The following is a 110,908-nucleotide window of genomic DNA, read 5'->3' on the forward strand; positions in this document are numbered from 1 at the left end:
GCCGCCTGGGCTTTCTGCGCTACAGCCGGTTTCGCTGCGGCTTTGTGGTGCTTCTTCGCCGCCTGGGCTTTCTGCGCTACAGCCGGTTTCGCTGCGGCTTTGTGGTGCTTCTTCGCCGCCTGGGCTTTCTGCGCGGCCGCCGGTTTCGCCGCGGCTTTGTGGTGTTTCTTCGCCGCCTGGGCTTTCTGTTCGGCTGCCGGTTTCGCCGCCGCTTTATGATGTTTCTTGTGATGAACGGTGGTGTGGTTGGCTGCGGCAGCCGGGGTGGTGGTCGCGGCATCGGCGGCGAAAGCAACAGATGACAGACCCATAGCAGCGGCAACAACCAGAGCTAATACTTTTTTCATGCTGAAATCCTCGAATTGGTTTCCTGAGTAACCCCACTGCGGGGCTGTTGGCCACACTATATGCATCTCCGGGGCGCTCATCAGTGAGTCTTTGGTGTCGGGGAGTAACGGAATGTACAACGCCGGAACAAAACTGAAGAAAGAAAAAGCCCGCCGGGGTGGCGGGCTTTGGCAGGGTTAGCGCGCGGCGCGCTGTAAGATAGTGCTGGAGGGCTGGCGCTGCAGAAAACGCATCCGCAGCATCATCATAATGGCGGCGGAGGTCAGGCCGATGATAAATCCGCACCAGAAGCCGGCGGGCCCCATGCGGGGGACAATCACGTCGGTCAGCGCCAGCAGGTAGCCGCTGGGCAAACCCAGCACCCAGTACGCGGTAAAGGTGATAAAAAAGATAGACCGCGTATCTTTATAGCCACGCAGGATACCGCTGCCGATCACCTGAATGGAGTCGGAGATCTGGTAGACCGCCGCCAGCAGCATCAGATGCGAGGCCAGCATCACCACCTCAGGGTTATCGTTATACAGCAGGGCAATCTGCTTACGCATCAGCACGGTAAAGATAGCGGTAAACACCGCCAGACAGACGCCCACGCCCACGCCCGTGCGGGCGGAAACCTGGGCATCGATCGTTGAGCCCTGGCCGAGGCGGAAGCCGACGCGAATGGTGACCGCGGCCGCCAGCGACAGCGGCAGAACGAACATCAGCGAGCTGAAGTTCAGCGCAATCTGGTGGCCGGCGACGTCAATGATCCCGAGCGGAGAGACCAGCAGCGCGACGACGGCAAACAGGGTCACTTCGAAGAACAGCGCCAGGGCGATGGGCAGCCCCAGCTGCACCAACCGCAGCAGAACGGCGAAATCGGGGCCGCTGAAGCCCTCGGCGCAGCGGATATCGCGCATCGAACGCGCCCGGCGCACCCACCACAGCATGCTGGCGAACATCACCCAATAAACGGAGGCCGTCGCCACGCCGCAGCCGACGCCGCCCAGCTCCGGCATGCCAAAATGGCCATAGATAAAGATGTAGTTCACCGGAATGTTGACCAGTAAACCGATAAAGCCCATGACCATCCCGGGCTTGGTTTTCGCCAGCCCTTCACACTGGTTACGGGCGACCTGGAAGAACAGGTAGCCCGGCGCTCCCCACAGCAGCGCGCGAAGATAGCCAACCGCTTTCTCCGCCAGCAGCGGATCGATGTTGTGCATGGAGCTGATGATATACCCGGCATTCCACAGCACGATCATGATCAGCACCGAGACCAGCCCCGCCAGCCAGAAGCCCTGACGCACCTGCGGCGCGATACGCTCCCGCCGCCCGGAGCCATTGAGCTGCGCCACTACCGGGGTCAGCGCCAGCAGCAGCCCGTGGCCGAAGAGAATGGCCGGTAGCCAGATGGAGGTCCCGATGGCCACCGCGGCCATATCGGTGGCGCTGTAGCCGCCCGCCATCACGGTATCGACAAAACCCATCGCCGTCTGCGCCACTTGCGCAAGAATGACGGGTATAGCCAGAGCTAATAACTGACGCGCTTCAATGAAATACTTCTGCACGTGAACACCTTTGTATTGTTGTTTTTTTGAGACTAAAAAAGCCGCCGTAACTGGCAGCAAGGGGATAAAAATGAGGAAATTCCAGTCTATTGTAGCGAGGATTAGCCATTAAGCCAGTGAAAAAAGAGTCGAGGCACGAAGCGCGCTGGCAACCGCTCAGCCCTCCTGTTATTGTTCCCGATAGCGAAAACGGTAATGATACCGTCATGATTTTCAACAGGAGCCAAACATGTTTACTGGTATTGTTCAGGGAACCGCGAAAGTGGTCTCCATTGATGATAAACCCAATTTTCGCACCCACGTGGTGGAGCTGCCGGCGCATATGCTGGAGGGGCTCGAAACCGGGGCATCGGTAGCCAACAACGGCTGCTGCCTGACGGTGACCGACATCAACGGCGCGCGCATCAGCTTCGATCTGATGAAAGAGACGCTGCGGATTACCAACCTCGGCGATATTCAGGTCGGGGATGAAGTCAATGTCGAGCGGGCGGCGAAATTCAGTGATGAAATCGGCGGGCATTTGATGTCCGGCCATATTATGACCACGGCTGAAATCGTGAAGATCCTCACTTCCGAAAATAACCGTCAGATCTGGTTTAAAGTACAGGATCCGACGCTGATGAAATATATCCTTTATAAAGGATTCATCGGTATCGATGGCATCAGCCTGACGGTAGGCGAGGTGACGGCAACCCGATTCTGCGTGCATCTTATTCCGGAGACGCTGCAGCGGACCACACTGGGGGCGAAGAAGCTGGGCGACCGCGTCAATATCGAGATCGACCCGCAAACCCAGGCGGTTGTCGATACGGTTGAACGCGTGCTGGCGGCGAAAGAGGTCGCGGCTAAGGTCAGTGAAGCCTGACAAAAAATCCCCCGCCGGTGAGCGGGGGAGTGTTTTTTAACGGGCGACGCGCAGTCCGTGTTCAATCCCGCGCGAGAACACCACCTGCCAGAGCTGAATGTCGCGGGCGCGGAAGGCGCCGGCGCAGGCGTTCAGGTAATAACTGAACATGCGTTTGAAACGCTCAGAATAGTTATCGGCAATTTCCGGCCAGCTGGCGAGGAAACGCTCATACCAGGCCATCAGGGTGGTGTCATAATCGGCGCCGAAGTTGTGCCAGTCTTCCATCACAAAGTGCTTCTCGCTGGCATCGGCGATCTGCCGTACCGACGGCAGGCAGCCGTTAGGGAAGATATATTTATTGATCCACGGGTCAACGTTATGGTCGGTGACTTTGGAACCGATGGTGTGCAGTAAGAAGCGGCCGTTGGGTTTCAAATTACGATCGGCGACCTCAAAGTAGGTGGCGTAATTTTTGGGACCCACGTGTTCGAACATGCCGACGGAGACGATGCGGTCGAAGCTGTCGTGCAGATCGCGATAATCCTGAAGACGAATATCCACGTCAAGGCCATCGCAGCGCGCCTGGGCCATCTTTTGCTGTTCGGCGGAGATGGTCACGCCGACAACGCTCACCTGGTAATTCCGCGCCATATATTCGGCAAGACCGCCCCAGCCGCAGCCGATATCCAGCACTCGCATGCCTGGCTCGAGCTCCAGCTTACGGCAGATGAGATCCAGCTTATCCTGCTGCGCGGCTTCGAGGGTCTGCGCCTCTTTCCAGTACCCGCAGGAATATTGCATGTAGGGATCAAGCATCCGGCTGAAAAGATCGTTGCCGAGGTCATAGTGCTCTTTGCCGACGATCCAGGCGCGTTTTTTACTTTGCAGGTTAAACAGGCGAGCGCCTGCGATGCGGAGTGTGTCTTTGAAATGGTGAGGGAGTTGTTTTTCCAGCCCGGCGCGGAGCACTTTATGGAAGAATATATCCAGACGCTCGCAGTCCCACCAGCCGTCCATATAGCTTTCGCCTAAACCCAGCGACCCCTCCTGCAATACGCGTTTAAAAAAAAGAGGGTTTTTAATCCGCAGGTCTGACGGCGCGGAGCCATTGATTTCAATTCCCGCACGGCCCAACAATTCAGCTGCAATCCGGTACCAGTCATCATTTGGTACACTTACTTCTTCTATACACGATGAACTCATAGCTTCTCCATCACGCCCAAGTGATCAGAACCTTAAAACAGCGTAGACGCTTTTTTGGCTTTGTGAGAAATCTCACGGATAATCCGTGAAGTCGCTATCCGACGTAGAACAGAGGAAGGGAGATAACCCTTGCCGAAAGGCCTTCCATGGTGAAACGGAGGCATCCTGCATCCGTTAATCTGTTAAATATTTTTTATTTATGTGAACCCGGATCCAGTATAGGACGCTAAGTACTGGCTTTCAATAAAAATATCTTAGCGTGCTAACCACTGGTCCGGGCTCTGGCGACGGGCGTCAGGCGTGGGAAGAGTGGGCCGCCAGCGCTGGCGTCTGCTGCAGGCGATAACCCACTCCGGCTAACAAAATAGAGACCAGCATCACGCTGGTGGTGGTCAGCAGCGGCGTGGCGATCAGCGCGGAGACTAGCAGGCTGGTCAGGAAGCACAGGCCAAGCTGGAGGGTGTTCTGCAGCGCCGCCGCGCGGCCGGTTGCCTGCGGGAAAGGCTTCAGCGCCTGAGCGACCACGATGGGGTAGATCCCGCCGTTGACCACCGCCATCAGGCAGAACGGGATCATCAACGCCACCAGCGAGGCATGCGTTTGCAGACCCACCAGCCAGGTGGCGGCGACGCTGACGGCGAAGACCACCAGCAGCCACGGGAGCATCTGTTGCCCGGACCATTTTTGCAGCAGCGCGCGACAGCCATAGCCGCCCACCAGAAAAGCGATGGTCTGCGGGATATAGCTCAGGCCGATGGCGGTCGGGCCGTAGCCCATCTCATGAAGGATAAACGGCGAACCGGTAAGCCAGGCGAAGAAGCTGGCGGAGCAGGCGGCGTAGATCAGGACGTTGCCGCTGTATTCCCGGGAGCGCAGCAGCGCCAGAAAAGTGATTTTCTTTTCAGCCACTGTGGCCGACTTAGCGGCGGCCTTCAGGCGCAGGGCAGGCAGCATCAGCAGCAGAGTGATGGCAAACAAGGTGGCGAAGATGGCTTGCCACTCGAAGTGCACCAGCAGCCAGCTGCCCAGCAGCGGGGCCAGCGCAGGGGACAGTCCTACCAGCGGCATAATAGTGGCGAAGATGCGGTTGGTGCGCTGGGCGGGATAGTAATCGGTCACCATCGCCTGCCAGGTGACCGCCGCGGCGCAGACGCCAATCGCCTGCAGAAAACGCAGCGCCAGCATCAGCGTGGCGTTCTGCACCCACAGCATTCCCAGGCAGCCGACCGCGAAAATCGCCAGGCCGCTCAGCAGCACCGGTTTACGCCCGTAGCGGTCTGACAGCGGCCCCCAGAAGAGCTGGCCCAGCGCGAAGCCGGCGAGGAACAGGCTCAGGCTGGCGCTAATGGATGCGGCGGAGGTGTCGAGATCCTGCTGCATGGCGGCAAATGCCGGCAGGTACATATCGGTGGCCAGAAAGCCCAGCACGCTCAGGCCGGCCAGCCAGACTAAAAATCCTTTCCCAGGTTGTGACATAACGTTCTCATTTTTGGAGTACAGGTACGATGCCGCAGAGTGTAGGGAGTGCATTGTGGCTTGTGAAACGCTAATATTTGTCACATGCATTCAAAAATTTTGCAGGCAGAAAATGTGGTCTGAATACTCTCTGGAAGTGGTTGATGCCGTCGCCCGTAACGGCAGCTTTAGCGCGGCGGCGCAGGAGCTCCATCGGGTGCCTTCCGCCGTCAGCTATACCGTGCGTCAGCTCGAAGAGTGGCTGGCCGTCCCGTTGTTTGAGCGCCGTCATCGTGATGTGGAGCTGACCCCCGCCGGGGTCTGGTTTTTACAGGAAGGGCGCTCTGTTATCAAAAAAATGCAGATCACCCGCCAGCAGTGCCAGCAAATTGCCAACGGCTGGCGCGGGCAGTTGTCGATCGCGGTGGACGATATCGTGAAACCCGCGCGGATGCGCCAGATGATCGTGGATTTCTATCGCCATTTTCCCGACGTCGAGCTGATCGTTTTTCAGGAAGTGTTCAATGGGGTATGGGATGCGCTGGCCGACGGCCGCGTGGAGCTGGCGATTGGCGCAACGCGCTCTATTCCGGTCGGGGGCCGCTATGCGTTCCGCGATATGGGGATGCTGAGCTGGGACTGCGTGGTGGCGAGCGATCACCCGCTGGCGAAGATGTCGGGTCCGCTGAGCGACGATGTCCTGCGCAACTGGCCGTCGCTGGTGCGGGAGGATACCTCGCGTTCGTTGCCCAAACGGACAACGTGGCTGCTGGATAACCAGAAGAGGGTGGTGGTCCCCGACTGGGAATCGTCGGCAACCTGTCTGTCGGCAGGGCTCTGCGTCGGCATGGTGCCAAGCCATTTCGCCCGGCCATGGGTGGATCGCGGCGAGTGGACCGCGCTGGCGCTGGAAAATCCGTTTCCGGATGCGGCCTGCTGTCTGACCTGGCAGCAGAATGATGCTTCGCCGGCGTTAAACTGGATGCTGGACTACCTGGGGGACAGCGACACGCTGAATCGGGAGTGGCTGCGGGCGCCGGAGTGATCCGCGCCCGCCAGTGCTTTAGCGACGATAGTCGACAAACGGGCCATCCGCCACCGAGCGGCGTTCGACCAGCCGAGGGTGCACTTCAATAGACTGCGACTCTTCGCGCTTGTTGACGATACGATCCAACAGCATATTGAACGCGGCTTCACCCAGCGAATCTTTCGGCTGATGAATGGTGGTTAACGCCGGGCTGAAATAGCGGGCGTTGCGCACATTATCATAACCGATCAGCGAAATGTCCTGCGGCACGCGCAGCCCCATTTCATCCGCGGCGCAGATAGCGCCCATCGCCATAATGTCGCCGCCGCAGAAGACCGCCGTTGGACGGTGTTGTTGGCTCAGGATCTGCTGCATGGCGCGGTAGCCGGACTCCGGCTCGAAGTCGCCCTGTACAATCCAGTTTTCCGGCACGCTGATATGCGCCTCTTTCATCGCCTGCATGAAGCCGGCCAGTCGCCCCGCGCCGGTGTTGCGCTCCAGCGGGCCCGGGATCACGCCGATTTCGCGGTGACCGCGTTCAATCAGGTAACGTCCGGCGATATACCCGCCCTGGAAGGCGTTATCGATTACCGCATCGGTAAAGTCGGCTTTTGCTTCGCCCCAGTCCATCACCACCATCGGAATATGGCGATACTCTTCCAGCATGCTCAGGACGGAATCAGGGTATTCGGAACACATCACCAGCAGACCGTCGACGCGTTTTTGCGCCATCATCGACAGATAGGCCCGCTGTTTTTCCGGGTCGTTCCAGGCGTTGCCGAGAATCAGGGTATAGCCCTTCTGGAAGCAGCTCTTTTCAACGGACTCAATGATTTCAGCGAAATAGGCGGCTTCGCTACTGGTCGCCAGCAGGCCAATCGATTTTGTATGATTGACTTTCAGGCTGCGGGCCACGGCGCTCGGCGAGTAGTGCAGCTCTTTGATCGCCGCCCATACCGCATTGCGCGTCTCTTCGGCAACGAAACGGGTTTTGTTAATTACATGTGATACAGTTGTAGTGGAAACGTTTGCGCGCTTCGCTACATCTTTAATAGTTGCCATTACATCTCACTCCATGCCTTGACCTGATCGCCTGATCATCGATACGTAAACGTTTGCCTACACACACGCTGAATACAATTTTCAACATTGCATCACGTCGGGAAAACGACACAGAACGACAGGAAGGGGTCAATGGCCGATACGCTTTTAAATTAGCGTGGGATTTTGTCCGATCTTGGGGCAAAGTGGAAGAGCAAAAATGTGCATCGCCCTAAATCCCGGAAGATTTTTGCGATTTTTTGTGCAAAAATGAGCAAGCTCACTTTTGGTGTGGGGATAACAAGAGGGAAAAATGATGGATACCAATTTAAAGTTTTCGCTGATCACCACGATTATTGCCCTCGGCGTGATCGTCGCATTCAGCCTGACCGCCATACTGCACTAATGTTCCGATGAGGGAGGAGCGCGGCCTCCTCCCCGTATCCCGCCATTATTATCAATTCTGCAAAAATCTTTTGTCATTTCGTTCACTTTTGTTTTTTTGTGATTGATGTCATGCTTTTGGCTTCTGATGTTACGCCGTCCTCCCTGACGGTCTGATGGAGTCATTGAATGAAAATCAACTTTCCTTTACTCGCGCTGGCGATCGGCGCCTTTGGCATCGGGACCACCGAGTTCTCCCCGATGGGATTGCTGCCGGTGATTGCCAAGGGCGTGGACGTCTCGATACCGGTAGCGGGAATGCTGATCAGTGCGTATGCCATCGGCGTCATGGTCGGCGCGCCGCTGATGACCCTGCTGCTGTCCCATCGCGCCCGACGCAATGCGCTGATTTTTCTGATGGGGATCTTCACCGTCGGCAACCTGCTGTCATCCATTGCGCCGGATTACACCACGCTGCTGCTGTCGCGCATTATTACCAGCCTCAACCACGGCGCCTTTTTTGGCCTGGGGTCGGTGGTGGCGGCCAGCGTGGTACCCAAGCACAAGCAGGCCAGCGCGGTGGCCACCATGTTTATGGGCCTCACCATCGCTAATATCGGCGGCGTGCCTGCCGCGACCTGGCTTGGAGAAACCATCGGCTGGCGGATGTCCTTCCTCGCCACCGCGGGGTTAGGCCTGCTGGCGATGGTGAGCCTGTGGTTCTCCCTGCCGAAGGGCAGCGCGGGCGAACGGCCGGATGTCAAACAAGAGCTTTCGGTCCTGTTACGGCCGCAGGTGCTTTCTGCCTTACTGACCACCGTGCTGGGCGCCGGGGCGATGTTTACGCTGTATACCTACATTTCGCCGGTACTGAATTCGCTGACCCATGCTTCATCGCTGTTTATCACCGCGATGCTGGTGCTGATTGGAGTTGGTTTTTCGCTGGGCAACTATCTGGGCGGCAAATTCGCCGACCGGTCGGTCTCCCGCACGCTGAAAGGCTTTCTGCTGCTGCTGATGGCGATCATGCTGGCGATACCGCTGCTGGCGCAATCCCAGGCGGGTGCGGCCATCAGTATGATCGTCTGGGGCGCAGCCACCTTTGCGGTAGTGCCGCCGCTGCAGATGCGAGTGATGCGCGTGGCGCATGAGGCGCCGGGTCTCTCTTCTTCGGTGAATATCGGGGCGTTCAACCTGGGCAACGCGCTGGGCGCCGCCGCCGGCGGAGCGGTGATCTCCGGCGGACTGGGATATGCGTTTGTGCCGGTGATGGGCGCGATTATTGCCGGTCTGGCGCTGCTGCTGGTCTGGTTTAGCGGACGAGCGCAGCCGGAGGAGGCCTTTGCCAGCCAGTCATAAACGGTGGGGAAGGGTGTAAAAAAAAACCGCAGCAGGGGTCACTCTGCTGCGGTTTGTCGTTTATGCGGCCAGGTTAGCGGCAACAAACTTCCAGTTAACCAGCGCCCAGAAGTGGTCCAGATAGCTTGGACGGGCGTTGCGGTAGTCGATGTAGTAAGCATGTTCCCAGACGTCAACGGTCAGCAGCGGCTTCGCGTCGGTGGTCAACGGGGTACCCGCGTTGCTGGTGGAGACGATAGCCAGGCTGCCGTCGGCATTTTTAACCAGCCAGGTCCAGCCAGCGCCAAAGTTTTTCGCCGCGGCGTCGGTAAATTTGGCCTTAAACTCTGCGAAGCTGCCGAAGGATTTGGCAATCGCGGCCGCCAGCTCGCCTTCCGGTTCGCCGCCGGCGTTCGGCGCCAGGCAGTTCCAGTAGAAGGTGTGGTTCCAGACCTGCGCCGCGTTGTTGAAAACGCCGCCTTCAGAGGTGCGCACGATCTCTTCGAGCGATTGACCTTCGAACGCGGTGCCTTTGATCAGGTTGTTGAGGTTAGTGACATACGCCTGGTGGTGTTTACCGTAGTGGTATTCCAGGGTTTCTGCGGAAATGTGCGGCGCCAGGGCGTCTTTTGCATATGGTAATGCAGGTAATTCAAACGACATTGCTACTCTCCTTATAACTTTTTTGTTTTATCTCACATTGACAAGATGAGGTTTTCACCTGAATCGCGTTCTGACCGCCCGACGCTGTCGCGTCCCGGGCCTGTTATTGTATTGAGAATGTTAACATTTGCCGCAGGCAGTGAAAAGCCTTACAACGATAAAGGCTATTATCGCCGGCGCAACTGCCGAAGGCTTAACCGTTTTCTGCGGAGCGGCGCGTTAAGACGCCCGCAGATGTTGCAAAAATGTATAAGTAAAAGGAGGCTGGGTCTCCAGCCTCTCGCCGCGATGGTTAATTTCTCAGCAGGCCATCTGAAGACCCCCGCAGCGCAAACGACTGAGTGAAAATAATCATTTTAAATCAAATGATTAATGACGATATGCTTTCAGGTAATCGCCGCTATGCCAATAATTCATTGTCTATTTTGATATTTGTATGACAAATATAGCCGCCGGCAGCAATTTCCACAGGATGGCTACGATGGCAAAAACAGATGAAGTGGTAAGCCCGAAAATGATCCCGGTCGTGCAGGGGATCGTTGACTGGATCGAAGCACATATTTTTGACACCCTGCCGGTGAGCGCGATAGCGCAAAAGTCCGGCTACTCGCACTGGTATTTCCAGCGGCAATTCGCCATGGTGACCGGCTGCACGCTGGCGAGCTACGTCAGCCGCCGGAAGATGACCATCGCGACAATCTACTTAACGCAGACCGAGGCCTCCATGCAGAGTATTTCCCAACGTCTGGGGTACGACGGGCAGGCGGCGTTCTGCCGCACCTTTCACCGTCACTTTGGCATGTCGCCCACCCGCTATCGTCGGGAAGCGCCGGTCACAGAGGCGAATATGCAGTTTCCCCTGACGGTGGGGGCGGAGAACGCGCAGGTGAAGAGGGCTGCCGCCGTAGCGGCAGACCGGGATCAGCGAATGGTTTTCGGGGTCATGACGCGACGGGCGCCGACGTAATGACGTACCCAGTAATCTTCGCTCAGGGAGGTGATTTGAATATCGCGCCCCGTGCGCGGGGACTGAATGAATTTCCCGTTGCCTACGTAAACGCCAACGTGGTCGGCAGTGCCGCGTCCGCGGGTGCGGAAGAAGACCAGGTCGCCGCTCTGCAGTTCGTCACGATCGACCGGACGCGCATCGCGCAGGTGGTACATTTCATTGGCGGTACGCGGGATATGAATCTTGACCAGGTCTTTGTAGGCGTAATAGACCAGCCCGCTGCAGTCGAACCCGGTGCGCGGCGAGGTGCCGCCCCAGCGATACGGTTTACCCAGCTGGCCCATCAGTTTGTTCATGGCGGTACTCTGCGCTTTTTGCACCCGGACTTTATGCGCGTCGGCGATCGTCAGATTCGCTTCGCTGGCCTCGGGTTTACAGCGTTTTTTATAGCCCTTACGCACCACGCATTTGCTTTTGACGCTGTTCAGCGCCAGGGTCGGCTCGGCGCTGGCGGCCACCGTTTTTGCGCACTGCTTTTTATACCCTTTACGCAGCACGCATTTTTTCGTGGCGCCGGCGGCCTGACGATGAAGCGCGGTTTGGCTTGCTGTGGTAGAGCGGGTAGGGAGCCGGGTGCTCGAGGATTTTTTACTGGTGGTTTTAGCGGTGGTTTTACTTTTTTGACTGGTTGCTTTTTTCTTGCGCTCTGAGCCGCTTTTCGCGGGCAACGCCTTTGGCGAGGCGGAGGCGTGCGTATGCCCTGAAGCCTGAGCCAGTGGCGTGAATGAGATAGATGTGAACAGTAATGCACAGAGCGATATCGCGATTTTGTTTAGCCGCGCCACTGAGCAATCCCCTGATTAATTACAGACATGTACAAATGCCTGACGATGAATGACAAACCGGAACGATTCTAAAGCATAAAAACCCGGAAAGTTAATATTCTTTTGTATCAAAAATGTCGATTGGTTAACGATTGCAAGAAAACGCGTCAGACATTGACCGCCTCGCACAGAAAATGCGCAACGCGCGCCTGCCCGTGACGGCAAAATGATATTTTTAAGGCAACTTCGCGCAACAGAAGATAAAATATGAATAGTGAAAAAAATGTTATTATCGGTCCTGCCCTCGGGACGCTACAATGACAAGTTACTGCCGTAGAAAGAAGTTTAAGGAAGCACGACAATGAGCTCGACTTTAGAAAAGATCCAACGCCAAATCGCTGAAAACCCGATCCTGCTGTACATGAAAGGTTCGCCGAAGCTGCCAAGCTGCGGTTTCTCCGCTCAGGCCGTTCAGGCGCTGTCCGCCTGTGGCGAACGTTTTGCTTACGTTGATATCCTGCAGAACCCGGATATCCGCGCCGAGCTGCCAAAATATGCCAACTGGCCGACCTTCCCGCAGCTGTGGGTGGACGGTGAACTGGTGGGCGGCTGCGATATCGTCATCGAGATGTACCAGCGCGGTGAACTGCAGCAGCTGATCAAAGAGACAGCGGCGAAATACCACACTGACGAGCCGAAAGCGGAATAATTACCGCGGTCAGTAAAAAAGCGACTTCCTGGAAGTCGCTTTTTTTATCACTCCGGCGTCGCCACCGGCAGCGGCCAGCCGCCCAGACGCTTCCAGCGGTTCACTATCTCGCAAAACAGCTGTGCCGTCTGCTCGGTATCGTAGAGGGCGGAGTGGGCTTGCGCGCCGTCGAACGGCATACCCGCGGCAATACAAGCTTTCGACAATACCGTCTGGCCCAGCGCCAGCCCGCTCAGCGCGGCGGTGTCGAAGGTGACAAACGGATGGAACGGGTTGCGTTTTAGCCCCGCCCGTTCGGCGGCGGTCATGGTGAAGCTGTGGTCAAATGTGGCGTTGTGCGCCACCATGATAGCCCGACTGCAGTCGCTCTCTTTCATCCCTTTGCGTACCATTTTGAAGATGGCATGCAGAGCGTCGTATTCGCTAACGGCGCCGCGCTCAGGATCGTGCGGGTTAATCCCGTTAAAGGCCAGCGCTTCGGGCTGAAGATTGGCGCCCTCGAAAGGTTCAACATGGAAATGCAGCGTTTCATCGGGCATCAGCCAGCCTTGCTCATCCATCTTCAACGTAATGGCGGCGATCTCCAGCAGGGCGTCGGTTTTGGCATTAAATCCTGCGGTTTCAACATCAATCACCACTGGATAAAAACCGCGGAAACGGTCGCACAGACCATTCAGTTGAGCGTTCTCGGACATCAGATTCTCTTAGCTGGAAAAAAGTAGCGCGCATTATGGCAAATTTTGCCACGGCTTGCAGCAGGCAGGGGTGAAAACAACGGGCGCCGCAGCGCCCGGGCGAACGAGGATAATGAAGTCGCTATGGTCGGGGGGTTAGTTGCCCAGCCCTTTGCCGGCGTCTTTCTCTTCAATCAGCTCGATTTTGTAACCGTCAGGATCTTCCACGAAGGCGATAACGGTGCTGCCGCCTTTTACCGGCCCGGCTTCGCGGGTAACGTTGCCCCCGTTCTGGCGGATCCGCTCGCAGGCTTCGGCGGCGTTGTCGACGCTCAGCGCGATGTGACCGTAGGCGGTGCCCAGCTCATAGCTGTCCACGCCCCAGTTGTAGGTCAGTTCGATCACCGCGGTATCGCTCTCTTCGCCGTAGCCGACGAAGGCGAGGGAGTATTTGTACTCCGGGTTTTCGCTGGTGCGCAGCAGCTTCATGCCCAAAACATTGGTATAGAAGTCGATAGAACGTTGCAGGTCGCCAACGCGCAGCATGGTGTGGAGTAAGCGCATAATGTCCCCTATGCAGTTTATTTGATAGATCAGAGCCTTGAGTATAGCGGCGATACGTCGCCGCTATCAATGGAGGGATTACAGCGTAGGATAATCGGTGTAGCCTTCCGCGCCGCCGCCGTAGAAGGACTCCGGGCGCTGCGGGTTGAGCGCCGCTTTTTTCTGCAGGCGGGCCACCAGATCCGGGTTGGCGATGTAATCGCGGCCAAAGGCCACGGCATCAATCAGCCCTTTGCTGATCAGGTCGTTGGCTTTTTCAACGGTGTAGGCGCCAGCGCCAATGATCACGCCCGGGAAGCGGTCGCGAACTTTCTGACGGAAGGCTTCGCTGTACGGCTTGCCGCCCGCCCAGTCCGGCTCGGACATGTGCAGATAGGCGATACCGCGTTTCGCCAGCTCGCTAATCAGATACAGCGCGTCTTCTTCTTCGTTCGGGCCATTATCCACATTCTGGAAGCTGCCAATCGGCGACACGCGGATCCCAATCCGGTCGGCGCTCCACTCTTTGCTCACGGCGTCAACCACCTCCAGCACCAGACGGGCGCGGTTTTCCACGCTGCCGCCATACTGGTCGGTACGCTGGTTTGCCGACGGCGAGAGGAACTGGTGCAGCAGATAGCCGTGAGCCGAGTGCAGTTCAACCAGATCGAAACCGGCGTCACGGGCATTGCCCACCGCCTGACGGAAATCATCGATGATCCCCGGGATCTCTTCGGTTTCCAGAGCGCGAGGCATCGAGGTGTCGGCGCGGATGGCGTGGCCGTTTTCGTCGCGCAGCGAGGTGCGGGTGCCGGCGCTCAGCGCAGACGGCGCTACCGGAGCGGCGCCGCCGGGCTGCAGGCTGCTATGGGAAATTCGCCCGGTATGCCACAGCTGCACGGCGATATGGCCGTTTTCCGCGTGAACGCCGGCGGTGATTTTCTGCCAGGCGGCGATCTGCTCCGGGCTGTGCAGCCCTGGCGCGCCGGCATAGCCTTTGGCCTGGGCGGAAATCTGCGTCGCTTCGCTGATGATCAGCCCGGAGCTGGCGCGCTGACGGTAATATTCGCCCATCAGCGGGGTAGGGATATCGCCCGGCTCGATGCTGCGCAGACGCGTCAATGGAGCCATAAATACGCGATTAGGGACGGTGACGGCACCGACTTTCAACGGGGTGAATAATTTTGATTCCGACATAATGACTCCTGAGTAGACCGGTCGTCTAGGAACTGATGAAATAAAAACGCCTGTTAAACAGCAGGCGCCGCAATAATCTGTTTCGCGTGGGCAAGGGCGCTCTCCAGCGGCGTTGCGCTACGCGTTATTTTGGCCTGCAGGTTGGCGCCGAGCCACAGGGAATAGAGCACCTGCGACAGGGTCATGGCCTCGCCGTCAAATGTCAGACTGCCTTCCTGGCGTCCTTTCTCCAGCGCGTCGCCCAGCAGGGCGATGATCTGGCTGGCGCCGTGGTTCATGGCGGTGCGCATGTCTTCCGACAGATCGCAGACCTCTGCCGACAGCTTGACGGTAAGACACCCGCTAATAATTCCCTGCTGGTAAAACTGATTCAGCGTGTGCTGATAGTAGGCCAGCAGCCGATCGCGATAGTTGCCGTCGCCATGGGCGAAGTGCTCGACCAGGCGCTGCAGATATCCGGCGAAATGGTTTTCCAGCAAGGCGACGCCGAAGGCTTCTTTAGAGCGAAAGTAATGATAGAAAGAGCCCTTGGGCACTTCCGCCGTCTTCAGGAGTTCGCTCAAGCCCATGCCGGTAAAGCCGCGATGCATGCAAAGCCGCTCGCCGGTGGCCAGAATATGTTCTCGGGTATCGCAATCGCTGTGTCTGTTCATGGGGCACACTGTAGTAGACCGATTGGTCTAATGCAAGACCCGGCGCAAAAATGTTAGCTGGCGCAGCACGTAGTGAACAAAATTTGCGTCAGCGCGGGGAAACGTCTTCAATGAAAGGAGATGAGGGGACAGGAGGCGTGTGGTGGCAGAGCAGTTAGAATTCTTCCCGGTGCAGAGCCCGTGCCGGGGAATTTGTCAGACCGATGAGCGCGGCTACTGTCGCGGCTGTTTCCGTAGCCGTGAGGAACGTTTTAACTGGCAAACGATGAGCGATGCGCAGAAACAGGAGGTATTGCGTCTGTGCCGTCAACGCCTGCTGCGCAAAATCCGCGCAAACAGGCCAGAGGCGGCGGAAGAACCGCAGCAACCCTCACTGTTTTAAGCCAAAAATTACGTATACTCAGAGCACTTTTTTATTGAGGAAGCGGTTATGGTTCAGCGTATTGCTATGGCTCCCCAGGGGCCGGAATTTTCGCGTTTTGTGATGGGCTACTGGCGTCTGATGGACTGGAAAATGTCGCCAGGCGAGCTGGTCGGCTTTATCGAACAGCATCTCGATTTAGGCATTACCACCGTCGATCACGCCGATATCTATGGTGATTACCAGTGCGAGTCCGCTTTTGGTGAAGCCCTGAAGCTGGCGCCGCATCTGCGTAGCCGAATGGAAATTGTCAGCAAATGCGGCATTGCCACCCGGGCGCGCGCTGAAAACACCATCGGTCACTACATTACCGACCGGGACCACATCGTGCTCAGCGCTGAGCAATCGCTGCGTAATCTGGCGACGGACCATCTCGATCTGCTGCTGATCCACCGGCCGGATCCGCTGATGGACGCGGACGAGGTGGCTGAAGCCTTCCTCGCGCTGCATCACAGCGGCAAAGTACGTCATTTCGGCGTCTCGAACTTTACCCCTGCCCAGTTCACCCTCCTGCAGTCGCGCCTGCCGTTTACGCTTGCTACCAACCAGGTGGAGATCTCGCCGGTTCATCAGCCGTTGCTGCTCGACGGCACCCTCGATCAGCTGCAGCAGCTGCGTATTCGCCCGATGGCCTGGTCCTGCCTCGGCGGCGGCCGCCTGTTTAATGAAGAGGGCTTTCAGCCGCTGCGCGACGAGCTGGCCCAGGTGGCCCACGAGCTTAACGCCGACAGCATCGAGCAGGTAGTTTATGCCTGGGTGCTGCGCCTGCCATCGCAACCGCTGCCGATTATCGGCTCGGGCAAAATTGAGCGCGTGCGCTCGGCGATTGTGGCTGAAAAGCTGAGTATGACCCGCCAGCAGTGGTTCCGTATCCGCAAAGCCGCGCTCGGTTACGACGTGCCATAACCGGCATTTCGCCTCCGGAAACCTGTTCCTGGTTTACACTTAACAGGGAGACAGCCATCCGGAGGTGTTATGCAACGATGTATTCTCGCTATCCTTTCCCTCGCATTTTGCGCTGGCGCGCAGGCCGTCAGTGAAGATGTGCAACTTAATCTCGTGACCAGCCAGGGCGTTGGTCAATCCATCGGCAGTGTAAAAATCACCGAAACCGACCGCGGACTCGAATTTGCTCCCGATCTGCGAGCGTTACCGCCGGGCAAGCACGGCTTTCATATCCATGCTGAAGGCAGCTGCCAGCCGGCGATGAAAGAGGGCAAAGCCGTGGCCGCCGGAGCGGCGGGCGGACATTACGATCCGCAACATACCGGTAAACATGAAGGGCCGCTGGGCACCGGACATCTTGGCGATTTGCCCCTGCTGGTGGTCAACGACGCGGGCGTGGCTGACCAGCCGATTATCGCTCCGCGTCTGAAAACGCTGGCGGAAGTGAAAGGCAAAGCGCTGATGGTTCATGTCGGCGGCGATAATATGGCCGACAGTCCGCAGCCGCTGGGCGGCGGCGGCGAACGGTTTGCCTGCGGGGTGATTAAGTAAGCTTTTCGCCAATCGTTCCGGCGACCGGAGCCTGTTCCAGCTGCGATAGCGCGCAATACAATCGCCAGATCGCGGCGGCCAGCTCCCGGGCCGCCGGCTGATGATGGTGGTTCAGAACCTCGCAGATCCGCAGCAGCTCCTGCAGCGTGGTGGCCAGCGGCCGCTGCTGCACGCCGCGCTCGCTCATGACATCGCGCAGCAGGTTGATACACAGATCGCGCACCTGGGCGAGCGGATCGGAGCGGGTTTCCCACTCACGAAGCTGCCAGACCACGTGGGAGCAGTTCAGCAAGACCACCCCCCAGCGCAGTAGCCAGCGGCGGGCCAGCGCATCCTGGCTCTGACTGAGCTGGCTGACGTGGTGATATACCAGCGATTCAAATTCGTGCTCGCTGTGCTGGGGGCGGCGGCTGAGCTGATCGACAAAGTGACGCCGTAACGCTCTGATGTGCCGTCGCCCTTTGCGGGCGTCCGAGCCGGGACTGAGCACCGCAAAAGCCAGCCACGCAAAGCCCACGCCGACAATCTTGCTTAAATTGTCATTGAAAAAGGCCGCATAGTCGTACACCGGTGGGTTGGTGACGGAGATAAACGAGCCCATAAAGACGATAAGCTGCCCCCACAGGCCGGCAAATTTTGGCCACTGCAGCTTGAGTAACTGCATAGTGGTCAGCAACGGGAACAGAAACAGCAGGAACTGCCACAGGTCGGTGATCTGCACCATCAGGCCAAATTTCACCACAAAACTGAACACCGACAGCAGGACCAGGGTCTGCATCAGCAGGGTTAGCGAGCGAAACGGCGAGGCCGACACCGAGTAGAGTACGCAGCAGATGGAGGCCAGGGTCAGGGCCGCCGCGCAGCTGGTCCACTGGGTACTGATCCCCCACGCGCCTATCGCCACCAGGGCGCAAAAGGTACGAATGCCGTTGAGCAGGGCTTCCGCCTGGTCCGTGTGGCGGGTCAGCGCGGGTGCGGAAGGAACATTGAACTCGGCGATCGCTGAGGCATTTTCAACCCGGCGGATCCAGCGGCTGCTTTCCAGATAAATGCGACAGAAATAGCGTAACCGCGCCCAGAAGGCGAGGTGGCGGTAATCCGCGCCCGGCGGCGGCGCCAGCGGCGCCAGAATGCGGGCGACGTGATAGCTGTCAGCATGGGCGGTGGCGAGCTCCGCAAGCAACGACTCCAGCACCTGGCGGGTATTGGCCGGGGCGTCAGGCCAGTTCAGCAGCATACGCCGCAGGCTGGAAATGACGCTGGTCATTCGGAGCTGTTGGTGCAGCAGGTAGTTCAGCAGGGGATTCTGCCGACGGAAGCGGTAGTGGCTCCAGAAGGCCTGGATGCGCAGCAGGTTCATGGTCAGGATCTGGCCAATTACGCTTTCATGGGCGGTGCGGATAGCATCCGTCGTTTCCGGTACCCACAGCAGACTGGCGTGCTCCAGCAGGCGGGCGTGCATGGTTTTCAGAGCCGTCAGCAGGTTGCTGCCATCGGAGGTGCTGGGCAGGATCATCATCATCAACCCGCCGCACAGGATCCCGACGATGACTTCGCAGACGCGCGACTGGGCAATCACCCATAGCTCGTAGCTGTCGCTGATATTAATCACCGGGAAGGCGATGATGGCGCAGGTATAGCCCGCCAGCTGAAAGGCGTAGGCCACGTTGTTGGTGAACAGGGCGCAGGCCCAGGTGCAGAGCGCCAGCCAGCCGGAGATACTGAACAGGAACAGCCAGGGATCGTTGAGCGTATGGCCCGCCAGCAGCAGGGCGGCGCAGGCGCCGAGCAGGCTGCCGGCAATGCGGCCGAAACTTTTACTGATCACCCCGCCGACGGTGGGAAAGCTGACCACCGCCGCGGAGGTCATCGCCCAGTAGGGCTCATCCAGATCCAGCGCGTAGGCGATGCTCAGCGCAAGACACATGGCGATGCCGTTACGCAGCGCGTATCGCCACTGCGGTCGGGTGGCTTTAACCCAGGGCAGCGTGCGCCATGACAGGGTCTGCAGATTCATCACTGTCCGCCGATCGAGACGGTGCAGGTGGTGCCGGAGACCAGAGTGACATCGGCCGGCAAGCTATCAAAGGCAATCCGCACCGGGACGCGCTGGGCGAGGCGGACCCAGGGGATATTCGGTTTGATATTGGCCACCAGCCCGGTTCCCTGTTCCACGCTCTGGTCAACAATCGCGCGACCGATGCTGGCGACATGCCCCTGCAGCGTCTGCTGATTGCTGTAGAGAATGATTTGCGCCGGATCGCCGATGCGAATATGGCGCAGTTTGGTCTCTTCAAAGTAGCCCAGCACATAGAACGAATGGCTGTCCACCAGGGCAAAGACCGGATGGCCGGTGGTGGCGTAATCGCCGACCCGGGTGGAGAGGTTAGTCACCCAGCCGTCCACCGGCGCTTTGACTACCGTCTGGCTGAGCTGCCACTGCGCATGCTTTAGCGCCGCCTCGGTGACACCGACTCCCGCTCTGGCGGCCGCCAGGGTGGTGGTGGCGGTATTCAGGGCGGTATTGGCGTTTTCAAGGTCTTCAGCCGAGATGGCATTCTGCGACAGGTTTCTGCGACGGCGGGCCTCGCTGGCGGCTTTGCTTTGCTCCGCCTGCGCTTTCGCCACCTCAGCTTGCGCTTTCGCCAGCTGCGCCTGTGCGTTCAGCACCGCAATGCGGTAGGGGGTGTCGTCGATGGTAAACAAGACTTCACCGGCCTTGACTCGCTGGTTATCGGCCACGTTAAGCTGCAGAATACTGCCGGAGACCTGAGGGGTGATCCCGACCTGCTCGGCGCGCACTTTCCCGTCGCGGGTCCAGGGGGACTGAGTGTAGAAATTCCATAACAACCACGCGGCAACTAGTGCGATGGCCGCCACCAACAGCGTTGACAAATATTTTAATTTTTTCATAGCAGGTAGATCACCAGGCAATCAATAACAGCAGGGCCAGACAGACCGCGAGCGCGAACAGGGAGAGATCCATCAGCAGGGGATGCCAGATGTCGCCCGCATACATCCAGTCACGCAGCTGGCGATGTAAAAACAGCCAGATAAAGAAGCCCAGCAAGACGGCTTTGAACAACGGAGGGAAATAGACGGATGCGCCGAACATCAGGTCCTGCAGCGGCAATCCGGATGAATTAAGACTCAGTTTCACAAGCAAAAATCCTTTGCCATAACAGGGATAACCTCAGGACGTGCTACTCTTTAACAGTGTAAATCATTGTTTTGGTTTTTGTTGAATCAAGTAATTCATTTGTTTTGATTATTCAAATGCTGCACACTATTCTAAAATCAGTATAATAACTTAGCAAGCTAATTATAAGGAGATGAAATTGGAATCGCCACTTGGTTCTGATCTGGCACGTTTAGTTCGCGTCTGGCGCGCGCTAATCGACCATCGCCTGAAACCTCTGGAGTTAACGCAGACCCACTGGGTCACGCTGCATAACATCCACCAGCTGCCGCCTGAGCAGTCGCAGATCCAGCTGGCGAAAGCCATCGGTATTGAACAACCGTCGCTGGTGCGTACGCTCGATCAGCTGGAGGAGAAAGGGCTTATTTCTCGCCAGACCTGCGCAAGCGATCGGCGGGCCAAACGCATCAAGTTGACTGAAAAAGCCGAACCGCTGATCAATGAGATGGAAGAGGTGATAGGCAAGACCCGCGATGAAATCCTCTCGGGGGTCTCGAAGCAGGAAGTGGAGACGTTGCTCCACTTAATTCGTAAACTTGAACAAAATATCCTCGATCTCCAGGCAAAAGATTAATCCTTTTGCGGCCCGGGCTATCCCGGGCCTTTTTTTACCCGCCCTGGCGTCGCCAGATCACCACCCGGTTACGTCCGCTGTTTTTTGCTTCATACATGGCTTCGTCCGCACGCTGGACGCACTCCTCCGCCGTCACACTTCTGTCATGGGTGGTATACACCCCCATGCTGATGGTCATCCGCTCTGGCAGAGCGGTCTGCTCGGCGCTGACCGCCAGACGGATGCGCTCGGCGATCGCCTGCGCCTCGTTCTCTGAGGTGTTGACCAGCAGCAGGGCAAACTCCTCACCGCCGATGCGGGCGGCGACATCATCCTTGCGCGAATGGCTGTCCAGCACCGAGGCGGCAAATTGGATCACCTTGTCGCCGGCGATGTGGCCGTAGTTATCGTTGATGCGTTTGAAATGGTCGAGGTCGCTGATAATCACCGACAGCGGATGCTGGGCCTTCACCTTCGCCAGCTGCTGGTTTAGGGTGTCATAGAAGAAGCTGCGGTTATAGAGGCGGGTCAGCGGGTCGCGGATCGAATTCTGGTAGGAGTTGACATACTTGTGGTTAGACTCCCGATAGAGGATAAAGACGTCGACCAGCAGCACCAGGATCAGGAACAGGGTGCACAGCGTTTCAAAAAAACGCGCCTGATACCAGGCCTGATCGAGTTCCCCAACGGTAGAGAGTAGCCGGAAGAGGGTGAACAAATATGCGCTGCAAAAAAAAGCGCCGCTATACCAGAAAATATTGCGCAGTTTGCTCAAGCAAATTATTAATATTAGCGTGATAAACCAGACTGCTATCAGCAGCCAGCTGATAATACTTTGCCACAGTGGGGTGAAAGTATGATTCAGGTCGTCGATAAAATTGATGCTCAGCTTCGGCGAGTGGCTGGAGTACAGCCATGATAAAAAAATAATGGTTAATGTAAGAACAATGCATGCCGCGAAAGTCATTACATGAGCTTTCCAGGAATGCATGATGCGCCGGCGGAAGTAATACAAAATAATTGATGACATGAATAAGACGGCCATCATTATATTGCGAAAGAAATAATATATGACGGCGTCGTTTTGTTTCACCACCGGAGAGGGATTGCAGCTGAGCCAGTCCGGATAGCTGCTGAGCGTGCCCAGCATCAGCAACGCCGAACAGGCAAAGGCGAAAGCGACAGGGGTCAGATACAAGCGACGCTTGCTGCTCCAGTATTTCATGCCCATAAAACAGGCAATAGTGATATGAAACACCATCAGAAAACTGGTCAGCAGAGGAAATAGTGTAGATGAAGTGCTGTTGAATCTGGTGTGAAAAAAGTCCATCAACCCGGTCATGCCGACCCCGGCCAGTAAACAAATACAAATATAAACGATAAGACGTTTAACGACATGATTCATGTGTTTGGGCATAGACAATATTCCACAGGGAAAAGCAAGGGCAACGATATTGCGTCGACATAAAAAGAGTAATGTGCAGAAGAGTAGTCGGGGATGACTGATAAAATATTGCGCAGGCGCAATGATTAATGCAATTCAAAAATTAAGATGTCTGAATGCTAATGCGAAGCTATTAGGGTGTAATAAATTCAGAGGAAAAATACGATGCGGCATAACTGGCCGCATCGTCAGAGGGATTATCGAGGAGAGACGGTGACCTGGCTGCCGCTGCCGGCAATCGCCACGCGCTGACCCACGGAGAACGGGGTGCTGCCCTGTTTCTGCACCACCATAATGGTATTGCCGTCATCCTTACGGATTTCCAGTTCCACGCCCTGGGTTTTATTCATCGCACCCTGCACGCCCTGACCGGCTACGCCGCCCGCGACCGCACCTGCCGCTGTGGCCAGAGAGCGTCCGGTACCGCCGCCGATGGTGTTCCCGAGGAACCCACCCAGCACCGCACCGCCAATCGCCCCGATAGCATTGCTGTCGTCGCCGCTCTGGATCTGTACGGCGCGGGTATGCACGATGGTACCGTATGTCACGCTCTGCACCTGTTTGGCTTCAGATGCGGAATAAACATCGCCGGACAGGCCGCTGCTGCTCACGCAGCCTGCGAGCGTGAAACCAATCATCGATACAGCCAAAACACGTAAAATCATTTATGAATCTCCTGTTCACCGAAGGTGTTCAATTGAACGTCCATGCGGTTAATTATATGGCATTTAGTCGTCGGCGGGCATAGCTTCTCTCCGGACTATACAAAAAATAATAATTAATGGTGCTTCAACCTTAACTAAACGCCGGTTCTTTACGATGTTCTCTGAATTGTCGCTCTATTGTTAAAAAGTATTATTACAACATAGCATTAGCGGACACTTTATGGTGGAGTGAAGGATATACAAGGGTCATGGAATGAAGGAACAACGTATGAGATCGGGTCGCTTTATTGGCGTTATGTCTGGTACCAGCCTTGATGGTATCGATGTCGTTTTGGCTGCCATCAATGAAAACATGGTGGCGCAGCAGGCCAGTCTCACCTGGCCCATCCCACACGCGATAAAAGAAGAGATTCTGGCGATTTGCCAGGGCCAGTCATTGACCCTTTCACAGCTAGGTCGTCTGGACACCCGACTGGGGCGGCTGTTTGCCGATGCCGTGCTGGTGCTGATGCGTCAGGAAAAGCTCAAACCCACCGACGTTATTGCCATCGGCTGCCATGGACAGACCGTATGGCATGAACCCCAGGGCGACGCGCCGCATACGATGCAAATTGGCGATAACAACCAGATCGCCGCCCATACCGGCGTCACCGTGGTGGGGGATTTTCGTCGCCGGGATATGGCGCTTGGCGGGCAGGGGGCGCCGCTGGTGCCGGCATTCCATCATGCGCTGCTGGCGCACCCCGTTGAGCGGCGGATGGTGCTCAATATCGGCGGGATCGCTAATGTATCGCTGCTGGTGCCGGGCCAGCCGGTGCGGGGCTATGATACCGGACCGGGAAATATGTTGCTGGACGCCTGGATCTGGCGCCAGCAGGGCAAACCGTACGATAAGGACGCCCAATGGGCCAGCGAAGGTAAAGTGCTCCTGCCGCTGCTGCAGGATATGCTGAGCGATCCATGGTTTGCCCTGCCGGCGCCGAAAAGCACCGGTCGGGAATATTTCAATTACGGCTGGCTGGAGCAGCATCTGGCTCGTTATCCGGGGCTGCGCGGGCAGGATGTGCAGGCAACGCTCGCGGAATTAACCGCCGTGACCATCAGTGAGCAGGTATTGTTAAGCGGCGGCTGCGAGCGTTTGTTAGTGTGCGGCGGCGGCGCGCGTAACCCATTGTTAATGGCGCGCCTGGCGGCCCTGCTGCCGGGAACCGAAGTCTCCACCACCGATGAGGCGGGGATCAGCGGCGATGATATGGAAGCGCTGGCCTTTGCCTGGCTGGCCTGGCGCACGATCGCCGGCCTGCCGGGTAATCTGCCCTCCGTGACCGGCGCCAGCGAAGCCACGGTGCTGGGCGCCATTTTCCCTGCTAACCCGCCGCAGAATCGGAGTTAACTGAAATCTTAAAGACGACGCGACCGGTAAACTGGACAAGTTAAGCGGAGGGCGGAGTGCCCTCCGTGACCGGGAAAGTCGAAGGCAAACGAATGAAAAAAATTCTTATCGCAGTTGTACCTTTTATGCTGGCGGGCTGTAGCTACTACAACCAGTTTGTCGAGCGGATGCAGACGGACACGCTGGAGTATCAATGCGACCAGAAACCGTTGACGGTCCATCGCAATAACCAACGCCAGCAGGTTAGTTTTATCTATGACAATCAGCAGCTGAATCTGTCAGAGGGGCTGTCGGCTTCCGGCGCGCGCTACACCGACGGCGTCTATGTCTTCTGGTCGAAAGGCGATACCGCCACCGTCTATAAGCGCGACCGCATCGTCCTCGATAACTGCCAGCTGCAGACCGCCAAACGTTGAGATTTCTGTCCGGGGGGCGCACAATAACGCCACCTTTTGACTATATCCTCAATGGCCATGTCTGATAACGACGAACTCCAGCAAATCGCGCACTTGCGCCGTGAATACACCCGTGGCGGTTTGCGTCGCCACGATCTTCCTGCTGAACCTCTGCCGCTGTTTGAGCGCTGGCTGCGTCAGGCCTGCGACGCGAAACTCGCCGACCCAACGGCCATGGTGGTTGCCACCGTCGATGAGCGCGGCCAACCCTATCAGCGCATTGTGCTGCTTAAGCATTACGACGAAAAAGGGCTGGTGTTTTATACCAACCTCGGCAGCCGCAAAGCCCATCAGATTGAAAATAACCCGCAGGTCAGCCTGCTGTTTCCGTGGCATATGCTGGAGCGCCAGGTGATGGTGATCGGCAAAGCGGAGCGCCTGTCGACGCTGGAGGTGGTCAAATATTTCCACAGCCGCCCGCGTGACAGCCAGATCGGCGCCTGGGTCTCGCAACAGTCGAGCCGGATCTCTGCCCGCGGTATCCTGGAGAGCAAATTCCTCGAGCTGAAGCAGAAATTCCAGCAGGGTGAAGTGCCGCTGCCGAGTTTCTGGGGCGGATTCCGCGTCAGCATCGAGCAGATGGAGTTCTGGCAGGGGGGCGAACATCGCCTGCACGATCGCTTTTTATACCAGCGCGATAACGGCGCCTGGAAAATCGACCGCCTGGCACCGTAATTGCCGAAATTAGTTATCGAAGCGCTGGCGCTGAAAGGGCCGGCGCTTTATTCTATGTACTTTTCGCATCTGGCGAAAAGTCGTGTACCGGCAGAGGTGCAGTCGTTTATACATGGAGAATTTGATGGCAAGCAGTAACTTGATTAAACAATTGCAAGAGCGGGGGCTGGTAGCCCAGGTGACGGACGAGGAAGCGTTAGCAGAGCGACTGGCGCAAGGCCCGATCGCGCTCTATTGCGGCTTCGATCCTACCGCTGACAGCTTGCATTTGGGGCATCTTGTTCCATTGTTATGCCTGAAACGCTTCCAGCAGGCAGGTCATAAACCTGTGGCGCTGGTGGGCGGCGCTACCGGTCTGATTGGCGACCCAAGCTTTAAAGCCGCTGAGCGTAAGCTTAATACCGAGGATACCGTGCAGGAGTGGGTGGATAAAATCCGCAAACAGGTAGCCCCGTTCCTTGATTTTGACTGCGGCGACAACTCGGCGATCGCGGCGAACAACTATGACTGGTTTGGCAGCATGAACGTGCTGACCTTCCTGCGCGATATTGGTAAACACTTCTCTGTTAACCAGATGATCAACAAAGAAGCGGTGAAGCAGCGCCTGAATCGTGACGATCAGGGCATCTCCTTTACCGAGTTTTCTTACAATCTGCTGCAGGGTTACGACTTCGCCTGCCTGAACAAGCTGCACGGCGTGGCGCTGCAGATTGGCGGCTCCGACCAGTGGGGCAACATTACCTCCGGTATCGATCTGACGCGTCGTCTGCACCAGAACCAGGTGTTTGGCCTCACCGTGCCGCTGATTACCAAAGCGGACGGCACCAAGTTCGGCAAAACCGAGGGCGGCGCCGTGTGGCTGGATCCGAAAAAGACCAGTCCGTATAAATTCTACCAGTTCTGGATCAACACCGCGGATGCTGACGTCTATCGCTTCCTCAAGTTCTTCACCTTTATGGACATCGCAGAGATCAATGCCCTGGAAGAAGAAGATAAAAACAGCGGTAAAGCGCCGCGCGCCCAGTACGTGCTGGCAGAGCAGGTGACGCGTCTGGTGCACGGCGAAGAGGGCCTGGAAGCGGCGAAACGCATTACCGAGAGCCTGTTCAACGGCAACCTGAGCGACCTGAGCGAAGCTGACTTCGAACAGCTGGCTCAGGACGGCGTGCCGATGATTGAGATGGAAAAGGGCGCCGATCTGCTGCAGGCGCTGGTGGATTCCGAGCTGCAGCCGTCCCGCGGCCAGGCGCGTAAAACCGTCGCCTCTAACGCAGTGACCATCAACGGTGAAAAACAGGCCGATCCGGAATATGTTTTTGCCGACAGCGATCGCCTGTTCGGCCGCTACACCTTGCTGCGCCGCGGTAAGAAGAATTACTGCCTGGTCTGCTGGAAATAAAAAAATACTACCAGGGCGTGGGAAACCACGCCCTTTTTCTTTTTAGGGTTGTGGTAAGAAAATGAAGAACATCCTCGCCATTCAGTCTCACGTTGTGTTTGGCCACGCCGGCAACAGTGCCGCCGAGTTCCCGATGCGCCGCCTGTGCGCCAATGTCTGGCCCCTCAATACCGTACAGTTCTCTAACCACACGCAGTACGGCAAATGGACCGGCTGTGTGATGCCGCCTTCGCACCTGACGGAGATCGTCCAGGGCATCGCCGCTATCGATAAGCTGCAGACCTGTGATGCGGTACTGAGCGGCTATCTCGGCTCTGCTGAACAGGGCGAGCATATCCTGGGCATCGTGCGTCAGGTAAAAGCGGCCAATCCGGCGGCGAAGTATTTTTGTGACCCGGTGATGGGCCATCCGGAGAAGGGCTGCATCGTCGCCCCGGGCGTGGCGGAGTTCCACGTGCGCTATGCGCTGCCGGCCAGCGATATCATTGCGCCTAATCTGGTGGAGCTAGAGATCCTCTGCGGTCATCCGGTCGCCAGCGTGAGCGAGGCGGTGGCCGCCGCGCGGGAGCTGATTGCCCAGGGGCCGGAGGTGGTGCTGGTTAAGCATCTTTCCCGCGCCGGCATGAGCATGGACCGTTTTGAGATGCTGCTGGTGACCGCAGATGAAGCCTGGCATATCAGCCGGCCGCTGGTGGATTTTGGCCTGCGTCAGCCGGTGGGCGTTGGCGATGTGACCAGCGGTCTGCTGCTGGTGAAACTGCTGCAGGGCGCCAGCCTGCGCGACGCGCTTGAGCACGTCACCGCCGCAGTGTACGAGATCATGTTGACTACCAAAAACATGCAGGAGTATGAACTGCAGGTGGTGGCGGCGCAGGATCGTATTGCTGTGCCGGAGCACTGCTTCAGCGCCACCCGACTGTAACTTTCCGACTCTGCCCGGCAGAGCGCCGGGCAGTCTCTGGTCTTACTTTAAGCCTTCCGCTGCCAGGGCGTCAGCCACTGCCGGACGCGCCGCCACCTGCGCCATCCAGCTGCCGATATGACCACAGGCGGCCATATCCAGTTTAATCGCATAGCCCCAGCGCAGCACCGTGAACAGATAACCATCGGCGATAGTGAAGCGATGGCCGGTGAGCCACTGTTTATCCGCCAGCGAGGCATCCACGTACTGCAGTTTTTTCTCGAGCAACGCGCGCGCAACGGGCTTATAGTCCTCCGGGGTGTCCGGGCGGAACAGCGGCGTAAAGCCTTTATGCAGTTCGGTAGCGACGTAGTTCAGCCATTCCAGGGTCTGGTAACGGGCAACGGAGCCCACGGGCGCCAGAAGATGGCGGTCCGGCACCTGATCGGCGATGTACTGCATAATAGCCACGCCCTCAGTAAGCAGGATGTCATCATCCAGCAGCAGCGCCGGCACCTGACCTTTCGGGTTGATCAGCAGATAATCTTCCCCGTTTTCCAGCTGTTTCCTTGCCAGATCCACGCTCTGCAAAGTGAAATCCAGGCCGCTTTCGCGCAGGGCGATATGTGAGGCGAGGGAACAGGCGCCGGGTTTGTAGAACAGTTTCATGCGTTACTCCTCGTGGCTGCAGTTTTCTGTATGTTAGTCCCGCCAGGGGTAAAAAAAAAGCCGCTAACCTAACGTTAGCGGCTTAAAAATAATTGGTTTTCCCTGCGGCGTCAGGCTGCCGCGGTTTCGCGTGCTTTTACGTCCGCGCTGTCGTCCTGAGTCATTCGGTTCAGCTTCGGCGCGGTCAGCAGCATCAGGGCGGCGATGACCGCGGTGACGATACCGATCTGCAGGAACACGTGGCCATACACTTCCAGCGACACCAGCGGATCGGTGACGTTTTCCGGTACCGCCATCAGGTTGGCGATTTTCCCGGCGATGATTGCCGCACCGGCGGTGGTGAGGAACCAGCTGCCCATAATGAAGCCCATCAGACGCTGGGGAACCAGCTGAGCGACCATCGCCAGGCCGAGGCCGGAAATCATCAGTTCACCGATAGACTGCAGCGCGTAGCTCAGAATCAGCCAGTTAACCGAGACGATACCGGCGTCGCTGGCGAACTTCGCCCCTAAAGGCAGGACGAGGAACGCGCCGGAGCACAGCACCATACCGATAGCGAACTTGTGCGGCATCGGCAGGCGGTCGCCCATCTTGTTATAGATGGCGGCCAGAATAGGGCTACCAATCATGATCCAGAACGGGTTCAGCGCCTGATACTGTTCCGGCTCGAAGGCGAGGCCGAGGATCGAGTGCTCCACGTTGCGGATAGCAAAGAAGTTCAGAGAGGTCGGCATCTGGCTGTACAGTACGAAGAAGACGATCGCTTCTACCATCAGCAGGAAGGCGACGATCATTTTGCGACGCGCGGCGCCTTTCAGGCCCATCGCCTCTTTGGCGAAAATCACCACGATACCCAGCGCGATGACGCCCAGCGCCATGCGTGCGATACCCTGGTTGTGCAGCAGCCAGGTAGCGATAGCGACCAGCACCACCACGCCAGCGATGGTCGCCAGCAGTTTACCCATATGCACCGGGGCAAAGTCCGGTTTCGAACCGTACTGTTTCACCCATTTCTGGCAGAAGGCGAAGTTAATGATGGTGATCACCATCCCCACCACGCTCAGGGCGAAGGCGACGCTCCAGCCGAAACGCGCGGCCAGCCACGGAGTTGCCAGCATCGAGAAGAACGAACCGATGTTGATGGACATGTAGTACATGGTAAATGCACCGTCCAGACGCGGATCGTTTTTGTCATAGCAGGTAGAAAGCAGGGAAGACGGGTTGGCTTTAAACAGGCCGTTACCGACGGCGATGGTCGCCATACCCATATAGACGATAGCGGCGTCATGACCGGACCAGGCGACCAGCGCATAGCCGATGGCCAGCACGATAGCGCCCAGCATAATGACGCGTTTGGTACCCAGCACTTTATCGCCCAGCCAGCCGCCAATGGCGACCAGGCCATAAACCAGCGCGCTAAAGGAGGAGAACAGAGTAATGGAATCCGCTTCCGACATACCCAGCTGTTTTACCAGGTAAACGGCCATGATCCCTTGCAGGCCGTAGTAACCAAAACGCTCCCACAACTCGATCGAGAAAATGAGATAGAACGCGCGTGGTTGTTTGAAAGCGTTCAGACTCACGCTTTCTGCTGGTTTATTGTTTGCAGTAGACACATATACCTCTTTTTTTACATCCCATATTTACTGGGGGGTGTTCGGGGCGCAATCTCGTTGGACCGCCGCCTTTATAGTTATTCTTGGAGGGAAAACGGCAGGTAATGTTCACTATCCTGGCGCATCAGGCAAGGCCTTTGTAATAATCTGTTACACATAATCAGGGTGGTATAATGCTCCGGTCATATGAATGTTATCCAGAGTTAAATTTCACCGTTACGTTATCGCTGCTATTTTTATCTTTTTGATTCGCCCATTTTTCCCGTAAAGGCGATATATTCTACTGATTGTGCAATAAAGTAGTGATATGGTCCATTATCCTAAAAATTCATGGCTTATTATCCTGGTGATCTTTGATCAGCCGTTGTATTGCCTGACTTTTATTTCCATTTTAATAACATTCTTTAAACATCGAGTTGCGAGCATGATCTGGATCACAAATGCATAGAAATTTTGCGCCGCTAAAAAATGAATGAGCTGGTTGTTTGTTATATAACCGGATATTAGCCCATGAAAATGCGGTTTATGTGGTGTTAACGGCGGGTTAAATAGCTAAATGCGGACCATAACCTAAAGTTAGGCTATGGTCGTGAGTAAGACGATCAGGCGTAAACTTTGTCTTTGAATTCGCAAAGGTCTTCAATCAGGCAGGAGCCACAGCGCGGCTTGCGAGCGATACAGGTGTAACGGCCGTGCAGAATAAGCCAGTGATGGCAGTCGACCTTAAACTCGGCGGGAACCACCTTCAGCAGCTTCTCTTCCACCTGTTCGACGTTTTTCCCGGGGGCGAATTGCGTCCGGTTGCAAACGCGGAAGATATGGGTGTCCACGGCGATCGTCGGCCAGCCAAAGGCGGTATTTAGCACCACGTTGGCGGTTTTGCGGCCCACGCCGGGCAACGCCTCCAGGGCCGCTCTGTCCTCCGGTACCTCGCCGTTGTGCTGCTCCAGCAGGATCCGGCAGGTTTTGATGACGTTTTCCGCTTTGCTGTTAAACAGGCCGATGGTTTTGATATAGGCTTTCACGCCCTCCACCCCCAGCGCCAGCATCGCCGCGGGCGTATTGGCCACCGGGTAGAGTTTGGCTGTCGCTTTATTGACGCTCACGTCGGTCGCCTGCGCCGAGAGCAGGACGGCAATCAGCAGCTCAAACGGCGAGCTGAAGTGCAGCTCGGTGGTGGGGTGGGGATCGTTGTCCCGCAGCCTGGTAAGGATCGCCAGGCGTTTGGCTTTGTTCATATTACGCTTTCCCTGTCGCGTCAGACGGTGCGACAGAGTCGGCCCGGGCCGCCTGCGCCTTCCGCTGCTTGCTACGTTCATCGATAAGGTATTTTACCGCCAGCATCATGCCGAGGCCAATAAAGGCGCCGGGAGGCAGCATAGCCAGCAGGAAAGGAGTGTCTGTATGGAAAACCTCGATGCGCAGGACCTTTGCCCAACTGCCAAGCAGGCTGTCGGCGCCGTCAAACAGCGTGCCATTGCCGAGGATTTCGCGCAGGGAGCCCAGCACGAACATCGCGCAGGTGGCCCCCATACCGATAGAGAAGCCGTCCAGCGCCGACAGCGCCGGTCCTTTTTTGGCGGCAAAGGCTTCGGCGCGGCCCACCACGATGCAGTTGGTGACGATAAGCGGGATAAAAATCCCCAGCGACTGATACAGACCGAACGCATAGGCATTGATCAGCATCTGCACCACGCTCACCACCGAGGCGATAATCATCACGTAGATCGGGATCCGGATCTCCGCCGGGGTCCAGCGGCGCAGGCTGGAGATGGTCAGGTTGGTCAGGGTCAACACCAGGGTCGTCGCCAGACCCAGCCCAAGGGCGTTGGTGGCGGTCGAGGTGACCGCCAGCAGGGGACACATCCCTAACAGCTGAACCAGAGCGGAGTTGTTTTTCCACAGACCCTGGACGATGACGTCTTTAACTTCGCTCATGGTTACTCTCCACAGGCGCTGAATTCAGGAAGTTGCGCAGGCAGCGTTTGTGCATACAGGCCTGCGCGCTTAACGGCATTGACCACCGCCCGGGGGGTGATGGTGGCGCCGGTGAACTGGTCAAAATCGCCGCCGTCTTTTTTGACCGCCCAGTGGCTGTCGCCCTGGCCGTGGATAACTTTCCCGGTAAAATGGGTGATCCAGTCCGACAGGCGCAGCTCGATTTTATCCCCAAGACCCGGGGTTTCATGATGCTCGGTCACGCGGGTGCCGAGGACCGTGCCGCTAAAATCGGCGGCCACCAGCAGCTGGATCGCTCCGGAATAGCCATCCGGCGCGGTGGCTTCCATGACCGCGCCGATCGGCTGGTCGTTATTTTTGGCAATCCACACTTTATGCTGGCCTTTGCCCAGCGCCGGGGCGCTGACCAGATAGCAGCTCTTGAGCAGATCGTTATTATAGCGGTCGGCAGGTAAAACCTGGTCGAATAACGCTTTCTGCTGCTGGGCCGCCTGCTGGTCGATGGTGCTTTTGGTCAACTCATTGATCGCCGCCGTTAGCCCGGTGGAGCCGGCGGCAAACAGCGCCAGCGTGACGCCGTGTTTTCGCATGGTTTTTAACATCTTCGCTCTCTCAACGGTGGCCATACACGCGCGGACGGGTGTAGTAATCGATCAGCGGCACGGTAATATTCGCCAGCAGAACGGCAAACGCCACGCCGTCCGGGTAACCGCCGAAGCTACGAATAAGCCACACCAACAGGCCGGCGAGGGCGCCAAAGATCAGACGGCCGCGGTTGGTTGTCGAAGCCGTCACCGGGTCGGTCAGAATAAAGAAGGCGCCAAGCATGGTGGCCCCGGAGAGCAAATGCATCTGCGGCGAGGCCAGACTCTGCGGCGAGAAGATCCAGCCGAGGGTCGCGCACAGGCCAAGGCTGACGAGGAAGCTGACCGGGATATGCCAGCGGATCGCTTTCTGCCACAGCAGAAACAGTCCGCCCGCCAGCCAGGCGATATTCACCCACTGCCAGCCCAGGCCCGCCAGAACGCCGCCGTAAACCGGCAACTGCAGTACCTGCTGGACGCTATGTCCGGCATGCAGGGAGGTTTTGAAGGTATCCAGCGGGGTTGCCTGGCTGATGCCGTCGATACCCAGCCGCAGGCTGGCCATGTCGCCTCCGGCGGCGGTATGACCGGTAAAGATCATCTGCAGCGTATCGCTGAACGCCGGGATATGGGCGGCAATCTCGTATGAAGGCAGCCAGGAGGTCATCTGCACCGGGAAGGAAATCAGCAGCACGACGTAGCCGATCATCGCCGGGTTGAAGGGGTTATGGCCGAGTCCACCGTACAACTGCTTGGCGATCACTATGGCAAAGGCGGTGCCGAGCACCACCATCCACCAGGGGGCCAGCGGCGGAATACTCACCGCCAGCAGCAGGCCAGTGAGCAGGGCGGAGTTATCCCTCAGGGTGGACGCAACAGGCTGTTTGCGCAGTTTGAGAATAGCGGCTTCCATTGCCCAGGCCGTCAGAGCGGCGAGGACAATCTGCAGGACGGTGCCCCAGCCGAAAAACCATGTCTGGACCACAATTCCTGGCACGGCGGCGAGCAGCACCAGCAGCATAATGCGCGAGGTCTGCCGCTGGTTGTGGGTATAGGGGGAGCTTGCGATTCTGAAAACCATTTATTCCTCGTTAACTGCCTGCTGTGTTGCTTTGCGCGCCTGAACGCGGGCGATCGCCGCGGCGACGACCGCTTTGCGTGGGTCGTCATTGGCTGCGGTTGACGCGATTTCCGCCTGGGCGGCCTGCTGTTCGGCTTTGCGCGCTTTGGCGCGGGCGATGGCGGCTTCCACCGCGGCTTTACGCGGGTCGACCGGCTCGGCCGCCGGGGCTTCCGCCGCCGCGGCCTGCTGTTCAGCTTTGCGCGCTTTAGCGCGGGCGATAGCGGCTTCCACCGCGGCTTTACGCGGGTCGGCCGGCTCGGCCGCCGGGGCTTTCGCCGGCGCGGCCTGCTGTTCGGCTTTGCGCGCTTTGGCGCGGGCGATAGCGGCTTCCACCGCGGCTTTACGCGGGTCGGCCGGCTCGGCCGCCGGGGCTTCCGCCGGCGCGGCCTGCTGTTCGGCTTTGCGCGCTTTGGCGCGGGCGATAGCAGCTTCCACGGCCGCTTTGCGTGGATCGGCAGCGTCGGTCGACGGAGTTTCCGCCGGCGCGGCCTGCTGCTGCGCTTTACGCGCCCGGGCTTCGGCCTTCCGCGCTTCGCGGGCGGCGATCGCCTCGCTGTTGTCCGGTCTGGCGCCGGCCTGAATCACGATAGGCTGCGCGGCGTCGCGCTGTTTATCACGTACCCGGGCCAGGGCGGCGTTAATCGCATCCTGATCTTTGGCGGCAGGCTGGACGGCGGCTTTTTTATGCCGCTCGGCGCGGGCCGCTTTCTCACGCTCCAGGCGCGCCTGTCGGGCCTCGAATCGCGCTTTGGCTTCCGCAGCGCGCTGCTCTTCCTGGCGAATCGCCGCGATCTCGGCTTTCTCCTGACGGAAGTACTGCACCAGCGGAATATTGCTTGGGCATACCCACGCGCACGCGCCGCATTCGATGCAGTCCGCCAGATTGTGGGCGGTGGCTTTATCGTGCTGCTGGCCTTTGCTGAACCAGTAAAGCTGCTGCGGCAGCAGATCGGCCGGGCAGGCGTCGGCGCAGGCGCTGCAGCGAATGCAGCCTTTCTCTTCCTGTGGCTCGCCCATTTCGCTGGCGGAGGGCGCTAACAGACAGTTGGTGATCTTCACCACCGGGAGGTCGAGCCCCGGCAGGGTAAAGCCCATCAGCGGCCCGCCCATGATCACCATCGGCTCGGCGCTGGCGCAGAAGCCGGCGTCGTTCAGCAGATGGCGTACCGGCGTGCCAAGGCGCGCCCAGACGTTGCCCGGCCGGGTTACCGCCTCGCCGGTGAGGGTGACCACGCGCTCGGTTAACGGCTCGCCGTCAATCACTGCGCGTTTCACCGCATAGGCTGTACCGACGTTCTGCATCAGCACGCCAATGTCCGAAGAGCGACCACCGTGGGGTACCTGTTTGCCGGTGAGAATTTGGGTGAGCTGCTTGGCGCCGCCGGAGGGGTATTTGGTGGGGATCACGCGCAGCGAAATGCCATGGGCGTCGCAAAGCACCGCCCGCAGCATCGAGATGGCCTGCGGCTTATTGTCTTCAATGCCGATCAGCACCTCGTCAGGCTGCAGAATATGGGCAAGGATGCGGATCCCTTCGACAATCTGCGCCGCGCAGTCCTGCATCAGACGGTCGTCCGCCGTGATATAGGGTTCGCACTCGGCGGCGTTAATGATCAGCGTTTTAATTTTATCGCCGCCGCCGCGCAGTTTACTGCCGGTGGGGAAGCCCGCGCCGCCGAGGCCGGCAACGCCAAACTGGTGGATGCGCTCAATCAGCGCTTCACGGGTGCGGGTCTGATAGTCGCTCCAGCCGTCGCGTTCGATCCAGCGGTCTTCGCCGTCGGCGTCAATGATCACGCTCATCTCCGCCAGCGCGGACGGATGGGCAGTGGTGTGCGGGGCGATAGCGGCAACGGTGCCGGAGGTGGGAGCGTGAACCGGCAGCATTCTTCCCCAACCGCGGGTCAGCGGCTGGCCGCGCAGCACCCGGTCGCCGACCTTGACGCACAGTTCGCCTTCGGCGCCGATGTGCTGCTTCAGCGGGATCACAAAGCGCTGCGGCAGGGAAACCTGGCGCAGCGGGGTGCCGTTAGACTGGGTTTTCATCTCCGGCGGGTGAATACCGCCGTTAAAATCCCAGACTTTGTCTTTTCGGAAAGCGGAAAATAGCTTAAACATGTTGTTCCACAGGAATATTTCGCACCGGGATCGTATGCAGATCCCATTTCCAGGTCTCCGGGGTCGTCGCCACCGGAACGAGTGAAATGCACTGGGTCGGGCAGGGGGCAACACACAGGTTGCAGCCGGTGCACAGGTCGCTCATCACGGTATGCATGGCGCGGGTCGCCCCGACAATGGCATCCACCGGACACGCCTGAATACATTTGGTGCAGCCGATGCAGTTCGGCTCGTCAATCACGGCGAGCATGCGGGCCGGCTCAGCTGCCTGCTCGTCGCCGTCGACGGGCTGCGGGTCGACGTTGAGCAGGGCGGCGATTTTTAACATCACCGCTTCGCCACCCGGCGCGCAGCGGTTAATTTTCTCACCCTGCACGCCCACCGCTTCCGCATAGGGGCGGCAGCCAGGGTAGCCGCACTGCCCACACTGGCTCTGCGGCAACAGTTCATCAATTTTTTCCACCACCGGGTCGTCCTGCACCGCGAAACGGCGCGACGCATACCCCAGTATTAAGCCGAAAATCAGCCCTAACAGGCTGATGGCGATCACGGCTATCCAGACTGCGCTCATTACAACTTCACCAAACCACTAAAGCCCATAAAGGCCAGAGACATTAAACCGGCGGTAATCAGCGCGATGGCATTACCGCGGAACGGCGCGGGGACATCGGCCACCACCAGACGCTCGCGGATCGCCGCGAACAGCACCATCACCAGCGAGAAGCCGACGGCGGCGGCAAAACCGTACAGCGCCGACTGCAGGAAATTGTGGCCCAGATTGATGTTCAGCAGCGCCACCCCAAGCACCGCGCAGTTGGTGGTGATCAGTGGCAAAAAGATCCCCAGCAGGCGATAAAGCGCCGGGCTGGTTTTACGCACCACCATCTCAGTGAACTGAACCACCACGGCGATAACCAGAATAAAGGCCAGGGTACGTAAATAAACCAGATTTAGCGGGATAAGGATCCAGGTATCAATCAGCCAGGCGCAAATAGAGGCCAGGGTCATCACGAAGGTGGTCGCGAGCCCCATTCCCATTGCGGTTTCCAGCTTTTTGGAAACACCCATAAACGGGCACAGGCCAAGGAACTTCACTAAAACGAAGTTATTGACAAGGACAGTACCGATAAAGAGCAGTAAATAATCAGCCATCATGCGACCTGAAACGAAAAAAAGCCGCTTATTATCGAATAAAACGATACCGGCGACAACAGGTTAAGTGTGGGGTTTTTACGGATTAACAAAGGTCCGTTTGACCCGCTGTGAACGGCGAAAATAGGGCGCCAGCAGCGCGGCGGCCAGCAGCGGGAACAGTAGCTGACGCAGAGCAAGGGCATCCGAAACGGGGGAGAAGGCAAACGCCTTTATCGCCAGCAGCAGCGTAATGAGCAGCCAGATAATATAGTGTTTCCGCACCAGCGAGCGCCGCTTGAAAAAGGCGATGGTCAGCCAGAGCGTATAAAACCACATGGCGAGGGCAAACAGCAGCGAGGCGACCCACAGCGCCATGTGTCCGGTGCTCATGGCGCGCAGCAGGGCCCAGGTCTGCGGCGACATGAGGGCATTGGCAAAAAATAGCAGCGATAACGAGGCGCTCAACAGCGCCAACAGCAACCAGGCCAGCGGTGCCAACAGCCAGCCGCCGATGCGCTCCGCAGATTGAGACGTCATGTTTCTCCCCTATTCAACGCCAGTATATAAAAGCAGGCCGGGAAGTATAAGCAACTGGCGTGAAGGATGACAGTCTTACTGCACGAATCGCCAAACGGATTTAGGTACCTGGCCCACATCGAACAATTTACCACCGGAAACCAGCTCTGCCCGGCGATGGTCGGCGGCGCGATACATATTAACGATCTCTTCGGTGTCAGTCAGGGAGTAGTTAAGGTGATCAAATAGTTTTTCAAGACTTTCCAGCGAACTGATTTTGCGGAATTTTAATAAATAGTCCAGAACGGTCATTTTCGTATCCATTTTATAATCGGAATAATTACGTTGAATATTATCAGCATTCACTAAACCTACTCTCAACCAACGGCGCCTTCTGCCGGGTCCGCGTGGCATGATTCAGGTTATAAAAACCCATGACAAGGAGCAAAGCCAACCTTGAAGAGCAGGGAGATGTTTAAGAATATTCTAAATCAGACCGGGCGCCGAATGGCGCCCGCAGGAGAAGATTAACGCTGTTCGCCGCGGCTGGCAATAACAGATTTGTACCAATAAAAACTCTTCTTTCGTTTGCGTGCCAGATTTTGCTGGTGGTCCACATAGACAAAGCCATATTGCTTTTGATAACCGTTGAGCCAGCTCAGCAAATCGATAAACGACCAGGGATAATAGCCGCGGACGTCCGCTCCCTGCGCCAGCGCCTTTTCCAGGGCGCCAATATGGCTGCTCAGATAGTCGATTCGCGGATCGTCGACCACCTCACCGGCAATAATCGGGTCTTTCGCCCCAAGGCCATTCTCGGTGATATAGATCGGGATATCGCCATAGCGCGCCTTGATCATCATAATGCCGTCGGTCAGCCCCTGCGGCCAGATCTCCCAGCCCCATTCGGTATAGGTGCTTTGCGGATTACGCACGAAATAGAATAACCCCTCCACGCCAGGCTCGCCGCCGGTGGGGATTTCGGGCGGCTGGGCGGATACCGTTTCCCGACGATAGTAATTCAGACCGATAAAGTCACAGCGGTTGTCTCGCAGCAGCGCGTCGTCCCCTGAAGCAAAGCGCGGTACGCCCCACAGCGCTTGAGTCTGCGCCAGCAGGGCAGCAGGATAGGCGCCTTTTAGCACCGGATCGTACAGCCAGTGGGTATGGATGGCGTCAGCCAGGTCGGTAGCCTGCCGGTCTGCCTCGCTGTCGGTGAGTGGGGTATGCGGCTGCAGCACATTGACGAAACCAATCTCGCCCGCCACGGCCATCTCGCGAAAAGCCTTCACTGCCAGCGCATGGGCGATAAATACGTGATGACAGGCCTGGATGGCGCGCGCCGGATCGCGAACGGCCGGGGGATGCAGGCCGTTAATGTAGCCGTGGCCGATGAAGACAATGGTCTCGTTAAAGGTCGCCCACAGCTTCACCCGCGAACCAAAGCGCGCGTAGCACAGGCGGGCATACTCGGCGAAGGCCTCGGCGGTGCTGCGTGCTTCCCAGCCGCCCTCATCCTGCAGGGCCTGCGGCAGGTCCCAGTGATAGAGGGTGATCATCGGCTCAATATTATGCGCCAGCAGTTCATCGATCAGATCGCTATAAAACTGCACGCCTGCTTCATTAACCTCGCCGCGCCCGGTGGGCAGCAGGCGGGGCCAGGAGATGGAAAAGCGATAGCTCTGCAGGCCCATCTCGGCCATCAACGCCACGTCTTCGCGAAAACGGTGATAGTGATCGACGGCGATATCGCCGGTGGTCCCTTCAAAGGTGGTTCCCGGCAGGTGAGAGTAAATATCCCAGATTGACGGTCCTTTACCGTCAGCGTCGTGCCCACCTTCGACCTGATACGCTGCGGTAGCGGCACCCCATAAAAAATGTTGCGGAAAAGCGGCCATGAAAAAGCTCCCAGTCTGATGATAGAGGGAGTGTAATCAAAGCAAGGAGAGTTGTGCAACCGGTTTCTGAAACCGGTTGCACAGTTGCGAAGCAGGTCACTGTTTCACGGCGGCGCTACTTTGTCTGCACCACATCCGCTGGCGGTGGCGACTGATAATTATCAATATGGTGCGCGATAACCAAAAGCAGTGCGGAAATCCCAAAAACAATCCAGCCAATAAGTTCTACAATACGGGTAAAAACAGTCGTCATAACACTTCAATATCCTTTGAACACAGTGGGAAATGTTACTCCATGGTCAGCAGATCACAAGGGGTATCTGTCTGATTTTGCACGCATGCGGTAAAACCTTGAGTGAAAAAATGATAAGTTTGATTCGCGGTTTGTAAGAATATTCTCATTAACCAGATATTGACATCAGCTGAATAAGCGAGGCGGTAACATGAGTGATGCGATCCGGGTGGGGCTGGTGGGCTATGGCTACGCCAGCAAAACGTTTCATGCGCCGTTAATCAGCGGCACGTCGGGCCTGGCGCTGACGACGGTCTCCAGCAGCGACGCGGCCAAAGTTCATGCCGACTGGCCTGGCGTGAAGGTGGTCAGTGCGGCGAGTGAATTGCTGAACGACCCGGAGATCGATCTGGTGGTCATCGCCACGCCGAACGACACGCACTTCCCACTGGCGAAAGCGGCGCTGGAGGCCGGGAAGCACGTGGTGGTGGATAAACCCTTTACCGTGACACTGTCACAGGCTCGCGAGCTGGAGAGCCTGGCGAAGCACTGTGGTCGGGTGCTGTCGGTATTTCACAACCGGCGCTGGGACAGTGATTTCTTAACGGTCAGAACGTTGATCAACGAAGGCCAGCTGGGAGAGGTGGGTTACTTCGAATCACATTTCGACCGTTTCCGGCCGCAGGTGCGCCAGCGCTGGCGGGAGCAGGCGGGCCCCGGGAGCGGAATTTGGTATGATCTTGGACCGCATCTGCTCGACCAGGCGGTGGCGCTGTTTGGTCTGCCGGTGAGCATCACGGTCGATCTCGCTCAGCTTCGGCCCGGCGCGCAATCCACTGACTATTTTCACGCGGTGCTGGCCTATCCCCAGCGGCGGGTGGTGCTGCACGGCACATTGCTCGCCGCCGCGGAGAGCGCGCGCTTTATCGTCCACGGCTCGCGGGCCAGCTATATCAAGTACGGTCTCGACCCGCAGGAGGAGCGGTTGAAAAATGGCGAGCGTTTGCCGCAGGAGGACTGGGGGTATGATATGCGTGACGGTACCCTCACTCGCGCTGAAGGCGACGAACGCAGCGAGGAGACGTGGCTGACGCTGCCGGGCAATTATCCCGCTTACTATGCCGCTATCCGCGATGCGCTCAACGGGGTGGGAGAAAACCCGGTCCCGGCCAGCGAGGCGATTCAGATCATGACCCTGATTGAGCTCGGTATCGAGTCGGCCCGGCACCGCGCCACGCTCAGCCTGGTGTGAAAAAAGCCCGGCAGCGCGGCTGCCGGGCCGGTAATCAGCCTTTGGCCACCCGCTGAATGAGCGCGGCTTTTTCCTGTTCGCTGAGAAACGCCTGAGTCAAACCGTTGATCTGCGCCTGGCGGATCTGCTCCCGGCTCAGGCCCGCCGCCGGCGCCGCCACGGTGTATTCGTGGATAATGTCGACCCCCTGGACCGCCGGATCGTCAGTGTTGAGGCTCGCCAGCACGCCGTGCTCAAGGAACTGCTTCAGCGGATGCTGGGCCAGAGAGGGCACGGTGCTGGTTTGCACGTTCGAGGTGAGGCAGGATTCAATCCCGATGCGGTGCTCGGCCAGATAGTCCATCAGGGCGGGATCCTGTACCGCTTTTACCCCATGGCCGATGCGCTCGGCGCCCAGTTCACGGATGGCCTGCCAGATACTTTCCGGGCCGGCCGCTTCGCCAGCGTGGACGGTGATATGCCACCCGGCATCGCGAGCCTGGTTAAAATGACTGAGGAACAGCGCCCCCGGGAAGCCCAGCTCATCGCCAGCGAGGTCGAGGGCGGTGATGCCATCGCGGTGGGCGAGCAGGGCCGCCAGCTCTTCCTGACAGGCCGCTTCGCCAAAGGTGCGGCTCAAAATGCCGATCAGGCGGGCGTCGACCTGGAAATCGCGGCACCCCTCACGTACCCCGGCGATCACTGCCTCTACCACGCCGTCGACCGGCAGCTGGTGGGTCATCGCCATATAGCGGGGGGAGAAGCGCAGCTCCACGTAGTGCAGGCCATTGCGCGCCGCGTCTTCGACGTTCTCATACGCCACGCGACGGCAGGCTTCCAGCGAGGCCAGGACTTTCACCCCCCAGTCGAGCTTGGCGAGAAAACTGACCAGATCGGGCTCCAGGCTGGTGACCTGGACGTGGGGACGCAGCGTGTCAAGGGTGGTAGCGGGAAGGGTGATGTTAAACTCGCGGCCAAGATCGAGGATGGTTTGGGCCCGGATGTTACCGTCAAGGTGGCGGTGAATGTCGGTTAATGGCAATGAGGAATCAATCATGGTCGCACTCTTTTTTTAGTTAAAGTGCACGTCATTATACAACAGATACCTAACGCTTTAAAACGATTGAAAAAAGGCAAAAGAAACAAACGCCTGCGCCAGGCCCGGCCGGCGCAGCAGAATGCGGCGCATAATCATTTACATTTATATTTTATTTGAATGTATTCATGTTACATATTAAATTCTGCTTACTTTATCGACGATGAGGCAGGGATGCGGATGTGGAAAGCGTAATCCATAATAATATTGAGGGTTTTCTGCTGTTATTATTAAGCATGTGGCCCATTCTGTTGGTGGTATTCGTTGGCGTCGCCATCTCCTTCTATACCATGCTGTTACGCAAAACGGCGCTGGCCTGCCTGCTGTTCGCCGTCGCCATCGGCGCCGCAGGCTGGAGCTTTGCCTGACGCCAGGCCTCAGGGTTTATCCAGCAGGCTCATACTGGAGGTGGCGGCGCCATCATTCAGATTGGACGGCGAATGCCAGTCGCGGCCCGCCAGGGCGCTGTCTCCCTGACCGCTGCTGGCGACGCTGTCCTGCTGCGTCGACAGCGTTGACCCTTCAAGCGCTTCCTCTGCCCCCGACTGGTCGGGCAGAGAACTGCTATACCCGCCATTGTTCGAATACGTATCCATACCGTTGACTTCATTCGGCACCGTGTCGGTGGTGGTCCCGTCATCGTTAATGCAAAATGAGCCGCCGATGCCGTTAGGCTGACAGTCCGCGGCGAAAGTCGGGCTGGCCAACGCGGTCAGCAGCAATAGCGGTAAGCTAATTTTCTTCATTTTTATCTCCATACGCAGCGTGGCCGACAGATGTTCTCAACTATAGAGGGGAGAGCGCGGCGGCAGGTAACAAAACTGTTTAATTTTGTAATAGCTCATGGTATCCGGCGCCCGTTCGCGTGGCCCGGGCGCAGCGGCTCGGCACAATGCGGTAATCATTTGTTAATTCAACGTAAAGGTTAATGAAAATTTAAGGGAAGGCCGCTATGTTGGCAGCATCACACTTTCCATTAAGGATATTCCATGCGCGATAAATATTCCGGCCTGCAGATTGGCATCCACTGGCTGGTCTTCTTGCTGGTGGTGGTGGCCTATGCGGCGATGGAGCTGCGCGGATTTTTCCCCCGCAGCGATCGGCCGCTGATTAATATGATTCATGTTTCCTGCGGGATCGCCATTTGCGTGCTGATGGCGGCGCGTCTGCTGCTGCGGCTGAAAACGCCGACGCCGCCGATCGTGCCGAAGCCGTCGCCAATGATGACCGGTTTCGCCCATCTCGGCCATCTGGTTATTTATCTGCTGTTTATTGCCCTGCCGCTGATCGGCATGGTGATGATGTACTGGCGCGGAAATCCCTGGTACGCCTTTGGCCTGACCATGCCGTATGCCCCACAGAGCGATTTTGAGCGGGTGGATACCCTGAAGGCGATCCATGAATGGTTAGCCAACGCGGGGTACTTCGTCATTGGCCTGCATGCCTTCGCCGCGCTGCTCCATCATTACTGGTGGAAAGATAATACCCTGCTGCGGATGATGCCTCGTAAGCGCTAAATGATCGTTACCCTTTTTGCCTGACCCCGTCCCGCGACGGGTTTTTTTTTGCCTTTGCGGCTAATAAAATATAGTATACCCCCCTATATGATACGGAGGCGTTATCGTGCCACATTCACCTGAAGATAAAAAACGGGCCCTCAGCCGCGTACGCCGCATCCGCGGCCAGGTTGAAGCCCTTGAACGCGCGCTGGAGTCCGGCGAACCCTGTATGACTATCCTTCAGCAGATCGCCTCGATTCGCGGGGCGGCAAACGGTCTGATGGGCGAAATGGTGGAGATCCACCTGCAGGATGAGCTGGTCAGCGGCGACACCACCCCGGACCAGCGGGCCGCGAGAATGGCAGAGGTCGGTCATCTGCTACGATCTTATTTAAAATAACATCACGACGAGGAAGAGACAGTTATGAAATCACGCGCAGCAGTGGCCTTTGGCCCCGGTCAGCCGTTAAAAATCGTAGAGATTGACGTCGCGCCGCCGAAAAAAGGCGAAGTTCTGGTGAAAATCACCCATACCGGCGTGTGCCATACCGATGCCTTCACCCTTTCCGGCGACGATCCGGAAGGCGTCTTCCCGGCGGTGCTGGGCCATGAAGGCGGCGGCGTGGTCGTGGAAGTGGGCGAGGGCGTCACCAGTCTTAAGCCGGGCGATCATGTCATCCCGCTGTATACCGCCGAATGCGGCGAGTGCAAGTTCTGTAAGTCGGGTAAAACCAATCTCTGTCAGGCGGTGCGCGCCACCCAGGGCAAAGGGCTGATGCCGGACGGCACCACCCGTTTCTCGTATAACGGCGAACCGATTTATCACTACATGGGCACCAGCACCTTCAGCGAATACACGGTCTGCGCTGAGATCTCGCTGGCGAAAGTCAATCCGCAGGCGCCGCTGGATAAAGTGTGTCTGCTGGGCTGCGGCGTGACCACCGGCATCGGCGCGGTGCATAACACGGCGAAGGTTAAGCCTGGGGATACCGTCGCGGTCTTTGGTCTGGGCGGCATCGGCCTGGCGGTGATCCAGGGCGCCGTGCAGGCGCAAGCCGGGCGCATTCTGGCGGTCGATACTAACCCGGATAAGTTCACTCTCGCGAAAGAGATGGGGGCTACCGACTTTATCAACCCCAACGACTACGATAAGCCCATTCAGGATGTGATCGTTGAGCTGACCGACGGCGGGGTGGATTTCAGCTTCGAGTGCATCGGTAATGTCAATGTGATGCGCGCGGCGCTGGAATGCTGCCATAAAGGCTGGGGCGAGAGCGTCATTATCGGCGTGGCCGGCGCCGGGCAGGAGATCAAGACCCGTCCGTTCCAGCTGGTGACTGGCCGGGTGTGGCGCGGCTCCGCCTTTGGCGGCGTGAAAGGCCGTAGCCAGCTGCCGGGAATGGTGGAAGACGCGATGGCGGGTAAAATTCGCCTCGACCCGTTTATTACTCATCGCCTGCCGCTGGCGCAAATTAACGAGGCCTTTGACCTGATGCATGAAGGCAAATCGATTCGCACCGTGATCCACTTTGGCGACCAGTAATCGCTAACGCGCATGGCGTTTCGTCAGCAGCAAAAAAGGGCCCGAATGGGCCCTTTTGCTTAGGTCAATCAGTGATGGTCAGGAAGCGCGTAGGCGATAATGTAATCCCCGCGATCCGGAGACTGACGGGCGCCGCCCGCATTGATAATGATGTACTGCTTACCGGTTTTCGGCGACACGTAGGTCATCGGGCCGGACTGACTGCCAACCGGCAGACGGGATTTCCAGATCTCCTTGCCGTTAGCGGTATCAAAGGCGCGCAGGTAGAAATCCTGGGTGCCGGCGAAGAACAGCAGCCCGGACTGCGTCGCCAGCGACGCGCCAAGGGTCGGCATACCGATCGGAATCGGCATATGCATGCGGATCCCCAGCGGCCCGGTATCCTCTACGGTGCCTACCGGCACCTGCCACACCAGTTTCCCGGTTTTCAGATCCACAGCGGACATGGTGCCGAAAGGCGGTTTCTGGCACGGAATGCCCAGCGGCGACAGGAAACGTTCGCGCATGGCGCCAAACGGCGTGCCTTCCATCGGCACGATGCCCATCTCAATGCCGCTGGCGTCTTTCGCTACCTTTTCGCGCGGCACCATATAGTTGGCGAGACCGAGACGCATATCGTTAACGAACATCAGGCTGTTGTTGGGATCCACCGAGACGCTGCCCCAGTTCATGCCGCCGAGCGAGCCCGGGAACTGCAGGGAGCGGTCTTCCCCCGGCGGGGTAAAGACCCCCTGGTGGCGCATCTCTTTGAACTGGATACGGCACAGCAGCAGGTCGATCGGCGTCGCGCCCCACATATCGGACTCGGTCAGCGTCTGGTTGCCGATCATCGGCATTCCCACCGAGTAAGGCTGCGTCGGCGAGTAGCGCTCGCCTTTGACGTTGCCCACCGGCACTGGCCGCTCTTCCACTTTCGCCACCGGCTCGCCGGTTTCGCGGTTGAGCATAAAGATCATGCCCTGCTTGCTGGTCTGCACCAGCACCGGGGTGGTGCCGCCCTTGCCGTCAGGCAGATCGTACAGCAGCGGCTGAGACGGCAGGTCAAAGTCCCACAGGTCGTGGTGGGTGGTCTGGAAGTGCCAGCGTACCTGGCCGGTCGCGGCATCCACAGCGACGATGGAGGAGCTGTATTTGTCGTCCAGCGCGGTTCGTTCGCCGCCGAAGAAGTCTGGCGTAGCGTTGCCGGTCGGCAGATAGATCAGGTTCAGCTTCGCGTCGTAAGACATCGCCGACCAGACGTTCGGCGTGCCGCGCGTATAGGTCTGGCCCTCCGGCGGTACGCCGGTCAGCGCCGGATTACCCGGATCCCACGCCCAGGCCAGTTTACCGGTATGGACGTCAAACGCGCGGACCACCCCCGGCGGTTCGCCGGTAGAGTAGTTATCCGCGACGCGGCCGCCCACCACCACCACATTGCCCGCGACCAGCGGGGTGGAGGTCTGTTGATAGTAGCCCGCTTTGACTTCGCCCATTCCGACGCTGAGGTCGACAATACCGCGATCGCCGAAGCTCTCGCACAGTTTGCCGGTGTCGGCATCAATGGCGATCAGGCGGGCATCGATCGTCGGCAGGAACAGACGACGGGAGCAGGCGGCAGGCTGGGCGCCTGACGCTGGCGTCGTCTGCGCCTGGCTATCTTCGTAATAGCCTAAGCCGCGGCAGCGCTGCCAGTTAGGCGAAGAGGACTTGGAGTCATAGCGCCATTTCTCTTTGCCGCTGTCGACATCCAGCGCCAGCACTTTGCTGTATGGGGTACAGACGTAGAGGGTATCGCCAATCTGCAGCGGGGTATTCTGATCTTCCGCGCCGGAGCCATTGCTCTGCGGAATATCCCCAGTATGCGCCACCCAGGCTACCTGCAGCTGGTTGACGTTGTGCTTGTTGATTTGATCGAGAGCGGCGAAGCGGTCGCCGTGGGTGGTGTTGCCCCAGTGCGCCCAGATTTTCTGCTCTTCGCCCGGCGCGACGGGTTTCACCGGTACCGCTTCCGTGGCGCTGACCAGCGGTTCGGAATTAAACATCCAGCCAAAGCTTCCCGCCAGCGCCACGGCGAGCACGGCGGCGATGGCAAAAGCCGGGCCTTTTTTCGCCGGCGGGCTGGCGAGGAAAGGCCAGACCAGGGCGGCGAGAAAGGCCAGCACGCCAAGGGCGAACAGGCGCGAGAAGAGCGGCCAGAAGTTCCAGCCAGCGTCGCCGATCGCCCAGATCACTGAGGCGATAAACGCCACGGCGTACAGCAAAATCCCGCCGCGGCGGCGACGGAAAATTAGCACTGCCGCGATAACCATCACCACGCCCATCAGCGCAAAGTACAGCGTGCCGCCGACGAGAGCCAGTTTTGCCCCCAGAATACCGATAGCCAGACCGATGATCAGCATCAGTCCGGCGAGAAGCCACTGCAGGATCCGGGGGAATCCGCGCGGCGCGTTGCCAGTTGTCATGAAATCTCCTTAACCACACCAGCCACCTCATTACGAACCAAATGAAACAAAGTTATTTTGTTTTATTTTTGAATGAAGTGGTTTTTATCTTCATAAAGCCAAATTTATTGCCTGCTTTGATTTCATATGAACCATTTGGTGAAATCGCGATATGATAGATCTGTTAAAGAAATTTGCGCAAATGTTAATAAATAATTTCGCACTAAATGATTATTTTGCTGAATGTGTCTCAGTCGGCGTCGGCTCCCCGGCCGCGACGGGCCGGGGGAGCGGCGGATCAGGCAGGCATTGATTTACGAATAGCGCTGAGCAGGGTGTGCGTCCCGGGGGTCAGCGTCGCATCGACGCGGGTTAAAATGCCGATGGGCTCCCCGGCGCCCTGGGTGGCAATCGGCAGGGCGGTTAGTACGCCACGGCGAAGATCGTCTTTCACCGCCCCGGAAGGGACGAACCAGACATAGTCAAAATCAACTGTTAGCTGGCGCGACAGGGAAGCGGACAGAGTCTCGATGCAGCCGGCGGGCATTTTACACCCCTGGCTCTGGAGCAGCGCTTCGGCGTTTTGCCGCGGCACGGTGCCCTTTGGCGAGACCACCACCGGCCACTCCATCACCCGACTGAGGGTCACCGTCTCCTGCAGCAGGGGATGTCCCGGACGAACCACCAGCTTAAGGGATTCCAGGAACAGCAGTTCGTAATGCAGGCCGCTCATCAGCTCCGGATCGGACATCCGTCCGATGCCGATGTCGATCTCCCCGGACTTTAACCCGGCGAGCAGCATGGTGTTGTTCATGGTGGCGACCTGCAGCGTGATATCTTTTTGCTGCTTATGGAACTGGCCGATCACCGTCGGCAGGATCCCCAGCGCGGCGGTAGGCAGCGCGCCGATGCGTACAATATCGTTATTCAGGCCCTCTTTACGGTTCAGCGCCTGGCCCGCCGAGTTAAGGGCATCAAGCACCTTCACGGCATGAGTCAGAAACTGTTCCCCGACCAGGGTCAGCTGCGCCCCCAGACGTCCCCGCTCAAACAGACGGGTACCGGTCAGCTGTTCAAGCTCGTTAAGCGTTTTTGAAAGTGCTGGCTGGCTCAGATTTAAAGTTTCAGCCGCGCGCCCCAGCGTTCCCTGTTGAGCGACGGCCACGAAGGTGTGTAGATGGCGCAAGCGAATGCGCTGACTGAAGAGACCATTTTTTTCCATAGTAAGATGATGTTAAAAACACAGCGGTGAAAGAGACAAGCGGCCTTGTTTAAATTTGATAACCAGATAGCAAAATATTTTTAACATTTGAGCTGATTACATTACAAGATCTTTCCCTATGGTTTAACACGCCGCCGCCCCGGCTGTGCGGGGCGACGGCGGTGGTCAGCATGGCCGCTAGATATCGAAAAAGACGGTTTCGTTCTCGCCCTGCAGATAAATGTCGAAACGATAGACCACTTCCGCACCGCGAACTTCGCGCTCAGCGATTAAGGTTTTGCGTCTCACCTCCCACTCGATGAGATTCAGCACCGGGTCGCTGGCGTTGGCCTCGTGCTCATCGGCAAAATACATCCGCGTATTGAGGCCAATATTGATCCCCCGGGCCACCACCCACAGATTGACGTGCGGCGCCATCAGACGGCCATCGCGGCCAACCACCGCGCCGGGCTTGATGGTTTCAAAGCGCCAGACGCCGGAGGTGAAGTCAGAGCAGGTGCGCCCCCAGCCGCGAAAGCCTGGGTCGACCGCTTTCTGCTGCTGACGATCGTCAGGATGGTTATAGCGTCCCGCGGCGTTGGCCTGCCAGATCTCCAGCAGCACATCGCGGACCGGGGTTCCGGAGCCGTCGATAACCCGGCCTTCAATGGTGATCCGTTCCCCGACGGTATCGGCGGTGGTGAGAACCGGACCAAAATTTTTCTCAAAAATATGGAAACCCGCGGCGTCCGGCGCCAGACCGATATGAACATAGGGTCCGGCGGTCTGCGAGGCGGTTTCAGGCAGATACTCTTTCATCGGGCGGCCCCCTGAGTGCGATTTTCAAACAGCGTGGCGCGATGGCCGCGCAGAACAAGGTCGAAGCGGTAGGCCAGACAATCCAGCGGCACGGCGGCGTGCATGTCCAGCTCGGCGATCAGGGTGCGCACGGCGTCGTCATTATTAATGGTTCTGACGATCGGGCACTGCTTGATCAGCGGGTCGCCTTCGAAATACATCTGGGTGATCAGGCGCTGGGCCCAGGCTTCGCCTGAGAGCGAGAAATGAATATGCGCCGGACGCCAGTCGCTGGCCTGGTTGCGCCAGGGGTAGGGGCCGGGCTTGATGGTACGAAAACAGTAATAGCCGTTCTCGTCGGTCAGCACCCGGCCGCAGCCGCCGAAGTTCGGGTCAATCGGCGCCAGATACTGATCTTTTTTATGTCGATAGCGGCCGCCGGCATTGGCCTGCCAGACTTCCACCAGGGTGTTTTTCATCGGTCGGCCGAAGCCATCCCGCACGTAGCCGTGCACAATGATCCGCTCGCCAATCGGCAGGCCTTCTTTGGCATAGTTAAGGATAAGGTCATTATCCAGCGGACCCAGGTCGTCGCGGCTAAACACCGGGCCGGTGATCTCCGACAGCGAGTTCTGCAGGGAGATCAGGGCGTTTTTCGGGGAGCGCAGGACGCTGGTTTTATAGCCCGGGGCGTAAGCGGGCGGGTGACTACTGTAATCGCGATGGATAACCTCGCGCGGGGACCATTTATCGTTCATCGGGTACTCCGTATAGAGGGTAGAGGGGCATGTTGTTGTAATGTCGCCAGAAACAGTGTGTGTAAATGTATTGTTAATTTAAAGTGAAATTACCGGGTGTTTTTCATAACCATCGGTTATGTTCTGCGCTATGCCCGTGACCGGAAGCAGGTTATCGCCATCACAGTTTGTAAATTCTTCCCCCCGCCGGGAGGCAGCTTTCCTACACTCCAGGAAGTATTCACTGGAGGTAACACATCATGGCGAACACCATCACGGCTGATGAGATTCGGGAGCACTTTTCGCAGGCCATGTCGGCCATGTACCAGCAGGAAGTTCCGCAGTACGGGACGCTGCTGGAGCTGGTGGCTGACGTCAACCTGGCGGTACTGGAAAATAATCCGAAGCTGCATGAACAACTGGCCAACGCCGACGAGCTGGCGCGCCTGAACGTTGAGCGCCACGGGGCGATCCGCGTGGGCACAGCGGAGGAACTGGCGACGCTGCGTCGCATGTTCGCCATTATGGGGATGTTTCCCGTCAGCTATTACGATCTCTCGCAGGCCGGCGTGCCGGTTCACTCCACGGCGTTTCGTCCTGTCGACGATGCCGCGCTGGCGCGCAATCCGTTTCGGGTATTTACCTCGCTGCTGCGTCTGGAGCTGATCGAAAACCGCGCTCTGCGCGAGCGGGCCGAGGCGATCCTCGCCCGGCGCAACATATTCACTCCCCGCTGCCTGGCGCTGATCGCCCGGCACGAGGCCGAAGGGGCGTTCACCCCAGCGGAAGCCCGCGAGTTTGTGCAGGAGGCGCTGGAGACCTTCCGCTGGCACCGGCATGCCACCGTCGATGAGGAGACCTACCACGCGCTGCATCGCGAGCATCGCCTGATTGCCGATGTGGTCTGCTTCCCGGGATGCCATATCAACCACCTCACGCCGCGGACGCTGGATATTGACCGCGCGCAGGCCCTGATGCCGGAGTGCGGTATTGAGCCAAAGGCCCTGATCGAAGGTCCGCCGCGCCGGGAGGTACCGATCCTCCTGCGGCAGACCAGCTTCAAGGCGCTTGAGGAGCCGGTGATGTTCGCCGGCGAACACCGCGGCACCCACAGCGCCCGCTTTGGCGAAATTGAGCAGCGCGGCGTGGCGCTGACGCCAAAAGGGCGCGCGCTGTACGACCGGCTGCTGCAGGCGGCAGGGACCGGCAAAGACAATCTCAGCCACCAGCTGCATCTGCAGGAGGTGTTCCGCGAATTTCCCGACAGCGAATTTCTGCTGCGTCAGCAGGGGCTGGCCTGGTTTCGCTACCGCCTGACGCCGGCTGGCGAGGCCCATCGCCAGGCGTTTCGCCCGGGCGACGATCCCCAGCCGCTGATCGAGCGCGGATGGGTGGTGGCCCAGCCCATCGTCTATGAGGATTTTTTACCGGTCAGCGCGGCGGGCATTTTTCAGTCCAATCTGGGTAACGAAACCCAGGCGCGCAGCCACGGGAATGCCAGCCGCGAAGCCTTTGAGGCGGCGCTGGGCTGCCCGGTGCAGGATGAGTTTGAACTGTACCGGCAGGCGGAGGAGCGCAGCAAACGACGTTGCGGTCTGCTGTAAAATCAGTACCCTGCTGGCATCAGCCTTACAGGGAGCAGGTTATGCAACATCCGTCGAAACCGTTGGCGAAAACCCGGCAGGGCACGCTGGCCGGGAGCGCAGAGCAGGGGATCCATATCTGGCGCGGCATTCCGTACGCCGCGCCGCCCGTGGGGCCGCTGCGCTGGCGCGCGCCGCAGCCTCCCGCCCGCTGGCATGGCGTGCGTCAGGCCGACGCCTTTTCCGCCGCCAGCTGGCAGGACATTGACTACTGCCGCGAACTTGGCGGCGGGGATCCCGGCCGCTTCAGCGAAGACTGTCTCTATCTCAACGTCTGGGCCCCCGCCAGCGCAGCGCAGCCGCTGCCGGTGATGGTCTGGTTGCACGGCGGCGGGTTTACCATCGGCGCCGGCAGCCTGCCGCCTTACGATGGCCTGGCGCTGGCCAGCCGCGACGTGGTGGTGGTGACGGTCAACTACCGACTGGGCCATCTTGGCTTTTTCGCCCATCCGGCACTGGAGGAAGAGGCGGGCGAGCGTCTGTATAACTTCGCGCTGCTCGACCAGATCGCCGCCCTGCAGTGGGTCCAGGAGAATATTCACGCCTTCGGCGGCGACGCCGCCAACGTTACGCTGTTTGGCGAATCCGCCGGGGCGCGCAGCGTGCTGTCGCTGATGGCCTCGCCGAAAGCGAAAGGGTTGTTCCATAAAGCGATAATTCAGAGCGGGTATACCTTACCCGATCTGCCGCGAGAAAAGGCGCTGGAGAAAGGCCGCCTGCTGGCGGAACGCTTCGCCTTGCCGCAGGCCAGCGCCGAACAACTGCGGGCGATCCCGGCGGAGGCCTTCTGGTCGCTAACCGCCCCGCTGAATATCGGGCCAGCGCCCATCGCCGGCGATGTGGTGCTTCCGCAGCCGATGCTGGAGACCTTTTTTGCCGGGCGCCAGCATCCGATGCCGGTGATGATCGGCTCCAATAGCGATGAAGCCAGCGTGATGGCGGTGTTTGGCGTCGATATCGCCGGGCAGATCCAGAAACTGCGCCGCGAGCGCCGTCTGGGGCTGGGACTGATCAAACTCCTCTATCCCGGCGTGAAGGGGGATGAAGCGCTGGGGCGGGAAGTCTGTCGGGATATGGCGTTTACCACCCTCGGCTATGTGGTGATGCAGGCCCAGCAGCGCGTGGGCCAGCCATGCTGGCGGTACTGGTTCGATTATGTGGCGGAAGCGGAGCATGATGTCTATCCGCACGGCGCCTGGCACGGCAACGAGGTACCCTACGTGTTTGATAACCTGCGGCTCACCGACCCGGTGCGGCAATATGCCAGTGAAGCGGATCTGGCCTTCGCCGCTCAGGTCGCTGACTACTGGGCCCAGTTTGCCCGCGTCGCCAGCGGCGAGCAGGTGCTTGCCGGCGCGGTGCGTTGGCCGGCGTGCGTGCGCGGACGGGATCGTCTGCTGCGCATTGGCCTGCATAAGCGTGCCGGCTTTAAAGTGGAGAATCGCTTTATGCGCGCCCGGCTGGCGCTGTTTCGCCGGGTGATGAAGCATCACGTGACCCTCGAATAAAGGGGATGGGTCGCGGCTCAGCGGGGCGCGGCCCTGCTGCAGGCCGCGGGCGGCTAAGAAACGCCCCGGCGACGATACAGGATGAGTGCTTTCCGCTTTGTTTGCAGGCGGGCCCTGGGCTGGATATTGCGCTCTTCCTCCGCCGGTGATGAAAAAACAGCCTGTTCCGGTAGACAGGGCTTTTTTACCGTTTTTCTGCGGGCAACAATTGGATTATTAATCGTTTTTGTCTAGAGTGGGCGGAAATTATCACGCAGCGTGATGACGCGTTGCGAATCAATTCACCCGTGCAGAAGGACGCTTTCTCAGGCATGAACCGCAGACGTTTTCTTAAATCTTCCATGGCTGTTGCCGCCGTATGCGGAACGTCAGGAGTCGCTTCCTTATTCAGTCAGGCCGCGTTTGCTGAAGACGCGGGCATTGCCGACGGGCAGACACGCCGTTTTGATTATGCCGTGCTGCAGGCGATGGCTCACGATCTGGCGCGCCAGCCGTGGGGCGGTGCCCCGCGCGATCTGCCGCCGACGCTGGCCAATCTCACCCCGCAGGCTTATAACAGCATCCAGTATGACGCCAACCACTCGCTGTGGAACAATATTGAAGAACGCAAACTGGATATCCAGTTTTTCCACGTCGGGATGGGGTTCCGTCGCCGCGTGCGCATGTTCTCTTTAGACGCCGCCACCCAGCAGGCGCGCGAGATCCACTTCCGTCCGGAGCTGTTCAAGTACAATGACGCCGGGGTGGATACCCGCCAGCTGGAAGGCCAGTCCGACCTCGGCTTCGCCGGGTTCCGGGTATTTAAAGCGCCTGAGCTGGCGCGCCGGGATATCGTGGCGTTTCTCGGCGCCAGCTATTTCCGCGCGGTAGACAGCACCTACCAGTATGGCCTCTCGGCCCGTGGGCTGGCGGTGGATACCTTTACCGATACCCCGGAAGAGTTCCCCGATTTCACCTCTTTCTGGTTCGAAACGGTCAAAGGGGACGCCACGGTATTCACCGTTTACGCTCTGCTGGACAGCCCGAGCATCACTGGCGCCTACAAGTTCACCATCCACTGCCAGGATACCCAGGTCATTATGGACGTGGAGAACCATCTCTACGCCCGCAAGGATATCAAACAGCTGGGTATCGCGCCGATGACCAGCATGTTCAGCTGCGGCAACAACGAGCGTCGGATGTGCGATACCATCCACCCGCAGATCCACGACTCCGATCGGCTGTCGATGTGGCTGGGCAACGGCGAATGGGTCTGCCGGCCGCTGAACAACCCGCAGAAGCTGCAGTTCAACGCCTTCCAGGACAAGAACCCGCGCGGTTTTGGTCTGCTGCAGCTGGACCGCGATTTCTCCCACTACCAGGACGTGATGGGCTGGTATAACAAGCGTCCCAGCCTGTGGGTGGAGCCGCGTAACCAGTGGGGCAAAGGGGCGGTCAGCCTGATGGAGATCCCGACCACCGGTGAAACGCTGGATAACATCGTCTGCTTCTGGCAGCCGGAAAAGGCGGTGAAGGCGGGCGACGAACTGGACTTCCGCTACCGTCTCTACTGGAGCGCGCAGCCGCCGGTGAGCACCCCGCTGGCGCGTGTGCTCGCCACCCGCACCGGGATGGGGGGCTTTCCGGAGGGATGGGCGCCGGGGGAACACTACCCGGACAAGTGGGCGCGTCGTTTTGCCATCGACTTTGTCGGCGGCGATCTGAAAGCGGCCGCGCCGCGCGGTATTGAACCGGTGATCACTCTCTCCAGCGGCGAAGCGAAGCAGATTGAGATCCTCTACGTCGAGCCGTTCGATGGCTACCGGATCCTGTTCGACTGGTATCCTACCTCCGACTCGACCGACCCGGTGGAGATGCGTCTGTTCCTGCGCTGTCAGGGAGAAGCCATCAGCGAAACCTGGCTCTATCAGTACTTCCCGCCGGCGCCGGATAAACGTAACTACGTCGACGACCGGATCATGAAATAACCCCGTGACAGCCGTGGCCCCCAGGCACCCCCTGCGGGCCCGTAGAGAGCCCCATGACCACAGACATTCCAGCAGTACCTGAGTCGATCCCGGTGACCGAGGGACTGACGCTTACCGCCATTGATGAGCGTTACGTCAGCGACCTGCACCAGCTGGTGGTGAAAAACCAGCGCTGGCTACAGCAGTCGCTTAGCTGGGCCGGAGAGGTGCGCAGCGAAGAGGAGACCCGCCGCCATGTGCAGGGTAACGTGATGCTGCACCAGCGGGATTACGCCAAAATGTTTTTGCTGTTTCTCGATAAGCGGCCGATTGGCGTTCTGTCGTTCAACCAGATCGAGCCGCAGAATAAGACGGCCTATATTGGCTATTGGATCGATGAAGATTGCCAGGGGCAGGGGTATCTGTCCCGTTCCCTGCAGGCCTTTATCCACTATTATGCACGCAGCGGGCTGGTGCGCCGGTTTGTAATCAAATGTCGGGTGGCGAATACCCGTAGCAACCAGGTGGCGTTGCGTAACGGGTTTGTTCTGGAAGGCTGTCTCCGGCAGGCCGAGTATCTGAACGGCAGCTATGACGATCAGAATATCTACGCCCGCATTATTGACCGCGACGAGGCGCTACAGGGCGCCTAACAGCGGTGTTCGGGTGATCTGCTGCTGGCCGTCGAGGATCTTCGGGCCGCGCAGGTGAATGGCTTCTCCTTCCCGCGCGGCGATCTGCACCTCGTCCCCAAGCGTGACCTGGTGCTCAACGATCACATCGCCGACGATGACAGCCCGACCCTGGATCAGCACGTCGTCGTCAAGCAGAATCGGTCCACCGCGCAGCTGCGCCTCGCCGCCCACCATTGCCCGGTGCTTTAGCAGACAGTTACCTTCAATCACCGCATTCTCCGCAACCTGGGAACTGTAGCGCACAGTGGGAATGGCATCCTCGCCGCGACCCGCGATCAGACGGGCATGCCCGTAAATCCGCGCGTTATCGCACACCCAAACGTCATTCTCCTCGTTTCCCTCAAGCCTGGCGTGGTCAAAGACTTCCGCCCGATGTTCGACAAAAGCGTGCTCGACGTAGGCCTCGCCATAGATCTGCGCCTGATGGAGAATGCGCGACGCGCTGACGGTGGCTCGCTGATAAATCTGCAGCACTTTGTCGCGGTCGGCGGTCAGCCCGCGGGCGGCAATCACCTGACAGTGGGGCAGAAGACGCGCCTCGTCGGCGAGGCGACAGTCACCGCGCACCGTACTCAGGCTAATCGTGACGTTGTCACCAATCTGCGCGTGATGGCTGATCTGCGAGGCGTGAATGGATGCCCGTCCGCTGATGATAGCCCCATGGCTGACCTCGCAGGGGCCATGGAGTTGGGCATCGTCGAGGATGCGCGCCCCGGCGAAGACCACGCTGTTGGCATCGTAGATCCAGCACTCTCCCTGCTGGCTGAGAGCGCTTTCCTCCTCCACCCAGCCGCCTTCGCTGCCCGCTTTGACGTCAGCGAAATCGATAAGCGCCACGATCTGGCGCAGGGTGACGCACTGTTTGCCATCCTCTGCCTGGTAACAATACTGCCGGGTCTGTTCGCTGAGACGGTATTTATGCATTCCCGATCCTCATTACTTATGGTTAACATAAACATAGCAAAGATCGCCGTAGCGCGTGGGATAAGGTTCCTTTAGAATGCAACTTCAAATTAAATTGATATCATCAATAAAATGAACAAAACGCATACGTCGCGGCAGGTGCTGAACCTGCCGGCGGGTTACTTTGGCATGGTGCTCGGCACCATCGGGATGGGCTTTGCCTGGCGTTACGCCAGCACCCTCTGGCCGGTCAGCCGCAGCATTGGTGATGGGCTGGTGACGCTGGCGATGGCGATGTGGGTCCTGCTCAGCATGGCGTTTATCAGCCGGGCGATCCGCTTTCCGGCGAGTGTGCTGCAGGAGATGCGACATCCGGTCAGCAGCAGCTTCGTCAGCCTGTTTCCCGCCACCACCTTGCTGGTATCGATTGGTCTGGTACCCTGGTGCCGGCCGCTGGCCATCGGGCTGTTTGTGCCGGGCGTGGCGCTGCAGCTCGCCTATGCCGCCTGGCAAAGCGGCGGCCTGTGGCGGGGAAACCATCCTCGCGAGGCCACCACGCCGGGGCTGTATCTGCCCACGGTGGCGAATAATTTTATCAGCGCGATGGCCTGCGGCGCGCTGGGGTTTACCGACGCCGGACTGGTATTCCTTGGCGCCGGGGTCTTCTCCTGGTTGAGCCTTGAGCCGGCTATCCTCCATCGGCTGCGCAGCGCAGGCGAACTGCCGACCGCGCTGCGCACGTCGTTGGGGATCCAGCTGGCGCCTGCGCTGGTGGCCTGCAGCGCCTGGCTCAGCGTCAACGGCGGGGAGGCTGATATCTTTGCTAAGCTGCTGTTTGGCTACGGTCTGCTACAGCTGTTGTTTATGCTGCGTCTGATGCCCTGGTATCTTCGCCAGCCGTTCAATGCTTCTTTCTGGAGCTTCTCGTTCGGTATTTCCGCACTGGCCACTACCGGCCTGCATCTGGGCCAGGCGAAGGCGGACGGCTTTTTTCATCATCTGGCGCTGCCGCTCTTTATTTTTAGCAATCTGGTCATCGGCCTGCTGCTGCTGCGCACAGGGCTGCTGTTGGTCAGCGGGAAACTGTTGCTACAGGTCGACCGGGAAACACTCCTGAATAAGAAGGAAGGATCATGACAACGCGTGACGCGGACTATTTTAGTGAAAAATATGGCCTGACCCGTACCCACTCCGAGGTGCTGCATGCCGCGACGATGGTGCCGCCGGGGCGGGCGCTGGATCTGGGCTGCGGCAACGGACGTAACAGCCTTTATCTGGCGGCGAACGGCTTCACGGTGACGGCGTGGGATAAAAATGCGATGAGCATCAATAATCTGGAGACTATTCGCGCCGCCGAAGGGCTGGATAATTTGCAGACCGCGGTGAAAGACCTCAACAGCCTGACCTTTGACGGCGAGTATGATCTGATCCTCTCCACCGTGGTGATGATGTTTCTTGAGGCCGGCGCTATCCCGGGACTCATCGGCAATATGCAGCGTTGCACCGCCGCCGGGGGCTATAACCTGATTGTCGCGGCGATGGACACCGAGGACTATCCCTGCACCGTCGGCTTCCCGTTTGCTTTTAAACCCGATGAACTTCGGGAGTACTACCGGGGCTGGGAATTACTGAAATACAACGAGGACGTCGGTGAGCTGCATCGGACCGACGCCAGCGGCAACCGGATCAAACTGCGCTTCGCCACGCTGCTGGCGCGCAAGCCCGCATAATCCTCAGCGGCGCGTGAAATGGCTTAATTTGACCGCGCCGCCTTTCGCTAATACCCATCGGATAAAGACGCGCGAAAAGCCTCGCTGAACAGAGGGTTAAAGGCGACCTGTTCACCTATTAAGTAATTATTTAATAACGTAATGTTGATCCCATCAATATTTGTATATCTTCCTTGACGAAGCCCTCATTTTGTCACAAAACTACTGGGTCTTATCTGCTATAACGTCTGCCGAAAAAACTGCATTTACAGGGATCTCTTTATGCGTACTCGCGTGTTATTTAAAGTCGCCGCTCTGGCGGGGATGTTAGCGTTGACGGGCTGTGCGTCCAAACTGGCGCAGCCGAATCAGTATTCGGGCTTTTTAAAAGATTATTCCAACCTGAAAGAAGCCACCACTGCCTCCGGCAAGTCGGAGCTGCGCTGGATCGACCCAAACTACAATCCGGCTAACTACGATAATGTCGTCTACCATCCGGTAACGTACTATCCGGTACCGAAGCCGACGACCCAGGTCGGTGAAAAGGCGCTGCAGGATATTCTTAATTACACCAACAAACAGCTCAAACAGGCCATTTCCGAGCGTAAACCGCTGGCTACCACCGCCGGCAAGCGTAGCCTTATTTTCCGCGGGGCGATCACCGGGGTGGACTCCAGCAAAGAAGGGCTGCAGTTCTATGAAGTGGTTCCGGTCGCGATGATTGTTGCCGGTACTCAGGCCGCCACCGGCCATCGTACGATGGACACCGACCTCTATTTTGAAGCCGAACTGATTGACGCCAGCACCAACAAGCCGGTGATCAAAGTGGTTCGTAAAGGGGAAGGAAAAACCCTGGCCAATGAAAACACGCCGCTGACCATCGAAACCATGAAGCAGGTGATCGATGATATGGCGGTCGACGCCGTCAAATTCGACCCTTCCCAGCGGTAATCTCGCCAGCGCCGTCTGCCGACGGCGCTGTTTTATCTTCCGCCGTTTCAGGCCAGCTTTCGGCGCAGCAGCAGCTGTTCCGGTTTGGCAAACATCACCAGATTACCCAACAGGATCAGCGCCAGTCCGATAACGGCGTTGCTGTGCCATACATAGCCTTCATAGACGGTGGAGATGGACAGGGCGACCAGCGGAAACAGCAGCGTACTGTAGGCGGCTTTGCTGGCGCCGATGCGTCCCACAAGGGTGAAATAGGCGCCGAAGGCGACAACTGAGCCGAACAGCGCCAGGTAAAGCAGGGCGCCAAGATAGCTGACGGTCCACTCCGGCATAAAATTATCCCCGCGGAGGAGTGCGATGGCGCCCATCACCAGCGTGCCGTACAGCATCGCCCAGCTGTTGGTGGTCAGCGTCTCCAGCCCCCGCCGCTGGTGACGAATACTGAACATATTGCCCAGCGAAAAGCCGTAAGTGCCCAGCGCGCTCAGACCGATCCCCCACAGTAGCGAAGCGTTCAGCCCGTTGGCCAGCAGGTCATCCCAGAACAGGGTGACGATACCGGCCAGACCGAGCGCGGCGGCAGCCCAGAAGCGTCCCGGCGGCTGCTGACGGAAGAAAAGAAAGCTGTTGATGGCGTTAAACAGCACCGCCATGGAAAAGATCACCGATTCCAGACCGGTGTTGATCCAGGCGGCGGCGGTATAAAAGCACCAGAAATTGAAGCAGAAGACGCAGCAGCCCTGCAGCAGGCAGCAGAGATGGTCCTTCGCGCCCAGCGGCCGCAGACGTCGCGTGACGAGCAGAATCGCCAGCATCGTGACGCTGGCCACGGCGAAACGCCAGAAAATCGATACCGGCGCCGCCACCGACCCCTGCTGTAAAAAAATCGCAATCCACGTTGTGCCCCAGATAACGACAACGAGTGCATAAAGTAATGCGTTCACCCTGGTTCTCCTCTGCCTGTTGAAGGGAGGAGTATGCCGCCTGCCGCAACCTGCGGCTTTCACCCGCTTGTTGTCGGCTTGCAAATTCTTGCGCTTATTTGTCTTTCGCCGGCGGTGAGGACTGGAAACCGCGTCGCAGTCTCCCTAGACTAGAGTTTTTCCAGACAGGACAGATGCGTGAAGGCGATGGGTTACGGGACGTTTGAAACATTACGGCGACAGAACGCGGTGCTGAAGGGCACCGTGGAGCTGAATTCCGGTATTCAACTGGCCGCCTGGTATAACAACTGCGATACCGTAACGGTACGCAGCGATCATCATACCTTAAGCCTGTACGTCGCCGATGGTTATGAAAGCTATCAAAAGACGCCGCACGGCTGGAAGAATGGCGGCGGCCCGGATCGCTTTTGCCTGATGCCGAAAGGCGATGAAAGCGTCTGGGATATCCGCGGCGATCTGTCGTTTGTCCATCTCTATTGTACCGATGCGCATCTGCGCCGCGTCGGGGAGGAGGTGTGGGATCGCAGCCCGGCGAACTTCACCCTGCAGGAGAAAACCTTCGCCAGCGATGACAAAATCACCACCGTGTATCGTCAGTTTTTGCTGGCTAATGACTGGCGACAGCCGGCGAACCAGCTGACCCTTAGCGCCGCCAGCAGTTTATTGCTCACCCATCTGATCCAGCACTATTCCTCCGTGCAGTGGCGTTTGCCCTCGGTCACCGGGGGACTGGCGCCAGGGGTGAAGCGTCACGTGCTGGCCTGGATCGACGCTCACCTCGATCAGCCACTGACCCTGGCCGACCTGGCGCAGCAGGCGGGACTGAGTGAATTTCATTTTGCCCGTATGTTCCGCCAGTCGCTGAATATGGCTCCGCATCAATATGTGATGCAGCAGCGAATGGCGAAGGCGCAAAACCTGATCTGCCACAGCGCGCTGCCGCTCACCGAGATCGCTCTGGCCTGCGGTTTCAGCTCCGCCAGCCATTTTAGCCATCGGGTCAAAGCCGCCACCGGCCTGACGCCGACCCAGCTACGGGCGGCGCAGCGCGGATAGCACGCCGTAGCTCACTCCGCCGAGCACCACGCCCCAGAATGCGGAGCCAATTCCCGCCAGCGTCACGCCGCTGGCGGTGATCAGAAAGGTCAGCACCGCCGCGTCGCGCTCACTGGCCTGATGTACCGCCTGAAACAGACTACCGCCGATGGTGCCGAGCAACGCCAGGCCGGCCAGCATCTGGATCCACGCTGTCGGCAGGGCCGACATCAGCGCGGTGATCGATCCCCCGAACAGACCGGCCAGCAGATAAAAACCGCCTGCGGCCATGGCCGCCAGCCAACGCTGCTGCGGATCCGGGTGCGCTTCCGGGCTCTGGCAGATGGCGGCGGTGATCGCCGCAATACAGATGGAGTAGACCCCAAACGGCGCCAGCAGCAGCGCCAGCCCCCCGCAGACAACGATCAGCGCGGAGACCGGTACGGCATAGCCTGATGCCTGCAGGGTAGCGAATCCGGGCGCGTTCTGTGAGGCCATGGTCACGAGGAAGAACGGCAGGCCGACGCTGAGCAGCAGCGCCGGGGTAAACTGCGGGGCGATCCATTCCGGCGCCACAAACGCCAGCGGCACAGCGGCGCTGGCCACCTCCCCGGAGGCCGCGGCAATCAGCGCCCCGGCAACCAGCGCGGCGACCACGGCGAAGCGGGGCCACAGCGCCTTACACAGAAGCCAGGCGGCGAGCATGCCGCCGCACAGCAGCAGATGATCCTGGAAGCCGGCGAAGGCCTGCAAACCGAAACGCAGCAGAATGCCGGCCAGCATCGCGGCGGCCAGCGAATGGGGAATGATTTTCATCAGCCGGGCAAACAGGCCGGTAACGCCGCAGAGGACGATCAGCGCATTGGCGAAGATAAATACCCCCACCGCCTCAGGGAGGGTCACCCCCTGCAGGCCGCTGACCAGCAGGGCGGCGCCCGGCGTTGACCAGGCGGTGAGCACCGGCACTTTTCGCCAGCCGCTCAGCGCGAGGGTGCTGACGCCCATGGCGAGGCCCAGGGCCGTCATCCAGCCGGCGATCTGCCCGGGCGTGGCGCCGGCGGCAGCGGCAGCCTGCCAGATGATGGCGGCAGAGCTGGCGTAGCCCACCAGCACGGCGACGAAGCCGGCGAACAGGGTGGGAAGCGGAACGGTAAACGAGCGCATAGTTTTCTCTTGTGCGTTATAACGTCCGATTACTCTATCATTGTGCGTTTTAGCGCACAAGGTTCCTGCGTGGTGAGGGCTGCGCACCGAGGCTCTTGTCGCAAACGGCCCGCGATGCCGCTAATCGCCCTGTTGAATCAGGCAAATGGAGGTATACTCTGGGCTGAAAAATCAGGAGGTAGGATGAATATTGCGCAACATCTGGCGGCCACCCTCAAAAATCTGCGTCAGCAGCGCGGCTGGAGCCTGTCGCGTCTGGCGGAAGAGACCGGGGTGTCGAAAGCCATGCTCGGGCAGATTGAGCGGAATGAATCGAGTCCGACGGTCGCGACGCTGTGGAAGATTGCCACCGGGCTGAACGTGCCGTTTTCGGCGTTTATCGTTCCGGATGACGGCGCGGCGCCCTCCGCGTTTGACCCGCAGCAGCAGGCGATGGTGGTGACCCCGGTCTTCCCGTGGGACCCGGAGTTGCGCTTTGATCATTTCTCGATAACCCTTGCTCCCGGGGCGCTGAGCGAATCGACGCCGCATGAGCAAGGGGTGATTGAGCATGTTGTCGTGATTAGCGGTACCCTGGATCTCTGCTTACAGGGGGAGTGGCACTCGCTGCAGGCGGGTGAGGGTCGGCGCTTCGCCGGCGATGCGGCGCATGCCTACCGGAACAGCGGCGCCCAGGCGGCTCATTTCCATTCGCTTATCCACTATCCAAAAGAAAAAACCGCGGGCGAACCCGCGGCCAGACAAGATGACTGATGATAACCACTCACAACGTGACGAGGAAAATCCGGAATACGTGATGACAGTACTCTGTACGGTGATTTGAGGGAAATATCTTTTCCTTCAATACTTTGCTGAAAACTGAAAATTCGTCGTCCCGCGACGGCGGAAAAGGTTTTCGTCTGCGCCCGGTTCTGACTACAATAGCCGCCATTTCGACCCCCTTATACTGGATAACAACACGCGTATGCGCCTGCACAATCATCGTCTTGAACTTCTTAGTCCTGCCCGCGACGCCGGTATCGCTCGCGAAGCGATCCTTCACGGCGCCGATGCCGTTTATATCGGTGGACCTGGCTTTGGCGCCCGCCACAACGCCAGCAACAGCCTGAGCGACATCGCCGGTCTGGTGCCTTTCGCCCATCGCTTCGGCGCCAAGGTCTTTGTGACGCTGAACACCATTCTGCATGACGATGAGCTGGAGCCGGCGCAGCGGCTGATTAGCGATCTCTACGACGCGGGCGTCGATGCGCTGATTGTCCAGGATATGGGGATCATGGAGCTGGACCTGCCGCCGATCGAGCTGCACGCCAGCACCCAGTGCGACATCCGCAGCGTGGAGAAAGCAAAGTTTCTCTCAGACGCCGGTTTCAGCCAGATCGTGCTGGCGCGCGAGCTGAACCTCAGTCAAATCAAAGCCATTTACGATAATACTGACGCCACCATCGAATTCTTTATCCATGGCGCGCTGTGCGTGGCCTATTCCGGCCAGTGCTACATTTCCCACGCCCAGACCGGACGCAGCGCCAACCGCGGCGACTGCTCGCAGGCCTGCCGCCTGCCGTATACCCTGAAGGACGATCAGGGGCGAGTGGTGGCCTATGAAAAACATCTCCTGTCGATGAAAGACAACGACCAGACCGCCAACCTGGCGGCGCTGATCGATGCCGGGGTGCGCTCCTTCAAAATCGAAGGCCGTTACAAAGACATGAGCTACGTGAAAAACATCACCGCTCACTACCGCCAGATGCTGGACGCCATTATTGAAGACCGCGGCGATCTCGCGCGCGCCTCGGCAGGGCGCACCGAGCATTTCTTTATCCCGTCCACCGATAAAACCTTCCACCGCGGCAGCACCGATTACTTCGTTAATGCCCGTAAAGGCGATATCGGCGCCTTTGATTCGCCAAAATTTATCGGACTGCCGGTGGGCGAAGTGCTGAAGGTGGGTAAAGACCATCTCGACGTCGAGGTCAGCGAACCGTTAACCAACGGCGATGGCCTTAACGTGATGATTAAGCGTGAAGTGGTGGGCTTCCGCGCCAATACCGTGGAAAAAACCGGCGAAAATCGCTATCGGGTGTGGCCGAACGAGATGCCTGCGGATCTGCACAAAGTGCGCCCGCATCAGGCGCTCAACCGAAACCTTGATCACAACTGGCAGCAGGCGCTGCTGAAGACCTCCAGCGAACGCCGCATCGCCGTAGACGTCACCCTAAGCGGCTGGCAGGAGCAGCTGGTTCTCACCATGACCTGTGAAGATGGCGTCAGCGTGACCCACACCCTTGACGGGGAGTTCGCCGAAGCTAACCAGGCGGAGAAAGCGCTGGCTAACCTGCGTGACGGTGTCACAAAACTGGGGCAAACCATTTACTATGCGCGCGAGGTGCAGGTCAATCTGCCGCCGCTGTTTGTGCCCAACAGCCTGCTCAACCAGCTGCGGCGTGAAACGGCCGAAATGCTGGATGCCGCGCGGCTCAATGCCTGGCAGCGCGGCACCCGTAAGCCGGTCTCTGTGCCGCCGCCGGTCTACCCGGAGACCCATCTCTCCTTCCTCGCCAACGTTTATAACCACAAGGCGCGGGCGTTCTACCAGCGCTATGGCGTGCAGCTGATTGACGCTGCCTATGAAGCGCACGAAGAGAAGGGCGATGTGCCGGTGATGATCACCAAACATTGCCTGCGCTTTGCCTTCAACCTCTGTCCGAAACAGGCGAAAGGCTCCATCAAGAGCTGGAAAGCCACGCCGATGCAGCTGATCCATGGCGATGAAGTGCTGACCCTGAAGTTTGACTGCCGTCCGTGCGAAATGCACGTGGTCGGCAAGATCAAAAACCATATCCTCAAAATGCCGCACCCGGGTAGCATCGTGGCCTCCGTCAGCCCGGATGAGCTGATGAAGACCCTGCCGAAGCGCAAAGGGGCCTGATCCGCGGCGACGCTACTGGCTGTGTGATGCCCGCGGTTCGCGGGCGTCCTGCCAGCGGTGGTGCTCGCGCAGGTCGGCGGCGTTCTCTTCGCACCGGCTGCGAAGCTCATCGCTATCCGCCTCGTGCAGCAGCTGCTGCTCGAGGCTCTGTACCGGAAAGTAATCGTGCCCCTGACGGTGGGCCAGCAGATGCCCGGAAAAAAGCGCGCACAGCAACAGCAGGGCGCTCATGCTTCTCCTCAACATACCTTTTCTCTGTGAATCAATGGCGTGGGCTTACTATGCCAGGCGCTGTGCAGGTTTTTTTCCCGGTTTATCAAAGAAGGGCAAGGGTTTGTCAATGTCTGCTGAAAGAGGGTGAAAAAAGCCTGGCGTAGAAGGCCAGGCGTGAGGGATTACGCTTTTGGCGGCCGTGGTTTCCCGCTGTGCTCACCGCCTTTTGGCGGCTGCTTGCCACCATGCTGCGGTTGTTTGCCGTCTCGTTGCGACTGCTTGCCGTTGTGTTGCGCTTGCTTACCGTCGTGCTGGCCGTTTTTCGCCGCCGATTTACCCTGATGCTGCGCGCTTTTTTCTGGCGGCGGCGGGTTGTCGGCAGCGAAAGCCCATGACGATATTCCCAGCGTCATCGCGGCAGACAGTAAAGCTAACTTCTTCATAGCAATATCCTTTCTTCTGATGTGTCCGCGTATTTCAGCAGGTAAAAGTGAAGACAAGATGGAGATCTCCGGATCCGGATGACTCTGCATCCTGGTTCAAACTTTAAGACCTGAGGCGGTCATCAGCAGGCGAAACAGCAGGCTGATGGCGGCCAGCGTCAGCACGCTGCCTCCCCACAGCGCGATCAGCCACAGCAGACGTTTGGACCAGACGGTTTTCATCAATGATAACCCTCCCCTGGCTGGACTTTGCCGCGGAACACGTAATAGCTCCAGCAGGTATAGCCAAGAATAACCGGAATAATCAGCAGCGCGCCCACCAGCATAAAGCCCTGGCTTTGCGGCGGGGCGGCGGCCTGCCACAAGGTAATCGATGGCGGAATAATATGCGGCCAGATGCTGATCCCCAGGCCGCTAAAGCCGAGAAACACCAGGCCCAGCGTTAGGGTGAAAGGCGAGACATGGCGGTCGTGCAGAGGCAGTGTGCGCCACAGCCAGGCGCTAATCAGGAGCACCAGCAGCGGCACCGGCAGCAGGAAATAGAGATTCGGCAGGCTGAACCAGCGGGCGGCGATCGCCGGGTGCGCCAGCGGCGTCCACAGGCTGATGACGGCAAACACCGCCAGCAGGGCAACCAGCAACTGTCGCGACGCGCTGCGCATCCGCTGCTGCAGCGCGCCTTCGCTCTTCATCACCAGCCAGGTGGCGCCGAGCAGCGCATAGGCCACGCACAGCCCGAGTCCGCAAAACAGGCTGAACGGGGTCAGCCAGTCAAACATGCCGCCGCTGAAGGCGCGACCGCTGACGGTAAATCCGTCGATCACCGCTCCGACCACCACGCCCTGGCTGAAGGTCGCCAGCAGGGAACCGCCAAAGAAGGCGCGGTCCCAGAATGGCCGGTGCGACGGCGTGGCCTGGAAACGAAATTCAAAGGCCACGCCGCGAAAGATCAGGCCGATCAGCATCAGGGTCAGGGGGATCGACAGGGCGTCGATTATCACCGCATAGGCGAGGGGAAAGGCGCCAAACAGACCGGCGCCGCCCAGCACCAGCCAGGTCTCATTGCCATCCCATACCGGGGCGACGCTGTTCACCATCACGTCGCGCTCTGTGCTGCCCCGGACCGTGCCGAACAGCATGCCAATGCCCAGATCAAAGCCGTCCATGACGATGTACATCAGCGTGGCAAAGACGATAATCACGAACCAGATCACCGATAATTCGATACCCATTAGCGAGACTCCTTCTGCAGATAACCTTCAGTAGCGGCGGACAGCGGGCGGGCTGGCGTACCGGTTGTCGCGGGTTGCACCTCCTGCGGCCCCTTGCGGATCAGGCGCAGCATGTAGCTGTAGCCGACCCCGAAGACGGCGCTGTAAACCACAATAAAGGTCAACAAACTGACCGACATATGCAGATCGCCGTGGGCGGAAACCGCCTCGGCGGTGCGCTGAACGCCATACACCACCCATGGCTGGCGGCCCACTTCGGTGGTCACCCAGCCGGCGAGAATCGCAATCAGTCCTGAGGGGCCCATCCACAGGGCAAAGCGCAGAAACGGCCGCGAGTGGTACAGCCGGTCGCCGCGGCGCAGCCACAGGGCCAGCGCCCCGAGCAGTAGCATCAGCATGCCGAGACCAGCCATCAGGCGAAATGACCAGAACACCACGGTGGAGTTTGGCCGATCCTCAGGGGTGAACTCCTTCAGCGCCGGCACCTGTTTAACCAGGCTGTGGGTGAGGATCAGACTGCCCAGCGCCGGGATCTCAAGCCCGTAGCGGGTGCGCTCCTGTTCCATATCTGGCCAGCCAAACAATAATAACGGCGTCGGCTCGCCGGGCGGGTTTTCCCAGTGGCCCTCAATGGCGGCGATTTTTGCCGGCTGGTGTTTCAGGGTGTTCAGGCCATGCATATCGCCGATCAGCGCCTGGACCGGCGCGACCAGCAGCGTCATCCATAGCGCCATGGAGAACATCTTGCGGATCGCTGGCGACTGATTGCCGCGCAGCAGATGCCAGGCCGCCGAGGCGCCGACGAACAGCGCGCTGCTGAGAAATGCCGCCACCGTCATGTGCAGCAAGCGGTAGGGGAACGACGGGTTAAAGATCACCGCCAGCCAGTCGACGGGCACCACCTGACCATCGACGATCTCAAACCCCTGCGGGGTCTGCATCCAGCTGTTGGAAGCGAGGATCCAGAAGGTCGAGATGATAGTCCCCAGCGCCACCATGCAGGTGGCGAAAAAGTGCAGCCCCGGCCCCACGCGGTTCCAGCCGAAGAGCATGACCCCGAGAAAACCGGCTTCCAGAAAGAACGCCGTCAGGACTTCATAGGTCAGCAGGGGGCCGGTGATGCTGCCCGCGAACTGCGAAAAACCGCTCCAGTTAGTGCCGAACTGATAGGCCATCACCAGCCCGGACACCACTCCCATACCGAAGTTGACGGCGAAGATCTTCGACCAGAAATGGTACAGCGAGCGCCAGGTGGGATTTTTGCTTTTCAGCCACAGGCCTTCGAGAACCGCCAGGTAGCTTGCCAGGCCAATGGTGATGGCGGGAAAGATAATATGAAACGAGACCGTAAAGGCGAATTGAATTCGCGCCAGATGGAATGCATCAAGACCGAACATGCAGGACTCCACAACAAAATTGATTCAGCGCAATTTTAGGCAGGGTGGCGGCAAGGGGGGCAGAGGCAGTCGGTTCATTTTTTATCATAACAGTTGGCGGCTGTTATGATCTTTTTGCCGGTCTCCGGGGACCGCCAACATAGAGATCCCTCGGGTGAACAGCGTCATTTTTAACGCTGAAAGCAAAGCCAGATTGTTGGCCAGGAAAATATTAATAATCTATTTCATTGTATTATCGTAGTCTTACGGATCAGCTTAGACCTGTAGCTGCCCGGGAAAGCGCGGTCGTTTAATTTTTGTGAGCAATATCCTCTGATTACGACAGATATAGCATTTTATTATCTGTTCTTTATTAATGAATTTAACGGCTGCACACGTTTGTTAGTATGAGAATCAGTAAAAAGGATGAGTCAGTTAATTATGAATTAAATAATTTTAAATTGTCGTATTTAGCCGTGCTTTGTATTTTATTCTCAGGATATCAATAAAAGGGAATGGTCATGTCAGAAAAAGGATTACATAGCTTATGTATTACCATCGGTATCATGTTCATTTTTTGGTTATGCATCTTATCGTTTTTTTGGACAATTTTCTCGTGAACCTTTCCTGCGGGCGTTCTGTGTGACCGGGTTGCGCTGTTTTACATAACAGTTACTTAAAAGTGTTAATTTATAACAACTGATATATGATAAAGGGAGGTTGCAGCAAGGAAAGGGTGACAATGAAAAAGTATCAACAGCTGGCGCAGCAGCTGACCGACCAGATCGCGCTTGGCGTCTGGTTGCCGGGCGATCGGCTCCCCTCGCTGCGCGAGCAGGTGGTCAGCAGCGGCATGAGCTTTATGACCGTCAGCCATGCCTATCAGCTACTGGAAAGCCAGGGGCGCATCGTCGCCCGACCGCAGTCGGGATATTACGTCGCTCCGCAGCCGGTGAAGCTTCGTCAGCCGGCGCCGCCTGCTCAGGTGACCCGCGATGAAGCGGTCGATATCAATACTTACATCTTTGAGGTGCTCCAGGCCAGCCGCCAGGCGTCAATGCTGCCCTTTGCCTCGGCCTTCCCGGACCCGCGTCTCTTCCCACTCCAGCAGCTTAACCGCTCGCTGGCGCAGGTGAGTAAAACCGCCACCGCCATGAGCGTGATTGAGAACCTGCCGCCGGGCAACGCGGAGCTACGGCACGCCATTGCCCGGCGCTATGCCCTGCAGGGGATGAACGTCTCGCCCGACGAGATCGTCATTACCGCCGGAGCGCTGGAGGCGCTAAACCTCAGCCTGCAGGCGGTGACCGAGCCCGGTGACTGGGTGGTAGTGGAGAATCCCTGTTTCTACGGAGCCCTGCAGGCGCTGGAGAGGCTGCGTCTGAAGGCGCTGTCGGTGGCCACCGACGTCAAAGAGGGCATTGACCTGACGGCGCTGGAGGCGGCCCTGCAAAACTATCCGGTCAAGGCCTGCTGGCTGATGACCAACGGCCAGAACCCGCTCGGCTTCACCCTCAGCGCCGAAAAAAAAGCAGCGCTGGTGGCGCTGCTGGCGCGCTATGACGTGATGCTGATTGAAGATGATGTTTACAGCGAGCTCTACTTTGGCCGCGAGAAGCCGTTGCCGGCGAAGTTCTGGGATCAACAGGATATGACGCTGCACTGCAGTTCGTTTTCAAAATGTCTGGTGCCCGGCTTTCGCATCGGCTGGGTGGCGGCCGGGAAACAGGCGCGGCGGATCCAGCAGCTGCAGCTGATGAGTACGCTCTCCACCAGCTCGCCGATGCAGTTAGCCCTGGTGGATTACCTGTCGACCAAACGCTATGACGCCCATCTGCGCCGTCTCCGCCGCCAGCTGGCGGAACGTAAACAGCAGGCCTGGCAGGCGCTGCTGCGCCATCTGCCGCCGGAGGTCACTATCCATCACAGCGACAGCGGCTATTTTCTGTGGATCGAACTACCGGAAGGGGCCGACGCCAGCGTGCTGAGCGCCAGGGCGCTGGCGTCGCACATCAGCATCGCCCCGGGAAAAATGTTCTCCACCACCGCCAGCTGGACCTCGTTTTTCCGCTTTAATACCGCCTGGGGCTGGGGAGAACGCGAAGAGCAGGGGGTGAAGCGCCTGGGCGAGCTAATTCGTGAGCAGCTTTCCTGATCGCTTTGGCTATTTTTCGCCGCGATAAACAATCGCTAAAAATAAACGAAGATGGATTTTTATCGAGGCCGGTCATTATTTTACCGGCGCTCACCATAGGAAATACGCATACCCCTCCTTTTTCTCTAACTCGTTGTCTATAATCCATAAAGTCAGTCTTGTGTTGGCGATTTTTGCGTAATGCGTCCCGGGTCACAACCTGAATAAATTCCCCCGAGGGCGTTAATCCGCTGACTACCCTTATTTCAGGAGATATTTTTACGGCACGGCTGCCGCTAATTCCCTTGTGACAGGAGTAACACCTGATGAGCAAAAAATTGGCCCGTTGCAGCCTTTATGTGCTGGGGATGGCCTGCCTGACCGTCCAGGCGGCTGAGCCACTCACCTCGCTGGATAAACCGGAAGGGCGACTGGATATTATTGCCTGGCCGGGGTATATCGAACGCGGTCAGACCGACAAGCAGTACGACTGGGTCAGCCAGTTTGAAAAGGAGACCGGCTGTCAGGTTAATGTGAAAACTGCCGCCACCTCTGACGAAATGGTTAGCCTGATGGCCAAGGGCGGCTACGATCTGGTGACTGCCTCGGGCGATGCTTCGCTGCGTCTGATCATGGGCAAACGCGTTCAACCGATTAACACAGCGCTGATTGCCGGGTGGCACACTCTCGACCCGCGCATTGCGCAAGGGGCATGGTTTAACGTCGGGGGCAAAGTTTACGGCACGCCGTATCAGTGGGGACCGAATCTGCTGATGTACAACACCCGCGTATTCCCGACGCCGCCGGACAGCTGGAGCGTGGTCTTCGTGAAGCAGGATCTTCCGGATGGCAAAACCAATCAGGGGCGGGTGCAGGCCTATGATGGCCCGATCTATATCGCCGACGCCGCGCTGTTTGTCAAAGCCACCCAACCGCAGCTGGGGATCGAAGATCCCTATCAACTGACCGAAACCCAGTACAACGCGGTGCTGAAGGTGCTGCGTGACCAGCAACCGCTGATCCACCGCTACTGGCATGACGCCACCGTGCAGATGAACGACTTCAAAAACGAAGGGGTGGCCGCCTCCAGCTCGTGGCCCTATCAGGCCAACGGCCTGAAGGCGGAAGGCCAGCCTGTCGCTACCGTATTTCCGAAGGAGGGGGTGACCGGCTGGGCGGATACCACCATGCTGCACAGCGAGGCGAAGCACCCGGTCTGCGCTTATAAATGGATGAACTGGTCGCTCACGCCGAAGGTGCAGGGCGATGTAGCGGCCTGGTTCGGCTCGCTGCCGGTGGTGCCTGAGGGCTGTAAAGCCAGCGCGCTGCTCGGAGAGAAGGGCTGTGAGACCAACGGCTACGACCAGTTTGCCCGCATCCACTTCTGGAAAACGCCGGTTGCCGAGGGGGGGAAATACGTTCCCTACAGCCGCTGGACGCAGGACTACATTGCGATAATGGGCGGCCGCTAAGGATCGGAGGCAAACAATGACGTACGCGGTCGAGTTTCAGAATGTATCGCGCCTGTATGGCGATGTGCGGGCGGTGGACGGGGTCAGCATTGGTATCCGCGACGGCGAGTTTTTCTCCATGCTGGGACCTTCGGGCTCGGGGAAAACCACCTGCCTGCGGCTGATTGCCGGTTTTGAGCAGCTCTCCGGCGGCACCATCCGGATCTTCGGTCAGCCGGCCAGCGAGCTGCCGCCCTGGCAGCGGGACGTCAATACCGTGTTCCAGGACTATGCGCTTTTTCCCCATATGTCGATCCTCGACAATGTCGCTTACGGCCTGATGGTCAAAGGCGTGGCGAAGAAAGCGCGCCATGCCCGCGCCCAGGAGGCGCTGGAGAAGGTGGCCCTCGGTTTTGCGCACCATCGCAAGCCCTCCCAGCTCTCTGGCGGCCAGCGGCAGCGGGTCGCCATCGCCCGGGCGCTGGTGAACCAGCCGCGGGTGCTGCTGCTCGACGAGCCGCTGGGCGCCCTGGATTTAAAGCTGCGCGAGCAGATGCAGGTGGAGCTGAAAAAGCTGCAGCAGTCGCTGGGGATCACCTTCATCTTCGTCACCCACGACCAGAGCGAAGCGCTGTCTATGTCCGATCGCGTGGCGGTGTTTAACAACGGGCGCATTGAGCAGGTGGATGCCCCGCAGGATCTTTATCTGCATCCGAAGACCGCCTTTGTCGCCGGTTTTGTCGGCACCGCCAACGTCTTTGAGGCCGAGGCGGCCCGGCGGCTATGCGGCCTGGCGGGCTGCTGGTCGCTGCGCCCGGAACATGTTCGCCTGCAGGGCGGCGGCGAAGTGCAGGTGCAGGGTGTGGTGCAGGCGGTACAGTATCAGGGGGCGGCAACGCGGATCGAGCTCCGGCTGGCGGATGGCGACAAGCTGCTGGTCAGCCAGGCCAATATCGACGGCGCGGCGGCGGCGAGCGTTCCGCGAACCGGGCAAACGGTGCAGGCGTCATGGTCGCGTGCGGCGATGACCCCGCTGGAAAGCGGAGGCTGAGATGACCATGGCGATTGTTCCTGCGCAGGCCGGACGCGTATCGGGGATCTTCTGGCGCCGGCCGGCGCTGGGCCTGTTTTTGCTGCTGCTTGGGCCGTTGATGTGGTTTGGCATCGTCTATCTGGGATCGCTGCTGACCCTGCTGTGGCAGAGTATCTATACTTTTGACGACTTCACCATGTCGGTGACCAGCGACTTCACGCTGGCCAATCTGCAGGCGCTGTTCAACCCTGCCAACTACGACATTATCGTTCGCACCCTGGTCATGGCGCTGTGCGTGACGCTGGCCAGTGCTCTGCTGGCGCTGCCGATGGCCTGGTATATGGCGCGCTACACCAGCGGCAAAATGAAGGCCTTCTTTTATATCGCGGTCATGCTGCCGATGTGGGCCAGCTATATCGTCAAAGCCTACGCGTGGGTGCTGCTGTTAGCCAAAGATGGCGTGGCGCAGTGGTTCCTCGGCCATCTCGGGCTGGAAGGGGCGCTGAACGCTCTGCTGACCGTCCCGGCGGTGGGCGGCAACACCTTATCCACCTCCGGACTCGGACGCTTCCTGGTCTTCGTCTACATCTGGCTGCCTTTTATGATCCTGCCGGTGCAGGCGGCGCTGGAGCGTATCCCGGGCTCTTTGCTGCAGGCCTCGGCCGATCTTGGCGCCGCCCCGCGGCAGACCTTCCGCTACGTGGTCCTGCCGCTGGCTATTCCCGGGATTGCCGCCGGGTCTATCTTCACCTTTTCGCTGACGCTGGGCGATTTTATCGTGCCGCAGCTGGTCGGCCCGCCGGGGTACTTTATCGGCAATATGGTTTACTCGCAGCAGGGGGCGATCGGCAATATGCCGATGGCGGCGGCGTTTACCCTCGTGCCGATCGTGCTGATTGCCCTTTATCTGGCGTTCGTGAAACGTCTGGGAGCCTTCGATGCACTCTGAACGCGCACCCTGGTATCTGAAACTGGCGACATGGGGCGGGGTGGTCTTTCTCCACTTTCCGCTGCTGATCATCGCCATCTATGCTTTTAATACGGAAGATGCCGCCTTCAGTTTTCCGCCGCAGGGGCTGACGCTGCGCTGGTTCAGCGAGGCGGCAGGGCGCAGCGATATTCTGGAGGCAGTGACGTTGTCACTTAAAATTGCCGCCCTGTCGACGGCCATCGCCTTAGTGCTTGGCACGCTTGCTGCAGGAGCCCTGTGGCGGAGCACCTTTTTTGGTAAGAACGCGGTGTCGCTACTGCTGCTGCTGCCCATCGCCCTGCCGGGGATTATTACCGGCCTGGCGCTCCTGACCGCCTTTAAAGCGGTAGGCCTTGAACCTGGTCTGCTGACCATCGTGGTGGGGCACGCGACCTTCTGCGTGGTGGTGGTGTTTAACAACGTCATCGCCCGCTTCCGCCGGACCTCCTGGAGCCTGGTGGAGGCCTCGATGGATTTGGGGGCGACCGGCTGGCAGACCTTTCGCTACGTGGTGCTGCCCAATCTGGGATCGGCGCTGCTGGCGGGCGGGATGCTGGCATTCGCCCTGTCATTTGATGAAATCATCGTCACGACTTTTACCGCGGGGCATGAGCGAACTTTGCCGCTGTGGTTACTGAATCAGCTGGGGCGGCCGCGAGATGTGCCCGTCACCAACGTTGTCGCGCTGTTGGTGATGCTGGTAACAACGATACCAATCTTAGGGGCCTGGTGGCTCACCCGCGACGGCGATAACGTCGCCGGAAACGGGAAATAAAACCATGAAACAGGATAATGCTATGCAACACAACCTCTTGATAAACGGTAAGTTAGTGGCAGGTGAAGGCGAGAAGGTGCCGGTATACAACCCTGCGACCGGCGATGTGATCCTGGAGATTGCCGAAGCGACAGCGGCCCAGGTGGATGCCGCCGTTGAGGCGGCGGATCGGGCGTTCGACGCCTGGAGCCAGACGACGCCGAAAACGCGCGCGGAATGTCTGCTGAAGCTGGCGGATGCCATCGCGGCGCAGGCGGAGACACTGGCGCAGCTGGAGTCGCTGAACTGCGGCAAGCCGCTGCACTGCGTGCTTAACGATGAGATGCCGGCCATTGCGGACGTTTTCCGCTTCTTCGCCGGCGCCGCCCGCTGCCTGCCGGGAATGGCGGCCGGAGAGTATCTGGAAGGGCATACCTCGATGATCCGTCGCGACCCGGTGGGCGTGGTGGCCTCCATCGCGCCGTGGAACTATCCCCTGATGATGGCGGCCTGGAAGCTGGGCCCGGCGCTGGCGGCAGGCAACTGCGTGGTGCTAAAACCCTCCGAGATCACCCCGCTGACGGCGCTGAAGCTGGCTGAGCTGGCAAAAGATATTTTCCCGGAAGGGGTGGTCAACGTACTGTTCGGCCGCGGCAAAACGGTGGGCGATCCGCTGACCGCCCACGCGAAAGTGCGAATGGTTTCCCTGACCGGGTCGATTGCCACCGGCGCGCATATCATCGGCCATACCGCCTCGTCGATTAAACGTACCCATATGGAGCTGGGCGGTAAGGCGCCGGTCATCGTCTTTGACGACGCGGATATCGATGCGGTGGTGGATGGCGTTCGGACCTTCGGGTTTTATAACGCCGGCCAGGACTGTACGGCCGCCTGCCGGATCTACGCCCAACAGGGTATTTATGAGCAGCTGGTGGAGAAGCTCGGGGCAGCGGTGGCCAGCCTGAAAATGGGAGCGCCGGAGGATGCCGCCACCGAGCTGGGACCGCTGAGCTCGCTGGCCCATCTTGAGCGCGTTAGCGCCGCGGTGGAAGCCGCCAAGGCGCTACCGCATATTAAAGTGGTGACCGGCGGCAATCGGGCGGACGGCGCGGGCTATTATTTCCAGCCGACGCTGCTCGCCGGCGCCCGGCAGGAAGACGCCATCGTGCAGCGCGAAGTGTTTGGCCCGGTGGTCAGCGTGACGCCTTTCAGCGATGAAGCGCAGGCCCTGAGCTGGGCAAATGACTCCCAGTATGGTCTGGCCTCTTCGGTGTGGACGAAAGATGTTGGCCGCGCCCACCGGCTCAGCGCCAGGCTGCAGTACGGCTGCACCTGGGTCAACACCCACTTTATGCTGGTGAGTGAAATGCCGCATGGCGGTCAGAAGCTGTCGGGCTATGGGAAAGACATGTCGATGTATGGCCTTGAGGATTACACCGTGGTCCGCCATGTGATGGTTAAACATGGCTAACGGATTGACCCTTAAGTGGCAACGAATGATTACGCAACGGGTGTGTTAGTTCGCTAATAGTCACGATGGCAAAAATGGTTAAAACTCGCGGCGGGGAATGTGAGATTATTCTGATACCCCTTCAAGAGCTAAGCCATCGTGAGTGCCGGAGATAAGCGCCGGATGGGGTTCGCCAGTCACCCTGGGCGCGTCGCGCCCGGTGGGTGAGGCGGCAACGTCGCGGTTTGCGACCCAATACCGGCCCCTGCCTGATGGCAGGGGCTTTTTTTATGTCCGCACTAAGCCAGGAAGAGGAGTATGCCAGCGATGCTGGCGCAGGAAGGAAATCGCGTTAACCGTGTTCAGCGCTTGGTTTTTTTGCTCGGCAAGCTGGCGCTGCGACGGTCCCGTATATAGGAAATAAGATTATACACCGCCGCGACCAGCAGGATCAGCGCGATGACCAGGGTGATGATTCCGGACATATCCACCTCGAAATATAAAAGCGCATAGCGCTAAAAACATTACCAATAGTTATGAATGTAAGTATTCTCTGAAGAGAAGGCAAATGATATTTGTTGTCATTTAGCGCTATTGGGGGCCCTCGCCAGCGAGGCCTGACATGAAAAGGTTAAGTTACAACGGCTTGTAGCCGCCTTTTATCTTATTAAGATCCAGCGCCTGCGCGGTATATCGCATTTTCGGCCAACGCGCTATAATCTTTTGGTTTGCGATTGGTGAAATATTATCTTTATCAGACGAATCAGATTGCGCTGAACAGAAACTATTTCACGACGATAAATAAGGCTTTTATATTTGCGGTTAACGGGTAATATTTATTCGCAATATTTAATAACCGGCGAGTCAATCCGCCATGCGCGCCAGCGCGGTGGCGCATGCTCCCGGGTTTGACTTTCCGCCGCCGCTCATGCGATCATTTCACGCATATTCGGTTTTAACGTTGATGTCGCTGTGAAAATTTTTGCTTTTATTCTGCTGGCTGTCGGCACCGTGGCGCTGAGCTATGGTAACGCGCCGGCAAAACGTATTCAGGGCTGTGAGAGCGCGGGAGTGGGGCAGGCCGTTTGCGCCGCCGCCGAATGGGATAGTGAGAAAGTGAATGTTTTGCCTCATTATAACCCTGCGCTAAACAAGGTTATTTTCGCAGGCCACTCAGCCCGTATTGTTTATGACCCTAATATAGGCGCGAGCCTCCGCACGTAAAAAAGCAGCCCAGAGGGCTGCTTTTTTAGGTTTCGTTGCTGAGTAAAATGATTAAAACCAGCCAAATCTCACCGACAGCAGGCTGATAAGCGCGAACGCGGCGCAGACATTAATCATAACGACGGTCTTGCTGGAGACATCCATAACGCCACCTTAATGAGTAAGTCCCTAAAGGTATAGTACGGCGGGCGCGGTTGCGCTATCGGATTAAGACGAATCGGGCTTTGTTCTGAATATTCAGCCCAATTCTGAATTTGTTATACAGGTATCTCTGAATCACGACGTCATGGCAGATAATTATCCCACCATGGAACGCTCCTCAGGGAAGGAAAACGAAGAATGACGTTATATCAAAAAATGTTGGTGTTTTACGCCATTATGGGCGTGATCTGCGCCGTAATTAGCTGGTTTTTAACCAAAGAGAGCCGGGTGATCCGCCTGCTGGCGGCCCTGTTGATCGGCGCCACCTGGCCGTTCAGCTTCCCGATGGCGCTCCTCGTCTCGCTGTTTTAACGCTCCGGCGGCGGACGACAGAAAAGGGTGGCGGCAAGGATAAGGTTACTGTATAAAAACACAGTAACCTTATCATGGAGGCAAAAAGGTGAACGGTTTCTTTTCGTCCGTCGCAGGCGCCACATTGCGCTGGCTCGATCTTCCGGGAGAGGGGCTTCCGCTGGTGTTTATCCACGGCCTCGGCTGCGCGTCATCTTACGACTACCCCCGCGTCGCCAGCGCCCCCGCGCTCAACGGGCGGCGCAAAATACTTATCGATCTACCGGGCTTCGGCTACAGCGATAAACCGCACGACTTTAGTTACAACATACATAGCCAGGCGCAAGCGGTGGAGCAAGTCCTCGACCACCTGCGCCTGCAGCGCTTCGCGCTGTACGGGCATAGCATGGGGGGAAGCATCGCCATCGAAGCGGCAGGGTTGCTGGCGGAGCGGGTGACCACGCTGCTGGTTTCTGAACCCAACCTGTTCGCCGGAGGCGGCGAGTACAGCAGGCGCATAGCGGCGCAGTCAGAGGCGGCCTTTATGGCCGAAGGTTACGCCAGGATGCTGGCGGAAGAGCGCTCGCCCTGGGCCGGCTGTTTGCAAAACAGCGCCCCCTGGGCCGTCTGGCGAGCCGCCAGCAGCCTGATACACGGCAGCGACACCCCCTGGTTTACCCAGCTCTGCCAGCTGCGCTGTCATAAGGTGCTGATCGTCGGCGAGCAGTCGCTCCCTTATGCGGATATCGAACGGGTAGAGGCGCAAGGGATCCCGGTCGGGATTGTGCCCCACGCGGGGCACTCGATGGCGTGGGAAAACCCGGAAGGGCTGGCGCAGCTCATCGCCAGCCACGGCTAAGGGGGAGTCGGGGTCAGAATGGCAGTTCGCGAGGCTGGGTCTGGAGCGTTATCCAGCGCAGCTCGGTAAATTCCGCAATCCCGGCCCGACCGCCGAACCGGCCATAGCCGGAGGCTTTGCAGCCGCCAAACGGCATTTGCGCTTCATCATGAACGGTTGGACCATTGATATGGCAAATGCCGGTTTGCAAACGTTGCGCCAGGTTCCACGCTCTGGCGCTGTCGCGGCTGTAGACCGCAGCGGAAAGGCCATAGTCGCTGTCGTTGGCTACCGCCAGCGCCTCTTCGTCGTTATTAACGCGAATAATCGCTTTTACCGGGCCGAAGGACTCTTCGTTCCACAGCCGCATCTCGCGGGTGACGCCGTCCAGCAAGGTAGGCGCCATGTGGGTATCGCTGGCTTTGCCGCCGGTCAGCAGGCGGGCGCCTTTGGCTAAGGCATCGTCGATTAACGCGTTGCAGCGGGTGACGGTGTTCATGTCGACCACCGGGCCGGTCAGGCTGGCGGGGAGAGAAGCGGCGCGCCTGGTCAGCAGAGGGATAAAGCGCTCCGCCACGGCGTTGTCGACAATAATGCGCTCGGTGGACATGCAGATCTGTCCGGCGTTGGCGAAGGCGCCAAAAATGGCGCCCGCCGCCGCCTGCTCAATGTCGGCATCGTCGAGGACCAGCAGCGGCGCTTTGCCACCGAGTTCCAGCACCGCCGGTTTCAGATACTGCCCGCAGGTGCGGGCGATAATCCGCCCCACCGGCGTGGAGCCGGTAAAGTTGACGCGCCGCACCGCCGGATGGGCGATCAGCGACTCCACCAGCGCCGGCGCGTCTTGAGGCGCGCAGGTAAGATAGTTCACCACGCCCGGCGGGAAGCCCGCCGCGTCGAGGGCGTCGATAATCAATCCTTGTGTAGCCGGGGAGAGCTCAGCGCCCTTGAGGATCACCGTGTTGCCGCAGGCCAGCGGCGTCGCCAGCGCCCGGGTGGCAAGGATCAGCGGCGCGTTCCACGGCGCCATGCCCAGCACCACGCCGGCACCCTGGCGGACCCCCATCGCCAGATTGCCCGGCACGTTGGATGGAATGATCTGCCCTTCGATCTGGGTGGTCAGCGCCGCCGCTTCGCGCAGGATATCGGCCGCCAGATGGACGTTAAATCCCGCCCAGTGGGCGGTGGCGCCGGTCTCCGCCGCCATGGCGGCGATAAATTTAGCTTCCCGCAGCAGCATATGTTCCGCCGCGTCGAGCAGTAAGCGTCGCCGTTCCGCCGGGGATGTATCGCGCCACTGCGGGAAGGCGCTGGCCGCGGCCTCGACGCAGCGTTTACCGTCAGCGAGGCTGGCGGCAGCGGCAACCGAGGCGATGTCGTCGTGGGCAGGGTGGCGCCGGGTAAAGGTCCGATGGTCTTCGGCATCGTGCCACTGGCCGGCAATGTACAGATTGCAGGTGATTGTCATGGAGGTAACCTCTTATTCTGCGGTTCCTCCAGTGTACCGGTCGCGGCTGGCGGCGAGCGTGAGCGGGGCGGTTATCGCACATTTTTTTGCCGGAATTGTGCGTAGCTCACAACATCCCAACCGTACCTGGCGCAAAAAGCAGCGCGACGCCGATTAAACCAGCAAATTCAGCGCGATTGGCATAAGGTGATAGCCATTGATTATTTGCCGGGGGCCAGGGGCTGTGCTGTTATTACGGTTCTTATAATCAATAATCAGGGCTTATAACCATGTCTACAGGGAAAACCACGCTGGCGCTGCTGCTGAGCGCGCTGCTGCCGGCCAGCGCCGCATGGGCCGCGGGCAATGACACGCTGGTCTATTGCTCAGAGGCCTCCCCGGAGTCCTTCAACCCGCAGATCGCCAGCTCCGGCCCGTCGTTCGTCGCCAGCTCGCAGGTGCTATATAACCGTCTGGTCACCTTTGACCCGGTGAAGAACACGCCGATCCCGTCGCTGGCCACCGAGTGGCATGTCTCTGAAGATGGCAAAACCTGGACCTTCACGCTGCGTCAGGGGGTGAAGTTCAACAGCAATAAATTCTTCAAACCGACCCGCGATTTTAACGCCGACGACGTCCTGTTTTCGGTACTGCGCCAGATGGATCCTCAGCATCCTTATCACAAGGTGTCGCAGGGGAACTATGAGTACTTCCACGACGTGGGCCTCGATAAGCTGATTAAGTCGGTGAAAAAGGTCGATGACTATCACGTCCAGTTTGTGCTCAATCAGCCGAACGCGGCGTTTCTTGCCGACTGGGGAATGGACTTCGCCTCTATTCTGTCGGCGGAATATGGCGAGGCGATGCTGAAGAAAGGAACGCCAGAAAACGTCGATAACTGGCCTGTCGGCACCGGACCCTATGCTCTGCAGCAGTATAAAGTGGATTCGCAAATCCGCTATATCGCCAATCCCCACTACTGGGAAGGCGAGGTGCCGACGAAGCACCTGATCTTCTCCATCACGCCGAACGTCGAGACCCGGCTGGCTAAACTGCAGACTAACGAGTGCCAGATTATTCCGGCGCCTTCGCCGGTACAGTTCCCGGTGATCAAGGGCAATAACGATCTGACGCTGCACGCCGTCGAGGCGCTGAACGTCGGCTATCTGGCGTTCAACACCGAGAAGAAACCGTTTGATAATGTGCTGGTGCGCCAGGCGTTAAACTACGCCACCGACAAACAGGCCATCGTCAGGGCGGTGTTCCTCGATTCCGGTACGGCGGCGAAGTCGCCGATCCCATCCACCATGCTCGGGTATAAAAAAGACCTCCCGGACTACGACTACGATCCGCAGAAAGCGAAGGCGCTGCTCAAACAGGCGGGTCTGGAGCAAGGGGCGGAAGTGACCCTGTGGTCGATGCCGGTTCAGCGGCCCTACAACCCGAACTCAAAACGCATTGCTGAAATGATCCAAAACGACTGGGCGAAAGTCGGGGTGAAAGCGAAGATCGTCAGCTATGAGTGGGGAGAATACCTGGCCGGCATGCGTAAAGGCGAACACGACAGCGCCCTGTACGGCTGGATGTCAGACAATGGCGACCCGGACAACTTTGCCGGCACGCTGCTCAGCTGTGATAATATCCAGACCGGCTCTAATGCCGCCCGCTGGTGCGATAAGTCGTATGACGCGCTGGTGAAGAAAGCCCTGCTGGTGAGCGATCCGCAGGCGCGCGCCAAACTCTACGATCAGGCGCAAGAGATCTTTTACCAGCAGGCGCCGTGGATCACCCTGGCGACCGGCAAGACCTTCTATGCCACCCGCAGCAACGTCAGCGGCTACACTGTGAGCATGATGGGGAGCGATTTTTCCAAAGCGAAGCTGAATTAAGTGAAAGGAGAACAGAATGGCACATCTGGATGAGGTCATCGTTAAAGTCGATGACATCCTTGCCGAGGGCGTTATCGCGCATATGAATGAGCTGCTGATCGCCCTGAGCGATGACGCGCAGCTCAGTCGTGAGGAACGCTATACTCAGCAGCAGCGCCTGCGCACCGCCATCGCTCACCATGGGCGACAGCATCAGGAAGAGCAGGACGCGCGCCGCGAGCAGTTGACCAAAGGCGGCGCGATCCTCTGAACAGGCGCTCAGAACTGGCGTCTGGCCACCAGCCAGGCGCCCACCACCAGCATCACCGCGCCGCATAATGGCCCGATCAGCGCCCGCAGCGGTACGCCGTGGGCGCGAATTAAATCCATGATCAACCCGCCGACCAGCTGGCTGGCCACCAGTACCGCGATGGTGGTGGCTGCGCCCACGGTCTGATAGCCGCTGATGCTGGCGAAGACGAAAAAGGATCCCAGCATGCCGGGGATCAGCGTCCACCACTTCACGTTCAGGGCCAGCTCATGAAAGCCGGCGACGCCCTGGCGCAGCAGCAACAAGGTCACGAAAATAACGATACCTACCAGCGAATTGAGCAGCATGGCGATGAGGATCGTCGACACCGACTGGGTGATGCGCACCATCAGGGTGTTCTGCACCACCAGGCCTACGCCGGCGGCCACCAGAAAGGTGAGGGTAAGCGACCCATTCATGCCTGGCCGTCCGGGTCCTGGCGCGCATCAAGCTGCAGCTGCATAAAGGTCAGATCCAGCCAGCGACCAAATTTGGTTCCCACCTGCGGCATCTGCCCGGTGGTGATAAAGCCCAGCGTTTCATGCAGGTGCAGCGAGGCGTGGTTCTGCGACTCGATCCCGGCGACCATCACATGTTTATTCAGCCGACGCGCTTCGGCGATCAAGGCGACCAGAAGTTTGCGGCCCAGGCCTTTCCCCTGGTGCTCGGGGTGAACGTACACCGAATGCTCCACGGTGTGGCGAAAGCCGTCAAACGCGCGCCAGTCGCCAAAGGAGGAATAGCCGGTAATGACGCCGTTTTCCTCGCTCACCAGCACCGGAAAGCCTGCCAGCTGGCGGGCTTCAAACCATGCGATGCGGTTGTCGGTATCCACGGTTTTGTCATTCCAGATAGCGGCGGTATGCACGACGGCGTGGTTATAAATCTCGGCGATCGCCGCGCAATCGTCTTTAATGGCAGGGCGGATGGACATAGCAAACCTCAGTTTTCGTACACTATAGTAGTACGATATTATTACAATAATGAACGCTACGCTGTCATCCGTTTTCAGCAAATTTTTTCCTGATGGGCCAGGGGTTACGCGGCCCGACGGGCGGTTGTGTAATGCCTGCGCGCACACTATAGTGTTACGTTATGAATACTATAGAAGACAACCTCAATCAGCGTATCAGCGCGCGCATCCGCATCGAGCGCGAATCCCGTGGCTGGTCGCTGAACGACCTGGCCGAACGGGCGGGCGCCTCGCGGGCGATGATCCATAAAATCGAGCGCGGCGAAAGCAGCCCGACGGCGTCGATGCTGGGCCGCCTTTCCGGCGCCTTCGGCATCAGTATGTCGACCCTGATCGCCAGGGCGGAAATGCAGGAAGGCAAGCTGCTGCGTTTTGCCAGCCAGCCGGTATGGCACGACCCGCAAAGCCACTATCTCCGCCGCCACGTTTCGCCGCGCAGCGATCTGCCCATTGACCTGGTGCAGATCGAGCTGCCGCCCGGCAGCGATGTGCCGATGCCGGCTTCGTCCTATGCGCTGGCACGCCAGCTGATCTGGCTGCAGCGGGGCGAGCTGGTGTTCCTGGAAGGGAATACCCGCCACGAGATGCAGACCGGGGACTGTCTGGAGCTCGGCCCACCGAACGACTGCCGCTTTATCAATGAATCCGCAGAGACCTGCGTCTATCTGGTGGTGCGCCTTAATCAATCGCCATCCGGCTCTTAATGATAAAGCGCATTGCGCATAAAGCAGCTAGCCTCAGTACTGTCTGCTAACAAGAGGAGTTTGCTATGTCAGAACAACCGCAACGCCATCGCCGCTGGGTACTGGCTTCCCGCCCCCATGGTGAACCGACGGCAGAGCATTTCCGCCTGGAAGAGCGCGAGGTGCCCACCCCGGGGCCGGGTCAGGTTCTGCTGCGTACCGTTTATTTATCGCTGGATCCCTATATGCGCGGGCGGATGAGCGACGCGCCGTCCTATTCACCGCCGGTGGCCATCGGCGCGGTGATGGTGGGCGGGACCGTGAGTCGCGTCGTGACCTCGCAGCATGATGATTTTCAACCCGGCGACTGGGTGCTGGGCTACAGCGGCTGGCAGGATTATGAGCTTTCCGACGGCAGCGGGCTGGTGAAGCTGGGGGACAACCCGCAGCACCCGTCCTGGTCGCTGGGGGTGCTGGGGATGCCGGGCTTCACCGCCTACATGGGATTACTGGACATTGGCCAGCCGAAGCCGGGTGACACGCTGGTGGTCGCTGCGGCCACCGGGCCGGTGGGCGCTACGGTCGGACAGATCGGCAAAATTAAGGGCTGCCGTACCGTCGGCGTCGCCGGCGGCGCGGAGAAATGTCGCTATGCGGTTGACACCTTAGGCTTTGATGTCTGCCTTGACCATCGCGCGGCGGACTTTGCCGAACAGCTGGCCCAGGCCTGCCCGCAGGGCATTGACGTCTACTACGAAAACGTCGGCGGCAAGGTTTTTGACGCGGTGCTGCCGCTGCTCAACACCGCGGCGCGGGTTCCGGTCTGCGGACTGGTGAGCGGCTATAACGCCACCGGTCTGCCGGACGGGCCGGACCGTCTGCCGCTGCTGATGGCGACCATCCTCAAGAAACGCATTCGGATGCAGGGCTTTATTATCGGCCAGGATTATGGGCATCGGATCGCGGAATTCCAGCAGCAGATGGGGCGCTGGGTGCAGGAGGGTAAAATTAAATATCGCGAACAGCTGATCGACGGTCTGGAGCAGGCGCCGCAGGCGCTGATCGGCCTGTTGAAAGGTGAAAACTTTGGTAAGGTGGTGATCCGCGTGTCGGCGGATGACTAATACGCCGGGTATAGCCTGAACGCGCCTCTCTCCCGGCCGGGAAGAGAGGCGCTGCATCAATATCAGGCGTAAAAGGCTAACCGCTGGGCGAGCAGATCGACAAAGGCTTCGCGGTCCACATCCAGCATCAGGGTGGTATTGGGCGGATTGCCGGTCAGATGGTAGTAATCGACCACCGTCATCCCCTGGGTATATTTGCCTTCCGTTTCCACGCCGACCCAGCGCTCGATAGTGGTAAAGAGCTCCGGCTTGAGGAGCCAGGCGATGGTGCAGGGGTCGTGCAGCGGCGCGCCGTCGAAGCCCCACTTTTCGTCCTTATGGTAGGCCATAAAGAAGTCGAGCAGTTCGGCGACGATGGTCGATACCGGATTGCCAATCTGGCGGAATCGCTCAATATCCGCAGGAAGGATCTGCGCCCGGTGGGTGACATCCAGGCCTGCCATCACCACCGGGATCCCCGACTGAAAGACCATCTCCGCCGCCTGCGGATCGACGTAGATATTAAACTCCGCCGCCGGCTGCCAGTTGCCCAGCCCCATAGCGCCCCCCATGATCACGATGCGGGCGATCTTCGCGTGCAGCTCCGGATGGCTGGCGAGCAGCAACGCCACGTTCGTCTGCGGCCCGGTGGCCACCAGCGTCACCGGCTCCTGACTTTCGCGCAGCACCCTGGCCATCAGCTCGACGGCGGTGCAGTTTTGCGGCGCAAAGGCCGGCTCCGGCAGGTTCGGGCCATCCAGTCCGCTTTCCCCGTGCACGTTATCGGCAATGATCAGATCGCGCATTAACGGCTTCCACGCGCCGCCGGCGACCGGAATATCCGCGCGGTTCAGCAGGGTCAGCATACGCAGCACGTTGCGCAGAGTCTTCTCCGGGGTCTGGTTGCCTGCGGAGGCGGTGACGGCTTTCACCTCCAGCTCCGGCGAGGCGAGGGCGAGGACCAGGGCGATCGCGTCATCATGTCCCGGATCGCAATCAATCATTATCGGCAGTGCCATAGCAGCTCCTTGTTGGCGTTGTTCTGTGACCAGATTAACGCTGCGGCGCGAGGCAGACGAGAAAGTGTGCAGAATAGTGTGATGGCTAGCACGGTTGCAGGGGCAATCGCGCGGTGAGTCGCGGCGGTCCTGCATCATCATGCCTCGCCTTGCGATGGCGCAAGCTAGCGTCCGGCGCGGCGCGATAGAATAAAAATCGCTAATCCTTACGGATATTAATGGTTTGCTTTTCGGCGAGCGGATTCTTATCCTTAAGAAAACTCAAGAGGTTATGACGATGAAAGATGTAGTAGATAAATGCAGCACCAAAGGCTGCGCCATTGATGTCGGGACAATTATTGATAACGAGGACTGCGTCTACCGGGCTGAGAAGTTATTCCCGAGCCGCGAGGAAGCGGAGTCAACCGTAGCCGCCGTTCGCGAGCGTGCCGCCGCGGCGGCGCCGGCCAGTGAACCACCGCAGGTTGACTACACGCTCGCCGCCGCCGGCGACGAGGTGAAACTCGATCTGTCCATCGCCTTCTCCTGCCAGGCGGAAAAGATCATTTTCGAATTGTCCCTGAGAAACCTGCTTTAATCAGCGCCCCGGGCGCCAGCGCCTGAGGGTAACGCCTTCGCCCGCTGGTCCGCGGGCGAAGCCGGGCGTTACTCGAAGCGCCAGGCGAGGTTCAGCCCGATACCGTAGTTGCGTCCCGGCGCGGGCTCGTAGTAGCGTCCGTTGGACTCGTTAACGATGACGGACCCGACGTATTCGCGGTCGAACAGGTTGTCGACCCGGCCGAACAGATCCATATCCATCCTGCCATAGCTCCACTTATAGCCGGTCGTCAGGCCGACCACCGTCCAGGAAGGGGCTTTGGCGGTGTTTTCGTCGTTCGCCATGATGTCGCTCATGTAGCGAATATCGCTCCCGGCGTACCAGCCCTGCTCCGGCTGATAGCCGAAGGAGGCGTAACCCATATTGCGCGCGATCCCCGGAATACGGTTGCCGTTGCAGCTGGCGTCGCCGCAGACGTTGGTGCGATAGGTCGCGTCAAGCCAGGTCCAGGCCGCCTTCAGGCGCCAGCTCTCGCCAAACTGCTGATCCAGTCCCAGCTCCATCCCCTGACGACGGGTCTTGCCGGCGTTTTTATAGCTGGTGCGTCCGCCGCTGCTGCTGTCGACCACGATCTCATTATCGGTATCGGTCTGGAACAGGGCGGCGGTGAGCAACCCATTGCCGATCCGCGTCTTGCTGCCGATCTCCACCGTGTCGTTGGTGGAGGGCTTCAGGCCGAAGTTGAGACCGCTCTGGTTATCGGCGCGGTATGACAGCTCGTTAATGGTCGGCGTCTCGAAGCCGCGGCCAGCGGAGAGGTAAACGTTCCAGGCGTCGCTCAGGGCATACTTCAGCGAGCCTGCGGGCAGCCATTTGTGATAGCTGGCATCGCCGCTGTCGTCGCCATTGCCTGGGGTGATGTAGTAATCATTCGAGTCGAACCATACCGAGCTGTAGCGCACCCCGGCATCGAGCGAAAGTTTGTCGGTGAGCTGCCACTGGGTTTGCAGGTAAGGGTCGACGTTCCACATCAGGTTACGTTCGTTACGGCGTAGCGCGCCCTGTTCGCCATACTGCGGCGCGCCGTTGACCATCACAAAGTTTTCATAGCCCTTGCGGCGCTCGCTCATGTTCTCGTAGTCAAGACCGGCGGTCAGGGTGACCGGCACCAGCAGCTCGCCGCGATGGGTCAGCCGGGTATCGATCCCCTGGTAGTGGCGGGTGAGGTCGATCACCCCGCCGGCATGGCTCGGCTTCAGCTGCGGCGCGCGCGGGATCGACTGGTACTGGGTGGTTTCGCGTTCCCCGGCGTACATCATGACGCTGAGATCGTCCTGGTCGCTCAGCTGACGCTCGTAGCGCAGGCCAGCCTGGGTCTGCCGGGTATCCTTGCGGGTATTATACTGGTCGCCGCGCGGCGACTGGCGCGGGTTATCGCGCCATTCATCGGCGGTTAAGCCGCCGGCGTCATTGGCTTTGATATCAACGCTGTTCAGCAGCAGCGTCAGCTTACTGACGTCGTTGATGCGCACCCCCAGCCGGGCGTTGGCCAGATTTTTGCGCGCGCCGCTGTGATCGCGATAGCCATGGGTGGTGAAGCGGTTAGTCGACACCGTGTAATCCACATCGCCTGCGTGGCTGCCGTCGCCAACGGCGCCGGTGGCTTTCATCCCATAGTGCCAGGTGCCGAAGCTGCCATAGTAACTGCTGGCTTCCACGGTGGGCGGCTGGGTGCCGGTCTGGCTGGTGACATTGATCACCCCGCCGGACGAGTTACCGTAGAGGGCAGAGAAGGGGCCGCGCAGCACCTCGAGGGTGTCGACGCTACCGATATCGATATTGGAGGTCTGCCCCTGGCCGTCGGGCATGGTCGCCGGGATGCCGTCCACATAGATGCGCAGCCCGCGCACGCCGTAGGTAGAGCGGGAGCCAAAGCCGCGAATCGACAGCTGCAGATCCTGGGCATAGTTTTGTCGGTTCTGCACCTGCAGGCCCGGCACGGCGCCCAGCGATTCAGAGAGGTTGACGCGCGGCGCGGCCTGGCGCATCTCATCGCCATTGACCACGCTGACGGCGGCGGGGGTATCCAGTTCAGAAACAGTGGTTGGCGCAGCGGTCACCACCATGGTTTGTTCATCGGCGGCCTGGGCGGCGGCGATGAGCGGCAGCAGCAGGGCCGGCAGGGCCGCGTGTCGCACGGATAGGATTTTCATCGATAGTACTCGGGAGACGAACCAAATGGAACATATGTATATATGTTACCCCGTTTGTAAAATATTTGAAAATTATTAACTGCCGTTGGTTAACGGATAGTGCTCCAGGCTGACGAATTTACCGGGCAACAACAATTAGCGCTCCACTTTGAGGTAATTAATGATTACTATTCGCATTCAAAATAAGGCAGAGCCATGACTTTGCCGTCGGAAGCGATGTCGGGTCAGCACATACAGGTTTATCAAAGGGAGTCGTCATGTCATTACGTCAGTTTGCCGCGCCGCGTCTGCGCCATTCACTGTTATTCACTTCTCTGCTGCTGGCAGGCAGCTTTAGCGCCCACGCCGCGGAAGAGATGCTGCGCAAGGCCGTCGGGAAAGGGGCCTACGAAATGGCCTACAGCCAGCAGGAGAACGCGCTGTGGGTCGCCACTTCGCAAAGTCGTTCGCTGGACAAAGGGGGGATTGTTTATCGTCTTGACCCCACCACCCTCGACGTGACGCAGATTATTCACAACGATCTGAAGCCGTTTGGCGCCGCTATCAACCATGCCACCGGTACGCTGTGGTTTGGTAATACCGTCGACAGCACCGTCACCGCCATTGACGCCAAAACCGGCGCTGTGAAGGGGCGACTGGTGCTGGACGAGCGTCAGCGCAGTGAAACCGTGCGCCCGCTGCAGCCGCGCGAGCTGGCGGTCAATGAGCAGACCAACACTATCTACATTACCGGTCTGGGCAAAGAGAGCGTGATTTGGGTGGTGGATGGCGCTACCCTGAAGCTGAAAACGACGATTACCGGCACCGGGGCGATGGCCACCGGCCTGGCGATCGATCCGCAGGCGAAACGCCTTTATACCACCAATGCCGACGGCGAACTGCTGACCATCGACAGCGAGAGCAACAGCATTGTGTCGCGCAAAAAATTGCTGGATGACGGCAAGGCGCATTTCTACCTTAACCTGAGCCTCGATACCGCCGGCCACCGCGCCTTTATTACCGACAGCAAACAGCCGGAAGTGCTGGTGGTCGATACCCGCGACGGCAAAGTGCTGGAGAAAATCACCGCGCCGGAATCGCTGGCGGTGCTGTTTAACCCCACCCGCAACGAAGCCTATGTGACGCACCGTAAGGCGGGGGAAGTGAGCGTTATCGACGGCAAGAGCTATAAGGTGGTGAAGACCTTTAAAACGCCCACCCATCCCAACAGCCTGGCGCTCTCTGATGACGGCAAAACGCTGTACGTCAGCGTGAAACAAGCATCCAGCCGTGAGAAAGAGGCCACGGCGCCGGACGATGTGATCCGCATCGCCCTGTAAGGTCCCGGGCGCGACGACCATCGTCACCGGTGGTTGCGCCCGGCATCTCACCCTCTGTTACAAACGCGTATTGGCCTGATAAACCTGAAGGTTATACACTTATCGCTTTCCCGCCTCGCGCGGGCAGTGGTAATCAGTGGAGATAAAATGAAAAAACCATTCATGGTGATTTGCGCCGGCGCGATGCTGGCGCTGCTGGCAGGCTGTTCGTCCAACTACGTTATGACCACCAAAAGCGGTCAGACGATCGTCACCCACGGCAAGCCGCAGCTGGATAAAGAAACGGGGATGACCAGCTATATCGATGAGTCTGGTAATAAGCGGGAAATTAACAGCAGCGACGTGTCGCAGCTGGTTGAGGATAACTAAGTCCTGACCTCCCGGTTTGCCCGCGATGGACAAACCGGGAGTCCTGCCATTTACTGCTTGAGCGTCGGCGCTGTGCTGTGAATCGCATGCACGCGTTTACGCACGCCAAACCAGCCCGCCACCAGCAGCACCGCCAGCAACGGGATGGAGCCAATGGTATAGGTGCCGTTCGGATAATCGAAGGCCATCAGCACCAGCACGCTAAACAGGAACAGCAGCGTCAGCCAGGAGGTGAACGGCGCCCCAGGCATTCTGAAGCTCACCTGAGCCGCTTTTCCTTCCTTAATCGCTTTGCGCAGACGCATCTGACACACCACGATGAAGCCCCAGGATGCAATGATCCCCAGCGAAGCGATGTTGAGGACGATCTCAAACACCTGCGACGGCACCAGATAGTTGAGGAACACCCCGACCACGTACACCGCCAGCGTCGCCAGGATCCCGGCGTAAGGGACGTGGTGACGGCTCATCTTCGACATGAACTTCGGCGCGGAGCCCCCCATCGACATGGAGCGCAGAATACGCCCGGTGCTGTAGAGGCCGGAGTTGAGGCTGGAGAGGGCGGCGGTTAACACCACGATGTTCATCACGCTGCCGATATACGGTACGCCCAGTTTTGAGAAGAAGGTAACGAACGGGCTCTGTCCCGCCTGGTAGGCGTTCCACGGCAGCAGCAGCACCAGCAGCACCACCGACCCGACGTAGAACAGGCCGATACGCCAGATCACGCTGTTGATGGCCTTCGGCACCATCGTCTCCGGATCCTTACACTCACCGGCCGCGGTGCCCACCAGCTCAATGGAGGCGAAGGCGAAGACCACGCCCTGCACCAGCACCAGCGCCGGCAGAAGGCCGTGCGGGAAGAAGCCGCCGTTATCGGTGATCAGGTGGAAGCCGGTGGCATTACCGTCCAGCGGCTTACCGGAGCCGAGGAAAATGGTGCCAACCACGAGAAACGCGACGATCGCCAGCACTTTGACCAGCGCGAACCAGAACTCCATCTCGGCGAACCACTTCACGCCGATCATGTTCATGGTGCCGACGATGGCCAGCGCGCCGAGGGCGAAGACCCACTGCGGCACATCGCCAAACGCGCCCCAGTAGTGCATATACAGCGCCACGGCGGTGATATCGACGATCCCGGTCATTGCCCAGTTAACGAAGTACATCCAGCCGGCCACGTAGGCGGCCTTTTCGCCGAGGAATTCCCTGGCATAGGAGACGAAGCTGCCGCTCGAGGGGCGGTGGAGAACCAGTTCGCCGAGGGCGCGAAGAATAAAGAAAGAGAAGATGCCGCAGACCAGATAGACCAGTGCGAGCGCTGGCCCTGCCATTTGTAAACGTGCCCCGGCGCCGAGGAACAAACCGGTACCGATGGCGCCGCCGATGGCGATCATCTGTACCTGACGGTTGCCCATCGCTTTGTGATAACCCGCTTCATGTGAGTTGAGCCAGTGGCGTTTTGCAGCATGGTGCTCCGCTGCAGTGTCGTGTTTCGTATTCATTGATGTATCAGTTTCCTGTCAATGTCCATGTTTGCAGCCGGCGTGGAGGACGGCTGGCACATTATGCTGGCTTTCTCATCATTCTGACGTAGGAGATAAGCTCAGACATGGCGCTGAATCCTACACGTAACCTAATAGTTACGCACCTAAAACATTTACCGATAGCATTTGACAGATTTATCAATGAGATCAGCGTCGCAGAGTTTCCCGCAACAGAATGAAAGCGCTGGTATGCTGGCGTCGACTGGGGTAAGTGCGAGGTTGTCAGGGGACGGCGGAGGCGCAGTTCGCTGCTTTTGCATCCGTTGGCCACGGGCGATGGTCACCTGCTCGCCGGGTCGCAGCCCGGCGTTTAACCGGTCATCCACGACCATTTTTTAGCCATTATCATCAGTGGTTTTGATGTTAATATCCGGTTATTCCAGCATAAATGGCTTCAGCGTTGGTCACGGCGCCGCGCAGGCGGAGGAAGCATGATGCCTGCAGGGGAGCAGAATGAACAGAGCGGTTAACCCTTATTGTTTAATTCATTCTGCCGGAGCAGGTATTGTAAGATGGAAAAACATACCCGTAGCGCCAGGCGACCTACACAATGACACCCTTGCACTTTCATAAATATCACGGACTGGGTAATGATTACCTGGTATGCCATCGCGCCGTTGCCGACCAGCTGAGCAACGAGCATATTCGAATTCTGTGCCATCGCCACTATGGCGTCGGTTCTGATGGTCTCCTGATCGACAGCGGCGATCGAACCCACCCCACGCTGCGTATTATCAATCCGGACGGCTCCGAGGCGGAGAAAAGCGGGAATGGGCTACGGATCTATGCGCGCTATCTGTTTGATATCGGTCGTGTCGGGCATGAGCCCTTTTTAGTGCACACGGAGGGCGGAGACGTCTATTGCACCGTGGAGCGTGATTTTCATCAGATTAGCGTCGACATGGGGCGGGCGAATTTCAATCCGGCGGCGTTACCCGCCCTGGTGAATTTGCCCGAGGCGGTGAATTATCCCTTGCCGCTGGCGGATGAAACCCTGTCCGTCGTACTGGTCTCTATGGGCAATCCCCACTGCGTTGTTCTCGTGGATAAGCTCGACCTGGAACAGGTTCATCGCTTAGGGCCGCAAATTGAACATCATCCTTTGTTCCCCAAACGCTGCAATGTGCAGTTCGTGGAGGTTGTCGATCGCCATACGCTGAAGATTGGTATCTGGGAGCGGGGCGCCGGGTTTACGATGGCCTCCGGGAGCAGCAGCTGCGCGGCGGCCAGCGCCATGCGCCGGTTAGGGAAGGTGGACGATCGGGTGGAGGTCAACATGCCAGGCGGCCAGCTGCGCATCACCTTCGGCGCGGATTTTCAGGTACTTATGCGTGGCCCGGTGCATAAGATCGCCAGCCTGACGCTGGATAACGACTGCTTTGTCGGCGGCGGCGCTATCTCCACTGGCGCGGCATGACAGGTGGGGCGATCAGCCGGAAATTTTTTGCCTTTCGCTTGCTGTCGTAAGCGGCTGTACATACTGCCTTTTCCCATCCGGGCAAAGGCGACAAACAACGGAAATGGCTACCAGGGAGAAACAGAGATGAATATCAACGTGGTCGGCACCAGCGGCTCAGGCAAATCCACCCTGGCTCGTCGCCTGGCGCACAGGCTGGGGCTGCCGTGCATCGAACTGGATCGCCTGTACTGGCGGCCGAACTGGCAGGGCGCGCCGGATGAGGCGTTTTTCGCCGCCATTGCCGCCGCGACGGCCACCCCGGGGTGGGTATTGGATGGCAACTACAATCGCAGCCGCGGGGTCAAATGGCGCGAGGTGGATCTGGTGATCTGGCTGGATTATGGCCTCTGGCGCACGCTGCGCCAGGCGGTGTGGCGGGCCGCGAGCCGGGCGTGGCGACGTCAGGAGCTGTGGCCGGGCACCGGCAACCGCGAGAGCTTCCGCCGTTCGTTCTGCAGCCGGGAATCCATCATCCTCTGGACGCTGAAAACCTGGCGGCAGAATCGCCGACGCTATCTGGCCGATATGCAGGATCCGCAATATCGTCATATTCGCTTCATCCGGCTGCGCAGTCCGCGGCAGGCCGAGGCGCTGCTCCACGAGCTGGAAGCGCAGCGGTCAGGCGGGCATATCTAATTTTCAGCAGTACACATGTGAATTAATTGTTTCTCAATAGTTAGCAGAGATTTTAATAATGCAGGCACGTACTTTCATATGAGCCTGCGAAATGTCTTATCGAATCAGTATCCTGGATAAAAGTCCGCTTGCCGCCGGGGAAACCGCCGCGCAGGCGCTGGCGCGTACATTAACGCTGGCGCAACACGCCGAAGCCTGGGGCTATCACCGCTTCTGGGTCGCCGAACACCATAATACCGATCAGCTGGCGAGCCCCTCGCCGGAGCTGGTTATCGCCTGGCTGCTGGGCCACACCCGGCGGATCCGCCTCGGGTCCGGCGGCGTCATGCTCCAGCACTATAGCCCCTATAAGGTCGCGGAAAACTTCAACCTGCTGGCCGCCCTCGCGCCGGGCCGCATCGATCTCGGGGTCGGCAAGGCGCCTGGCGGCCTGCCGCTCTCCACCCGCGCCCTGCAGCAGGGCCTGCATCAGGAGGAGAAAGGCACCTTTGGCGACCAGCTGGCGCAGCTGGATAACTGGCTGTCGCTGACTGAGCCCGGAGGGGAAGAGAGCCTGCGCGCCACGCCGATCCCGCCGCGCCGGGCAGACGGTTTTCTGCTCGGCGCCAGCCTGGAGAGTGCTGAACTGGCGGCCCGCCTTGACTGGAACTTTGTCTTTGCCGCCCATCTCAATGGCGACAGCGCGCTGCGCCGCACGGTGCTCAACCGCTGGCGCGAGCTGAGCCCGCGCGAGGCAATTGTCGCCGTGCAGGTGGTGGTCGCCGACGATCCCGCTACCGCCGCCGCGCTGGCGCAGCAGGTGGAGGCGTGGGGCGTTGAGCTGGAGAACGGCCAGCGGGTGACCGTCGGCAGTGAGGCGCAGGCCGTTGCCTTTGCCCGCCAGGCCGGTAGCCGTCCCACCCGTATCGCCCGCCGCGAATCTTCGCTGATATCGGGTACCCCCGAAGAGGTGAAAGCCCGGCTGGACGCGCTGCAGGCGGAAGATCAGCTGGATGAACTCATCATTGATACCCCCATTAGCGACGGGCCTGCGCGCCTGCGCTCTCTGCGCCTGCTGGCGCAGGCTCACTACGGCAAGGCGGTGCTGAATGTCCTTTGAACAACAACTGATTAGCTGGCGGCGCGAGCTGCACCAGAACCCGGAGCTCTCCCTGCAGGAGGTGGCCACCACTGCGCGGATCCGCGACTGGCTGCAAAGCGGTGGGTTGACCCTGCTGCCCTACGATCTGAAAACCGGGCTGGTGGCCGAAGTCGGCAGCGGCGACAAGGTGATAGCCCTGCGGGCGGACATCGACGCGTTGCCCATCGAGGAGGCGACCGGTCTGCCTTACCGCTCGCAGAATCAAGGGGTGATGCATGCCTGCGGGCACGATATTCACACCAGCGTAATGCTGGGAGCGGCGCTGCTGCTGAAGGATCGGGAAGCGGAACTCCCGGGGCGGGTGCGGATCCTGTTCCAGCCGGCGGAAGAAAATTTTGGCGGGGCGAAAACCCTGATCCGCGCCGGGGCGCTGGAGGAGGTGTCGGCGATCTTTGGCATGCACAATGAGCCCGGCCTGCCGGTGGGTGAATTTGCCACCCGCGGCGGCGCGTTCTACGCCAACGTCGACCGCTTCGTCTTCAAAGTGACCGGAAAGGGCGCGCATGCCGCCCGCCCCCACGAAGGCAAGGATGCGATCCTGCTGGCCAGCCAGCTGGTGACGGTGCTGCAGAGCGTGGCCAGCCGGGAAGTGAACACCCTCGACTCGGTGGTGCTCAGCGTGACGCGGATCCAGGGAGGCAATACCTGGAACGTGCTGCCGGAGAGCGTCGAGCTGGAGGGGACGCTGCGCACCCACAGCAGTGAAGTGCAGCAGCGGGTCAAGGCCCGGGTCAGCGAGATTGCGGCCGGTTTCGCCAGCGCCTTTGGCGCGCAGATTGACGTCTTCTGGTATGCCGGCCCGACGGCGCTGGTCAATGACGCCCGCTGGGCCGACTTCGCCAGCGAGGTAGCGGCCCAGGCCGGGTACCGCACCCACCACGCCGATCTGCATCTCGGTGGTGAAGATTTTGCGGTCTATCTTCAGCATATTCCCGGGGCGTTCGTCAGTATCGGCAGCGCCAGCGAATATGGTCTGCACCATCCGGCATTTAATCCGGACGAACGGCTTATTGCACCCGCAGCGCACTATTTCGCCCGTCTGGCGGAGCAGGCATTACAACACATTTAATGGATGACAGGGGAAGGGGTAGCTATGTCTGAAAATCGACAATTGCGTCTGGGGACGATATTACATGGCGCATCGGGAAATATGTCCGCCTGGCGTCATCCGGCGGCGCAAGCGGACGCCAGTATTAATTTTGATTTTGTTACAGAGACGGCGTTAAAAGCGGAAGCGGGAAAACTGGATTTTATTTTTGTCGCCGACGGTTTATATATTAATGAAAAATCGATTCCCCATTTTTTAAATCGCTTCGAACCTTTAACGGTGCTTTCCGCGCTGGCCGCGGTCACCCGGCGGCTGGGGCTGGTGGGGACCTTATCCACTTCGTACAGCGAGCCGTTTACCACCGCCCGCCAGTTCGCCAGCCTCGACCATTTAAGCCAGGGGCGGGCGGGCTGGAACGTGGTCACTTCGCCGCTGGAAGGGTCGGCGAAAAACTTCTCCCGGGCCCAGCATCCGGATCATGCGCTGCGCTATCGCATTGCCGATGAATATCTGCAGGTGGTGAAAGGCTTGTGGGATTCGTGGGAAGAGGATGCCTTTGTGCGCAATAAAGCGACCGGTCAGTTCTTTGACAAAAATAAGCTGCATACGCTCGATCATCACGGCGATTTCTTTAAAGTGGCCGGACCGCTGAATATTGCCCGCACGCCGCAGGGACGACCGATTATTTTCCAGGCTGGCGCGTCGGACGACGGCAAAAAATTAGCCGCACGCCACGCCGATGCCATTTTTACCCATCAGGAATCGCTGGCCGAGGCGCAGGCATTTTATCAGGACGTGAAAAGCCAGCTGGCGGCCTGGCAGCGCACTCCGGATCAGCTGCATATTTTCCAGGGCGTCAGCGTCATTGTCGGCGATGACGCCGAAGACGCGGAGCGCCAGTACCAGACCACCGCGGCGCTGGTCTCCATCGAGGATGCGCTGAACTATCTGGGGCGGTATTTCGAACACCATGATTTTTCGCAGTATCCGCTTGATGAACCGTTCCCGGATATTGGCGACCTCGGGCAAAACAGCTTCCGCAGTACCACCGACGAGATTAAACGTCACGCCCGCGAGCGCGGATTAACCCTGCGCCAGGTGGCCCTGGAGGCAGCGAGCCCGCGTCCGCGCTTTACCGGCACCGCCAGCGATGTCGCCGACGGCCTGCAACTGTGGTTCGAACAGCGCGCGGCGGACGGCTTCATTATTCAGGGCGGCACGCCGGAAACCTTTCCGCGCTTTGTGGATGAGGTGGTGCCTCTGTTACAGGCGCGCGGCCTGTTCCGTCGCGACTATCCGGGCGCCACCCTGCGGGAAAGTCTGGGACTGGCGCTACCCGCTAATCAATTCCAAAAATAAGAAAAGAGAATCACGCTATGCAGAAAACAACACTCTTGCTGGCCGTCGCGTTGGCATTTAGCGCCTCGTCGTGGGCACAGGACGTCAAGATCAATGGCACCGGGGTAAGCCTTGAGGCCAACAAAACGCCCATTCACACAGCGAAAAACCCGCAGGCCATTGCCCTGTTGCCGAAAGATCTGCATCTGGCGGTGCCGGGGAAATTTACCGTCGCGGTGGCGGCCCTGAACTCACCGCCGCTGACGGTCTTCGCCGATGACAACAAAACCCTGCTCGGCAGCGAGGCGGATATCGCCCGGCTGGTGGCGGAGAGTCTCGGGCTGGAGGTGAACGTGGTTCCCACCTCCTGGGAAGACTGGCCGCTGGGGGTCACCTCCGGCAAATATGATGCCGCGATCAGCAATATTACCGTCACCAAAGCGCGGAAAGAGAAGTTCGATTTCGCCACCTACCGCAAAGACTCGCTGGGCTTCTACGTCAAAAGCAGCAGTCCGCTGAGCAAGATTGACAAGGCGGAAGACATCGCCGGGCTGAAGATTATCGTCGGCTCCGGTACCAACCAGGAGGCGATCCTGCTGGCGTGGAACGCGGAGAACGTCAAAAAAGGGCTGAAGCCGTTTACCCCGGTCTACACCAAGGATGATGCCGCCCAGACTCTGGCGCTGCAGACCGGACGAGCCGATGCCTTTTTCGGCCCCAATGTGATTGGCGCGTGGAAGGCGGCGCTGACCGGCAAAACCAAACTGGTGGGCAGCGTTGACGGCGGCTGGCCGAAAGCGGCGCATATCGCGGTGACGCTGAAAAAAGACAGCGGGCTGGTGAATGCCGTCCAGGCGGCGCTGAACGGCGCTATCGCCAGCGGGGACTATGCCAACGTGCTTAACCGCTGGGGAGAGGGAGTGGAAAGCATTCCGCAATCGGAGATCAACCCGCCCGGACTGGGCGACTGACAGGAGGCGCGATGAGCGAAGCATTCCGCGATATTTCTCCGGACGCACCGGAGCTGCAGCCGATTATTAGCGGGCTGTTTGCCGAATACGCCGCCCGCTACGGTGACTATTTTTCCCGCGATGCGGAAGTGGAGTTGAGCGAGTGGTATTTGCCGCCGCAGGGGCTGTTTATCGTCCTTGAGCGTGAGGGCGAAATTATCGCCACCGGCGCTTATAAGCCGAAGGATCGCCACACCGCAGAGATCAAACGTATCTGGACGCACCGCCGTCTGCGCCAGCAGGGGCTGGCGGCGAAAGTGGTTCAGGAGCTGGAGCGGCGGGCGGTGCTGGCCGGGTACAGCCATATCTACCTGACCACCGGCTTTCGTCAGCCGGAGGCGGTCAAGCTCTATCTCAGCCAGGGGTATGAGGCGCAGTTCGACCTCGCGCGAGACCCCGAAGAGTACAGTCAGCCGCCCTACGATGGCCGACTGCGGTTCACTAAAGCGCTGGCGGTGAGCGCCTTCAGCCACAGCGCCTGAGGAGGCATGATGCATTCATCTGAAACGATCAAAGTGGTGCCGGCGCGCTATCCGCTGCGGGTAGTCGGGGCCCTGGTGGCCCTGCTGGTGCTGGCGGTAGTGATCCAGTCGGTGGCCTTTAACCCGCGCTGGGAGTGGGGCGTCTTCGCACGCTGGTTCTTCGACCCGGTGATCCTCGAAGGGCTGGGGCAAACCCTGCTTCTGACCCTGCTCGGCACGGTGCTGAGCGTGATCTTCGGCGGCCTGCTGGCGCTGGCCCGCTTGTCCTCATCATGGCTGCTCAGCAGCCTCGCCTGGGGCTATATCTGGCTGTTTCGCTCGCTGCCGCTGATTGTCGTGCTGATCATTCTCTACAACTTCTCCTATCTCTACGACACCCTGTCGCTGGGGATCCCGTTTACCGACGTCACCTGGGCCAGCTACCAGACGATAAACGTGCTGGGGCAATTCTCCACGGCGGTGGTGGGCCTGACCCTGGTGCAGAGCGCCTATACCGCGGAGATTATTTGCGGCGGGTTCCTCGGCGTTGACCACGGGCAGTATGAAGCCGCCGCCGCGCTGGGGCTACCCGCCTGGCGACGCACGCTGCGCATTATTCTGCCGCAGGCGCTGCGCACCATCCTGCCATCCGGCTTCAATGAGATCATCAGTCTGGCGAAAGGAACGGCGATGGTGTACGTCCTGGCGATGCCGGAGCTGTTCTACACCATCCAGATGATCTACAACCGTACCCAGGAGGTGATCCCGCTGTTGATGGTCGGCGCCGCCTGGTATCTGGTGATCACCAGCGTCCTCTCCGCCATTCAGTACCTAGTGGAACGTGGCCTGGCGCGCAGTGAGCGCCGCTCGGCGGTGAACAGCGCCCGCGGCAGCCGTCTGAATCAACCCGCACGTCAACCACAGCCCCAGGAGGCCGTCCATGCCCAGCTCTCGTAATGGCCATATCTCTATCACCGGGGTCAGCAAATACTATGGCCGCCACAAGGCGCTGGACGATGTGTCGCTGGAGATACCTCCGGGCACGGTGACGGTGATCCTCGGCCCTTCCGGTTCGGGCAAGTCCACGCTTCTGCGCACCATTAATCACCTTGAGCGCGTCGATGAGGGGTTTATTCAGATTGATGGCGACTATATTGGCTATCGCCGCAAAGGCGACAAGCTGTATGAGATGAAAGAGAAGGAGATCCTCCGTCAGCGGATCAACGTCGGCTACGTGTTCCAGAACTTTAACCTGTTTCCACACCTGACGGTGCTGGAGAACCTGATAGAGGCGCCGATCGCCCACAGGCAGGTCACGCGCAAAGAAGCCATTGCCCGTGCCTGGGAGCTGCTGGACGTCGTCGGCCTGCGCAATAAAGCCGACGCCTGGTCGCGACATCTCTCCGGCGGCCAGCAGCAGCGTATCGCCATAGCCCGGGCGCTGGCGCTGGACCCGCGGGTGATCCTGTTTGATGAGCCCACCTCGGCGCTGGATCCGGAGCTGGTGGGCGAGGTGCTGGATGTGATCAAGAAGCTGGCGCGCTCTGGCACCACGCTGGTGGTGGTCACCCACGAGGTTGGCTTTGCCCGCGAGGTGGCCGACCAGGTGGTGTTTATGGTCGACGGCAGGATCGTCGAGCAGGGCAGCAGCGACGAGGTGCTCAACCATCCGCAGCATCCGCGTACCCGGCAGTTTTTATCCAGGGTGCTGCCGTCATGAACAGAGCGATAGCGACCCTTGTATTCAGCGCCCTGGCGCTGGACGCTCACGCGGCGCTGGATCTGCGCGCCAATGAGCAGCCATTGCCGGTCACCCGCGACCCGCAGGCGATAGCGAAAATTCCGCCGGGCTACCGTTTCGTGGAGCCGGGGACGCTGACGGTGGCGATCTCAGCGCTCAATTCGCCACCGCTGGCGCTGCTGGCCAGCGACAACCGCACGCGGATCGGCAGCGACCCGGATATAGCCCGCCTGCTGGCCGGGAGCCTTGGCCTGAAGCTCAGGCTGGTGCCCACCGCGTGGGAGGACTGGCCGCTGGGCATCGCCGCCGGCCGCTATGACGTGGCGCTGATTAATATTGCGGTAACCGAGAAGCGCAAAGAGAAGTTCGATTTCGCCACCTATCGGGTGGACTCTCTGGCCTTCTCGGTGAAATCCACCAGCGACATCGCCGCGGTACATGGACCTGCGGACCTTGCCGGGCGCAAAGTGATCGTTGGGTCCGGCACCAATCAGGAGCGGATCCTGCTGGGCTGGAATGAGGACAACCGGGCTGCCGGGCGGCCGCCGGCCCAGCCGGTCTACCTGACCGATGATGCCTCCGGCAACCTATATATCCAGTCCGGGCGGGCGGATATTTTTTTCGGCCCGCAGTCGGTGGCCGCCTATAAAGCGGCCCTTAACGGCCAGACCCGGGTGGTAGGCCTGGGGCCGAAAAAAGCGTGGGTGGCGACGACCACTAAAAAAGGTAACGGTCTGGTCTTTGCCCTGCAGGCCGCCCTCGACGGGGCGATCGCCCGCGGTGAATATCAACAGGTGCTGGCGCGCTGGGGAGAGCAGGGCGAAGCGGTGGCGCAGTCGGTGGTCAACCCGCCGGGGATCACCTACTAACCGCCAGGGCCAGGGTATGCCGGGTGGGTGAGCGGCAATTTTCTGCCTACACTTAGGCTTTACCCTGGAGGCAGACCATGATTACCGTATATGGCGTGCCGGGATGGGGCTCGACGATTAGCGAGCTGATGCTCTCCCTGGCCGATATTCCCTACGAGGTGGTTGACGTCGAGGGCTTTGACCAGCCCGGCCCGGCGCGCGAGCGCCTGCGGCAGATTAACCCGCTGTGCCAGGTGCCCACCCTGACGCTGGCCGACGGCAGCATCATGACCGAAACCGCCGCCATCGCGCTGATGATCCTCGACCAGCGCCCCGATCTGGCCCCCGCGCCGGGGACGCCGGAGCGTCAGCAGTTTCAGCGTCTGCTGATCTGGCTGGTGGCGAATGTCTATCCCACCTTTACCTATGCCGACTACCCGGAACGCTGGGCGCCCGCCGCGGCGGAGCAGCTGGTGGAAAATTGTCGCCAGTACCGGAACAACCTCTATCTCTGGTTCGAACAGCAGCTGGTCGCCGGGCCCTGGGCGCTGGGCGCGTCGGTTACCCTCCTGGACTGCTATATCGCGGCGATGTATAGCTGGGGGCCCAGGCAGGCGTGGTTTAACGCCCATACGCCCAAATTTGCCGCCGTCGCCCTGGCGGTCTATCAGCGACCGGAGCTGGCCGCGGCGCTACGACGTAACAAGCTGATTTAACGCACGCGATGCCAACCGCAACCGCCATTCTGTGGTAGCGTTATGGCCTTCATCACAAGGAGTCTTTGCTATGCCGCATGTTGATATTAAATGCTTTCCCCGTGAACTGACTGACGAACAGAAAACCGCGCTGGCCGCCGACATTACCGAGGTGCTGATCCGCCATCTGAACAGTAAAGAGGGCGCGGTCAGCGTCGCGCTCACTCAGGTTGAGCCGGACGCATGGCAGGCGGTGTGGGACAGCGAGATCGCCCCGCAGATGGCGCAGTTGATTAAGAAGCCGGGTTATAGCATGTAATCCGGCGCCCCGGAGGCGATGCTGCGCATCTGTCCAACGGACAAGGTGCTTTGCGCCGCCTCCCGCAGGGCCTTTTCAGGCGAAGTGCGGATTGATGAATTTTGTCATGGGTGAATTTTTTAAAATGTACCGGGTACATAAATGCCTTGATTAATGTACCCGGTACATGTATGTTATTTGGTAAGTCGTAAGGACATCAGGGAATGAGATGTTGACTTTTATTGAACTACAAGGCTTCAGTAAACGACGCCAGGCGCTGTTACCGGATGATGAATTTCGGGCCTTTCAGGAAATCCTGATCAATGATCCTGAGGCAGGTGACACCATTTCGGGAACCGGAGGTTTTCGTAAAATCCGCTGGAGTCGTCCCGGAACGGGAAAGCGCGGCGGCGTGCGGGTGATTTACTATAATGTAACGATAAAGGGGAGAATCTACCTGGCGCTCATCTATCCTAAAAATGAACAGGATGAGTTAAGCCAGGAGCAGAAAAAGATGTTAAGGCAGGTTGCTGAGTTATTAAACTAGCCAATAAACATAAAGTGAGGCTGAGCTATTAATGAACGAAACATCGATAGCGCCAGAGAGCCAACTGAGGTGTGTATGAAAGACGAATTGTTTGCCGATCTGCTGGCTAGTGCAGAAGAAATGGTCAGAATTGAGAAGGGTGAACAAACGCCGAAGGTGCACCACGTTCATACCTTCAGCGAAGTTGATGTGAAAGCGATACGTGAAGCCACAGGTTTAAAACAGCAGGACTTCGCCGCCGCCGTTGGCGTTAGCTATGAGCTGGTTAAAAGCTGGGAAACGAAACGACGTCATCCTACCGGCGCATCCAGAAAGCTGCTTTTATTGCTTCAGGGCAATCCATTGATTATCAACTTGTTGAAGGTTATTTGAAAGGTTATTCTTCGCAAGGAAAATGGCAGAGTTTGCCCTCTTTCGTAACCGTAGCCTTTAAAAAGGAGAGTATTACGTATGGAAACCAACGATTCTATTTTGAAAGAAATCGAGAAATACAGCGCTCATATTGATAGGTTTAGAGCGCGAGCAAACACTCATGGTATCTGGTTGTTTATTGCTACCCTTGGATGCTGGGGAGTAACTGAGCCCAGTATTCGGCTATTAGCATTCGTTATGCTTTTCTTTATTTTTGTGTTTCTTCTACACGGTAGCTTTCCAGGTGAAAAGCGAACGTTTAAAAAGATTCACGATGATATAAAAAATAAAATATTTGATAATTTAACACCAGAACAACAGCAACAAAGGTTTCACGATCTTCTCATCGTTGAGAAAAAACGAAAGTCACTCATTGGAATTATAAAAACAACCTTTATCTTTATAGCCTGTTATGGTTTTTATTTTATGAGTTTATTTTACTTCATACAGAACTGGCATTGTGTCAAAGTAACAACGTGTATTTAAATCAACCCGTCCAGGCGTTTGCCCCGGACGGGCTACTTTATTAAAACCAAATCTCTGTCTGCACGCCAAAGTTCCAGTTTCCTCCGGCGGTAAAGCCTTTACTGCCGAAATCATCGTTGATCGCATAGCGATCCAGGTCTTTATCCCAGTTCATCCACGTGACAAAGAAACGGATCTCCGGCCTCGCTTTGATATCAAACACATCGCCCACTTTGAACGTCGGGGCGAAGGTCAGCTTGTAAAAATCGCCGCTCACCGCCTGGTATTGATACACGTTGTCATTATAGCGATAGGTTCGGCCGTTGGGATTCAGGTCCATATATTGCCAGGACGCTTCGTATAGCAGGGCGAAGTTGCGGGTGATCCCTTGGGAAACCCGCAGGTTAAAGGTTGCCCAATCGTAGCGGTCGCCATCGCGGTAGCGATCTTCGCTATGCTGGGCGATAACCGATGGTGCAAGCTGCCAGTTTTTCCCCAACGGCAAAATGCCGTAGGACGCAAAACGCAGGGACTTAGCGTTCTCGGTAAGATCGCCATCGCTACCGGGCTGGCGCGCCTCGGCGCCCAGCCCGCCGCCATACTGCAGGGCGCTCTCAGATACGCCCGGCGCGAGGCCATAGAATTGCTGTTTGTCGTGATATGCCAGCATCGCGTAGTAGCCGTTTTTCGCCGTATTATCGCTGCGCAGAGCGTAACTGCCGGTGGTCGAGGTATTATCTTTCAGATCATCATTGCCCTGGGCGGTCATCGCCGTGGTCATCAGCTGCCAGTTGTTCCAGAAGTGGTTGGCGGTGAACATCAGGTTCTGTATATCGTTATCCTGGTAGTTATCGCTACCCAGATCGCCGAAGTTACGCGCATAGACCGAGTAATCGCCGCGCAGCGTATCCCCCCACTTCACGTCATTGATCCCGCCGCCGGTACCGCCGAGGAACATAATATCGCTATCGGTAAAGTGGATATCGAAATTATCGCGGTCGAAACGCTTGCCCGCCCAGATGGACGCGCTCCTGAACGGCCCGGAAAAATCGGCGAAATTGCCCATCTCGACGTACAGCTGACGCACGTTCAGGTGGTGGCTGTCGTTATCCTGTACCCATGGATCCGGGTTGGTTGCCCCGTCGGCAAGCATGGTTTTAAAGTGCGCCCATGACCCGTCGCTGAAGGTCATTTTTTTGCCGAAGCTGAGCTCCACGTAGTTATCTTTCTCGTTGCCGAGACGGCCAACGTGGGCATCGCCGTTGAGCGAACTGGCCGGGGAGATTCCCGGCCCGCCGCGCGCGCCTTTACCATGACTGTCAACCAGCATCCCGGAGCGCGCGTAGGCGTTGAACTCGAAGCCATCGCTGAGGCTGCTTTTCGCCAGCTGTTTGTCGGCAGCCTGCTGCTTTTGCTCGGTCGCTGCGGTGCGCTGACTGAGGGTCTGCACCTGCTTTTCCGCTGCCGCCGCGCGTTGTTCCGCGGCGCTGGTGCGCAGCTCCGCCTGCTGCGCCCGACGTTTGGCCTCTCCGGCCTCCTGCTCCGCATGATTAAGCCGGGCCTCCAGCTGCGCCAGCCGTTGTTCGACGGTGAGCGGGGCCGCACTCGCGTCGTAAGCCGAAAAAAGGGCGCAGCAAACCGCTGCGCTAATCAAAGAGATACGCATATCAATCCTTATTTTTTTCAGAGGTATTAGGGGGTGCTGCGCCTTACAGGGCGTGGTTTTCTCCAGCAACGGGCGATGGGTTCGACGACGCACGGCGTCCAGCGTCAAGGTCGGCGCGGATCTGCTCGTACTGGTCGTCGAGTCGGTAGAAGCGACCCATCCACAGCATTGAGGCGACAATCAGCAGCGCCGGGATATAGAGGTAGCAGGCTTTTATCGCCAGCATCGCGCCGTCGCTTTGCGTCTGATTAGCGATATAACCGCCGGATGAGAGCAGGACCCCGGTAATGGCTCCCGCGCCCGCCATCGCCACCTTGCCAAGAAAGCCGTTGATGGAGGTTAAAATGCCGGCGGTATTGATGCCGGTTTTCCATACTCCGTAATCCACCGGATCGGCTTGCATAGAGAAGTAAATTGCCGTGCGCTGTCCGGCGCCAAGCGAGAGTACGACCGCTCCGGCAACCAGACCCCAGCTGTTAACGCCTGCCGCCATCATCATGACCATGCCGACCAGGTTGATCGCGCTGGCGACCAGATAGACGTGGCGCTTTTTCATCCGGCTGGCGAGCAGCGGAACGGTGAGGGTACCCAGCAGAGGAACGAAGGTGGAGATCCCGGCGACGATCGCCGTGAGATCGTTATTACCGACGTAATAATGGAAGAAGTAGACCAGCGCCCCGGTCTGGAAGAAAAACGCGCCCCACATCAGGAAAATATTGATGGCGAAGACGAACCATGGTTGGTTGGCGCGCAGGCTGACCCAGGCGCGTTTTAAGGTCATGCGCTCCTGAGTAATGCTGATATTTTCCTTAACGTTCCGGAAGCTCACCAGCAGAAAAAAGGTGGCAATAACGCCGAAAACCACCGCAGTATAGAAGAAGCCGTGCTCCTGATTGCCTTTCCCCAGCGCGCCAACCAGCGGCAGCGTGGCGACCGCGACAATAGTCGCGCCGAGCGAGCCGAGCAGAATACGTACCGCCGACAGCGTCGTGCGCTCCCGCGAGTCGTTCGTCAGAAACGGCAGCATGGCGCAGAATGGAATATTAACGAGGGTATAGAGAAACGACAGGCACAGATAGGTGACAAAAGCGTAGATCAGCTTACCGGTGGTGCCGAAATCAGGCACGTAGAAGGCCAGAATACACAGCAGTCCGAAGGGGATCGCGCCAATCAGCAGATACGGACGGCAGCGCCCCCAGCGGGTGGCGGTATTGTCGATAACCAGCCCCATTAGCACGTCGGCAACGCCGTCCACCAGGCGCGTCACGAGGAACATCAGGCCTACGTAATAAGCGGGCAGGCCCATCACGTCGGTGTAAAAGAACATCAGATAAAGAGAGATCATCTGCCACACAAGGTTGCAGGAGAGGTCGGCGATGCCATAGCCAAGGCGCTGCCGCCAAAGGGTAAAGGTTGTTTCTGCCATAAAAGTAAACTCGCTTATCGTTGTTGTTAAAGTCCGTACTGGCGAATAAACCAGGCCGGGGTGCAGCTCCACGCATGGCAATAACTGTTTATCAGCTTGCTGCCATAAGGGGAAAAATCAGGATGCGCCGGGTCGAAGATTTCCCAGAAGGTATCGGCGCCGTAGTCGACCATTGCTCCCCAGTAGGCTTTGATCTGCGCAATAGCGTCGTCGCGCAGCCCGCACTGCAGAAGAGCGGCAATATAGTGGTGACGCAGGTATGGCGTGTTCATGGCGATCGCGGGGGGATTTTGCTCCAGATTATGCATGATCTCCCGGCGCTGCTGAGGAGTACCGACTTCCGCCAGTACCAGCCAGATTTGCGATGCCCATGAGACCTGCCGCTGCTCGCCGCTGATGTAGAAGCCTTGCTGCTCGTCCCATAAGACATCGAGGGCCGCAGCTTTAAGCTGCTGTAAACGCTGGCGATAGCTGACGGCCAGCTCAGGTTCGAAACGCTCCGCCAGCCAGACGGCGCGCTGCAGGCAGTAAATCAGCACGCCCTGCGCAGCAGCCTGTTTATTCAGCGATGCCTGCCAGTCGATAAACACCCACCAGTCGTCGCTATCGCGCACAACCCCGGAGGCGTCGCAGCGTTTCAGCGCCAGTTCAATCTGACGACGGGCCGTGGGCCACAGCTCGCGGGCCGTAGCAATATCCTCCGCGCTTTGCAGATAGTTGTAGAGAACGTCAATAAAAAACAGAGAATAATCAAAAAGAAAAGTATCGTCAGCAATGACATCCGGCTGCACGAACACGTTGGCCGATACCATACCGTCCTCACGAGTATGCCCGGCGAAAAGGTACAGGCAGCGGCGTACTAAATCGTGACGGGCGAAGGTCACATCGTTCACCAGCGCCTGCAAACGTAAATCGCCGAGCCACAGGCGGCGGTCGCGTTTGGGGCCATCCTCAAACACCTCCTGCATGCAGTTTTGCAGGGTCAGAACGGCAACGCTGTCGATGGCCTTGAGCTGCGGGTCGGCGGTTGTCGCTGCCGGGCATGCGCCGCTGGCGGAGGTAACGGCATTCACCTGAATCTGGTTGAACTGCAGACGAAACTTGCGCGACACGGCTTTGACCTCCACCTTCAGATAGCGGAAGCAGTAGCGGCGCGGCAGATCAACTTCGGCCGGCAGGACATCAAGCCACAGATCCTGCTGCTGCAGCCAGCTGCTGCTTAGCCAGCCCTGGTAATCGCTGAACGGCTCACACACTTCGCTCAGCGTTTCGCCGAAGGTGAACTGCAGATGGGCCGGAGCGTCCGGTGGGCTCCCGACGCTCTGACAGAGAAAATGCAGGTAGCCAACAAAGTGGCTGCCAAAATCAATAATGACGCTATCGCCGCTGCTCAGCTCGCGCTGGTAAAACGCGGCCGGGGAACTTACCGGTTCGGCGCGCCAGCCAAACAGCGCCGTGGCGTCGGCGTGGGCTTCCACCACGGCGATCGGCGGGTACGCCTGGCGGCGTAGCGCGGGCCGGAGCGTCTCGGCGGTGCGTAGAAAATCCGGGTGGCGGCTCATCGAGACCTGAGAATTATGCTGAATTGCCTGTGACATACTGCGTCCTCTGTATTTATTTGTCCGCAGCATAAGATGCCGGCCACGGGGGCAACCACTCTGGCAATGCCAATGCATTTGCCAGATTGGCACTGATAATGAGATGGGCGAGTTGCCGATCACAATTCCAAACATCTTGCTCGTGGCGGTCGGGAAAATGCATTATCTTGCCTCTGCGCCGTAAGCCGTTTTGGACTTTACAGATGATGATGTTGACCGTTGAGTATTATTTCACCCATCCGCAGGATAAGCTGGGCATGTATGCCAGCGATCCGGAAGATAATAGCCATGAACATAGTCATGAATTTGCTGAGCTGGTGATCGTTGAGGAAGGGCACGGTTTACACGTTATTAATGGCAGGCCACTATATATTCAACAGGGCGACGTTTTTTACGTTCAGCCTGGCGACGTTCATTATTATGATGAGCTGGGGACGCTTAAGTTAATTAATGTGCTGATTAATCCGTTGGTAGGCTTTCATTATTTACAGCCTCTCGATACCTTATTACAGACTTTTTCTGCGCAGAATGCGTCCTGCTACGGTTGGCTGGCGCCGGACACCCGCCATATCTGCAAGGAACTGGTGGATAAGATATTTTCTGCCGAGCTGCGGCAGGAGCAAAATATTGCTCTGCGCGAAGCCGCGTTTTTCCAGCTGGTGACGACGATTCTGCATGCCGAAACCGAAGCCGAATATAGCACCACTAAATATAAGCTGCATAAATTGCTGACCTGGCTACAGGAGCACTGTTTTGAAGAGCATAACTGGCAGCAGCTGGCGGAGAAATTCCATCTGACCACGCGTACCGCTTTTCGCCATATTAAAGAGGCGACGGGATTGACGCCGGATAATTATTTAAAGCGTCTGCGATTAGTTTCGGCGCGCGTAAAATTACGCGAGACCGATATGACGATTACCGAAGTGGCCTATCTATGCGGCTTTGCCAACAGTAATCACTTTACCACTTTATATAAAAAGGTTTTTGGCCTGACGCCCAGCGAAGACCGGCGGCGTTTGCAGCGCTAGTTCTCTCCCCGGAGGCGATGCTGCGCATCTGTCCGGGCTACGCGTCCTCAGCGGTCTGCGATCCGGTAGCCCGGGCAAGGCGCTGCGCGCCGCCCCCGGGAGAAAGTGCGCAGTAGTTGAATATTTATTCTTCCGGAGTATTGGCCCGCACGTGGCGGCCGCTGGCGACAAAATTGCCGGTCCCCAGATGATGCAGGGTATTGATCTTATCGTCATCGAACTGCCAGCGTCCGGTGACAAACGCGCGCTCATCGGCGGCGGCGGAAACCACTTCGCCAAACAGCGTAT

117 protein-coding genes and 2 pseudogenes (1 of these 119 cut by a window edge) are annotated in these 110,908 nt (G+C 58.7%); 62 read left to right on the forward strand and 57 right to left on the reverse strand.

The features are described 5' to 3' along the window. Both asr and mdtK read right to left on the reverse strand, forming a co-directional pair. Positions 1-347, reverse strand: a 347-nt coding sequence (gene asr, locus K5R89_RS16005; protein WP_217259467.1) for an acid resistance repetitive basic protein Asr, incomplete at its 3' end; no start/stop codon positions are given. A gap of 177 nt (positions 348-524) precedes the next feature. Continuing rightward, positions 525-1,898 carry an MdtK family multidrug efflux MATE transporter gene (gene mdtK, locus K5R89_RS16010; RefSeq protein WP_023289948.1) on the reverse strand — a complete coding sequence of 458 codons (1,374 nt, stop codon included), beginning with the start codon at positions 1,896-1,898 and terminating at the stop codon, positions 525-527. Between the two features lie 229 nt (positions 1,899-2,127). Between mdtK and K5R89_RS16015 the strand changes: the two genes are divergently transcribed. After that, a complete protein-coding gene (locus K5R89_RS16015) occupies positions 2,128-2,763 on the forward strand; it encodes a riboflavin synthase (protein WP_023289947.1) in 636 nt (211 codons plus the stop codon). 36 nt (positions 2,764-2,799) lie between these two features. On the opposite strand, the gene cfa is transcribed toward K5R89_RS16015, so the two are convergent. Next, complete coding sequence (cfa, locus tag K5R89_RS16020; RefSeq protein WP_023289946.1) at positions 2,800-3,948, reverse strand: cyclopropane fatty acyl phospholipid synthase; 1,149 nt, start codon at positions 3,946-3,948, stop codon at positions 2,800-2,802. Positions 3,949-4,242: 294 nt separating this feature from the next. Continuing rightward, positions 4,243-5,424 (reverse strand): purine nucleoside transporter PunC, encoded by a 1,182-nt coding sequence (gene punC / locus K5R89_RS16025; protein ID WP_032453123.1) that lies wholly within the window; start codon positions 5,422-5,424, stop codon positions 4,243-4,245. Positions 5,425-5,536: 112 nt separating this feature from the next. On the opposite strand from punC, the gene punR reads away from it, so the two are divergent. Next, positions 5,537-6,448, forward strand: coding sequence for a DNA-binding transcriptional activator PunR (gene punR / locus K5R89_RS16030; RefSeq protein WP_131096229.1), 912 nt, complete (start codon positions 5,537-5,539; stop codon positions 6,446-6,448). An 18-nt stretch (positions 6,449-6,466) separates the two neighbouring features. On the opposite strand, the gene purR is transcribed toward punR, so the two are convergent. Then, complete coding sequence (gene purR / locus K5R89_RS16035; RefSeq protein WP_004202888.1) at positions 6,467-7,492, reverse strand: HTH-type transcriptional repressor PurR; 1,026 nt, start codon at positions 7,490-7,492, stop codon at positions 6,467-6,469. Between the two features lie 295 nt (positions 7,493-7,787). On the opposite strand from purR, the gene K5R89_RS16040 reads away from it, so the two are divergent. Together K5R89_RS16040 and K5R89_RS16045 are read left to right on the forward strand one after the other, a co-directional pair. Then, positions 7,788-7,877, forward strand: a complete 90-nt coding sequence (locus K5R89_RS16040) for a YnhF family membrane protein (RefSeq protein WP_004152976.1) — start codon at positions 7,788-7,790, stop codon at positions 7,875-7,877. A 167-nt stretch (positions 7,878-8,044) separates the two neighbouring features. Then, positions 8,045-9,214, forward strand: coding sequence for an MFS transporter (locus K5R89_RS16045; RefSeq protein ID WP_023289944.1), 1,170 nt, complete (start codon positions 8,045-8,047; stop codon positions 9,212-9,214). A 60-nt stretch (positions 9,215-9,274) separates the two neighbouring features. Here the strand turns inward: K5R89_RS16045 and sodB are convergent, their stop codons facing one another. Continuing rightward, positions 9,275-9,856: a superoxide dismutase [Fe] gene (gene sodB / locus K5R89_RS16050; protein ID WP_023289943.1), complete on the reverse strand. Its 582-nt coding sequence runs from the start codon at positions 9,854-9,856 to the stop codon at positions 9,275-9,277. 481 nt (positions 9,857-10,337) lie between these two features. Between sodB and K5R89_RS16055 the strand changes: the two genes are divergently transcribed. Further along, positions 10,338-10,823, forward strand: a complete 486-nt coding sequence (locus tag K5R89_RS16055) for an AraC family transcriptional regulator (RefSeq protein ID WP_217259466.1) — start codon at positions 10,338-10,340, stop codon at positions 10,821-10,823. On the opposite strand, the gene K5R89_RS16060 is transcribed toward K5R89_RS16055, so the two are convergent. Further along, positions 10,778-11,650, reverse strand: coding sequence for a C40 family peptidase (locus K5R89_RS16060; RefSeq protein ID WP_217259465.1), 873 nt, complete (start codon positions 11,648-11,650; stop codon positions 10,778-10,780). The two genes, K5R89_RS16055 and K5R89_RS16060, sit on opposite strands and share 46 nt — an antisense overlap. Positions 11,651-11,990: 340 nt before the next feature. Here K5R89_RS16060 and K5R89_RS16065 point away from each other — a divergent pair, with 340 nt between their 5' ends. Further along, entirely contained in the window at positions 11,991-12,338 is a 348-nt protein-coding gene (locus K5R89_RS16065) for a Grx4 family monothiol glutaredoxin (RefSeq protein ID WP_002907768.1), read from the forward strand. A 47-nt stretch (positions 12,339-12,385) separates the two neighbouring features. Here K5R89_RS16065 and rnt read toward each other — a convergent pair whose 3' ends face one another. The 4 genes from rnt to K5R89_RS16085 form a co-directional block, all read right to left on the reverse strand. Then, a complete protein-coding gene (gene rnt / locus K5R89_RS16070; protein ID WP_004202881.1) occupies positions 12,386-13,033 on the reverse strand; it encodes a ribonuclease T in 648 nt (215 codons plus the stop codon). Positions 13,034-13,168: 135 nt separating this feature from the next. Further along, positions 13,169-13,576, reverse strand: a complete 408-nt coding sequence (gloA, locus tag K5R89_RS16075; protein WP_032453119.1) for a lactoylglutathione lyase — start codon at positions 13,574-13,576, stop codon at positions 13,169-13,171. A gap of 78 nt (positions 13,577-13,654) precedes the next feature. Then, positions 13,655-14,752 carry an alkene reductase gene (locus tag K5R89_RS16080; RefSeq protein ID WP_217259464.1) on the reverse strand — a complete coding sequence of 366 codons (1,098 nt, stop codon included), beginning with the start codon at positions 14,750-14,752 and terminating at the stop codon, positions 13,655-13,657. A 53-nt stretch (positions 14,753-14,805) separates the two neighbouring features. Beyond that, complete coding sequence (locus K5R89_RS16085) at positions 14,806-15,405, reverse strand: TetR/AcrR family transcriptional regulator (RefSeq protein ID WP_032428869.1); 600 nt, start codon at positions 15,403-15,405, stop codon at positions 14,806-14,808. Positions 15,406-15,544: 139 nt separating this feature from the next. Here K5R89_RS16085 and K5R89_RS16090 point away from each other — a divergent pair, with 139 nt between their 5' ends. The 3 genes from K5R89_RS16090 to sodC all read left to right on the forward strand — a co-directional run bounded on the left by K5R89_RS16090 (position 15,545) and on the right by sodC (position 17,323). Then, positions 15,545-15,787: a DUF1289 domain-containing protein gene (locus tag K5R89_RS16090; protein WP_017901094.1), complete on the forward strand. Its 243-nt coding sequence runs from the start codon at positions 15,545-15,547 to the stop codon at positions 15,785-15,787. Positions 15,788-15,835: 48 nt separating this feature from the next. Then, a complete protein-coding gene (locus K5R89_RS16095) occupies positions 15,836-16,732 on the forward strand; it encodes an aldo/keto reductase family oxidoreductase (RefSeq protein ID WP_023318436.1) in 897 nt (298 codons plus the stop codon). Positions 16,733-16,801: 69 nt separating this feature from the next. Then, positions 16,802-17,323 (forward strand): superoxide dismutase [Cu-Zn] SodC, encoded by a 522-nt coding sequence (sodC, locus tag K5R89_RS16100; RefSeq protein ID WP_023289937.1) that lies wholly within the window; start codon positions 16,802-16,804, stop codon positions 17,321-17,323. On the opposite strand, the gene K5R89_RS16105 is transcribed toward sodC, so the two are convergent. Genes K5R89_RS16105 through K5R89_RS16115 form a run of 3 tightly spaced genes read right to left on the reverse strand, consistent with a single transcriptional unit; the run spans position 17,316 to position 20,483 of the window. Next, positions 17,316-19,340: an FUSC family protein gene (locus K5R89_RS16105; protein ID WP_101989248.1), complete on the reverse strand. Its 2,025-nt coding sequence runs from the start codon at positions 19,338-19,340 to the stop codon at positions 17,316-17,318. The two genes, sodC and K5R89_RS16105, sit on opposite strands and share 8 nt — an antisense overlap. Then, on the reverse strand, positions 19,340-20,236 hold the full coding sequence (locus K5R89_RS16110; RefSeq protein WP_023289935.1) for an HlyD family secretion protein: 897 nt from the start codon (positions 20,234-20,236) through the stop codon (positions 19,340-19,342). The genes K5R89_RS16105 and K5R89_RS16110 overlap by 1 nt, the downstream gene beginning before the upstream one ends. 10 nt (positions 20,237-20,246) lie before the next feature. Beyond that, a complete protein-coding gene (locus K5R89_RS16115) occupies positions 20,247-20,483 on the reverse strand; it encodes a DUF1656 domain-containing protein (protein WP_032453115.1) in 237 nt (78 codons plus the stop codon). Positions 20,484-20,655: 172 nt separating this feature from the next. On the opposite strand from K5R89_RS16115, the gene slyA reads away from it, so the two are divergent. Further along, positions 20,656-21,096, forward strand: a complete 441-nt coding sequence (gene slyA, locus K5R89_RS16120; protein ID WP_004143833.1) for a transcriptional regulator SlyA — start codon at positions 20,656-20,658, stop codon at positions 21,094-21,096. A 34-nt stretch (positions 21,097-21,130) separates the two neighbouring features. Here the strand turns inward: slyA and K5R89_RS16125 are convergent, their stop codons facing one another. Continuing rightward, complete coding sequence (locus K5R89_RS16125) at positions 21,131-22,492, reverse strand: GGDEF domain-containing protein (protein WP_044523563.1); 1,362 nt, start codon at positions 22,490-22,492, stop codon at positions 21,131-21,133. Between the two features lie 224 nt (positions 22,493-22,716). Then, entirely contained in the window at positions 22,717-23,184 is a 468-nt protein-coding gene (slyB, locus tag K5R89_RS16130; RefSeq protein WP_002907749.1) for an outer membrane lipoprotein SlyB, read from the reverse strand. Positions 23,185-23,452: 268 nt separating this feature from the next. Between slyB and anmK the strand changes: the two genes are divergently transcribed. The 6 genes from anmK to pdxY all read left to right on the forward strand — a co-directional run bounded on the left by anmK (position 23,453) and on the right by pdxY (position 28,028). Beyond that, positions 23,453-24,577 (forward strand): anhydro-N-acetylmuramic acid kinase, encoded by a 1,125-nt coding sequence (gene anmK / locus K5R89_RS16135; RefSeq protein ID WP_087827056.1) that lies wholly within the window; start codon positions 23,453-23,455, stop codon positions 24,575-24,577. A 92-nt stretch (positions 24,578-24,669) separates the two neighbouring features. After that, a complete protein-coding gene (mliC, locus tag K5R89_RS16140) occupies positions 24,670-24,993 on the forward strand; it encodes a C-type lysozyme inhibitor (protein WP_032428867.1) in 324 nt (107 codons plus the stop codon). Positions 24,994-25,050: 57 nt separating this feature from the next. Beyond that, positions 25,051-25,707 carry a pyridoxamine 5'-phosphate oxidase gene (pdxH, locus tag K5R89_RS16145; RefSeq protein ID WP_032428866.1) on the forward strand — a complete coding sequence of 219 codons (657 nt, stop codon included), beginning with the start codon at positions 25,051-25,053 and terminating at the stop codon, positions 25,705-25,707. Beyond that, a complete protein-coding gene (locus K5R89_RS16150; protein WP_017901085.1) occupies positions 25,708-25,845 on the forward strand; it encodes a hypothetical protein in 138 nt (45 codons plus the stop codon). Beyond that, positions 25,832-27,106, forward strand: coding sequence for a tyrosine--tRNA ligase (gene tyrS / locus K5R89_RS16155; RefSeq protein WP_004175868.1), 1,275 nt, complete (start codon positions 25,832-25,834; stop codon positions 27,104-27,106). Before K5R89_RS16150 ends, tyrS begins: the two co-directional genes overlap by 14 nt. Before the next feature lie 61 nt (positions 27,107-27,167). After that, the gene (gene pdxY, locus K5R89_RS16160; RefSeq protein ID WP_217259463.1) at positions 27,168-28,028 is read left to right on the forward strand and encodes a pyridoxal kinase PdxY; all 861 of its coding nucleotides are present in this window, start codon (positions 27,168-27,170) and stop codon (positions 28,026-28,028) included. Positions 28,029-28,070: 42 nt separating this feature from the next. Here the strand turns inward: pdxY and gstA are convergent, their stop codons facing one another. The 13 genes from gstA to blr all read right to left on the reverse strand — a co-directional run bounded on the left by gstA (position 28,071) and on the right by blr (position 39,877). Then, positions 28,071-28,676: a glutathione transferase GstA gene (gene gstA, locus K5R89_RS16165; protein WP_004202856.1), complete on the reverse strand. Its 606-nt coding sequence runs from the start codon at positions 28,674-28,676 to the stop codon at positions 28,071-28,073. Positions 28,677-28,786: 110 nt separating this feature from the next. After that, positions 28,787-30,292, reverse strand: a complete 1,506-nt coding sequence (gene dtpA, locus K5R89_RS16170) for a dipeptide/tripeptide permease DtpA (RefSeq protein ID WP_023289927.1) — start codon at positions 30,290-30,292, stop codon at positions 28,787-28,789. Positions 30,293-30,894: 602 nt separating this feature from the next. Next, positions 30,895-31,530: an endonuclease III gene (gene nth, locus K5R89_RS16175; RefSeq protein WP_050533391.1), complete on the reverse strand. Its 636-nt coding sequence runs from the start codon at positions 31,528-31,530 to the stop codon at positions 30,895-30,897. A gap of 1 nt (position 31,531) precedes the next feature. Then, positions 31,532-32,230: an electron transport complex subunit E gene (locus tag K5R89_RS16180; protein ID WP_023289925.1), complete on the reverse strand. Its 699-nt coding sequence runs from the start codon at positions 32,228-32,230 to the stop codon at positions 31,532-31,534. 2 nt (positions 32,231-32,232) lie between these two features. Further along, positions 32,233-32,853, reverse strand: coding sequence for an electron transport complex subunit RsxG (rsxG, locus tag K5R89_RS16185; RefSeq protein WP_032453110.1), 621 nt, complete (start codon positions 32,851-32,853; stop codon positions 32,233-32,235). A 10-nt stretch (positions 32,854-32,863) separates the two neighbouring features. Next, complete coding sequence (rsxD, locus tag K5R89_RS16190) at positions 32,864-33,916, reverse strand: electron transport complex subunit RsxD (protein ID WP_048335890.1); 1,053 nt, start codon at positions 33,914-33,916, stop codon at positions 32,864-32,866. After that, positions 33,917-36,076 (reverse strand): electron transport complex subunit RsxC, encoded by a 2,160-nt coding sequence (gene rsxC / locus K5R89_RS16195; protein ID WP_221853869.1) that lies wholly within the window; start codon positions 36,074-36,076, stop codon positions 33,917-33,919. Then, a complete protein-coding gene (gene rsxB / locus K5R89_RS16200; protein WP_004202846.1) occupies positions 36,069-36,647 on the reverse strand; it encodes an electron transport complex subunit RsxB in 579 nt (192 codons plus the stop codon). Before rsxB ends, rsxC begins: the two co-directional genes overlap by 8 nt. Then, a complete protein-coding gene (rsxA, locus tag K5R89_RS16205; RefSeq protein ID WP_002907658.1) occupies positions 36,647-37,228 on the reverse strand; it encodes an electron transport complex subunit RsxA in 582 nt (193 codons plus the stop codon). Before rsxA ends, rsxB begins: the two co-directional genes overlap by 1 nt. 78 nt (positions 37,229-37,306) lie before the next feature. After that, positions 37,307-37,747, reverse strand: coding sequence for a DUF2569 domain-containing protein (locus tag K5R89_RS16210; RefSeq protein ID WP_064154530.1), 441 nt, complete (start codon positions 37,745-37,747; stop codon positions 37,307-37,309). Between the two features lie 75 nt (positions 37,748-37,822). After that, the gene (gene ydgT, locus K5R89_RS16215) at positions 37,823-38,038 is read right to left on the reverse strand and encodes a transcription modulator YdgT (protein WP_004202843.1); all 216 of its coding nucleotides are present in this window, start codon (positions 38,036-38,038) and stop codon (positions 37,823-37,825) included. Positions 38,039-38,253: 215 nt separating this feature from the next. Then, on the reverse strand, positions 38,254-39,624 hold the full coding sequence (locus K5R89_RS16220) for a GH1 family beta-glucosidase (RefSeq protein WP_217259461.1): 1,371 nt from the start codon (positions 39,622-39,624) through the stop codon (positions 38,254-38,256). A 115-nt stretch (positions 39,625-39,739) separates the two neighbouring features. Then, on the reverse strand, positions 39,740-39,877 hold the full coding sequence (blr, locus tag K5R89_RS16225) for a division septum protein Blr (protein ID WP_012541534.1): 138 nt from the start codon (positions 39,875-39,877) through the stop codon (positions 39,740-39,742). Positions 39,878-40,067: 190 nt separating this feature from the next. Between blr and K5R89_RS16230 the strand changes: the two genes are divergently transcribed. After that, positions 40,068-41,108 (forward strand): oxidoreductase, encoded by a 1,041-nt coding sequence (locus K5R89_RS16230; RefSeq protein ID WP_048297638.1) that lies wholly within the window; start codon positions 40,068-40,070, stop codon positions 41,106-41,108. A gap of 34 nt (positions 41,109-41,142) precedes the next feature. Here K5R89_RS16230 and add read toward each other — a convergent pair whose 3' ends face one another. Beyond that, entirely contained in the window at positions 41,143-42,144 is a 1,002-nt protein-coding gene (gene add / locus K5R89_RS16235; RefSeq protein ID WP_004202835.1) for an adenosine deaminase, read from the reverse strand. Positions 42,145-42,365: 221 nt separating this feature from the next. Between add and K5R89_RS16240 the strand changes: the two genes are divergently transcribed. Further along, positions 42,366-42,551, forward strand: a complete 186-nt coding sequence (locus tag K5R89_RS16240) for a hypothetical protein (protein ID WP_004202827.1) — start codon at positions 42,366-42,368, stop codon at positions 42,549-42,551. A gap of 9 nt (positions 42,552-42,560) precedes the next feature. Here K5R89_RS16240 and K5R89_RS16245 read toward each other — a convergent pair whose 3' ends face one another. After that, on the reverse strand, positions 42,561-42,929 hold the full coding sequence (locus K5R89_RS16245) for a hypothetical protein (RefSeq protein WP_004202826.1): 369 nt from the start codon (positions 42,927-42,929) through the stop codon (positions 42,561-42,563). Positions 42,930-43,172: 243 nt separating this feature from the next. Between K5R89_RS16245 and cybB the strand changes: the two genes are divergently transcribed. The 3 genes from cybB (at position 43,173) to K5R89_RS16260 (ending at position 45,225) form a co-directional block, all read left to right on the forward strand. Next, a complete protein-coding gene (gene cybB / locus K5R89_RS16250) occupies positions 43,173-43,700 on the forward strand; it encodes a cytochrome b561 (protein WP_064154532.1) in 528 nt (175 codons plus the stop codon). A 106-nt stretch (positions 43,701-43,806) separates the two neighbouring features. After that, positions 43,807-44,082: a metal/formaldehyde-sensitive transcriptional repressor gene (locus K5R89_RS16255; RefSeq protein ID WP_004202822.1), complete on the forward strand. Its 276-nt coding sequence runs from the start codon at positions 43,807-43,809 to the stop codon at positions 44,080-44,082. A 24-nt stretch (positions 44,083-44,106) separates the two neighbouring features. Beyond that, a complete protein-coding gene (locus K5R89_RS16260) occupies positions 44,107-45,225 on the forward strand; it encodes an S-(hydroxymethyl)glutathione dehydrogenase/class III alcohol dehydrogenase (protein WP_023289916.1) in 1,119 nt (372 codons plus the stop codon). 68 nt (positions 45,226-45,293) lie between these two features. Here K5R89_RS16260 and K5R89_RS16265 read toward each other — a convergent pair whose 3' ends face one another. From K5R89_RS16265 to pcaH, 4 genes are all read right to left on the reverse strand, one after another. Next, positions 45,294-47,666: a membrane-bound PQQ-dependent dehydrogenase, glucose/quinate/shikimate family gene (locus K5R89_RS16265; RefSeq protein WP_217259460.1), complete on the reverse strand. Its 2,373-nt coding sequence runs from the start codon at positions 47,664-47,666 to the stop codon at positions 45,294-45,296. Positions 47,667-47,943: 277 nt separating this feature from the next. Then, complete coding sequence (locus tag K5R89_RS16270) at positions 47,944-48,867, reverse strand: LysR substrate-binding domain-containing protein (RefSeq protein WP_023289914.1); 924 nt, start codon at positions 48,865-48,867, stop codon at positions 47,944-47,946. 177 nt (positions 48,868-49,044) lie between these two features. After that, positions 49,045-49,665, reverse strand: a complete 621-nt coding sequence (gene pcaG, locus K5R89_RS16275; protein ID WP_023289913.1) for a protocatechuate 3,4-dioxygenase subunit alpha — start codon at positions 49,663-49,665, stop codon at positions 49,045-49,047. Beyond that, entirely contained in the window at positions 49,662-50,402 is a 741-nt protein-coding gene (gene pcaH / locus K5R89_RS16280) for a protocatechuate 3,4-dioxygenase subunit beta (RefSeq protein ID WP_008804660.1), read from the reverse strand. The genes pcaG and pcaH overlap by 4 nt, the downstream gene beginning before the upstream one ends. Positions 50,403-50,641: 239 nt before the next feature. Between pcaH and K5R89_RS16285 the strand changes: the two genes are divergently transcribed. The 4 genes from K5R89_RS16285 to rimL all read left to right on the forward strand — a co-directional run bounded on the left by K5R89_RS16285 (position 50,642) and on the right by rimL (position 56,131). Next, a complete protein-coding gene (locus K5R89_RS16285; RefSeq protein WP_032453101.1) occupies positions 50,642-51,985 on the forward strand; it encodes a VOC family protein in 1,344 nt (447 codons plus the stop codon). Between the two features lie 41 nt (positions 51,986-52,026). Next, positions 52,027-53,532, forward strand: a complete 1,506-nt coding sequence (locus tag K5R89_RS16290; protein WP_023289910.1) for a carboxylesterase/lipase family protein — start codon at positions 52,027-52,029, stop codon at positions 53,530-53,532. Positions 53,533-53,843: 311 nt separating this feature from the next. Then, on the forward strand, positions 53,844-55,499 hold the full coding sequence (locus tag K5R89_RS16295) for a glucan biosynthesis protein D (protein ID WP_032453098.1): 1,656 nt from the start codon (positions 53,844-53,846) through the stop codon (positions 55,497-55,499). A gap of 53 nt (positions 55,500-55,552) precedes the next feature. Next, complete coding sequence (gene rimL, locus K5R89_RS16300) at positions 55,553-56,131, forward strand: 50S ribosomal protein L7/L12-serine acetyltransferase (protein WP_032453097.1); 579 nt, start codon at positions 55,553-55,555, stop codon at positions 56,129-56,131. Here rimL and ydcK read toward each other — a convergent pair. After that, the gene (ydcK, locus tag K5R89_RS16305) at positions 56,117-57,097 is read right to left on the reverse strand and encodes a YdcK family protein (RefSeq protein WP_130952740.1); all 981 of its coding nucleotides are present in this window, start codon (positions 57,095-57,097) and stop codon (positions 56,117-56,119) included. The genes rimL and ydcK overlap by 15 nt on opposite strands. Before the next feature lie 111 nt (positions 57,098-57,208). On the opposite strand from ydcK, the gene tehA reads away from it, so the two are divergent. The 3 genes from tehA to K5R89_RS16320 all read left to right on the forward strand — a co-directional run bounded on the left by tehA (position 57,209) and on the right by K5R89_RS16320 (position 59,736). Beyond that, a complete protein-coding gene (tehA, locus tag K5R89_RS16310) occupies positions 57,209-58,213 on the forward strand; it encodes a dicarboxylate transporter/tellurite-resistance protein TehA (RefSeq protein ID WP_023289906.1) in 1,005 nt (334 codons plus the stop codon). Further along, positions 58,210-58,806, forward strand: coding sequence for a tellurite resistance methyltransferase TehB (tehB, locus tag K5R89_RS16315; protein WP_086075337.1), 597 nt, complete (start codon positions 58,210-58,212; stop codon positions 58,804-58,806). Before tehA ends, tehB begins: the two co-directional genes overlap by 4 nt. A 261-nt stretch (positions 58,807-59,067) precedes the next feature. Then, entirely contained in the window at positions 59,068-59,736 is a 669-nt protein-coding gene (locus tag K5R89_RS16320) for a DUF3313 domain-containing protein (RefSeq protein ID WP_004202796.1), read from the forward strand. A 47-nt stretch (positions 59,737-59,783) separates the two neighbouring features. Here K5R89_RS16320 and K5R89_RS16325 read toward each other — a convergent pair whose 3' ends face one another. Continuing rightward, on the reverse strand, positions 59,784-60,680 hold the full coding sequence (locus K5R89_RS16325; protein WP_217259459.1) for a DMT family transporter: 897 nt from the start codon (positions 60,678-60,680) through the stop codon (positions 59,784-59,786). A 186-nt stretch (positions 60,681-60,866) separates the two neighbouring features. Here K5R89_RS16325 and K5R89_RS16330 point away from each other — a divergent pair, with 186 nt between their 5' ends. After that, positions 60,867-61,736: a helix-turn-helix domain-containing protein gene (locus K5R89_RS16330; protein WP_217259468.1), complete on the forward strand. Its 870-nt coding sequence runs from the start codon at positions 60,867-60,869 to the stop codon at positions 61,734-61,736. Here K5R89_RS16330 and K5R89_RS16335 read toward each other — a convergent pair. Then, positions 61,713-62,879: a benzoate/H(+) symporter BenE family transporter gene (locus tag K5R89_RS16335; protein WP_132133495.1), complete on the reverse strand. Its 1,167-nt coding sequence runs from the start codon at positions 62,877-62,879 to the stop codon at positions 61,713-61,715. The genes K5R89_RS16330 and K5R89_RS16335 overlap by 24 nt on opposite strands. Before the next feature lie 183 nt (positions 62,880-63,062). Between K5R89_RS16335 and K5R89_RS16340 the strand changes: the two genes are divergently transcribed. Further along, entirely contained in the window at positions 63,063-63,632 is a 570-nt protein-coding gene (locus tag K5R89_RS16340; RefSeq protein WP_023289901.1) for a helix-turn-helix domain-containing protein, read from the forward strand. A 10-nt stretch (positions 63,633-63,642) separates the two neighbouring features. Here K5R89_RS16340 and K5R89_RS16345 read toward each other — a convergent pair whose 3' ends face one another. Further along, complete coding sequence (locus K5R89_RS16345) at positions 63,643-63,810, reverse strand: hypothetical protein (protein WP_032429169.1); 168 nt, start codon at positions 63,808-63,810, stop codon at positions 63,643-63,645. Positions 63,811-63,843: 33 nt separating this feature from the next. Here K5R89_RS16345 and K5R89_RS16350 point away from each other — a divergent pair, with 33 nt between their 5' ends. After that, positions 63,844-65,805 (forward strand): U32 family peptidase, encoded by a 1,962-nt coding sequence (locus K5R89_RS16350; protein ID WP_217259458.1) that lies wholly within the window; start codon positions 63,844-63,846, stop codon positions 65,803-65,805. A gap of 12 nt (positions 65,806-65,817) precedes the next feature. Here K5R89_RS16350 and K5R89_RS16355 read toward each other — a convergent pair whose 3' ends face one another. From K5R89_RS16355 to K5R89_RS16375, 5 genes are all read right to left on the reverse strand, one after another. Further along, positions 65,818-66,051 (reverse strand): DUF2554 family protein, encoded by a 234-nt coding sequence (locus tag K5R89_RS16355; RefSeq protein ID WP_214632691.1) that lies wholly within the window; start codon positions 66,049-66,051, stop codon positions 65,818-65,820. A 149-nt stretch (positions 66,052-66,200) separates the two neighbouring features. Continuing rightward, complete coding sequence (locus tag K5R89_RS16360; protein ID WP_064157927.1) at positions 66,201-66,461, reverse strand: hypothetical protein; 261 nt, start codon at positions 66,459-66,461, stop codon at positions 66,201-66,203. Positions 66,462-66,557: 96 nt separating this feature from the next. Further along, positions 66,558-66,683 (reverse strand): DUF2474 domain-containing protein, encoded by a 126-nt coding sequence (locus K5R89_RS16365; RefSeq protein ID WP_064157926.1) that lies wholly within the window; start codon positions 66,681-66,683, stop codon positions 66,558-66,560. Beyond that, positions 66,683-67,693, reverse strand: coding sequence for a cytochrome d ubiquinol oxidase subunit II (gene cydB / locus K5R89_RS16370; protein WP_023289897.1), 1,011 nt, complete (start codon positions 67,691-67,693; stop codon positions 66,683-66,685). The genes K5R89_RS16365 and cydB overlap by 1 nt, the downstream gene beginning before the upstream one ends. Beyond that, positions 67,693-69,090, reverse strand: coding sequence for a cytochrome ubiquinol oxidase subunit I (locus K5R89_RS16375; RefSeq protein ID WP_112201492.1), 1,398 nt, complete (start codon positions 69,088-69,090; stop codon positions 67,693-67,695). The genes cydB and K5R89_RS16375 overlap by 1 nt, the downstream gene beginning before the upstream one ends. A gap of 721 nt (positions 69,091-69,811) precedes the next feature. Between K5R89_RS16375 and K5R89_RS16380 the strand changes: the two genes are divergently transcribed. The 6 genes from K5R89_RS16380 (at position 69,812) to patD (ending at position 76,882) form a co-directional block, all read left to right on the forward strand. Then, complete coding sequence (locus K5R89_RS16380) at positions 69,812-71,224, forward strand: PLP-dependent aminotransferase family protein (RefSeq protein WP_087824041.1); 1,413 nt, start codon at positions 69,812-69,814, stop codon at positions 71,222-71,224. A gap of 305 nt (positions 71,225-71,529) precedes the next feature. Beyond that, complete coding sequence (gene ydcS, locus K5R89_RS16385) at positions 71,530-72,675, forward strand: putative ABC transporter substrate-binding protein YdcS (RefSeq protein WP_023289895.1); 1,146 nt, start codon at positions 71,530-71,532, stop codon at positions 72,673-72,675. Positions 72,676-72,691: 16 nt separating this feature from the next. Continuing rightward, complete coding sequence (locus K5R89_RS16390; RefSeq protein WP_004202778.1) at positions 72,692-73,705, forward strand: ABC transporter ATP-binding protein; 1,014 nt, start codon at positions 72,692-72,694, stop codon at positions 73,703-73,705. Position 73,706: 1 nt separating this feature from the next. Beyond that, positions 73,707-74,636 (forward strand): ABC transporter permease, encoded by a 930-nt coding sequence (locus K5R89_RS16395; RefSeq protein WP_004202776.1) that lies wholly within the window; start codon positions 73,707-73,709, stop codon positions 74,634-74,636. Beyond that, positions 74,626-75,432, forward strand: coding sequence for an ABC transporter permease (locus tag K5R89_RS16400; protein ID WP_017900483.1), 807 nt, complete (start codon positions 74,626-74,628; stop codon positions 75,430-75,432). Before K5R89_RS16395 ends, K5R89_RS16400 begins: the two co-directional genes overlap by 11 nt. Before the next feature lie 22 nt (positions 75,433-75,454). Continuing rightward, complete coding sequence (patD, locus tag K5R89_RS16405; RefSeq protein ID WP_023289894.1) at positions 75,455-76,882, forward strand: aminobutyraldehyde dehydrogenase; 1,428 nt, start codon at positions 75,455-75,457, stop codon at positions 76,880-76,882. Between the two features lie 341 nt (positions 76,883-77,223). On the opposite strand, the gene K5R89_RS16410 is transcribed toward patD, so the two are convergent. Beyond that, the gene (locus K5R89_RS16410) at positions 77,224-77,346 is read right to left on the reverse strand and encodes a small membrane protein (protein ID WP_004175940.1); all 123 of its coding nucleotides are present in this window, start codon (positions 77,344-77,346) and stop codon (positions 77,224-77,226) included. Between the two features lie 487 nt (positions 77,347-77,833). On the opposite strand from K5R89_RS16410, the gene K5R89_RS16415 reads away from it, so the two are divergent. After that, a complete protein-coding gene (locus K5R89_RS16415; protein WP_032453085.1) occupies positions 77,834-78,085 on the forward strand; it encodes a hypothetical protein in 252 nt (83 codons plus the stop codon). Between the two features lie 51 nt (positions 78,086-78,136). Here K5R89_RS16415 and yncL read toward each other — a convergent pair whose 3' ends face one another. Continuing rightward, on the reverse strand, positions 78,137-78,229 hold the full coding sequence (gene yncL / locus K5R89_RS16420) for a stress response membrane protein YncL (protein WP_002906891.1): 93 nt from the start codon (positions 78,227-78,229) through the stop codon (positions 78,137-78,139). Positions 78,230-78,424: 195 nt separating this feature from the next. On the opposite strand from yncL, the gene K5R89_RS16425 reads away from it, so the two are divergent. Further along, entirely contained in the window at positions 78,425-78,598 is a 174-nt protein-coding gene (locus K5R89_RS16425; protein WP_008804686.1) for a GhoT/OrtT family toxin, read from the forward strand. An 88-nt stretch (positions 78,599-78,686) separates the two neighbouring features. After that, positions 78,687-79,436, forward strand: a complete 750-nt coding sequence (locus K5R89_RS16430) for an alpha/beta fold hydrolase (RefSeq protein WP_072421598.1) — start codon at positions 78,687-78,689, stop codon at positions 79,434-79,436. A 13-nt stretch (positions 79,437-79,449) separates the two neighbouring features. Here K5R89_RS16430 and K5R89_RS16435 read toward each other — a convergent pair whose 3' ends face one another. Then, positions 79,450-80,883, reverse strand: coding sequence for an aldehyde dehydrogenase (locus tag K5R89_RS16435; RefSeq protein WP_117133731.1), 1,434 nt, complete (start codon positions 80,881-80,883; stop codon positions 79,450-79,452). A 269-nt stretch (positions 80,884-81,152) separates the two neighbouring features. Here K5R89_RS16435 and K5R89_RS16440 point away from each other — a divergent pair, with 269 nt between their 5' ends. Together K5R89_RS16440 and K5R89_RS16445 are read left to right on the forward strand one after the other, a co-directional pair. Further along, a complete protein-coding gene (locus K5R89_RS16440; RefSeq protein ID WP_217259457.1) occupies positions 81,153-82,751 on the forward strand; it encodes an ABC transporter substrate-binding protein in 1,599 nt (532 codons plus the stop codon). 16 nt (positions 82,752-82,767) lie between these two features. Then, positions 82,768-83,001 carry a YdcY family protein gene (locus K5R89_RS16445; RefSeq protein ID WP_023289889.1) on the forward strand — a complete coding sequence of 78 codons (234 nt, stop codon included), beginning with the start codon at positions 82,768-82,770 and terminating at the stop codon, positions 82,999-83,001. 8 nt (positions 83,002-83,009) lie between these two features. Here K5R89_RS16445 and K5R89_RS16450 read toward each other — a convergent pair whose 3' ends face one another. Together K5R89_RS16450 and K5R89_RS16455 are read right to left on the reverse strand one after the other, a co-directional pair. Continuing rightward, complete coding sequence (locus K5R89_RS16450; protein WP_217259456.1) at positions 83,010-83,459, reverse strand: DMT family transporter; 450 nt, start codon at positions 83,457-83,459, stop codon at positions 83,010-83,012. Further along, positions 83,456-83,974, reverse strand: a complete 519-nt coding sequence (locus tag K5R89_RS16455) for a GNAT family N-acetyltransferase (RefSeq protein ID WP_023289887.1) — start codon at positions 83,972-83,974, stop codon at positions 83,456-83,458. The genes K5R89_RS16450 and K5R89_RS16455 overlap by 4 nt, the downstream gene beginning before the upstream one ends. Positions 83,975-84,135: 161 nt before the next feature. Here K5R89_RS16455 and K5R89_RS16460 point away from each other — a divergent pair, with 161 nt between their 5' ends. Together K5R89_RS16460 and K5R89_RS16465 are read left to right on the forward strand one after the other, a co-directional pair. Then, complete coding sequence (locus K5R89_RS16460; RefSeq protein ID WP_023289886.1) at positions 84,136-84,717, forward strand: XRE family transcriptional regulator; 582 nt, start codon at positions 84,136-84,138, stop codon at positions 84,715-84,717. A 65-nt stretch (positions 84,718-84,782) separates the two neighbouring features. Beyond that, the gene (locus K5R89_RS16465; RefSeq protein WP_044523497.1) at positions 84,783-85,820 is read left to right on the forward strand and encodes an NADP-dependent oxidoreductase; all 1,038 of its coding nucleotides are present in this window, start codon (positions 84,783-84,785) and stop codon (positions 85,818-85,820) included. 62 nt (positions 85,821-85,882) lie between these two features. Here the strand turns inward: K5R89_RS16465 and rihA are convergent, their stop codons facing one another. Next, entirely contained in the window at positions 85,883-86,818 is a 936-nt protein-coding gene (gene rihA, locus K5R89_RS16470; protein ID WP_023289884.1) for a pyrimidine-specific ribonucleoside hydrolase RihA, read from the reverse strand. A gap of 277 nt (positions 86,819-87,095) precedes the next feature. Here rihA and K5R89_RS16475 point away from each other — a divergent pair, with 277 nt between their 5' ends. Continuing rightward, entirely contained in the window at positions 87,096-87,395 is a 300-nt protein-coding gene (locus tag K5R89_RS16475; protein WP_020481014.1) for a DUF406 domain-containing protein, read from the forward strand. A 68-nt stretch (positions 87,396-87,463) separates the two neighbouring features. Here K5R89_RS16475 and pqqU read toward each other — a convergent pair whose 3' ends face one another. Then, positions 87,464-89,569 carry a TonB-dependent receptor PqqU gene (gene pqqU / locus K5R89_RS16480; protein ID WP_217259455.1) on the reverse strand — a complete coding sequence of 702 codons (2,106 nt, stop codon included), beginning with the start codon at positions 89,567-89,569 and terminating at the stop codon, positions 87,464-87,466. A gap of 257 nt (positions 89,570-89,826) precedes the next feature. On the opposite strand from pqqU, the gene K5R89_RS16485 reads away from it, so the two are divergent. Together K5R89_RS16485 and K5R89_RS16490 are read left to right on the forward strand one after the other, a co-directional pair. Beyond that, positions 89,827-90,888 carry a YncE family protein gene (locus K5R89_RS16485; protein WP_044523494.1) on the forward strand — a complete coding sequence of 354 codons (1,062 nt, stop codon included), beginning with the start codon at positions 89,827-89,829 and terminating at the stop codon, positions 90,886-90,888. A gap of 147 nt (positions 90,889-91,035) precedes the next feature. Then, positions 91,036-91,257 carry a YgdI/YgdR family lipoprotein gene (locus K5R89_RS16490; protein WP_002906779.1) on the forward strand — a complete coding sequence of 74 codons (222 nt, stop codon included), beginning with the start codon at positions 91,036-91,038 and terminating at the stop codon, positions 91,255-91,257. Positions 91,258-91,307: 50 nt separating this feature from the next. Here the strand turns inward: K5R89_RS16490 and ansP are convergent, their stop codons facing one another. Beyond that, a complete protein-coding gene (gene ansP, locus K5R89_RS16495; RefSeq protein ID WP_023289881.1) occupies positions 91,308-92,762 on the reverse strand; it encodes an L-asparagine permease in 1,455 nt (484 codons plus the stop codon). 380 nt (positions 92,763-93,142) lie between these two features. Continuing rightward, positions 93,143-93,238 (reverse strand): annotated as a pseudogene (locus K5R89_RS27465) (LysR family transcriptional regulator); the annotation flags it as partial. 116 nt (positions 93,239-93,354) lie between these two features. On the opposite strand from K5R89_RS27465, the gene dapF reads away from it, so the two are divergent. The 14 genes and pseudogenes from dapF to K5R89_RS16570 all read left to right on the forward strand — a co-directional run bounded on the left by dapF (position 93,355) and on the right by K5R89_RS16570 (position 104,923). Next, entirely contained in the window at positions 93,355-94,221 is an 867-nt protein-coding gene (gene dapF, locus K5R89_RS16500) for a diaminopimelate epimerase (protein ID WP_217259454.1), read from the forward strand. A 126-nt stretch (positions 94,222-94,347) separates the two neighbouring features. Next, positions 94,348-94,899: a (d)CMP kinase gene (locus K5R89_RS16505; protein WP_060589492.1), complete on the forward strand. Its 552-nt coding sequence runs from the start codon at positions 94,348-94,350 to the stop codon at positions 94,897-94,899. 91 nt (positions 94,900-94,990) lie between these two features. Beyond that, entirely contained in the window at positions 94,991-95,998 is a 1,008-nt protein-coding gene (locus tag K5R89_RS16510; protein WP_217259453.1) for an MsnO8 family LLM class oxidoreductase, read from the forward strand. Then, entirely contained in the window at positions 95,988-97,109 is a 1,122-nt protein-coding gene (locus K5R89_RS16515; RefSeq protein ID WP_048297620.1) for a M20 peptidase aminoacylase family protein, read from the forward strand. Before K5R89_RS16510 ends, K5R89_RS16515 begins: the two co-directional genes overlap by 11 nt. A gap of 24 nt (positions 97,110-97,133) precedes the next feature. Further along, positions 97,134-99,397, forward strand: a pseudogene (locus K5R89_RS27470) (NtaA/DmoA family FMN-dependent monooxygenase). Between the two features lie 11 nt (positions 99,398-99,408). After that, positions 99,409-99,918 carry a GNAT family N-acetyltransferase gene (locus K5R89_RS16530; protein ID WP_004202731.1) on the forward strand — a complete coding sequence of 170 codons (510 nt, stop codon included), beginning with the start codon at positions 99,409-99,411 and terminating at the stop codon, positions 99,916-99,918. A 9-nt stretch (positions 99,919-99,927) separates the two neighbouring features. After that, positions 99,928-100,854 (forward strand): amino acid ABC transporter permease, encoded by a 927-nt coding sequence (locus tag K5R89_RS16535; RefSeq protein WP_217259452.1) that lies wholly within the window; start codon positions 99,928-99,930, stop codon positions 100,852-100,854. Then, entirely contained in the window at positions 100,838-101,617 is a 780-nt protein-coding gene (locus K5R89_RS16540; RefSeq protein ID WP_032453069.1) for an amino acid ABC transporter ATP-binding protein, read from the forward strand. Before K5R89_RS16535 ends, K5R89_RS16540 begins: the two co-directional genes overlap by 17 nt. A gap of 38 nt (positions 101,618-101,655) precedes the next feature. Further along, entirely contained in the window at positions 101,656-102,507 is an 852-nt protein-coding gene (locus K5R89_RS16545; protein ID WP_072198978.1) for a transporter substrate-binding domain-containing protein, read from the forward strand. Positions 102,508-102,584: 77 nt separating this feature from the next. After that, complete coding sequence (locus K5R89_RS16550) at positions 102,585-103,202, forward strand: glutathione S-transferase family protein (RefSeq protein WP_087827037.1); 618 nt, start codon at positions 102,585-102,587, stop codon at positions 103,200-103,202. 70 nt (positions 103,203-103,272) lie between these two features. After that, positions 103,273-103,500: a tautomerase PptA gene (gene pptA / locus K5R89_RS16555; protein WP_004891592.1), complete on the forward strand. Its 228-nt coding sequence runs from the start codon at positions 103,273-103,275 to the stop codon at positions 103,498-103,500. A 208-nt stretch (positions 103,501-103,708) separates the two neighbouring features. Beyond that, positions 103,709-104,026, forward strand: a complete 318-nt coding sequence (locus K5R89_RS16560; RefSeq protein WP_072420091.1) for a type II toxin-antitoxin system RelE/ParE family toxin — start codon at positions 103,709-103,711, stop codon at positions 104,024-104,026. Positions 104,027-104,101: 75 nt separating this feature from the next. Continuing rightward, positions 104,102-104,398, forward strand: coding sequence for a NadS family protein (gene nadS, locus K5R89_RS16565; RefSeq protein WP_004138143.1), 297 nt, complete (start codon positions 104,102-104,104; stop codon positions 104,396-104,398). A 78-nt stretch (positions 104,399-104,476) separates the two neighbouring features. Next, the gene (locus tag K5R89_RS16570) at positions 104,477-104,923 is read left to right on the forward strand and encodes a hypothetical protein (protein ID WP_086075357.1); all 447 of its coding nucleotides are present in this window, start codon (positions 104,477-104,479) and stop codon (positions 104,921-104,923) included. 40 nt (positions 104,924-104,963) lie between these two features. Here K5R89_RS16570 and K5R89_RS16575 read toward each other — a convergent pair whose 3' ends face one another. The 3 genes from K5R89_RS16575 to K5R89_RS16585 are packed head-to-tail and all read right to left on the reverse strand — an operon-like array spanning position 104,964 to position 109,592. Then, positions 104,964-106,568, reverse strand: coding sequence for a carbohydrate porin (locus tag K5R89_RS16575; RefSeq protein ID WP_048335866.1), 1,605 nt, complete (start codon positions 106,566-106,568; stop codon positions 104,964-104,966). 43 nt (positions 106,569-106,611) lie between these two features. Further along, the gene (locus tag K5R89_RS16580) at positions 106,612-107,994 is read right to left on the reverse strand and encodes a glycoside-pentoside-hexuronide (GPH):cation symporter (protein WP_087827036.1); all 1,383 of its coding nucleotides are present in this window, start codon (positions 107,992-107,994) and stop codon (positions 106,612-106,614) included. 26 nt (positions 107,995-108,020) lie between these two features. Continuing rightward, on the reverse strand, positions 108,021-109,592 hold the full coding sequence (locus K5R89_RS16585; protein ID WP_087827035.1) for a family 78 glycoside hydrolase catalytic domain: 1,572 nt from the start codon (positions 109,590-109,592) through the stop codon (positions 108,021-108,023). 203 nt (positions 109,593-109,795) lie between these two features. Between K5R89_RS16585 and K5R89_RS16590 the strand changes: the two genes are divergently transcribed. After that, the gene (locus K5R89_RS16590) at positions 109,796-110,620 is read left to right on the forward strand and encodes a helix-turn-helix domain-containing protein (protein ID WP_044523479.1); all 825 of its coding nucleotides are present in this window, start codon (positions 109,796-109,798) and stop codon (positions 110,618-110,620) included. A gap of 124 nt (positions 110,621-110,744) precedes the next feature. Here K5R89_RS16590 and K5R89_RS16595 read toward each other — a convergent pair whose 3' ends face one another. Beyond that, positions 110,745-110,908, reverse strand: the final stretch of a protein-coding gene (locus K5R89_RS16595) for a flavin reductase family protein (protein ID WP_048297612.1). Its footprint extends 418 nt past the window's final position; the window shows 164 of its 582 coding nt (coding positions 419-582); its start codon lies beyond the right edge, outside the window — the gene reads right to left on this strand; it ends in the stop codon at positions 110,745-110,747.

It is taken from the genome of Klebsiella sp. TF21-TM, from assembly GCF_019753495.1.
Lineage (GTDB): Bacteria > Pseudomonadota > Gammaproteobacteria > Enterobacterales > Enterobacteriaceae > Klebsiella > Klebsiella quasipneumoniae.

Bases quoted from the DNA above. Each gene is read 5' to 3' on its own strand.
- K5R89_RS16015 (WP_023289947.1), top strand. From the start codon at position 2,128: ATGTTTACTGGTATTGTTCAGGGAACCGCGAAAGTGGTCTCCATTGAT.
- cfa (WP_023289946.1), bottom strand. From the start codon at position 3,948: ATGAGTTCATCGTGTATAGAAGAAGTAAGTGTACCAAATGATGACTGG.
- punC (WP_032453123.1), bottom strand. From the start codon at position 5,424: ATGTCACAACCTGGGAAAGGATTTTTAGTCTGGCTGGCCGGCCTGAGC.
- punR (WP_131096229.1), top strand. From the start codon at position 5,537: ATGTGGTCTGAATACTCTCTGGAAGTGGTTGATGCCGTCGCCCGTAAC.
- purR (WP_004202888.1), bottom strand. From the start codon at position 7,492: ATGGCAACTATTAAAGATGTAGCGAAGCGCGCAAACGTTTCCACTACA.
- K5R89_RS16040 (WP_004152976.1), top strand. From the start codon at position 7,788: ATGGATACCAATTTAAAGTTTTCGCTGATCACCACGATTATTGCCCTC.
- K5R89_RS16045 (WP_023289944.1), top strand. From the start codon at position 8,045: ATGAAAATCAACTTTCCTTTACTCGCGCTGGCGATCGGCGCCTTTGGC.
- sodB (WP_023289943.1), bottom strand. From the start codon at position 9,856: ATGTCGTTTGAATTACCTGCATTACCATATGCAAAAGACGCCCTGGCG.
- K5R89_RS16055 (WP_217259466.1), top strand. From the start codon at position 10,338: ATGGCAAAAACAGATGAAGTGGTAAGCCCGAAAATGATCCCGGTCGTG.
- K5R89_RS16065 (WP_002907768.1), top strand. From the start codon at position 11,991: ATGAGCTCGACTTTAGAAAAGATCCAACGCCAAATCGCTGAAAACCCG.
- rnt (WP_004202881.1), bottom strand. From the start codon at position 13,033: ATGTCCGAGAACGCTCAACTGAATGGTCTGTGCGACCGTTTCCGCGGT.
- gloA (WP_032453119.1), bottom strand. From the start codon at position 13,576: ATGCGCTTACTCCACACCATGCTGCGCGTTGGCGACCTGCAACGTTCT.
- K5R89_RS16080 (WP_217259464.1), bottom strand. From the start codon at position 14,752: ATGTCGGAATCAAAATTATTCACCCCGTTGAAAGTCGGTGCCGTCACC.
- K5R89_RS16085 (WP_032428869.1), bottom strand. From the start codon at position 15,405: ATGAACAGACACAGCGATTGCGATACCCGAGAACATATTCTGGCCACC.
- K5R89_RS16095 (WP_023318436.1), top strand. From the start codon at position 15,836: ATGGTTCAGCGTATTGCTATGGCTCCCCAGGGGCCGGAATTTTCGCGT.
- sodC (WP_023289937.1), top strand. From the start codon at position 16,802: ATGCAACGATGTATTCTCGCTATCCTTTCCCTCGCATTTTGCGCTGGC.
- K5R89_RS16105 (WP_101989248.1), bottom strand. From the start codon at position 19,340: ATGAATCTGCAGACCCTGTCATGGCGCACGCTGCCCTGGGTTAAAGCC.
- K5R89_RS16110 (WP_023289935.1), bottom strand. From the start codon at position 20,236: ATGAAAAAATTAAAATATTTGTCAACGCTGTTGGTGGCGGCCATCGCA.
- slyA (WP_004143833.1), top strand. From the start codon at position 20,656: ATGAAATTGGAATCGCCACTTGGTTCTGATCTGGCACGTTTAGTTCGC.
- K5R89_RS16125 (WP_044523563.1), bottom strand. From the start codon at position 22,492: ATGCCCAAACACATGAATCATGTCGTTAAACGTCTTATCGTTTATATT.
- slyB (WP_002907749.1), bottom strand. From the start codon at position 23,184: ATGATTTTACGTGTTTTGGCTGTATCGATGATTGGTTTCACGCTCGCA.
- anmK (WP_087827056.1), top strand. From the start codon at position 23,453: ATGAGATCGGGTCGCTTTATTGGCGTTATGTCTGGTACCAGCCTTGAT.
- mliC (WP_032428867.1), top strand. From the start codon at position 24,670: ATGAAAAAAATTCTTATCGCAGTTGTACCTTTTATGCTGGCGGGCTGT.
- pdxH (WP_032428866.1), top strand. From the start codon at position 25,051: ATGTCTGATAACGACGAACTCCAGCAAATCGCGCACTTGCGCCGTGAA.
- tyrS (WP_004175868.1), top strand. From the start codon at position 25,832: ATGGCAAGCAGTAACTTGATTAAACAATTGCAAGAGCGGGGGCTGGTA.
- pdxY (WP_217259463.1), top strand. From the start codon at position 27,168: ATGAAGAACATCCTCGCCATTCAGTCTCACGTTGTGTTTGGCCACGCC.
- gstA (WP_004202856.1), bottom strand. From the start codon at position 28,676: ATGAAACTGTTCTACAAACCCGGCGCCTGTTCCCTCGCCTCACATATC.
- nth (WP_050533391.1), bottom strand. From the start codon at position 31,530: ATGAACAAAGCCAAACGCCTGGCGATCCTTACCAGGCTGCGGGACAAC.
- K5R89_RS16180 (WP_023289925.1), bottom strand. From the start codon at position 32,230: ATGAGCGAAGTTAAAGACGTCATCGTCCAGGGTCTGTGGAAAAACAAC.
- rsxG (WP_032453110.1), bottom strand. From the start codon at position 32,853: ATGTTAAAAACCATGCGAAAACACGGCGTCACGCTGGCGCTGTTTGCC.
- rsxD (WP_048335890.1), bottom strand. From the start codon at position 33,916: ATGGTTTTCAGAATCGCAAGCTCCCCCTATACCCACAACCAGCGGCAG.
- rsxC (WP_221853869.1), bottom strand. From the start codon at position 36,076: ATGTTTAAGCTATTTTCCGCTTTCCGAAAAGACAAAGTCTGGGATTTT.
- rsxB (WP_004202846.1), bottom strand. From the start codon at position 36,647: ATGAGCGCAGTCTGGATAGCCGTGATCGCCATCAGCCTGTTAGGGCTG.
- rsxA (WP_002907658.1), bottom strand. From the start codon at position 37,228: ATGGCTGATTATTTACTGCTCTTTATCGGTACTGTCCTTGTCAATAAC.
- K5R89_RS16210 (WP_064154530.1), bottom strand. From the start codon at position 37,747: ATGACGTCTCAATCTGCGGAGCGCATCGGCGGCTGGCTGTTGGCACCG.
- ydgT (WP_004202843.1), bottom strand. From the start codon at position 38,038: ATGACCGTTCTGGACTATTTATTAAAATTCCGCAAAATCAGTTCGCTG.
- K5R89_RS16220 (WP_217259461.1), bottom strand. From the start codon at position 39,624: ATGGCCGCTTTTCCGCAACATTTTTTATGGGGTGCCGCTACCGCAGCG.
- blr (WP_012541534.1), bottom strand. From the start codon at position 39,877: ATGACGACTGTTTTTACCCGTATTGTAGAACTTATTGGCTGGATTGTT.
- K5R89_RS16230 (WP_048297638.1), top strand. From the start codon at position 40,068: ATGAGTGATGCGATCCGGGTGGGGCTGGTGGGCTATGGCTACGCCAGC.
- add (WP_004202835.1), bottom strand. From the start codon at position 42,144: ATGATTGATTCCTCATTGCCATTAACCGACATTCACCGCCACCTTGAC.
- K5R89_RS16245 (WP_004202826.1), bottom strand. From the start codon at position 42,929: ATGAAGAAAATTAGCTTACCGCTATTGCTGCTGACCGCGTTGGCCAGC.
- cybB (WP_064154532.1), top strand. From the start codon at position 43,173: ATGCGCGATAAATATTCCGGCCTGCAGATTGGCATCCACTGGCTGGTC.
- K5R89_RS16260 (WP_023289916.1), top strand. From the start codon at position 44,107: ATGAAATCACGCGCAGCAGTGGCCTTTGGCCCCGGTCAGCCGTTAAAA.
- K5R89_RS16265 (WP_217259460.1), bottom strand. From the start codon at position 47,666: ATGACAACTGGCAACGCGCCGCGCGGATTCCCCCGGATCCTGCAGTGG.
- K5R89_RS16270 (WP_023289914.1), bottom strand. From the start codon at position 48,867: ATGGAAAAAAATGGTCTCTTCAGTCAGCGCATTCGCTTGCGCCATCTA.
- pcaG (WP_023289913.1), bottom strand. From the start codon at position 49,665: ATGAAAGAGTATCTGCCTGAAACCGCCTCGCAGACCGCCGGACCCTAT.
- pcaH (WP_008804660.1), bottom strand. From the start codon at position 50,402: ATGAACGATAAATGGTCCCCGCGCGAGGTTATCCATCGCGATTACAGT.
- K5R89_RS16285 (WP_032453101.1), top strand. From the start codon at position 50,642: ATGGCGAACACCATCACGGCTGATGAGATTCGGGAGCACTTTTCGCAG.
- K5R89_RS16290 (WP_023289910.1), top strand. From the start codon at position 52,027: ATGCAACATCCGTCGAAACCGTTGGCGAAAACCCGGCAGGGCACGCTG.
- K5R89_RS16295 (WP_032453098.1), top strand. From the start codon at position 53,844: ATGAACCGCAGACGTTTTCTTAAATCTTCCATGGCTGTTGCCGCCGTA.
- rimL (WP_032453097.1), top strand. From the start codon at position 55,553: ATGACCACAGACATTCCAGCAGTACCTGAGTCGATCCCGGTGACCGAG.
- ydcK (WP_130952740.1), bottom strand. From the start codon at position 57,097: ATGCATAAATACCGTCTCAGCGAACAGACCCGGCAGTATTGTTACCAG.
- tehA (WP_023289906.1), top strand. From the start codon at position 57,209: ATGAACAAAACGCATACGTCGCGGCAGGTGCTGAACCTGCCGGCGGGT.
- tehB (WP_086075337.1), top strand. From the start codon at position 58,210: ATGACAACGCGTGACGCGGACTATTTTAGTGAAAAATATGGCCTGACC.
- K5R89_RS16320 (WP_004202796.1), top strand. From the start codon at position 59,068: ATGCGTACTCGCGTGTTATTTAAAGTCGCCGCTCTGGCGGGGATGTTA.
- K5R89_RS16330 (WP_217259468.1), top strand. From the start codon at position 60,867: ATGGGTTACGGGACGTTTGAAACATTACGGCGACAGAACGCGGTGCTG.
- K5R89_RS16335 (WP_132133495.1), bottom strand. From the start codon at position 62,879: ATGCGCTCGTTTACCGTTCCGCTTCCCACCCTGTTCGCCGGCTTCGTC.
- K5R89_RS16340 (WP_023289901.1), top strand. From the start codon at position 63,063: ATGAATATTGCGCAACATCTGGCGGCCACCCTCAAAAATCTGCGTCAG.
- K5R89_RS16345 (WP_032429169.1), bottom strand. From the start codon at position 63,810: ATGGCGGCTATTGTAGTCAGAACCGGGCGCAGACGAAAACCTTTTCCG.
- K5R89_RS16350 (WP_217259458.1), top strand. From the start codon at position 63,844: ATGCGCCTGCACAATCATCGTCTTGAACTTCTTAGTCCTGCCCGCGAC.
- K5R89_RS16355 (WP_214632691.1), bottom strand. From the start codon at position 66,051: ATGTTGAGGAGAAGCATGAGCGCCCTGCTGTTGCTGTGCGCGCTTTTT.
- K5R89_RS16360 (WP_064157927.1), bottom strand. From the start codon at position 66,461: ATGAAGAAGTTAGCTTTACTGTCTGCCGCGATGACGCTGGGAATATCG.
- K5R89_RS16365 (WP_064157926.1), bottom strand. From the start codon at position 66,683: ATGAAAACCGTCTGGTCCAAACGTCTGCTGTGGCTGATCGCGCTGTGG.
- cydB (WP_023289897.1), bottom strand. From the start codon at position 67,693: ATGGGTATCGAATTATCGGTGATCTGGTTCGTGATTATCGTCTTTGCC.
- K5R89_RS16375 (WP_112201492.1), bottom strand. From the start codon at position 69,090: ATGTTCGGTCTTGATGCATTCCATCTGGCGCGAATTCAATTCGCCTTT.
- K5R89_RS16380 (WP_087824041.1), top strand. From the start codon at position 69,812: ATGAAAAAGTATCAACAGCTGGCGCAGCAGCTGACCGACCAGATCGCG.
- ydcS (WP_023289895.1), top strand. From the start codon at position 71,530: ATGAGCAAAAAATTGGCCCGTTGCAGCCTTTATGTGCTGGGGATGGCC.
- K5R89_RS16390 (WP_004202778.1), top strand. From the start codon at position 72,692: ATGACGTACGCGGTCGAGTTTCAGAATGTATCGCGCCTGTATGGCGAT.
- K5R89_RS16395 (WP_004202776.1), top strand. From the start codon at position 73,707: ATGACCATGGCGATTGTTCCTGCGCAGGCCGGACGCGTATCGGGGATC.
- K5R89_RS16400 (WP_017900483.1), top strand. From the start codon at position 74,626: ATGCACTCTGAACGCGCACCCTGGTATCTGAAACTGGCGACATGGGGC.
- patD (WP_023289894.1), top strand. From the start codon at position 75,455: ATGCAACACAACCTCTTGATAAACGGTAAGTTAGTGGCAGGTGAAGGC.
- K5R89_RS16410 (WP_004175940.1), bottom strand. From the start codon at position 77,346: ATGTCCGGAATCATCACCCTGGTCATCGCGCTGATCCTGCTGGTCGCG.
- yncL (WP_002906891.1), bottom strand. From the start codon at position 78,229: ATGGATGTCTCCAGCAAGACCGTCGTTATGATTAATGTCTGCGCCGCG.
- K5R89_RS16425 (WP_008804686.1), top strand. From the start codon at position 78,425: ATGACGTTATATCAAAAAATGTTGGTGTTTTACGCCATTATGGGCGTG.
- K5R89_RS16435 (WP_117133731.1), bottom strand. From the start codon at position 80,883: ATGACAATCACCTGCAATCTGTACATTGCCGGCCAGTGGCACGATGCC.
- K5R89_RS16440 (WP_217259457.1), top strand. From the start codon at position 81,153: ATGTCTACAGGGAAAACCACGCTGGCGCTGCTGCTGAGCGCGCTGCTG.
- K5R89_RS16445 (WP_023289889.1), top strand. From the start codon at position 82,768: ATGGCACATCTGGATGAGGTCATCGTTAAAGTCGATGACATCCTTGCC.
- K5R89_RS16450 (WP_217259456.1), bottom strand. From the start codon at position 83,459: ATGAATGGGTCGCTTACCCTCACCTTTCTGGTGGCCGCCGGCGTAGGC.
- K5R89_RS16455 (WP_023289887.1), bottom strand. From the start codon at position 83,974: ATGTCCATCCGCCCTGCCATTAAAGACGATTGCGCGGCGATCGCCGAG.
- K5R89_RS16460 (WP_023289886.1), top strand. From the start codon at position 84,136: ATGAATACTATAGAAGACAACCTCAATCAGCGTATCAGCGCGCGCATC.
- K5R89_RS16465 (WP_044523497.1), top strand. From the start codon at position 84,783: ATGTCAGAACAACCGCAACGCCATCGCCGCTGGGTACTGGCTTCCCGC.
- rihA (WP_023289884.1), bottom strand. From the start codon at position 86,818: ATGGCACTGCCGATAATGATTGATTGCGATCCGGGACATGATGACGCG.
- K5R89_RS16475 (WP_020481014.1), top strand. From the start codon at position 87,096: ATGAAAGATGTAGTAGATAAATGCAGCACCAAAGGCTGCGCCATTGAT.
- pqqU (WP_217259455.1), bottom strand. From the start codon at position 89,569: ATGAAAATCCTATCCGTGCGACACGCGGCCCTGCCGGCCCTGCTGCTG.
- K5R89_RS16485 (WP_044523494.1), top strand. From the start codon at position 89,827: ATGTCATTACGTCAGTTTGCCGCGCCGCGTCTGCGCCATTCACTGTTA.
- K5R89_RS16490 (WP_002906779.1), top strand. From the start codon at position 91,036: ATGAAAAAACCATTCATGGTGATTTGCGCCGGCGCGATGCTGGCGCTG.
- ansP (WP_023289881.1), bottom strand. From the start codon at position 92,762: ATGAATACGAAACACGACACTGCAGCGGAGCACCATGCTGCAAAACGC.
- dapF (WP_217259454.1), top strand. From the start codon at position 93,355: ATGACACCCTTGCACTTTCATAAATATCACGGACTGGGTAATGATTAC.
- K5R89_RS16505 (WP_060589492.1), top strand. From the start codon at position 94,348: ATGAATATCAACGTGGTCGGCACCAGCGGCTCAGGCAAATCCACCCTG.
- K5R89_RS16510 (WP_217259453.1), top strand. From the start codon at position 94,991: ATGTCTTATCGAATCAGTATCCTGGATAAAAGTCCGCTTGCCGCCGGG.
- K5R89_RS16515 (WP_048297620.1), top strand. From the start codon at position 95,988: ATGTCCTTTGAACAACAACTGATTAGCTGGCGGCGCGAGCTGCACCAG.
- K5R89_RS16530 (WP_004202731.1), top strand. From the start codon at position 99,409: ATGAGCGAAGCATTCCGCGATATTTCTCCGGACGCACCGGAGCTGCAG.
- K5R89_RS16535 (WP_217259452.1), top strand. From the start codon at position 99,928: ATGCATTCATCTGAAACGATCAAAGTGGTGCCGGCGCGCTATCCGCTG.
- K5R89_RS16540 (WP_032453069.1), top strand. From the start codon at position 100,838: ATGCCCAGCTCTCGTAATGGCCATATCTCTATCACCGGGGTCAGCAAA.
- K5R89_RS16550 (WP_087827037.1), top strand. From the start codon at position 102,585: ATGATTACCGTATATGGCGTGCCGGGATGGGGCTCGACGATTAGCGAG.
- pptA (WP_004891592.1), top strand. From the start codon at position 103,273: ATGCCGCATGTTGATATTAAATGCTTTCCCCGTGAACTGACTGACGAA.
- K5R89_RS16560 (WP_072420091.1), top strand. From the start codon at position 103,709: ATGTTGACTTTTATTGAACTACAAGGCTTCAGTAAACGACGCCAGGCG.
- nadS (WP_004138143.1), top strand. From the start codon at position 104,102: ATGAAAGACGAATTGTTTGCCGATCTGCTGGCTAGTGCAGAAGAAATG.
- K5R89_RS16570 (WP_086075357.1), top strand. From the start codon at position 104,477: ATGGAAACCAACGATTCTATTTTGAAAGAAATCGAGAAATACAGCGCT.
- K5R89_RS16575 (WP_048335866.1), bottom strand. From the start codon at position 106,568: ATGCGTATCTCTTTGATTAGCGCAGCGGTTTGCTGCGCCCTTTTTTCG.
- K5R89_RS16580 (WP_087827036.1), bottom strand. From the start codon at position 107,994: ATGGCAGAAACAACCTTTACCCTTTGGCGGCAGCGCCTTGGCTATGGC.
- K5R89_RS16585 (WP_087827035.1), bottom strand. From the start codon at position 109,592: ATGTCACAGGCAATTCAGCATAATTCTCAGGTCTCGATGAGCCGCCAC.
- K5R89_RS16590 (WP_044523479.1), top strand. From the start codon at position 109,796: ATGATGATGTTGACCGTTGAGTATTATTTCACCCATCCGCAGGATAAG.